Annotated in this window: 102 protein-coding genes, 4 tRNA genes, 1 other RNA gene, 1 pseudogene and 1 riboswitch (2 of these 109 only partly in view); of the genes and pseudogenes, 43 read left to right on the top strand and 65 right to left on the bottom strand. The window is 73.1% G+C overall.

Annotated elements, in window-relative coordinates; all coding sequences use genetic code 11:
* On the bottom strand, window positions 1-927 hold the 5' portion of the coding sequence (locus tag ABT295_RS19680) for an acyl-CoA dehydrogenase family protein (RefSeq protein WP_352396102.1). The gene continues 219 nt to the left of window position 1, outside the view; the window shows 927 of its 1,146 coding nt (coding positions 1-927); it begins with the start codon at window positions 925-927; its stop codon lies off the left edge, out of view.
* A 93-nt stretch (window positions 928-1,020) separates the two neighbouring features.
* Here ABT295_RS19680 and ABT295_RS19675 point away from each other — a divergent pair, with 93 nt between their 5' ends.
* Both ABT295_RS19675 and ABT295_RS19670 read left to right on the top strand, forming a co-directional pair.
* On the top strand, window positions 1,021-1,668 hold the full coding sequence (locus ABT295_RS19675) for a TetR/AcrR family transcriptional regulator (protein WP_352396101.1): 648 nt from the start codon (window positions 1,021-1,023) through the stop codon (window positions 1,666-1,668).
* Window positions 1,669-1,672: 4 nt separating this feature from the next.
* The gene (locus ABT295_RS19670) at window positions 1,673-2,269 is read left to right on the top strand and encodes a 2'-5' RNA ligase family protein (RefSeq protein ID WP_352396100.1); all 597 of its coding nucleotides are present in this window, start codon (window positions 1,673-1,675) and stop codon (window positions 2,267-2,269) included.
* Here the strand turns inward: ABT295_RS19670 and yczE are convergent.
* The gene (yczE, locus tag ABT295_RS19665; protein WP_352396099.1) at window positions 2,177-2,914 is read right to left on the bottom strand and encodes a membrane protein YczE; all 738 of its coding nucleotides are present in this window, start codon (window positions 2,912-2,914) and stop codon (window positions 2,177-2,179) included. The genes ABT295_RS19670 and yczE overlap by 93 nt on opposite strands.
* Window positions 2,915-2,974: 60 nt before the next feature.
* Here yczE and yczR point away from each other — a divergent pair, with 60 nt between their 5' ends.
* Together yczR and ABT295_RS19655 are read left to right on the top strand one after the other, a co-directional pair.
* Complete coding sequence (gene yczR, locus ABT295_RS19660; protein ID WP_352396098.1) at window positions 2,975-4,414, top strand: MocR-like transcription factor YczR; 1,440 nt, start codon at window positions 2,975-2,977, stop codon at window positions 4,412-4,414.
* A gap of 35 nt (window positions 4,415-4,449) precedes the next feature.
* Window positions 4,450-5,526: a magnesium transporter CorA family protein gene (locus ABT295_RS19655; RefSeq protein WP_352396097.1), complete on the top strand. Its 1,077-nt coding sequence runs from the start codon at window positions 4,450-4,452 to the stop codon at window positions 5,524-5,526.
* A gap of 76 nt (window positions 5,527-5,602) precedes the next feature.
* On the opposite strand, the gene ettA is transcribed toward ABT295_RS19655, so the two are convergent.
* Window positions 5,603-7,285, bottom strand: coding sequence for an energy-dependent translational throttle protein EttA (gene ettA, locus ABT295_RS19650; RefSeq protein WP_352396096.1), 1,683 nt, complete (start codon window positions 7,283-7,285; stop codon window positions 5,603-5,605).
* Window positions 7,286-7,406: 121 nt separating this feature from the next.
* Here ettA and ABT295_RS19645 point away from each other — a divergent pair, with 121 nt between their 5' ends.
* Complete coding sequence (locus ABT295_RS19645) at window positions 7,407-7,877, top strand: hypothetical protein (RefSeq protein ID WP_352396095.1); 471 nt, start codon at window positions 7,407-7,409, stop codon at window positions 7,875-7,877.
* 56 nt (window positions 7,878-7,933) lie between these two features.
* Here the strand turns inward: ABT295_RS19645 and ABT295_RS19640 are convergent, their stop codons facing one another.
* The 5 genes from ABT295_RS19640 to ABT295_RS19620 all read right to left on the bottom strand — a co-directional run bounded on the left by ABT295_RS19640 (window position 7,934) and on the right by ABT295_RS19620 (window position 13,587).
* The gene (locus ABT295_RS19640; RefSeq protein ID WP_352396094.1) at window positions 7,934-8,542 is read right to left on the bottom strand and encodes a single-stranded DNA-binding protein; all 609 of its coding nucleotides are present in this window, start codon (window positions 8,540-8,542) and stop codon (window positions 7,934-7,936) included.
* Between the two features lie 212 nt (window positions 8,543-8,754).
* Complete coding sequence (locus ABT295_RS19635) at window positions 8,755-10,455, bottom strand: GTPase (protein ID WP_352396093.1); 1,701 nt, start codon at window positions 10,453-10,455, stop codon at window positions 8,755-8,757.
* Entirely contained in the window at window positions 10,452-12,161 is a 1,710-nt protein-coding gene (locus ABT295_RS19630) for a dynamin family protein (protein WP_352396092.1), read from the bottom strand. Before ABT295_RS19630 ends, ABT295_RS19635 begins: the two co-directional genes overlap by 4 nt.
* Before the next feature lie 83 nt (window positions 12,162-12,244).
* Window positions 12,245-12,317, bottom strand: a tRNA-Arg gene (locus ABT295_RS19625).
* A gap of 79 nt (window positions 12,318-12,396) precedes the next feature.
* Window positions 12,397-13,587, bottom strand: a complete 1,191-nt coding sequence (locus tag ABT295_RS19620; RefSeq protein WP_352396091.1) for a PrsW family intramembrane metalloprotease — start codon at window positions 13,585-13,587, stop codon at window positions 12,397-12,399.
* A gap of 52 nt (window positions 13,588-13,639) precedes the next feature.
* On the opposite strand from ABT295_RS19620, the gene orn reads away from it, so the two are divergent.
* The 3 genes from orn (at window position 13,640) to ABT295_RS19605 (ending at window position 15,739) form a co-directional block, all read left to right on the top strand.
* Window positions 13,640-14,263 carry an oligoribonuclease gene (gene orn / locus ABT295_RS19615; protein ID WP_502991224.1) on the top strand — a complete coding sequence of 208 codons (624 nt, stop codon included), beginning with the start codon at window positions 13,640-13,642 and terminating at the stop codon, window positions 14,261-14,263.
* A gap of 145 nt (window positions 14,264-14,408) precedes the next feature.
* Window positions 14,409-14,484 (top strand) — tRNA-His (locus ABT295_RS19610).
* Between the two features lie 91 nt (window positions 14,485-14,575).
* Window positions 14,576-15,739, top strand: coding sequence for a glutamate--cysteine ligase (locus ABT295_RS19605; RefSeq protein WP_352396090.1), 1,164 nt, complete (start codon window positions 14,576-14,578; stop codon window positions 15,737-15,739).
* A 146-nt stretch (window positions 15,740-15,885) separates the two neighbouring features.
* Here the strand turns inward: ABT295_RS19605 and ABT295_RS19600 are convergent, their stop codons facing one another.
* From ABT295_RS19600 to ABT295_RS19590, 3 genes are read right to left on the bottom strand one after another with little or no spacing between them, the layout of a single operon-like run.
* Window positions 15,886-16,509: a GerMN domain-containing protein gene (locus tag ABT295_RS19600; RefSeq protein ID WP_352396089.1), complete on the bottom strand. Its 624-nt coding sequence runs from the start codon at window positions 16,507-16,509 to the stop codon at window positions 15,886-15,888.
* Window positions 16,506-18,038 carry a sensor histidine kinase gene (locus ABT295_RS19595; RefSeq protein ID WP_352396088.1) on the bottom strand — a complete coding sequence of 511 codons (1,533 nt, stop codon included), beginning with the start codon at window positions 18,036-18,038 and terminating at the stop codon, window positions 16,506-16,508. Before ABT295_RS19595 ends, ABT295_RS19600 begins: the two co-directional genes overlap by 4 nt.
* Window positions 18,039-18,067: 29 nt before the next feature.
* Window positions 18,068-18,778 carry a winged helix-turn-helix domain-containing protein gene (locus ABT295_RS19590; protein ID WP_352396087.1) on the bottom strand — a complete coding sequence of 237 codons (711 nt, stop codon included), beginning with the start codon at window positions 18,776-18,778 and terminating at the stop codon, window positions 18,068-18,070.
* Window positions 18,779-18,938: 160 nt separating this feature from the next.
* Between ABT295_RS19590 and ABT295_RS19585 the strand changes: the two genes are divergently transcribed.
* From ABT295_RS19585 to ABT295_RS19570, 4 genes are all read left to right on the top strand, one after another.
* Window positions 18,939-19,262, top strand: a complete 324-nt coding sequence (locus ABT295_RS19585) for an STAS domain-containing protein (protein ID WP_352396086.1) — start codon at window positions 18,939-18,941, stop codon at window positions 19,260-19,262.
* Entirely contained in the window at window positions 19,259-19,807 is a 549-nt protein-coding gene (locus ABT295_RS19580) for a hypothetical protein (protein WP_352396085.1), read from the top strand. The genes ABT295_RS19585 and ABT295_RS19580 overlap by 4 nt, the downstream gene beginning before the upstream one ends.
* Window positions 19,808-20,107: 300 nt before the next feature.
* Window positions 20,108-20,180 (top strand) — tRNA-Lys (locus tag ABT295_RS19575).
* Window positions 20,181-20,358: 178 nt separating this feature from the next.
* Window positions 20,359-21,210 (top strand): hypothetical protein, encoded by an 852-nt coding sequence (locus ABT295_RS19570; RefSeq protein ID WP_352396084.1) that lies wholly within the window; start codon window positions 20,359-20,361, stop codon window positions 21,208-21,210.
* An 11-nt stretch (window positions 21,211-21,221) separates the two neighbouring features.
* Here ABT295_RS19570 and ABT295_RS19565 read toward each other — a convergent pair whose 3' ends face one another.
* The 3 genes from ABT295_RS19565 to ABT295_RS19555 all read right to left on the bottom strand — a co-directional run bounded on the left by ABT295_RS19565 (window position 21,222) and on the right by ABT295_RS19555 (window position 22,131).
* Complete coding sequence (locus ABT295_RS19565; RefSeq protein ID WP_352396083.1) at window positions 21,222-21,473, bottom strand: DUF3618 domain-containing protein; 252 nt, start codon at window positions 21,471-21,473, stop codon at window positions 21,222-21,224.
* 27 nt (window positions 21,474-21,500) lie between these two features.
* Window positions 21,501-21,974, bottom strand: a complete 474-nt coding sequence (gene bcp, locus ABT295_RS19560; protein ID WP_352396082.1) for a thioredoxin-dependent thiol peroxidase — start codon at window positions 21,972-21,974, stop codon at window positions 21,501-21,503.
* A gap of 76 nt (window positions 21,975-22,050) precedes the next feature.
* A tRNA-Leu gene (locus tag ABT295_RS19555) sits at window positions 22,051-22,131 on the bottom strand.
* Between the two features lie 99 nt (window positions 22,132-22,230).
* Here ABT295_RS19555 and ABT295_RS19550 point away from each other — a divergent pair.
* Window positions 22,231-22,476 carry a hypothetical protein gene (locus tag ABT295_RS19550; protein ID WP_352396081.1) on the top strand — a complete coding sequence of 82 codons (246 nt, stop codon included), beginning with the start codon at window positions 22,231-22,233 and terminating at the stop codon, window positions 22,474-22,476.
* On the opposite strand, the gene ABT295_RS19545 is transcribed toward ABT295_RS19550, so the two are convergent.
* The 4 genes from ABT295_RS19545 to ABT295_RS19530 all read right to left on the bottom strand — a co-directional run bounded on the left by ABT295_RS19545 (window position 22,457) and on the right by ABT295_RS19530 (window position 26,367).
* Complete coding sequence (locus ABT295_RS19545) at window positions 22,457-24,031, bottom strand: molybdopterin-dependent oxidoreductase (protein WP_352396080.1); 1,575 nt, start codon at window positions 24,029-24,031, stop codon at window positions 22,457-22,459. The two genes, ABT295_RS19550 and ABT295_RS19545, sit on opposite strands and share 20 nt — an antisense overlap.
* The gene (gene rdgB, locus ABT295_RS19540; RefSeq protein WP_352396079.1) at window positions 24,028-24,648 is read right to left on the bottom strand and encodes an RdgB/HAM1 family non-canonical purine NTP pyrophosphatase; all 621 of its coding nucleotides are present in this window, start codon (window positions 24,646-24,648) and stop codon (window positions 24,028-24,030) included. Before rdgB ends, ABT295_RS19545 begins: the two co-directional genes overlap by 4 nt.
* Entirely contained in the window at window positions 24,645-25,397 is a 753-nt protein-coding gene (gene rph / locus ABT295_RS19535) for a ribonuclease PH (protein WP_352396078.1), read from the bottom strand. Before rph ends, rdgB begins: the two co-directional genes overlap by 4 nt.
* 97 nt (window positions 25,398-25,494) lie before the next feature.
* Window positions 25,495-26,367, bottom strand: coding sequence for an aldo/keto reductase (locus tag ABT295_RS19530; RefSeq protein WP_352396077.1), 873 nt, complete (start codon window positions 26,365-26,367; stop codon window positions 25,495-25,497).
* 203 nt (window positions 26,368-26,570) lie between these two features.
* Between ABT295_RS19530 and ABT295_RS19525 the strand changes: the two genes are divergently transcribed.
* From ABT295_RS19525 to ABT295_RS19515, 3 genes are read left to right on the top strand one after another with little or no spacing between them, the layout of a single operon-like run.
* Window positions 26,571-27,869: an ABC transporter substrate-binding protein gene (locus tag ABT295_RS19525; RefSeq protein WP_352396076.1), complete on the top strand. Its 1,299-nt coding sequence runs from the start codon at window positions 26,571-26,573 to the stop codon at window positions 27,867-27,869.
* The gene (locus ABT295_RS19520) at window positions 27,866-28,756 is read left to right on the top strand and encodes a carbohydrate ABC transporter permease (protein WP_352396075.1); all 891 of its coding nucleotides are present in this window, start codon (window positions 27,866-27,868) and stop codon (window positions 28,754-28,756) included. Before ABT295_RS19525 ends, ABT295_RS19520 begins: the two co-directional genes overlap by 4 nt.
* Window positions 28,753-29,574: a carbohydrate ABC transporter permease gene (locus tag ABT295_RS19515; RefSeq protein ID WP_352396074.1), complete on the top strand. Its 822-nt coding sequence runs from the start codon at window positions 28,753-28,755 to the stop codon at window positions 29,572-29,574. The genes ABT295_RS19520 and ABT295_RS19515 overlap by 4 nt, the downstream gene beginning before the upstream one ends.
* Before the next feature lie 25 nt (window positions 29,575-29,599).
* Here ABT295_RS19515 and ABT295_RS19510 read toward each other — a convergent pair whose 3' ends face one another.
* Genes ABT295_RS19510 through clpS form a run of 3 tightly spaced genes read right to left on the bottom strand, consistent with a single transcriptional unit; the run spans window position 29,600 to window position 31,428 of the window.
* Window positions 29,600-30,367: an MBL fold metallo-hydrolase gene (locus ABT295_RS19510; protein WP_352396073.1), complete on the bottom strand. Its 768-nt coding sequence runs from the start codon at window positions 30,365-30,367 to the stop codon at window positions 29,600-29,602.
* A gap of 57 nt (window positions 30,368-30,424) precedes the next feature.
* On the bottom strand, window positions 30,425-31,123 hold the full coding sequence (locus ABT295_RS19505; protein WP_352396072.1) for a DUF2017 domain-containing protein: 699 nt from the start codon (window positions 31,121-31,123) through the stop codon (window positions 30,425-30,427).
* Window positions 31,123-31,428, bottom strand: a complete 306-nt coding sequence (clpS, locus tag ABT295_RS19500) for an ATP-dependent Clp protease adapter ClpS (protein WP_352396071.1) — start codon at window positions 31,426-31,428, stop codon at window positions 31,123-31,125. The genes ABT295_RS19505 and clpS overlap by 1 nt, the downstream gene beginning before the upstream one ends.
* Before the next feature lie 47 nt (window positions 31,429-31,475).
* Here clpS and ABT295_RS19495 point away from each other — a divergent pair, with 47 nt between their 5' ends.
* Together ABT295_RS19495 and ABT295_RS19490 are read left to right on the top strand one after the other, a co-directional pair.
* The gene (locus ABT295_RS19495) at window positions 31,476-32,789 is read left to right on the top strand and encodes a nicotinate phosphoribosyltransferase (RefSeq protein WP_352396070.1); all 1,314 of its coding nucleotides are present in this window, start codon (window positions 31,476-31,478) and stop codon (window positions 32,787-32,789) included.
* Between the two features lie 3 nt (window positions 32,790-32,792).
* Window positions 32,793-33,407, top strand: coding sequence for an isochorismatase family protein (locus ABT295_RS19490; RefSeq protein ID WP_352396069.1), 615 nt, complete (start codon window positions 32,793-32,795; stop codon window positions 33,405-33,407).
* Here ABT295_RS19490 and ABT295_RS19485 read toward each other — a convergent pair.
* The gene (locus ABT295_RS19485) at window positions 33,404-34,102 is read right to left on the bottom strand and encodes an IclR family transcriptional regulator (RefSeq protein ID WP_352396068.1); all 699 of its coding nucleotides are present in this window, start codon (window positions 34,100-34,102) and stop codon (window positions 33,404-33,406) included. The genes ABT295_RS19490 and ABT295_RS19485 overlap by 4 nt on opposite strands.
* A 5-nt stretch (window positions 34,103-34,107) precedes the next feature.
* On the bottom strand, window positions 34,108-35,391 hold the full coding sequence (locus ABT295_RS19480) for a homogentisate 1,2-dioxygenase (protein ID WP_352396067.1): 1,284 nt from the start codon (window positions 35,389-35,391) through the stop codon (window positions 34,108-34,110).
* Between the two features lie 84 nt (window positions 35,392-35,475).
* On the opposite strand from ABT295_RS19480, the gene ABT295_RS19475 reads away from it, so the two are divergent.
* On the top strand, window positions 35,476-36,345 hold the full coding sequence (locus tag ABT295_RS19475; protein WP_352396066.1) for a hypothetical protein: 870 nt from the start codon (window positions 35,476-35,478) through the stop codon (window positions 36,343-36,345).
* Window positions 36,342-37,577 (top strand): fumarylacetoacetase, encoded by a 1,236-nt coding sequence (fahA, locus tag ABT295_RS19470; protein WP_352396065.1) that lies wholly within the window; start codon window positions 36,342-36,344, stop codon window positions 37,575-37,577. Before ABT295_RS19475 ends, fahA begins: the two co-directional genes overlap by 4 nt.
* 50 nt (window positions 37,578-37,627) lie before the next feature.
* On the opposite strand, the gene ABT295_RS19465 is transcribed toward fahA, so the two are convergent.
* The 3 genes from ABT295_RS19465 to hppD all read right to left on the bottom strand — a co-directional run bounded on the left by ABT295_RS19465 (window position 37,628) and on the right by hppD (window position 41,421).
* Window positions 37,628-39,187, bottom strand: coding sequence for a DHA2 family efflux MFS transporter permease subunit (locus tag ABT295_RS19465; protein WP_352396064.1), 1,560 nt, complete (start codon window positions 39,185-39,187; stop codon window positions 37,628-37,630).
* A 109-nt stretch (window positions 39,188-39,296) separates the two neighbouring features.
* The gene (locus ABT295_RS19460) at window positions 39,297-40,100 is read right to left on the bottom strand and encodes an RDD family protein (RefSeq protein ID WP_352396063.1); all 804 of its coding nucleotides are present in this window, start codon (window positions 40,098-40,100) and stop codon (window positions 39,297-39,299) included.
* Between the two features lie 88 nt (window positions 40,101-40,188).
* Window positions 40,189-41,421, bottom strand: coding sequence for a 4-hydroxyphenylpyruvate dioxygenase (hppD, locus tag ABT295_RS19455; RefSeq protein WP_352396062.1), 1,233 nt, complete (start codon window positions 41,419-41,421; stop codon window positions 40,189-40,191).
* Window positions 41,422-41,528: 107 nt separating this feature from the next.
* Here hppD and ABT295_RS19450 point away from each other — a divergent pair, with 107 nt between their 5' ends.
* Window positions 41,529-42,038: an Lrp/AsnC family transcriptional regulator gene (locus ABT295_RS19450; protein WP_352396061.1), complete on the top strand. Its 510-nt coding sequence runs from the start codon at window positions 41,529-41,531 to the stop codon at window positions 42,036-42,038.
* Between the two features lie 77 nt (window positions 42,039-42,115).
* Window positions 42,116-43,426 carry an alpha-amylase family glycosyl hydrolase gene (locus ABT295_RS19445; protein WP_352396060.1) on the top strand — a complete coding sequence of 437 codons (1,311 nt, stop codon included), beginning with the start codon at window positions 42,116-42,118 and terminating at the stop codon, window positions 43,424-43,426.
* Between the two features lie 219 nt (window positions 43,427-43,645).
* Here ABT295_RS19445 and ABT295_RS19440 read toward each other — a convergent pair whose 3' ends face one another.
* From ABT295_RS19440 to ABT295_RS19405, 8 genes are all read right to left on the bottom strand, one after another.
* Window positions 43,646-45,493, bottom strand: a complete 1,848-nt coding sequence (locus ABT295_RS19440; protein WP_352396059.1) for a bifunctional metallophosphatase/5'-nucleotidase — start codon at window positions 45,491-45,493, stop codon at window positions 43,646-43,648.
* 65 nt (window positions 45,494-45,558) lie between these two features.
* Window positions 45,559-47,319 (bottom strand): DEAD/DEAH box helicase, encoded by a 1,761-nt coding sequence (locus ABT295_RS19435; RefSeq protein ID WP_352396058.1) that lies wholly within the window; start codon window positions 47,317-47,319, stop codon window positions 45,559-45,561.
* Between the two features lie 133 nt (window positions 47,320-47,452).
* Window positions 47,453-48,403: a zinc metalloprotease gene (locus tag ABT295_RS19430; protein WP_352396057.1), complete on the bottom strand. Its 951-nt coding sequence runs from the start codon at window positions 48,401-48,403 to the stop codon at window positions 47,453-47,455.
* A gap of 164 nt (window positions 48,404-48,567) precedes the next feature.
* The gene (locus ABT295_RS19425) at window positions 48,568-48,918 is read right to left on the bottom strand and encodes a DUF3039 domain-containing protein (RefSeq protein ID WP_352396056.1); all 351 of its coding nucleotides are present in this window, start codon (window positions 48,916-48,918) and stop codon (window positions 48,568-48,570) included.
* Complete coding sequence (locus ABT295_RS19420; protein ID WP_352396055.1) at window positions 48,915-49,739, bottom strand: glutamate racemase; 825 nt, start codon at window positions 49,737-49,739, stop codon at window positions 48,915-48,917. Before ABT295_RS19420 ends, ABT295_RS19425 begins: the two co-directional genes overlap by 4 nt.
* Window position 49,740: 1 nt before the next feature.
* A complete protein-coding gene (locus ABT295_RS19415; RefSeq protein ID WP_352396054.1) occupies window positions 49,741-50,301 on the bottom strand; it encodes a YqgE/AlgH family protein in 561 nt (186 codons plus the stop codon).
* 28 nt (window positions 50,302-50,329) lie between these two features.
* On the bottom strand, window positions 50,330-52,618 hold the full coding sequence (locus ABT295_RS19410) for a DEAD/DEAH box helicase (RefSeq protein WP_352396053.1): 2,289 nt from the start codon (window positions 52,616-52,618) through the stop codon (window positions 50,330-50,332).
* Between the two features lie 289 nt (window positions 52,619-52,907).
* Window positions 52,908-53,294, bottom strand: a complete 387-nt coding sequence (locus ABT295_RS19405) for a VanZ family protein (protein ID WP_352396052.1) — start codon at window positions 53,292-53,294, stop codon at window positions 52,908-52,910.
* A 28-nt stretch (window positions 53,295-53,322) separates the two neighbouring features.
* Here ABT295_RS19405 and ABT295_RS19400 point away from each other — a divergent pair, with 28 nt between their 5' ends.
* Window positions 53,323-53,979, top strand: coding sequence for an SIMPL domain-containing protein (locus tag ABT295_RS19400; protein WP_352396051.1), 657 nt, complete (start codon window positions 53,323-53,325; stop codon window positions 53,977-53,979).
* A 28-nt stretch (window positions 53,980-54,007) separates the two neighbouring features.
* Window positions 54,008-54,427 (top strand): thioredoxin, encoded by a 420-nt coding sequence (trxA, locus tag ABT295_RS19395; protein WP_352396050.1) that lies wholly within the window; start codon window positions 54,008-54,010, stop codon window positions 54,425-54,427.
* Between the two features lie 112 nt (window positions 54,428-54,539).
* Here trxA and ssrA read toward each other — a convergent pair.
* Window positions 54,540-54,906: a transfer-messenger RNA gene (gene ssrA, locus ABT295_RS19390) on the bottom strand.
* A gap of 201 nt (window positions 54,907-55,107) precedes the next feature.
* Between ssrA and ABT295_RS19385 the strand changes: the two are divergent.
* Window positions 55,108-55,332 (top strand): annotated as a pseudogene (locus tag ABT295_RS19385) (biotin/lipoyl-containing protein); the annotation flags it as partial.
* Here the strand turns inward: ABT295_RS19385 and ABT295_RS19380 are convergent.
* Complete coding sequence (locus ABT295_RS19380) at window positions 55,322-56,161, bottom strand: winged helix-turn-helix transcriptional regulator (protein ID WP_352396049.1); 840 nt, start codon at window positions 56,159-56,161, stop codon at window positions 55,322-55,324. The pseudogene ABT295_RS19385 and the gene ABT295_RS19380 sit on opposite strands and share 11 nt — an antisense overlap.
* Before the next feature lie 63 nt (window positions 56,162-56,224).
* On the opposite strand from ABT295_RS19380, the gene ABT295_RS19375 reads away from it, so the two are divergent.
* The gene (locus tag ABT295_RS19375; protein WP_352396048.1) at window positions 56,225-57,436 is read left to right on the top strand and encodes an MFS transporter; all 1,212 of its coding nucleotides are present in this window, start codon (window positions 56,225-56,227) and stop codon (window positions 57,434-57,436) included.
* 121 nt (window positions 57,437-57,557) lie between these two features.
* Window positions 57,558-58,391 carry a hypothetical protein gene (locus ABT295_RS19370; protein ID WP_352396047.1) on the top strand — a complete coding sequence of 278 codons (834 nt, stop codon included), beginning with the start codon at window positions 57,558-57,560 and terminating at the stop codon, window positions 58,389-58,391.
* Window positions 58,392-58,442: 51 nt separating this feature from the next.
* Here the strand turns inward: ABT295_RS19370 and ABT295_RS19365 are convergent, their stop codons facing one another.
* The 14 genes from ABT295_RS19365 to ABT295_RS19300 form a co-directional block, all read right to left on the bottom strand.
* The gene (locus ABT295_RS19365; protein ID WP_352396046.1) at window positions 58,443-60,407 is read right to left on the bottom strand and encodes a DUF2207 domain-containing protein; all 1,965 of its coding nucleotides are present in this window, start codon (window positions 60,405-60,407) and stop codon (window positions 58,443-58,445) included.
* 90 nt (window positions 60,408-60,497) lie between these two features.
* On the bottom strand, window positions 60,498-60,971 hold the full coding sequence (gene smpB, locus ABT295_RS19360) for an SsrA-binding protein SmpB (protein WP_352396045.1): 474 nt from the start codon (window positions 60,969-60,971) through the stop codon (window positions 60,498-60,500).
* 138 nt (window positions 60,972-61,109) lie between these two features.
* Window positions 61,110-62,645: a peptidoglycan DD-metalloendopeptidase family protein gene (locus ABT295_RS19355; protein ID WP_352396044.1), complete on the bottom strand. Its 1,536-nt coding sequence runs from the start codon at window positions 62,643-62,645 to the stop codon at window positions 61,110-61,112.
* Between the two features lie 108 nt (window positions 62,646-62,753).
* Window positions 62,754-63,659 carry a permease-like cell division protein FtsX gene (gene ftsX / locus ABT295_RS19350; RefSeq protein WP_352396043.1) on the bottom strand — a complete coding sequence of 302 codons (906 nt, stop codon included), beginning with the start codon at window positions 63,657-63,659 and terminating at the stop codon, window positions 62,754-62,756.
* Window positions 63,660-63,683: 24 nt separating this feature from the next.
* Complete coding sequence (gene ftsE, locus ABT295_RS19345; protein WP_352396042.1) at window positions 63,684-64,604, bottom strand: cell division ATP-binding protein FtsE; 921 nt, start codon at window positions 64,602-64,604, stop codon at window positions 63,684-63,686.
* Window positions 64,605-64,785: 181 nt separating this feature from the next.
* Entirely contained in the window at window positions 64,786-65,898 is a 1,113-nt protein-coding gene (prfB, locus tag ABT295_RS19340) for a peptide chain release factor 2 (RefSeq protein WP_352396041.1), read from the bottom strand.
* Between the two features lie 61 nt (window positions 65,899-65,959).
* Entirely contained in the window at window positions 65,960-66,421 is a 462-nt protein-coding gene (locus ABT295_RS19335; protein ID WP_352396040.1) for a lamin tail domain-containing protein, read from the bottom strand.
* 214 nt (window positions 66,422-66,635) lie between these two features.
* On the bottom strand, window positions 66,636-67,055 hold the full coding sequence (locus ABT295_RS19330; RefSeq protein ID WP_352396303.1) for a pilus assembly protein TadG-related protein: 420 nt from the start codon (window positions 67,053-67,055) through the stop codon (window positions 66,636-66,638).
* A 110-nt stretch (window positions 67,056-67,165) separates the two neighbouring features.
* Window positions 67,166-67,549 (bottom strand): pilus assembly protein, encoded by a 384-nt coding sequence (locus ABT295_RS19325; RefSeq protein ID WP_352396039.1) that lies wholly within the window; start codon window positions 67,547-67,549, stop codon window positions 67,166-67,168.
* 122 nt (window positions 67,550-67,671) lie between these two features.
* Entirely contained in the window at window positions 67,672-68,028 is a 357-nt protein-coding gene (locus tag ABT295_RS19320; RefSeq protein ID WP_502991222.1) for a TadE family protein, read from the bottom strand.
* Between the two features lie 62 nt (window positions 68,029-68,090).
* Window positions 68,091-68,330 (bottom strand): hypothetical protein, encoded by a 240-nt coding sequence (locus tag ABT295_RS19315; RefSeq protein WP_352396037.1) that lies wholly within the window; start codon window positions 68,328-68,330, stop codon window positions 68,091-68,093.
* A 68-nt stretch (window positions 68,331-68,398) separates the two neighbouring features.
* Entirely contained in the window at window positions 68,399-69,406 is a 1,008-nt protein-coding gene (locus ABT295_RS19310; protein WP_352396036.1) for a type II secretion system F family protein, read from the bottom strand.
* Window positions 69,403-70,272 carry a type II secretion system F family protein gene (locus ABT295_RS19305; protein WP_352396035.1) on the bottom strand — a complete coding sequence of 290 codons (870 nt, stop codon included), beginning with the start codon at window positions 70,270-70,272 and terminating at the stop codon, window positions 69,403-69,405. The genes ABT295_RS19310 and ABT295_RS19305 overlap by 4 nt, the downstream gene beginning before the upstream one ends.
* On the bottom strand, window positions 70,269-71,507 hold the full coding sequence (locus ABT295_RS19300; RefSeq protein WP_352396034.1) for a TadA family conjugal transfer-associated ATPase: 1,239 nt from the start codon (window positions 71,505-71,507) through the stop codon (window positions 70,269-70,271). Before ABT295_RS19300 ends, ABT295_RS19305 begins: the two co-directional genes overlap by 4 nt.
* Window positions 71,508-71,752: 245 nt before the next feature.
* Here ABT295_RS19300 and ABT295_RS19295 point away from each other — a divergent pair, with 245 nt between their 5' ends.
* From ABT295_RS19295 to ABT295_RS19285, 3 genes are all read left to right on the top strand, one after another.
* A complete protein-coding gene (locus ABT295_RS19295; RefSeq protein ID WP_352396033.1) occupies window positions 71,753-76,039 on the top strand; it encodes an FtsK/SpoIIIE domain-containing protein in 4,287 nt (1,428 codons plus the stop codon).
* A gap of 331 nt (window positions 76,040-76,370) precedes the next feature.
* The gene (locus ABT295_RS19290; protein WP_352396032.1) at window positions 76,371-77,324 is read left to right on the top strand and encodes an acyl-CoA thioesterase; all 954 of its coding nucleotides are present in this window, start codon (window positions 76,371-76,373) and stop codon (window positions 77,322-77,324) included.
* 156 nt (window positions 77,325-77,480) lie between these two features.
* Complete coding sequence (locus tag ABT295_RS19285; protein WP_352396031.1) at window positions 77,481-79,565, top strand: PhoX family protein; 2,085 nt, start codon at window positions 77,481-77,483, stop codon at window positions 79,563-79,565.
* Between the two features lie 73 nt (window positions 79,566-79,638).
* Here the strand turns inward: ABT295_RS19285 and ABT295_RS19280 are convergent, their stop codons facing one another.
* Both ABT295_RS19280 and ABT295_RS19275 read right to left on the bottom strand, forming a co-directional pair.
* Entirely contained in the window at window positions 79,639-81,876 is a 2,238-nt protein-coding gene (locus ABT295_RS19280; protein ID WP_352396030.1) for a VCBS repeat-containing protein, read from the bottom strand.
* Window positions 81,877-81,998: 122 nt separating this feature from the next.
* On the bottom strand, window positions 81,999-82,925 hold the full coding sequence (locus tag ABT295_RS19275) for a DNA-3-methyladenine glycosylase family protein (protein WP_502991221.1): 927 nt from the start codon (window positions 82,923-82,925) through the stop codon (window positions 81,999-82,001).
* Window positions 82,926-83,019: 94 nt separating this feature from the next.
* On the opposite strand from ABT295_RS19275, the gene ABT295_RS19270 reads away from it, so the two are divergent.
* Entirely contained in the window at window positions 83,020-83,763 is a 744-nt protein-coding gene (locus ABT295_RS19270) for a DUF3105 domain-containing protein (RefSeq protein ID WP_352396028.1), read from the top strand.
* A 70-nt stretch (window positions 83,764-83,833) separates the two neighbouring features.
* Entirely contained in the window at window positions 83,834-84,268 is a 435-nt protein-coding gene (locus tag ABT295_RS19265; protein WP_352396027.1) for a nitroreductase family deazaflavin-dependent oxidoreductase, read from the top strand.
* Window positions 84,269-84,290: 22 nt separating this feature from the next.
* On the opposite strand, the gene ABT295_RS19260 is transcribed toward ABT295_RS19265, so the two are convergent.
* A complete protein-coding gene (locus tag ABT295_RS19260) occupies window positions 84,291-85,229 on the bottom strand; it encodes a lysylphosphatidylglycerol synthase domain-containing protein (RefSeq protein WP_352396026.1) in 939 nt (312 codons plus the stop codon).
* Window positions 85,230-85,297: 68 nt separating this feature from the next.
* On the bottom strand, window positions 85,298-87,370 hold the full coding sequence (locus ABT295_RS19255; protein WP_352396025.1) for a glycosyltransferase: 2,073 nt from the start codon (window positions 87,368-87,370) through the stop codon (window positions 85,298-85,300).
* 77 nt (window positions 87,371-87,447) lie between these two features.
* On the opposite strand from ABT295_RS19255, the gene ABT295_RS19250 reads away from it, so the two are divergent.
* From ABT295_RS19250 to ABT295_RS19220, 7 genes are all read left to right on the top strand, one after another.
* Window positions 87,448-88,134 (top strand): glycosyltransferase family 2 protein, encoded by a 687-nt coding sequence (locus tag ABT295_RS19250; protein WP_352396024.1) that lies wholly within the window; start codon window positions 87,448-87,450, stop codon window positions 88,132-88,134.
* Window positions 88,131-88,553 carry a DUF2304 domain-containing protein gene (locus tag ABT295_RS19245; protein ID WP_352396023.1) on the top strand — a complete coding sequence of 141 codons (423 nt, stop codon included), beginning with the start codon at window positions 88,131-88,133 and terminating at the stop codon, window positions 88,551-88,553. Before ABT295_RS19250 ends, ABT295_RS19245 begins: the two co-directional genes overlap by 4 nt.
* Window positions 88,543-89,721, top strand: a complete 1,179-nt coding sequence (locus tag ABT295_RS19240; RefSeq protein WP_352396022.1) for an LCP family protein — start codon at window positions 88,543-88,545, stop codon at window positions 89,719-89,721. The genes ABT295_RS19245 and ABT295_RS19240 overlap by 11 nt, the downstream gene beginning before the upstream one ends.
* A gap of 1 nt (window position 89,722) precedes the next feature.
* The gene (locus ABT295_RS19235; protein WP_352396021.1) at window positions 89,723-90,448 is read left to right on the top strand and encodes a TIGR03089 family protein; all 726 of its coding nucleotides are present in this window, start codon (window positions 89,723-89,725) and stop codon (window positions 90,446-90,448) included.
* Window positions 90,449-90,568: 120 nt separating this feature from the next.
* Window positions 90,569-91,363, top strand: a complete 795-nt coding sequence (locus ABT295_RS19230; protein WP_352396020.1) for a CoA transferase subunit A — start codon at window positions 90,569-90,571, stop codon at window positions 91,361-91,363.
* Window position 91,364: 1 nt separating this feature from the next.
* Complete coding sequence (locus ABT295_RS19225; protein ID WP_352396019.1) at window positions 91,365-92,021, top strand: 3-oxoacid CoA-transferase subunit B; 657 nt, start codon at window positions 91,365-91,367, stop codon at window positions 92,019-92,021.
* A 133-nt stretch (window positions 92,022-92,154) separates the two neighbouring features.
* On the top strand, window positions 92,155-95,298 hold the full coding sequence (locus tag ABT295_RS19220; RefSeq protein ID WP_352396018.1) for a SpoIID/LytB domain-containing protein: 3,144 nt from the start codon (window positions 92,155-92,157) through the stop codon (window positions 95,296-95,298).
* Window positions 95,299-95,303: 5 nt separating this feature from the next.
* Here ABT295_RS19220 and ABT295_RS19215 read toward each other — a convergent pair whose 3' ends face one another.
* From ABT295_RS19215 to ABT295_RS19170, 10 genes are all read right to left on the bottom strand, one after another.
* A complete protein-coding gene (locus ABT295_RS19215; RefSeq protein WP_345508706.1) occupies window positions 95,304-95,705 on the bottom strand; it encodes an FAD synthase family protein in 402 nt (133 codons plus the stop codon).
* Between the two features lie 71 nt (window positions 95,706-95,776).
* Entirely contained in the window at window positions 95,777-96,769 is a 993-nt protein-coding gene (locus tag ABT295_RS19210) for a glycosyltransferase (RefSeq protein WP_352396017.1), read from the bottom strand.
* Window positions 96,769-97,575 (bottom strand): CDP-alcohol phosphatidyltransferase family protein, encoded by an 807-nt coding sequence (locus ABT295_RS19205; protein ID WP_352396016.1) that lies wholly within the window; start codon window positions 97,573-97,575, stop codon window positions 96,769-96,771. Before ABT295_RS19205 ends, ABT295_RS19210 begins: the two co-directional genes overlap by 1 nt.
* A complete protein-coding gene (locus ABT295_RS19200) occupies window positions 97,572-99,437 on the bottom strand; it encodes a DUF5941 domain-containing protein (RefSeq protein WP_352396015.1) in 1,866 nt (621 codons plus the stop codon). Before ABT295_RS19200 ends, ABT295_RS19205 begins: the two co-directional genes overlap by 4 nt.
* On the bottom strand, window positions 99,434-100,183 hold the full coding sequence (locus ABT295_RS19195) for an ABC transporter ATP-binding protein (RefSeq protein WP_352396014.1): 750 nt from the start codon (window positions 100,181-100,183) through the stop codon (window positions 99,434-99,436). The genes ABT295_RS19200 and ABT295_RS19195 overlap by 4 nt, the downstream gene beginning before the upstream one ends.
* The gene (locus ABT295_RS19190; RefSeq protein WP_352396013.1) at window positions 100,183-100,983 is read right to left on the bottom strand and encodes an ABC transporter permease; all 801 of its coding nucleotides are present in this window, start codon (window positions 100,981-100,983) and stop codon (window positions 100,183-100,185) included. The genes ABT295_RS19195 and ABT295_RS19190 overlap by 1 nt, the downstream gene beginning before the upstream one ends.
* Window positions 100,984-101,074: 91 nt before the next feature.
* On the bottom strand, window positions 101,075-102,340 hold the full coding sequence (locus tag ABT295_RS19185; protein WP_352396012.1) for a CDP-glycerol glycerophosphotransferase family protein: 1,266 nt from the start codon (window positions 102,338-102,340) through the stop codon (window positions 101,075-101,077).
* A gap of 65 nt (window positions 102,341-102,405) precedes the next feature.
* Window positions 102,406-103,386 carry a glycosyltransferase family 2 protein gene (locus ABT295_RS19180; RefSeq protein ID WP_352396011.1) on the bottom strand — a complete coding sequence of 327 codons (981 nt, stop codon included), beginning with the start codon at window positions 103,384-103,386 and terminating at the stop codon, window positions 102,406-102,408.
* Between the two features lie 77 nt (window positions 103,387-103,463).
* Window positions 103,464-104,630: an acyl-CoA dehydrogenase family protein gene (locus tag ABT295_RS19175; protein WP_345508698.1), complete on the bottom strand. Its 1,167-nt coding sequence runs from the start codon at window positions 104,628-104,630 to the stop codon at window positions 103,464-103,466.
* 78 nt (window positions 104,631-104,708) lie between these two features.
* Entirely contained in the window at window positions 104,709-106,043 is a 1,335-nt protein-coding gene (locus ABT295_RS19170; RefSeq protein WP_502991220.1) for an HNH endonuclease signature motif containing protein, read from the bottom strand.
* A 263-nt stretch (window positions 106,044-106,306) separates the two neighbouring features.
* On the opposite strand from ABT295_RS19170, the gene ABT295_RS19165 reads away from it, so the two are divergent.
* From ABT295_RS19165 to recQ, 4 genes are all read left to right on the top strand, one after another.
* Entirely contained in the window at window positions 106,307-106,612 is a 306-nt protein-coding gene (locus tag ABT295_RS19165) for a hypothetical protein (protein WP_352396009.1), read from the top strand.
* A 459-nt stretch (window positions 106,613-107,071) separates the two neighbouring features.
* Window positions 107,072-107,191: riboswitch (SAM riboswitch) on the top strand.
* A 99-nt stretch (window positions 107,192-107,290) separates the two neighbouring features.
* Window positions 107,291-108,607, top strand: coding sequence for a bifunctional o-acetylhomoserine/o-acetylserine sulfhydrylase (locus ABT295_RS19160; RefSeq protein ID WP_352396008.1), 1,317 nt, complete (start codon window positions 107,291-107,293; stop codon window positions 108,605-108,607).
* A gap of 28 nt (window positions 108,608-108,635) precedes the next feature.
* The gene (locus tag ABT295_RS19155; RefSeq protein ID WP_352396007.1) at window positions 108,636-109,694 is read left to right on the top strand and encodes an LD-carboxypeptidase; all 1,059 of its coding nucleotides are present in this window, start codon (window positions 108,636-108,638) and stop codon (window positions 109,692-109,694) included.
* Between the two features lie 37 nt (window positions 109,695-109,731).
* Window positions 109,732-111,630 (top strand): DNA helicase RecQ, encoded by a 1,899-nt coding sequence (gene recQ / locus ABT295_RS19150; RefSeq protein WP_352396006.1) that lies wholly within the window; start codon window positions 109,732-109,734, stop codon window positions 111,628-111,630.
* Between the two features lie 27 nt (window positions 111,631-111,657).
* Here recQ and ABT295_RS19145 read toward each other — a convergent pair whose 3' ends face one another.
* Window positions 111,658-112,877, bottom strand: the 3' portion of a protein-coding gene (locus ABT295_RS19145; RefSeq protein ID WP_352396005.1) for a Na+/H+ antiporter. The gene runs 673 nt beyond the window's last position; the window shows 1,220 of its 1,893 coding nt (coding positions 674-1,893); its start codon lies beyond the right edge, outside the window — the gene reads right to left on this strand; the stop codon is at window positions 111,658-111,660.

The raw sequence follows: 112,877 nt of genomic DNA, 5'->3' as shown, positions 1-112,877 counted from the left end.
GGCGTGCGCGGCCACGCAGTCGTCGACGTACGCCTCGGCGACCTCGATCTTCGTGACGAGCTCGGCCATCAGGAACTTGTTGTGCTGGAAGGCGCCGATCGGCTGGCCGAAGGCCTTGCGGTCCTTGGCGTACTGGATCGTCTCCTCGAGGATCGCCTTGGCGTGCGCGACGTTGCTGACGGCCGCGCCGACGCGCTCCTGCGGCAGGCGCTGCATCATCGCGATGAAGCCCATGCCCTCCTCGCCGAGGCGGTTCTCGTCGGGCACGCGGACGTTCTCGAAGAACAGCTCGGCCGTGTCGGACTCGTCCATGCCGACCTTGTCGAGCTTGCGGCCGTTGACGAAGCCCTCCATGCCGCGCTCGACCATGAGCAGGGTGATGCCCTTGGCGCCCTTGGACGGGTCAGTGCGGGCCGCGACGATGACGAGGTCGGCCTGGTAGCCGTTCGTGATGAAGGTCTTGGAGCCGTTGAGGATCCAGCCGTCGCCGTCGCGCACGGCGGTGGTCTTGAGCGCCGCGAGGTCGGAGCCGCCGGAGGGCTCGGTCATGGCGATGGCGCAGATGAGCTCGCCGCTCGCCATGCCGGGCAGCCAGCGCTGCTTCTGCTCCTCGGTGCCGAGGTCGACGACGTAGGGCGGGCACACGTCCGAGTGGATGCCGAAGCACGAGCTCGTCGCCGCGTTGAAGCGCGACATCTCCTCGGCGACGACGGCGTTGAACCGGTAGTCGTCGACACCGGCCCCGCCGAACTCCTCGGGGATGTCGAGGCCGAAGAAGCCCTGCTTGCCGGCCTCGAGCCAGATGTCGCGCGGGATCGACTTGCCCTCGATCATCTCCTCGGCGCGCGGGGCGAGGGTGCGCGCGACGAACTCGCGCGCGGAGGCGCGCATCGCCTCGTGGTCCTCGTCGTAGATGTTGCGGGGCATGGCGTCCTCCATCGGGCGAGCGGGTGCGTGGCGCGGTACCGACCGGTAACTAAGCGCTTGCTTAGTTTCCCTCCGCTGCGGCATGCTGTCAACGTGCCGCAGCCCACGCAGACGACGCCCCCCGCCCCGGCGACGGGCTCCGCCCCGTCCGCGGATCCCGACGCCTCGACCGTCGACAGGCTCATGCAGGCGGCCGCGCACGCCTTCGCCGACAAGGGCTTCCACGCGACGACGACGCGTGACATCGCGTCGGGCGCGGGCCTGTCGCCCGCCGGCGTCTACGTCCACTTCGGCTCCAAGGAGGAGCTGCTCTTCCACCTCAGCCGGAGCGGGCACGAGTCCGCGCTGCGGCTGCTGCGCGCCGCCATCGCCGCGCACACGAGCCCCGCCGACCAGCTGGCCGCCCTGATGGCCCGGTTCAGCGAGTGGCACGTCGAGCAGTACCAGGTGGCCCGCGTCGTGCAGTACGAGCACCACCACCTGACCCCCGACCACCACGCCGAGGTGCTGGCGCTGCGCAAGGAGATGGACTCGCTCGTGCGCGACGTGCTCGACCGCGGGCTCGCGGACGGCAGCTTCACCGTCGACGACAGCGCCGACACCGGCGACACGGCACTGGCGCTGCTCTCGATCGTCGTCGACGTCGCCCGGTGGTACTCCCCCACGATCCGGCGCTCCCCCGCCGAGATCGGCGCGACGAACGCCGCCCTCGCGCTGCGGCTCGTCGGCGCCGGCCGCTGAGGCGGTGCCGACCGAGGCGGTGCCGACCGAGGCGGTGCCGACCGAGGCGGCGCCGGCCGGAGACGGCGTCGGGCCGCACGGGCACGCCGTGCTGCAGGTGCCGGTGCCGCAGCTCGAGCCCTTCGTGCTCGCCCGCACGCGGCACTACGACCTCGACTACGTCTCGGCCGACCCCGCGTTCACCCACGCCCACGTGACGGCGCTCGGCCCGTTCCTCGCCCTCGCCGACCAGACCCCCGACGCCCTCGGCATGGTGGGTGAGATCGCTTCGGGCACAGAGCCGTTCGACTTCACGCTCGAGACCGTCGACACCTTCCCGAACGGGATCGTCCACCTCCTGCCGTCGCCGTCGGCACCCTTCGCGCGGCTGACCGCGCGCCTGGCGCACGCCTTCCCGCAGTGCCCGCCGTATGCCGGCCGGTTCGGCGCCGTCGTGCCGCACCTGACGCTCGACGCCCTGGGGGCCGACGTCACCGAGGCCTCGACGCGCGCGCTCGTCGCGCCGTGGCTACCGGCCCGGTGCCGGGCCGAGCGGCTCGACCTCGCCTGGTACGAGCCCGGTCGCTGTCGGGTGCTGCACTCCTGGCGCCTCGGCGGCTGAGCCGGTCGGCTCGAGGTCGACGGTGAGGCGCGGCAGGAAGAACTGCACGAGCGGGCCGATGAGGACGGCATACGCGACCGTGCCGAGACCGACGGGCCCGCCGAGGAGCCAGCCGACCGCGAGCACCGTGACCTCGATCGAGGTGCGCACGAGGCGGATCGAGAGCCCGGAACGGCGCGCGACACCGGTCATGAGCCCGTCGCGCGGGCCCGGCCCGAGCTGGCTGCCGATGTAGAGCCCGCCCGCGACGCCGTTGAGCACGATGCCCGCGACGAGCATCAGCACCCGCGCCCATAGGGCCTCGGGGGGCGCGATGAGCGCGAGGCCGGCGTCGGCCGCGAGCCCGATGACGACGACGTTGGCCACGGTGCCGAGCCCAGGCCACTGGCGCAGCGGCACCCAGAGCAGCAGCACGAGGGCACCGACGACGATCGTCACCTGGCCGAAGGTCATCGGCAGGTGGCTCGTGATGCCGGCGTGGAAGACGTCCCACGGGTCGAGGCCGAGCGTCGAGCGGATCATCATGGCCATCGACACGCCGTAGAGCGTGAGCCCACCGAGCAGCTGGACGAGGCGGCGGGGCAGTCGGCCGGCCCGCAGCTGCTGCCGCGGGCTGAGGTTGGCGAGGGGCACGGATCGGCGCATGCCCCCAGCATGCCGCCAAGTGGACCGACTTCTCAGGTCCAGTTGTGCGACAGTGGACCGGTGCGCACCATCTCGGCCCGATCGCTCGCCCTGCTCCTCGGCCCCGAGCCGCTCCCCCGGCCGGCGTACCGCGGCCTCGCCGACGCGGTGCGCCGCCTCGTCTGCGACGGGCGCCTCCTCGTCGGCACCCGCCTGCCCAGCGAGCGGACCCTGATGAGCGAGCTGGGCCTCAGCCGCACGACCGTGGGCGCCGCCCTCGACACGCTGCGCGACGAAGGCTTCGTCGTGACGCGTCGCGGCTCGGGCAGCGTCGTGCGCCTGCCCGCGGGACCCGCCGGCCTCGCGCTGTCGCAGGCGGGCCTCATCCCGAGCGACGTGCCGCCCGACGTCATCGACCTCACGTATGCCGCCCTCCCGGCCGCCGCGGGCGTCACCGCCGCCTACGAGCACGCCCTGACCGAGCTGCCGCGCCACCTCGCGACCGCCGGCTACGACCCGCGCGGCCTCCCCGAGACCCGTGCGGCGGTCGCGGCGTGGTTCGAGGGGCGTGGCCTGCCGACGGCCCCGGACCAGGTCGTCATCACCTCGGGCGCGCACGGGGCGCTCTCCGCGGTGCTGCGCGCCCGGCTCGAGACCGGCGACCGCGTGGTCGTCGAGAGCCCCACCTACCCCAACGCCGTCGTGGGCGTGCGACGGTCGGCCTACCGGGCCGTGCCCGCCCCGCTGACGCCGACGGGTTGGGACGTCGAGGCGATCGCGACGACGGTCCGCCAGAGCGGCGCGCGCGCCGCCTACCTCATCCCCGACCATCAGAACCCCACCGGCCTCGTCATGGACGCCGACACCCGCGAGGCGCTCGGACGGGTGCTCACCCGGGCCGGGACGACCCCCGTCGTCGACGAGACCTTCGTCGAGCTCGCCCTCGGGGAGGTGGGGCGGGCCGACCCGTTCGCCGTGACGTCGAGCGACGCGCACACCCTCGGCAGCGCCGGCAAGACGTGGTGGGGCGGGCTGCGCGTGGGCTGGGTGCGCGCTCCCCGTGGAGCCGCAGAGGCCGTCATCGAGGCACGGCACAGCCTCGACCTCGGCACGGCGATCCTCGAACAGCTCGTTGTGACCGAGCTTCTGCGACAGGGCGATTCGCTCCTCGACGAGAGGCGACGAGAGGCGAGGGCACGACGCGACGCCCTCGTCGGCTCGCTGCGCCAGCACCTGCCCGACTGGCGCTTCGACGTGCCGAGCGGTGGGCTCAACCTCTGGTGCGAGCTGCCGGAAGCACGTGGCGACGAGCTCGCCCGCGTGGCCGAGGCGCACGGCATCCGGATCGCCCGCGGCGGGCAGTTCGGTGCCGAGGGCGGGTTCTCGCGATGGGTGCGTGTGCCGTTCTGCGTGGCTCCCGACGAGGCCGACGAGGTCGGTCGGCGCCTCGCGTCCGCCTGGCAGGCGGCCCAGGGCGGCCACCGCGGCGGGCGGCGCGAGGTGACGCCCCTCATCGCCTGACGCCGGGAGGCCGGGTGGGCTGCGAGACTGGCGAGGTGGGCAACGACAGCGCCGGGCGCATCACCTCCTGCCGGTGGGAGCACGGCAAGGTCGTCGACGAGGGCTTTCCCCTCGAGGACGTCTCCGACCTCCTGCACCGCGAGGACTCCCTCATCTGGGTCGACCTCTGCGAACCGGACCACGCCGGTCTGCGCGCCCTCGCCGGCGAGCTCGGGCTCGACCCGCACGCGGTCGAGGACGCCGTGTCGGCCGGCGAGCGGCCCAAGGCGACCCGGCACGCGAAGCACACCTTCCTCACCGTCTACGCGACCCGGCTCGAGCGCGGCCCCGAGCCCGAGGCATCCGGCGACGCGGGAGGCCCGAACCGCGACGGGGCGGCAGACGACACCGAGCCCGCCGGCCCCGAGTCGCGCCTGCGCACGGCGCGCATCTCGGCGTTCGTGCTGCCGGGCGGCATCATCACCGTCCGCAGCAGCGACGCGTTCGACATGCAGCCCGTGCTCGACCGCTGGAACGACGACCCCGAGCTGCTCCGGCTGGGCGCCGGCGCCCTCGTGCACGGCCTGCTCGACACCGTCGTCGACGGCCACTTCGAGGCGATCCAGCAGCTCGACGACGCCGTCGAGGACCTCGAGGACCTCCTCTTCGACGAGCGCGGCCGCACCCACACCGTGCAGGTGCGCACCTACCGGCTGCGCAAGGAGCTCGTCGAGCTGCGCCGGGTCGTGCTGCCGATGCGCGACGTCGTCAACGCCGTGCTGCGCCACCGCGGCGAGCTCGACCAGCGGCACACCGAGCTCGACGGCTTCTACGACGACCTCTACGACCACGTCCTGCGGGCGGCGGAGTGGACCGAGTCGCTGCGCGACATGGTGACGACGATCTTCGAGACGAACCTGTCGTTGCAGGACGCCCGGCTCAACACCGTCATGAAGAAGCTGACCGGGTGGGCCGCGATCATCGCCGTCCCCACCGCCGTGACGGGCTGGTTCGGCCAGAACGTGCCCTACCCCGGTTTCCAGCAGCCGTGGGGCGTCACGTTCAGCGCCGCCGTCATCGCCGGGGTGGCCGTCGCCCTCTACGTCGTCTTCCGCCGCAAGGGCTGGATCTGACGCAGGAGGGCCGGGACGCAGTGCGTCCCGGCCCTCCTGCTCGCCGGCGGCTCGCGCCGGCGTCGTCGACGTGCGCTCAGTCGCGCGTCAGCTTGCGGTACGTGACGCGGTGCGGGCGCGCGGCGTCGGGGCCGAGGCGCTCGACCTTGTTGGCCTCGTACGACTCGAAGTTGCCCTCGAACCAGTACCAGCGCGACGGGTTCTCCTCGGTGCCCTCGTAGGCGAGGATGTGCGTCGCGATCCGGTCGAGGAACCAGCGGTCGTGGGTGATGACGACGGCGCAGCCCGGGAAGTCGAGCAGGGCGTTCTCGAGCGAGCCCAGCGTCTCGACGTCGAGGTCGTTGGTCGGCTCGTCGAGCAGCAGCAGGTTGCCGCCCTGCTTGAGGGTCAGCGCGAGGTTGAGGCGGTTGCGCTCACCACCGGAGAGGACCCCGGAGAGCTTCTGCTGGTCCGGGCCCTTGAAGCCGAACTGGCTGACGTAGGCCCGCGACGGGATCTCGACGTTGCCGACCTTCATGTAGTCGAGGCCGTCGGAGACGATCTCCCAGAGGTTCTTCGTCGGGTCGAGGCCCTCACGGCCCTGGTCGACGTAGGAGATCTTGACGGTCTCACCGATCTTGACCTCGCCCGAGTCGGGCTCCTCGAAGCCGACGATGGTCTTGAACAGCGTCGACTTGCCGACACCGTTCGGGCCGATGACGCCGACGATGCCGTTGCGCGGCAGCGAGAAGGAGAGGTCGTCGATGAGGACGCGGTCGCCGAAGCCCTTCTTGAGGTTCTTGACCTCGATGACCGTCGAGCCCAGGCGCGGGCCCGGCGGGATCTGCAGCTCCTCGAAGTCGAGCTTGCGGGTGCGCTCGGCCTCGGCCGCCATCTCCTCGTAGCGGGCGAGGCGGGCCTTGCTCTTCACCTGGCGGCCCTTGGCGTTGCTGCGGACCCACTCGAGCTCGGTCTTGAGCCGCTTCGCGAGCTTCGCGTCCTTCTTGCCCTGGATCTGAAGACGCTCGGCCTTCTTCTCGAGGTAGGTCGAGTAGTTGCCCTCGTACGGGTAGAGGCGGCCGCGGTCGACCTCGGCGATCCACTTGGCGACGTTGTCGAGGAAGTAGCGGTCGTGCGTCACCGCGATGACGGCGCCGGGGTAGCTCTCGAGGTGCTGCTCGAGCCACAGCACCGACTCGGCGTCGAGGTGGTTGGTGGGCTCGTCGAGCAGCAGCAGGTCGGGCTTCTGCAGGAGCAGCTTGCACAGGGCGACGCGGCGGCGCTCACCACCGGAGAGGGTCGTGACCGGCGAGTCCGGCGGCGGGCAGCGCAGGGCGTCCATGGCCTGCTCGAGCTGGCTGTCGAGGTCCCACGCGTCGGCGTGGTCGATGTCCTCCTGCAGCTTGCCCATCTCGGCGAGCAGCGCGTCGTAGTCGGCGTCCGGGTCGGCCATCTCGGCCGAGATCTCGTTGTAGCGGTCGAGCTTGGCCTTGATCTCGCCCGCGCCCTCCTCGACGTTGCCGAGGACGGTCTTGTCCTCGTTGAGGGGCGGCTCCTGCAGGAGGATGCCGACCGTGGCGTCGGGGGCGAGGCGGGCCTCGCCGTTGGACGGCTGGTCGAGTCCCGCCATGATCTTGAGGATCGTCGACTTGCCGGCGCCGTTCGGGCCGACCATGCCGATCTTCGCCCCGGGGTAGAACGACATCGAGACGTCGTCGAGGATGACCTTCTCGTTGTGCGCCTTGCGCGCGCGGGTCATGGTGTAGATGTACTCGGCCATGCCCTGAGGCTATCGGCCGCAGGGCAGCGCGCCGAATCCGTGTCCGTGGGGACGTGATGAGCCCTAGGCTCCGGCCTATCCGCCGGCGCCTGCGGGCGGGCACCCGTTGTGAAGGGGCACCATGAAGAGAATCGCAGCACGCTCCTCGGCACTCATCGGCACGACCGTCGCCTTGCTGTTCGTCGGCAACTCGATGGCTCACGCCCAGACCGGCACCTGGTCGCTCAGCACGACGGGGGCATCGTCCTCCGGCAGCTGGTCGACCTCTGCACAGACCTACTCGTTCAGCGCTTCGGTGAAGGACACCAAGGCCGACGGTTCGTGCGCCTACATCACGTTCCGACCCAAGGTCCACTACGGCTACACGGGCACGTGGTTCGGAGTCGGCCTCTCCGGCTACGAGCTGCGCAAGGAAGTGTGCGGCAACGGCACGACCCTCTACACCTGGCCGTCCATCAACGTCCTCGACAAGATGTCGGCTCTGGACAAGACGGCCGGTGACAAGATCAAGATGAACATCAGGGTCTGCCGCAACGTCAACAACGCCGGCGACAACTGCAGCGAGATGGACACGCCCCCGATCGACTTCTGACCGGGCCACAACCGACTGCCGTCGGCCGCCGGTCCCGGACATCCCAGGACCGGCGGTCAGGCGGACGCCCGGTCGACGACCTCGTAGGGGTCGGTGAGCGGGTCGCCCGGCTCGGGCACCTCCTCGCCCGACTCGTCGGGCCCGCTCGCGTCGTCCGGCCCGGACGCCTCGGGCGCGTAGTCCGCGGAGGCGACGCCGTCCGCGTCGACACCCGCCGGGCGCGACGCGGACCCGCCCTCCGCGATGGCGCGGAGCGAGGCCTGCACCTCGGGGTCGGCCGTGCGGTCCTGACCCAGCGCCGCCGCCCGGCTCACGCGCTCGAAGGCCGAGCGCCCCCACGAGAGGTCGTGGCCGACGTGCTTGGCCTCGATCTCCGAGGACTGGCGAGGACCGCCGTCGGCGCCGACGAACTCCTTGTTCGCGACGGTGCCGGACACGACGACCGGTTGACCCTTGCGGAGCGACGCGGCGACGTTGCCGGCCAGGGCGTCGAAGGCGATGACGCTGTAGAAGCTCGTGTCGCCGTCGACGAACCTTCCGTCGGCGGTGCGCTTGTAGGGCGTCGTCGCGACCCGGAAGGTCGTGAAGTTGCTGCCGTTGCGGTCGCGCCGCACCGTCGGGTCGGTCACGACGTTGCCGTGCACGGTGATGCCGATCTCGTTCATCGAGCGCTCCTGGTGGTCACCGGCGGCCTCGTGCCGCCTGCTCCCACTCTCCCGGCGCCGCACCCGTCGCGGCAGGCCCTGTTCCCCGCCTGTGGACAGCGGCCCACCAGCCGGAGGGGGTGTGGACGACGCTCCCGCGCCCAGCCCGAGTCCGCGCCCGACTCCGCGCCCGAAGCCGAGCCTCGCCGACGAGCTCGGTCAGCGAGCTCGGGTCAACGGGCGGCGGCGGCCAGGTGCTCGCGCGTCGCGCGGTGCCGTGCCAGTACCTCGTCGACGGGGGCGAGGACGTGCGCGTCGGTGACGCCCGCGACCGACTCGTCGAGCCGCCGCGCGATGAGCGTCCGGCGCCGGCGCGCCCCCACCCGCGCCCACGCCCTCGACAGCACGCCGAGAAGGATGCCGAGGCCCACTCCCCCGACGAGCAGCACGAGCGGCACCGGCACGATGCCGAGCGTCGGGGTCTCCGGGCGCGCGAAGGCCAGCAGGCCACCCACCCAGAGCACGGCGTACCAGAGCAGCCCGACGACGGCGAGCACGCCGAGCAGCCACTGCAGGACGTTGACGACGAACCACCAGGCGGGGCGGCGCGCGCGCAGCGAGGTGCCGGCCACGGCGCGGTCGAGGGCGTCGCCGAGCGAGCCGTCCCCCTCGTCGACGGCGTCCTCGACGGCGTGCGACCAGCGCACCGGCAGGCCGGTCGACGCGTCGCGGACGAAGGTCCGCGTGGCGAGCTCGACGGCCGACACCGTGGAGGCCGTCGGCGTGGGGATCGACGAGCGGCCGAGCACCGCGCGCACCTCGGCGGCGTCGATGTCGACGGGGATCGACGGGCGCCCGCCGGTGCGGTCGAGGCGCAGCCGGCGCAGCGGGTCGGCGGCGAAGCCGGTGGTCCACCGGCCGAAGAGCCAGCCCGTGTGGGCGAACGCCTCACGGCGGTGGTCACGCTCGACGGCGTCGAGGACGATCGGCACGCCTGCCGCGCGACCGAGAGCGGCGTCGAGGCCGGTGCGCTCCAGCGCGCGCACGTCGGGCTCGGTCTCGGAGACGCCGGACCGCAGCCGCTCGGCGGCACCGACGACGTCGGACTTCAGCCGCTGACGCGAAGCAGCGTGCCCTGCAACGGCATTCGCGAGTCGCTGCTGGAGGTCGGGCACGCCGTCACCGGTGACGGTCGACGTGGTCAGCACGGCCGCCCCCGCGACCCCGTCGGCGACGAGCAGCTTCGTCAGATCGGTGCGCACCGACGCCAGTGCCTCGCGGCCGAGGCGGTCCGACTGGTTGAGCACCGCGAGCGTCATCGCGTCGTGGCGCGACATGAGACTGACGAACTCGTCGTGGAGGCGGGCGTCGGCATACTTCTGCGGGTCGGTCACCCAGACGAAGACGTCGACGAGCTCGAGCACCCGCTCGGCCTCGTGCCGGTGCTCGACGACGCGCGAGTCGAAGTCGGGCAGGTCGAGCAGCACGAGCCCGTCGAGCGAACCGGCCACCTGCCCGCGGCGCTGCCGCGCGTCGGCGCCGTCGGGTCGGCTCTCGTCGACGACGTGCCGGGTCGTCACGCCGAGCCAGTCGAGCAGCTCGGACGCGTCGGCGTCGCCCCAGACGGCCGCGCTGGGACGGGACGTCGTCGGCCGGCGTGCGCCGATCGTCGCGACCTCGGCGCCGACGAGCGCGTTGAAGAGCGAGGACTTGCCGCTGCCGGTGGCGCCGGCGAGCGCCACGACCGTGTGGTCACCGGCGAGGCCGCTGCGCTCGGCCGCCTTGGTGACGACGCGCCGCGCGCGGTCGACGGCGGCCGGGTCGAGCTCCCCCGCGCCGGAGCCGAGCGCGGCCTCGAGCTCCGCCGTGCGCGTGCCGAGCTCGGCGGCGGAGACGGTGCGCACCGTGGCGCTGCCCATGCGGATCGGGCTCATCGGGCGGCCTGCACGGCCTCGGCGGCGCGGACGAGCCGCTCGGTCTGCTGGGGGTCGGCCTGCACCGTCGTGACTGCTCCTTCGTAACGGGCGAGCTCGGCGGCGTAGAGCTCGTCGACCCGGGTCATCAGCTGCTCGCGGGCCTTCTTCGCGAGGTCGCGCACCGCCTGGTCGCCGAAGACGGCCTCGAGCAGCTTCTGCCCGACGACCGCGGTGCCGCCGGCGATGCCCACCTCGGCGCCGAGCAGCCCACCGGTGCTCGAGAACGCGACGAGCATGAGCACGACGCCGAGCCCGTTGACGCCGTAGGCCATGATCCGCGCGGTCGTGCGCCGGTCGCGGCCCTCGTCCCTCACCATCTGGAGGATGTCGCCCTGCCAGTCGCGCACGAGCCGCTGGATCCGCGTGTCGATGCGCGGGCCCGCGACGCCGAGCGCGGGCTGCGCCGTGAGCAGCTGGTCGCCGCCGGGCAGCAGCCGCCAGGCCCGGGCGATCTGGCCGGCCGCGAGCTCGGCGCGGTTGACGACGAGCGCCTCGACGCCGGTCTGGAGCGCCTCGCCGAGGTGCTCGGCGCGGGCCGGCTCCCCCTTGAGCAGCGCCGTGAAGCGGTCACGCACGCGCGAGACCGTCGACTCCACCTGACGGAAGAACTCGCCGGTCCCGACGAACTCCTGCCAGCGGGCGAGCACCTCGCCGCGCAGCAGCGTGCCGTCGACCATGCCTTCACGCACGTGCTCGGCCGCCTCGTCGTATGCCGTCGCCGCCGACTCGACGAGCGCGCGGGCCGCGGCGTCCTGGGCCTCGGTCGCCGCGGCGACGGCGCGCGTGCGTGCGTCCAGCGACGCGAGCGCGCCCTCGAGCGTCTGGCGTACGACGACGGCGCGCGCCTGCGCGTCACCGGCGAGCGCCCCGAGCCACGCCCGCAGCCGCTCGGACTGCTCGGCGGGCAGCAGCCCGTCGACGAGCTGCGACTCGAGCACGGTGAAGATCGGCGACCGGTCGAGCCCCTGCTCGCGCAGCATGCCCGCGAGGTGCGTGCGGATGTCGTCGGCGGCCTCGGCGGGCACGCGGTCGAGCACGACCGCGACGGCGGTGCCCCGCTCGGAGGCCCCGCGCAGCAGCTCCCACGGCACGGCGTCGGCGTAGCGGGCGGCGGTGGTCACGAAGATCCAGAGGTCGGCGGCCGCGAGCAGCTGCGTGGCGAGGTCGCGGTTGGCGGCGACGACGCTGTCGACGTCCGGCGCGTCGATGAGCGCGAGGCCGGGCGCGACGGCGTCGGTCGACACGAGCCGCACCGCGCCGGGGCCGTCGGAGGCCGAGTGCCGTCCGGTGATCCGGGCCAGGCCGGGCAGGATGCGTGGCCGGGAGAACCAGGCGGCGTCCGAGGGGTGGTGGATCAGGACCGGCGAGCGCGTCGTCGGCCGCAGCACGCCGGGCAGCGACACCTCGCGCCCGACGACGGAGTTGACGAGGGTCGACTTGCCGGCGCCCGTCGACCCGCCGACGACCGCGAGCAGCGGGGCGTCGAGGGCCGTGAGGCGCGGGAGCACGTAGTCGTCGAGCTGGTGGAGCAGCGCGGAACGCTCGAGGCGCGCGGCCTCGGCCCCGGCGAGCTCCAGCGGGAGGGTGGCGTCGGCGACGGCGGAGCGCAGCCCCTGGACCGTCGAGAGGAGCCGGTCGGTGCCGGCGCCGGAAATGTCTGCCACGGGCGCGATTCTTCCGTGTCGGGCGAACCGCGCCAAACCGACGAGCCCTGCGCCGGCAGACCGGTTCCGACTCGTGACCTGGGCGCCCCCGGCAGGACTCGAACCTGCGACCAAGAGATTAGAAGGCTCTTGCTCTATCCGCTGAGCTACAGGGGCCGGCGGGCCGGGCCGTCGGAGGGCCGGGCGCCGTGCCCATGATAGGCACCCGGCCGGGCCCGGCCCGCGTGGCCCGGCCTCAGGTGACGGGCGAGCCGATGAAGTCGCGGCGGTGGGCCGTGATGGCCTCGAGCAGCACGAGCTCCCGGGCGGCCGCGCCCTCCTCGGCGGTGCCGCGCACGATCCGCGACCGCAGCAGCGCCAGGTCGCTCGCGCTGTCCTGGAAGGCGTCCATCGACCGTCGCGCCGGGCGGCCTCCCGTGCGCCGCGCCCAAGCCCGCGCCGCCCGCCGCAGGCGCAGGTGGGAGAGCATCGTGACCTCGGCGTGCGTGAGCCAGCCTGCGTCGGCATACGGCGAGAGGTGACGGCCGATGAGGCGACCCTCGCGACGACGCAGCCACAGCAGGAAGCCGAGGAAGGCGAGGAAGAGCGGCACCTGGTAGGTCAGGTAGGCCTCGAAGAAGCCGTCCATGCCGGCGAGCGCCGAGAGGTTCCACAGCCCGTGCAGGAGCATGGCGCAGATCCAGCCGACGACGACGGCGAGCACCCGCGTGGCCGGGCGGCGAGCGGTCACGGCGATGCCGATCCCGATGCCGGTGAGCGAGGTGAAGAGCGGGTGGCCGAAGGGGCCCATCAGCCCGCGCACGAGGAAGGTCGCCGTCAGGCCCTCGCTGCCGTACTCGTTGTAGGCCTGGCCGAGGTAGAGGATGTTCTCGCTGAAGGCGAAGCCCGCGCCGATGAGGCCGGCGTAGACGATGCCGTCGACGATGCCGTCGAACTCGCGGCGCCGCAGCAGGAAGATGAGCAGGATGCCGAGGCCCTTGAGGGTCTCCTCGGTGACCGGCGCGAGGTAGACGGCGCCCGTCGCGAGCGGGTCGTTCCAGGCCGCCTCGACGAGCAGCTTGAGCCCGAACGTGTTGAGGAAGAAGGCGCCGACGACCGCGACGAGCGCGCCCCAGAGGAAGGCGAACACCTGGTAGCGCACCGGCTCCGCCTCGTAGCGGTCGAGCCAGAGGAAGGTCGGCACGATGACGAAGACCGGCACGATCGCCATGAGCGCGGCCACGACGATGGTCTGGGTCGTCAGGCGCTGGCCGAGGATGTCGAGCAGGACCAGCAGGCAGACGAGGAACCCGCTGGCGACGACCCCGGCCGTGATCACCGAGCGCAGGAGGGGGCGGCGCGTCGGGTTGGCGACCGGGCTCCACTGCGGTGCCGGGCTGCCCGGCGCACCGGCCGGCTGCATGGTCGTCGGGTCCCCTGAGCTCATGCAGGCAGGCTAGTGCAGCGGCCCTGCCGACCCCAGCCTCTATGGTGGAGCGGTGAGCGACACGAACCACCGAGCCATCGCCGACCGGATCATCTGGATCGACTGCGAGATGACCGGCCTCTCCCTGACGTCCGACGCCCTCGTGGAGGTGGCCGCGCTCGTCACCGACTTCGAGCTGAACCAGCTCGGGGAGGGCATCGACGTCGTCATCCGGCCGCCGGACGAGGCGCTCGAGCAGATGGACGACTTCGTCCGCGACATGCACACGAGCTCGGGCCTCATCACCGAGCTCGAGGCCGGCGTCACGCTCAAGGAGGCCGAGCACATCGTGCTCGACTACGTGCGCACCTTCGTCCCCGAGCCGCGCAAGGCGCCCCTCGGCGGCAACACCGTCGCGACCGACCGCGGCTTCCTCTCCCGCGACATGCCGGTGCTCGAGTCCTACCTGCACTACCGGATCATCGACGTCAGCTCGATCAAGGAGCTGTCGCGGCGCTGGTACCCGCGCGTCTACTTCAACGCCCCGAAGAAGTCGGGCGGGCACCGCGCCCTCGCCGACATCCGCGAGTCGATCGCCGAGCTGCGCTACTACCGCGAGGCCGTCTTCGTGCCCCAGCCCGGCCCCGACAGCGCGACGGCCAAGGCGCTCGCGAGCCCGCACGTCATCGAGCACTGACCCCCGGCACACGGCCGGGACCGTCCTCGCGGCCGAGCCCGTATGCCGTCCGGCGGGGTGGTCACGAGCACCTCACCGGAGCCTGTAGCATTGTCGACGCCGTGACACGGCGCCGAGCCCTCGGGCCCGGCTCGTGTTGTGCATGGTGGGTGTAGCTCAGCTGGTAGAGCACCTGGTTGTGGTCCAGGTGGCCGCGGGTTCAAGTCCCGTCACTCACCCCACGGTCCTGCTCGTCAGGACGGACACATGGCCCGGTGCCCCATCAGGGCGCCGGGCCATGCTGCATATCCGACGAGCCCTCCGGAGGCCCTGATGCCCGACGCACCGCTCGACACCCGGTTCTCCCCCTCGGCGGGCCAGACGCTCGGCGTGGAGTGGGAGGTCGGGCTCATCGACCCGGTCACCTTCGACCTCACCTCGCGGGCCGACGAGCTGCTCGGCCTCGCGAACGCGCCCGAGGACCACGGGCACGCGCGCCCGACGAAGTCGCGCTCGACCGTGACGCAGGAGCTGCTGCGCAACACGGTCGAGATCGTGACCGGCGTCTGCGTCAACGCGGAGGAGGCGGCCGCCGACCTCGGCGACGGACTCGCACGCGTGCAGGCCGCCGCCGACGAGCTCGGGGTGCTCCTCTACGGCGGCGGGGCGCACCCCTTCGCGCGCTGGGAGGACCAGCAGGTCACGGAGGGACCGCGGTACGCCACCCTCATCGACCGCACGCAGTGGTGGGGCCGGCAGATGGTGATCTTCGGCGTCCACGTGCACGTCGGGGTCACCTCCGCCGCGAAGGTCTGGCCGCTCGTCAACGCCCTGCTCACCTACCACCCGCACCTCACGGCGCTCTCGGCCTCCTCCCCCTACGGCTCGGGCGCCGACACCGGCTACGCGAGCAACCGCACGATGCTCTTCCAGCAGCTCCCGACGGCCGGCCTGCCGTTCCAGTTCGAGACGTGGCCGCAGTACCGCGAGTACCTCCACGACGTGCACACGACCGGGGTCATCAGCGACGCGAGCGAGCTGCGGTGGGACATCCGTCCGTCGCTGCGGCTCGGCACCATCGAGGTGCGCGCCTGCGACGGCTTCTCCCGCCCGCAGGACGTCACCGCCGTCGCCGCCCTCATCCACTGCCTCGTCGCCCACCTCGAGCGCCAGCTGGCCGAGGGCGTGCTCGCCCGGCCACTGCCGCCGTGGCACGTGCAGGAGAACAAGTGGCGCGCGGCCCGCTACGGCCTCGACGCGATCATCATCCGCGACGCCGACAACACCGAGCTGCAGGTCGTCGACGACATCCACGACCTGCTCGAGCAGCTGCAGCCGACGGCCCGGCGGCTGGGCTGCACGGCCGAGCTCGCCGGCATCGAGGACATCCTGCGCGACGGCGCGGGCTACCAGCGCATGCGGGCCGCGGTCGCCGCCGACGGCACCGGCGACCTGCGAGCGGCCGTGCGCGCCATGCTCATCCGCAACGACGCCTGAACCGCGCCCTGGCGCACTTCCAGCCGCGCACCGAGCCGTACGCCGGCCGCAACCGCGCCCTGGCGCACTTCCAGCCGCGCACACCGAGCCGTATGCCGCCCGCAACCGCGCCCTGGCGCACTTCCAGCCGCGTTCTCCCCCGGAGGCTAGGGGGACGTGGGGGCGGCGCTGCGGCTCGCCGACGCGACGAGGGAGTCGTAGGCGTCACCGTCGACGGGCGACGAGGTCAGCGCACCGTCCGGCAGGGGGACCTCCGCCGGGCGCCCCTGCCTGACGAACTGCACGTCGTCGATGCCGCCGAGCGAGGTCAGGGTCAGCACCACCTGGCCGACGGCGAGCGGCAGCCGGCTGGCGTTGAGCTCGCGCTCGCCGGGGTCGAGCTCGACGACCGCGGTGCGCCCGGCCACGCGCTCGAGCCGCAGCACGAACCCGGACCCCAGCGCCGTCGCGAGTCCCGCGGCGCGCTGCTGGGCGTCGGGGCCCTGCGCGAGGCGGTCGAGCAGAGCTGCCACGACCGGTACGAGGCCGTCACGCGACAGCGGCGCGGCCACGGGTGTGAGCAGCTCGTCGGTCGTCAGCAGGTAGACCCTGGGGATCGTCGTGACGGTGCCGCGCACCGACGTCGACGGGCCGGACGGCGCGGGGTCGACGAGCCGGTAGGGCACGTCGGTCGGGTCGACGACCTGCGCCGGGGTCGACCGAGGCAGACCGCAACCGGCCACCAGCAGCACGCCCAGGGCCCCGAGCAGAGCGAGCGCCCGCGACCTCATGCCTCCACCTCCGCGTCTCCGGCCGGGCGAAGGGGCAGCCGCACGACGAAGCGTCCTCCCCCGCCGGGCGCCTCGGTGCACCAGACCGCGCCGCCGTGCGCGCGCAGGGTCTCGGCGACGAGGCTGAGGCCGAGGCCCGTGCCGGGCCGCGATCCCCGGGACCCGGCACGGGCGAAGCGTTCGAAGATCCGCTCGCGGTCGGCGGGTGCCACCCCGTCGCCATCGTCGTCGACGAGGACGACGGCCTGGTCGCCGCTCCGACGCACCGTGACGGCCGTCAGACCGCCGGCGTGCGTCTCGGCGTTGCCGAAGAGGTTGAGCAGCGCGCGGTGGAGCTGACCCCGGTCGACGAGCACCGGCAGCGCGGGCGCGGTGCCGGCGCCGGCGCCGGACGGCGACGAACCGTCGTCGAGCACCTCGACCGGGCGCCTGCTGTCGCGCAGGGCGTGCCGGACGAGCTCGGTGAGGTCGGTCGGCGTGAGGTCCCGGGTGACGACGCCGGCGTCGAGGCGGCCGAGCTCGAGCAGGTCCTCGAGCGACCGGTGGAGGCGGTCGAGCTCGACGGCGACGAGGTCGAGCGCCTGCTGCGACCGGGGACCCAGCTCCTCGCGCCGTCGCGAGAGCACGTCGACGCTGGCCTTGAGCGTCGTCAGCGGTGAGCGCAGCTCGTGCGAGAGGTCGGCCGCGAACCGGGCGTCGCGCTCGATGCGCTCCTGGAGCGTCTCGACCATGCTGTTGAACGAGCCGACGATGACCGCCAGGTCGGGGTCGTCGGTGGCCGGCAGCCGGGTGCCGAGCTCGCCGACGGCGATCCGGGCGGCGGCGCCCGCGATCGAGTCGAGCGGCGCGACGAGGCGCCGCGACGCGGCACGGCCCACGAGGGCCCCGCTCAGGGTCGTGACGACGGCGAAGCTCGCCAGGACGTTGGTCAGGGTCGACAGGGTGGCGGCGAGCTCCGTCGTCGAGGTGACCTCGAAGAACCGGGCCCGCACCGCGGGCAGGGGCACCCCGACGACGATGCCGGGGCCGCTCGACGTGCTTGTCCACGCGAGCGTGACCGCGCCGGCCGTGGCCGCGTCGGCGACGTCCGGCGGCACGCTCGCCGAGCCCTCGCGCAGCGACGAGGAGAACCAGCGTCCGTTCCGGTGGAGCACGACGTCGGAACCCGCGGGCGGCGAGATCGACCCGATGACGTCGCTCGTGCGCGCGCCCCTCGTCAGCAGGCCGTCACGGATGACGGACGCGTCGACGAAGGCCTGGCGCAGGGCGACCCGCTCGCGCTGGTCGACGAGGTAGTGCCGGGCCGCGACGTAGGTGCCGACCGAGAGCAGCACCGAGAGGGCGAGCGCGCCCGCGGCGAACGAGACCGTCACCGTGGCCCGCAGCCCCAGCCCGGGCGGGCGCCATCCCACGCGTCGCACCCTGCCGGCGAGCACCCGCCCCGGCCCGGCCCGGCGCCGCGCGCCGCTGCCCCGCTCGGCCACCGCGTCCTCCGCCACCGCGTCGTCCGTCACGCCGTCGTCCGTCACCGCGTCACCTGCCCGTCCGCCCACGCGCCTCAGCGCGGGTCGAGCCGGTAACCGAGACCCCGCACGGTGACGAGCAGCTCGGGGCGGGCGGCATCCGGCTCGATCTTGGTGCGGAGGCGGTGCACGTGCACGTCGACGATGCGCTCGTCACCGAAGTAGCCCCGGTCCCAGACCGTCTCGAGCAGCTGGCGGCGGCTCAGCACGCGTCCCGCGGCCGTCACGAGCTCGCCGAGCAGGCGGAACTCGGTCACCGTGAGGTGGACGTCCGCCCCACCGCGCCGGAGCACGCCGGCATCCCGGTCGAGCACGAGCGGACCACCCGTGCGATCGACGACGACGACCCCGGCGCTGCTGCCGGCGGGTTCGCTCGGCGCCACGGGCGGGCGGCGGCGCAGGGCCCGCAGCCGCGCGCTGACCTCCTTGACCTCGAAGGGCTTGGTCACGTAGTCGTCCGCCCCGGCCTCGAGGGCCGCCACGATGTCGTGGGTGTCGGCCCGCGCGCTGAGCACGATGATCGGCGCCGAGCTCGTCGGGCGCACCGACCGGATGAACGAGAAACCGTCCATCCCGCCGAGCATGAGGTCGACGAGCATGAGGTCCGGCGCCTCGTCGCGCACCGCCTGCAGCGCGCCCTCGGCGTCCGCGCGGTCGACGACGTCGTAGCCCTCGTCCTCCATCGACATCCGGAGCGCGGTCCGGATGCCGTCGTCGTCCTCGAGCACGAGCAGGCGGGGTGGCATGCCCTCATGCTGCCAGCCGGGCCGGTCGCGGCCCGTCCGGGCGTGGTCGGCCCCCGGGAGTTGTCACACAACTGCAAAGAACCCGACCGACCGCCGAGACGCCCCCCTGCCAGCGTTGGGAGCACGACGAGACCGAGCACCAGACCCTCGGGGAGGACCGATGACGGTGGAGATGACCCTGGCGCCCGCGGGGCACGCGGTGGAGGTGTGCCTTGACGACGAGACCCTGCTCCGCGACCTCCGGGAGCTGCGTGGCCAGGTGGCCCGACTGCTCATGAGCGGCCACGGCTCGGTCTGTGTCGACCTCTCGGGCGTGGCCCGGCTCTCCTCGGCCACGGTGGCCGTGCTCCTCTGGGTCAAGCGGGGCTGCCTGCGACACGGCATCGAGGTCCGCGTCACCAACCCGAGCTCGCGCAACCTCGACGTGCTCCGCCGGTGCGGGATGCTCGAGGTGCGGGGCCCGTCGACGGGAGGCCGGCGGTGAGCACCGTCGCCGCCCGACCGCGCGGGCTCGCCCGGCGCCACCTCGTCACCGGCCCCGACGCCGTCACCTGGGAGGTGACGATGCTGCAGCAGGCGGGGGCGCAGGCCGTCACCGGGCGCGTGGACGGCCGGCTCGTCGTGACCGTCGGCGACGACACCGGGGGCCTCGATGACACGGACCTCGACGCCGGCGCCGTGACGCGGGTGCCGTGTCGCACCGACGTGGCGTGCCTGGACGACGGAGAGGTCGTCGTGCGCTCGTGGGCAGCGCCCCCGGCCCTGCTCGTCACGCCGGACGACGTGCACCTCGTGCCCGAGACCCCCGGCCCACCCGGTTCGGCCCGGATCGCCTGCGGCGAGCGCCTGCTCGTGCTCTCCGCCGAGGCCTACGAGACGCTGCCCGCCTCGCTCGTGACGCTCCTGCGCTCGCTGCCGTCACGACTGCTCCACACCGACCCGGCGGTCGTGCTCGAGACGCTCTTCGCGGAGATCCCGGTGGGCAGCGGCGCCCTCCTCGAGCGCCGTGCCCTGAGGTCGCTGCGCTAGCGGGCTCCCGCTCGCACCGCCCACCCGAAGTCCTCCGGGTGCGCACCCGCGGGCGTGCACCGACCGGCGTACCGCAGAATGGGGCCATGCTCATGGGGAACAAGAAGGCCCAGCGGATCACGGTCGGCGTCATCATCGGCGTCATCGTCGTGAGCCTCGCGCTCTCGCTCATCTCGACCGCCTCGGCGACGCCGTAGCCCGGTCGGGCGCCCGTCGAATCCGCCCGGAGCGACAGGTCGCCCGTCCGAGGCCGGCCGATTTTGTCCCGGCCCGGGACGGCTGCTAACGTTTCCCCTCGTTGCGCCGCTAGCTCAATTGGCAGAGCAAGTGACTCTTAATCACTGGGTTCGGGGTTCGAGTCCCTGGCGGCGCACTTTGGAAGGCCCCCGTTCGGAGAGATCCGGGCGGGGGCCTTCCGCATGCTCTCGTATGCCGTGTCGCCGTGTCCCCGTGTATCCCCTCTGTATCACCGTGACAGCGGGCGTCCTCCCTAGCACCATGGGAGGACACCTGGGTGCGGGTGGGCGCCCGGGCCGCGCGAAGGAGATGCCATGACGCACGACACCGGCGGGCCGGACCCGTGGACGGCCCACAGCGAGCACGAGGGACAGGGCCGAGGCCTCGACGTCGAGGTGGTCGTCGAGCCGGACCTGCCCGCCGACGGTCCGGGCGGCGACGACCGCGGCATCGAGATCCGCGGGCCGGGCCAGAGCGTGCCGCTCGCACGACGGTTCACGACCTTCGACGTCGACATGTGCACGCGGTTCGTCTGGAACTGCCTCGCGGCCCCGCGCCACTTCGGCCTGCACCACGCCATCGAGGCCTGGGACCGCGCCACGCGTCGGCACCCGGACCAGGACCCGCCCGCCGGTGCCCCCGTCTACTGGGGTGGTGGCCGGTTCGGCCACATCGCCCTCTCGGTCGGCGGCGGCGCCGTCCGGTCGACCGACTGGTCGCACGACGGCGTCGTCGGCGAGGTCTCGATCGCCCGGCTGACCGACGCGTGGAAGAAGCCCTACCGCGGGTGGTCGTCGGACTTCGCGGGCGTGCCGATCCCCGGTCTCGGGGGCGCCGGCCCGAGCGGGGGCGGGGGCGGGGGCGCGGTCACCCTGACGGCCGCACCGCCCGTCGACGACGAGGCGATCCGTCCCGGCAGGCGCAACGCGGCGGTGCGCCGGTTCAACAAGGCCCTCTGGGACTCGATGCCGGCCTCCTACCGGGCCGAGCACCGCGCCGCGTGGATGGGCGAGGCCGCCGACCTCTACGGTCCGGTGTCGCAGCAGGTCTGCTTCGACCGCTACGCGCTGCTCAACCGGCAGGACCCGAAGCGGTGGCCGCTGCCGACGAAGCCCGTGTGGCCGGGCCCCGGCCTGCTGCGCCACCTCGGCCTCCGGCCGGACTGACGCCGATACGGTCAGCGGCGACGCCGGAGCAGCCCCACGGCCACGACGACGACGACGGCCGCGGCGACGACGGCACCGATGCGCTCGACGCGCAGCTCGCCCGACTCGGTGTGGGTGGCCGCGTCGAGGCGCAACCTCAGCCCCTGCAGCTGCCGCTGCGCGATGACCTGCGGCTGAGCGCGGTACGCCAGCTCGTTGACCGTGCCCTCGAGGCGGGTGCGGGCGGTCCGGATGTCCTGCTCGATCCGTGCGGTGTCGCTCATGTGGCTTCCTTTCGCGGTGGTGCGACTCTAGTCGGCGAGGCCGAGGTCGCGACGGAGCTTGGCCACGTGGCCGGTCGCCTTGACGTTGTAGAAGGCGTGGCTGACCGTGCCCTCCTCGTCGACGACGAAGGTCGACCGGATGACGCCCTCGACGGTCTTGCCGTAGAGCTTCTTCTCGCCCCACGCGCCGTAGGCGCGGTGCACCGACAGGTCCTGGTCGCTGAGGAGCGGGAGGGTGAGGTGGTCGCGCTCGCGGAACGTGGCGAGCTTCGTGGGCGTGTCCTTGGAGATGCCGACGACTTCGTAGCCGTCCTTCTTGAGCGAGTCGAGCGACTCGCTGAAGTCGCAGGCCTGCTTGGTGCAGCCCGGCGTCATCGCCGCCGGGTAGAAGTAGACGATGACCTTGCGCCCCGCGAAGTCCTCGAGGGAGACGGTCTGCCCCGAGTCGTCGGTGAGGCGGAAGCCGGGGGCCTGCTGGCCCGGCTCGAGTCGAGCGGTCACGGTCTGCTCCTTCGTTCGCGTGTCGGCGAGCCCGTACCCGTTCGGGTCGTTCGGGGTCGCCGCGATGGGTCTCTCGTGCGGACGGCGGGACTCGAACCCGCACACCTGAGGCACAGGAACCTAAATCCTGCGTGTCTACCAGTTCCACCACGTCCGCTCGCGGGTGCGGCCCCCACTGTAGTTGGGCGGGATCGCGTATCAGCAGGCGCTGCCCGCGCCTCCGTCCATCCAGGCGGGACGAGCAGGAGGTGACCCCGTGGACGGCTTCGAGCAGGAGGCGGCGGCGACGCTGGAGACGACGACCTGTCCCGTGTGCGGGGCCGTGGCCGAGGTGACGGACCGGAGCGTGCTCGAGAGCACGGACGGCCCCGTCGAGCACGCCCGCGTGACGTGCCTCGCGCGCCACTGGTTCGTGCTCCCCCTGTCGTCGCTGACGACGACGAGCGGGGCGGGAGCACCCGGTGCCCGGCTGGCGCCGGGGGTCACTCCACCCGGACGGTGACGACGTGGATGCCGGTGGCGCCGTCGGGCGCGGGCGGGGCCTCGAGCGGCGACTGCACCTCACCTGAGGCGTCGTAGGCCCGCACCCGGATGTCGTGGCTGCCGGGCGTCGCCTGCCACTCGTAGACCCACTGGCGCCACGTGTCGGTGCTGGCGTCGACGGCGAGGCGGGCCTCGGCCCAGGGCTGCTGGTCCACCTGCACCTCGACCCTGGAGATGCCGCGGTGCTGCGCCCACGCCACGCCCGCCACCGCGACCGTGCCGGCCTTGACGACCGCACCCGCCCGCGGCACGTCGATGCGGGATGCCGTCTTGATCGGTCCCGTGGCCGACCACCCGCGCGGCGTCCAGTAGGCGACGTCGTCGGCATACGTCGTCACCTTGAGCTCGGTGACCCACTTCGTGGCCGACACGTAGCCGTAGAGCCCGGGCACGACGACCCGCACGGGGAACCCGTGCTCGAAGGGCAACGGCTCGCCGTTCATGCGGATCGCGAGGAGCGCGTTGCGGTCGTCGGTGAGCGCGCCGATCGGGGTCGAGGCGGTGAAGCCGTCGACGCTCGTCTGCAGCACCATGTCGGCGCCTGCCTTCGGCCCGGCCATCGCGAGGAGCTCGCGGACCGGCCAGCCGGTCCACACCGCGTTGCCGACGAGGTCGCCGCCGACCTCGTTCGAGACGCAGGTCAGGGTGACGAGAGCCTCGCGCATCTGCTTGCCCTGCAGGGTCTTCCAGTCGATCTCCACCTCGCGCTCGACCATGCCCGTGACCTTGAGCTTCCACTCGTTCGCGTCGATGCGCGGCACGACGATCGCCGTGTCGATGCGGTAGAAGTCGGCATTGGGCACGAGGTAGGGCGTGAGACCCGGCACGCCGAGGTCGGCGCCGGCGGGCACGGTCAGGGTGGTGCCGCGCAGCGGGACGGCCTTGAGGGCGTCGCGGGAGACGGTCGCCGCGGCCGAGTCGCCGCCGAGGCGGGTGCCGAGCCAGGCCGCGACGGCGCCGACGGCGCCCCCGACGACCCACCGGCGCGTCGGTCCGGCCGTCGACGTCGCGGCGGCGGCGGACGACGACCCCGCGCCGCTGCCCCGGCTGAGGAACCACAGGCCGACGGCGGTGCCGACGAGCGTCGGGAGCACGTCGAGCGGCGCGGCACCCGGCCGGGTCAGCACGGCGCCGGCACCGACGAGGCCCACGACCGCGAAGGCGACGAGGCCGGCCGTCAACCGGCGCCGGGCGAGCGCACCGATCGCCGCGCACGCGAGCGTCAGGACGACGACCGTGCCGACGAGGAGCGCCCGCTTGTCGTTCGTGCCGAACGTCGCGATGGCGAAGTCCTTGAGCCACGGGGGCGTCCGGTCGATGAAGGCACCGCTCACCGCCGCGATCGGCGCCGGCTGCCCGGAGCTCTGGCCGACGGAGACGAGGAAGGCCGCCGCGACCGTCGCGACGCCGACGGTGAGCAGCCCGGCCACGATCCCGTCGAGCGGACCCCACCACGCTGGTCGAGCGGGAGGCTGCGTCGGCGCGGGTCGGGTGGCCGGGCTGGTCGTGGTCATGGCCTCAGGTGCTCCTTCAGGTGTGGCACGAGTGCACGGAAGGCGAGCGCCCGGTGCGAGACGTGGTTCTTCTCCTGGGCGTCGTACTCCGCCAAGGTGCGTTCGTCGCCCGCGGGCTGGTCGGATGGGACGAAGACGGGGTCGTAGCCGAACCCCTGGGTGCCGCGGGGCGCCCGGGCCACGGCGCCCGGGAAGCGGCCGACCTCGGCCGCCGCCCGACCGTCCGGCAGGACGACCGCGGCCGCGCAGACGAACGCCGCGGCGCGGTGCTCGTCGCGCACGTCACCGAGCTGTGCCAGGAGCAGCTCCAGGTTGGCGCGGTCGCCGCCTCCCCCGGACCACCGGGCGCTGAAGATGCCGGGGGCGCCGCCGAGCACGTCGACGGTGAGGCCGGAGTCGTCGGCGAGCGCGGGCAGGCCCGTCGCGTTCGCGGCGGAAGCCGCCTTGAGGATGGCGTTCTGCTCGAAGGTGACGCCGTCCTCGACGACGTCGGGGGCATCGGGGAACTCGTCGAGGCCGACGATCTCGAGGCCGAGGTCGGAGCTGACGTCGGCGAGGATCTCGCGCAGCTCCTCGACCTTGTGGGCGTTGCGGGTCGCGAGGACGACCTTCGTCACGCCACCTCACCCCCGTCGGTGGCCGCGGCGAGCGCCGCCTGCTGGCGGCTCGTGAGGTCGGCGCAGCCCTTGGCCGCGAGGTCGAGCAGCTGGTCGAGCAGGTCACGGTCGAAGGGCTGGCCCTCGGCGGTGCCCTGAACCTCGATGAAGCGCCCGTCGCCGGTCATGACGACGTTCATGTCGGTCTCGGCCGTGGAGTCCTCGGGGTAGTCGAGGTCGAGCACCGCGCGTCCGGCGACGACCCCCACCGAGCAGGCGGCCACCGAGCCGGTGAGCGGCTGCGCCCGGGCTGCGATGAGGCCCCGCGACCGGGCGTCCTCGATGGCGTCGACGAGCGCGACGTAGGCGCCGGTGATGGCGGCCGTGCGCGTGCCGCCGTCGGCCTGCAGCACGTCGCAGTCGAGGACGATCGTGTTCTCGCCGAGGGCCTTGGTGTCGATGACGGCCCGCAGGCTGCGGCCGATGAGTCGGCTGATCTCGTGGGTGCGGCCGCCGATGCGGCCCTTGACGCTCTCACGGTCGGAGCGGGTGTTCGTCGCGCGCGGGAGCATCGCGTACTCCGCGGTCACCCAGCCGGTGCCCTTGCCCTTGAGCCAGCGGGGCACGCCCTCGGTGAAGGAGGCAGCGCAGAGCACCCGGGTGCGGCCGAACTCGACGAGGACGCTGCCCTCGGCATGGTCCAGCCAGTTGCGCGTGATCCGCACCTCGCGCGTCTGGTCGGGGGCACGTCCGTCATGTCGGTCAGTCATGCCCTTGAGGCTAACCATGTCTCCACGGTAGGCCGGAATCGCGGGGCCCGGGAACGGGCGCGCACGCCCGTCCCCGGACCGTAAGAACTCCCGCTGCTCAGTCCTGCAGCGTGTCCTGCGAGAGCCGCTCGACCTCGTCGGCGCCCAGCTCGAGCTCCACCGCCTGCACCGAGTCCTCGATGCTCTGCGGCCGCGAGGCGCCCGGGATCGGGACGACGACCGGGGCGAGGGCCAGCTCCCAGGCGAGGGCGACCTGCTGCGGGCTGACGTCGTGCGCCCGGGCCACCTCGGCGAAGGCGTCGTGCCGGCTGCCGAGGTCACCGGCCTTGCTGATCCCACCGAGCGGGCTCCAGGGCAGGAACGCGATGCCGAGCTCGGCGCACAGGTCGAGCTCGGCGCGGCTGCTGCGGAAGGCCGGCGAGAACTGGTTCTGCACCGACACCAGACGGCCGCCGAGCACCTGCTGCGCCTCTCGGATCTGGTCGGGGTTCGCGTTCGAGATGCCGGCCATCTCGATGACGCCCTCGTCGAGGAGGTCGGCCAGCGCGCCGACCGACTCGGCGTAGGGCACGTCGGGGTCGGGGCGGTGGAACTGGTAGAGGCCGATGGCGTCGCCGCCGAGGCGTCCCAGCGACGCCTTGGCTGCCTCCTTGAGGTGCTCGGGACGGCCGTCGAGGGTCCACGACCCGTCGCCGGGACGCAGGTGACCGCCCTTCGTGGCGACGAGGACCGCCCCGGCGTCGCCCGACCACGAGCCGAGCGCCGCGGCGATGAGCGACTCGTTGTGGCCGACCTCGTCGGCGTCGCGGTGGTAGGCGTCGGCCGTGTCGATGAGCGTGACGCCGGCATCGAGGGCCGCGTGGATGGTGCGGACCGAGCGCTCCCGCTCCGGTCGCCCCTCGATCGACATCGGCATGCCGCCGAGGCCGATGGCGCTGACCGTCCGTCCACCGATGGTGCGCTGCTGCATACGGGTGCCTCCTGGGTGTCGTGCGAGCTGTCGCTCGCTTCGTCGCGGGCGGTGGCGGGCCACCGCCGCGCCATGGTCCGTACCCGGGTCGTGCGGCAGCGCACCACGGAGGCGACGGCCCAACCTTGGACAAGATCCGCGGGCTCGGTGGAGTCCTCCCGGCGCGGGGTAACGATCACTCACCCGAGCCTCAGGAGCGCCGCATGGACCTCGACCGCCGCCACTTCCTCACCGCCACCGGACTGGTGGCCCTGCCCGCACTCCTGTCGAGCTGCGGCTTCGCGCCGCAGTCCTCGTCGAGCCCGTCGGGCACCGACACCCTGAGCTTCACGACGTGGGGCACGGACAGCGAGCTGGCCGGCTTCCGCACGGCCATCGCCGCCTTCCAGAAGGCCAACCCCGGCTCCACCGTGACGCTCAACGCCGTGCCGTACGCCCAGATGTTCACCAACGTCGACGCCCAGCTGCAGGCGGGCAACCCGCCGGACATCTTCCGGGTGCCCTACTACACGTTCGGCAGCTATGCCGGCCGCGGCCAGCTGCTCGACCTGACGCCGCACCTGCCCGACGCCTTCTCCGACCGGTTCACGTCCGCGGCCTGGGCGGCCGTGCAGAACGGGGGGAAGCCGTTCGGGGTGCCGCACCACACGGACACGACGGCGATCCTCTACAACAAGGACGCCCTGGCCAAGGCCGGCATCGACGCCGTGCCGACGTCGATCGAGGACGCCTGGACGTGGGCCGAGTTCGAGAAGGTGGCGCAGGCGCTGCGCCGGAGCCTCCCGACCGACCGGTACCCGTTCGCCTACAACTGGCAGGGCAACGGCGTGACCCGTTGGCTCACCTGGCTGTTCGAGTCCGACGGCCGGTTCCTCGCCGACGACCTCGTCACCCCCGCGATCGAGTCCGACGCCGGCCGACAGGCGGTCGACTTCACGAAGAGCTTCTTCCCGAAGGGCTACGTGCCGCCGAACAGCTCGGTCAAGTCGACGAAGCTCGCGGCCGACCTCTGGTACGCCCAGACCACGGCGATGAACTTCGGCGGAGCCTTCCTCATCCCGGACGCCGAGCAGACGCTCGACTTCGAGTGGGGCGCCACGTTCGCTCCGCGAAACGCCCGCTCCGCCAGCGACTTCGGCGGCAACGCCCTCGTCGCGACGGCGAAGACGGGCAAGCCCGAGCTGGCCGCCGCCTTCCTCGACTTCATGACACGCGCCGACTCGATGAAGGGCTTCTGCGAGAGCGCCTCGCTCCTGCCGACCCGCAAGGACCTCAACGCCTCGGGCATCACCTTCGCCGTGCGCCCCGAGCTCTCCCCCGTCTTCATCGGCCAGGCCGGCGCGGTCAAGGCGCAGGACTCCGGGCAGGTCGCGTCGCCGTCGATGTCGAAGATCATCACCGTGCTCAAGGACCAGCTCGAGCAGGCCTTCGTCGGCGGCCAGGACACGTCCACCACCCTCGCCGGCATGACGGCCGGGATCGCCGCGGCCACGGCCTCGTGAGGAGGCGTCGTGCGGGACTCGCGCGCGGCGAGGCGCTCACCGGCTACACGTTCGTCGCACCCAACCTCGTGCTGCTCGTCGTCTTCGTCCTCGTCCCCCTCGTCTGGGCCGTCGTCATCAGCGTCCAGCGGACGAACGGCTTCGGCTCCGGCCAGTTCGTCGGGCTCGAGAACTACACCCGGCTGGTGCGCGACCCGGTCTTCTGGCGGGCCACCGTCAACACGCTGCTCTTCACCGTCCTCGTCACCCCGCTCTCGATGGCGCTCGGCCTCGGGGTCGCCGTGCTCCTCGACTCGGTGCTGCCGGCGCGCGGGCTCTTCCGCTCGATCCTCATCCTCCCGATGGCGATCTCGGGCGTGGCGACGGCGCTCATGGGGGTGCTCGTCTTCGACCAGGACACGGGGGTCGTCGACAAGGTGCTGCGCACGCTCGGGCTCCCGGCGATCAGCTGGCAGTCGGACGGCACCGCCGCCTTCGCCTCGGTCGTGCTCGTCACCCTGTGGTGGCGCGTCGGGTTCAACATGCTCATCTACCTCGCGGGGCTGCAGGCCATCAACCCCGAGCTCTACGAGGCCGCGCGGCTCGACGGCGCGGGTGCCTGGCAGCGTTTCCGCCACCTCACGGTTCCGCTCGTCGGGCCGTCGTCGTTCTTCCTGCTCATCCTCAACGTCGTCTACTCGTTCCAGGTGTTCGACATCGTCTTCGTCATGACGGGCGGCGGCCCGCAGAACGCGACGACGGTGCTCGTCACCTACGCCTACGACAACGGCTTCGTGACCGGCGACCAGGGGTATGCCGCCGCCATCGGCATCGTGCTGCTGCTCCTCACGCTCGCCTTCACCGTCGTCCGGTGGCGCACGAGCCGCACGCGGGACCTCGTCGAATGAGGGCGTCGCGCGCCGGCTACGTCGGGCGGCTGCTCCTTGCCCTCGTCCTCGCCGCCGTCATCCTCTTCCCGCTCTACTGGATGGTCGTCGTCGCGTTCTCGACGCGCGCCGAGCTGCTCGGCGGCGACGTGCGGCTGTGGCCGCGCAGCCTGACGACCGAGAACTTCGAACGGGTCTTCTCCGCGTTCCCGGTGGCGACGTGGTTCGGCAACTCGCTCGCGATCTCGCTCGTCGTCGCCGTCATCACGGTCTCGATCAGCCTGCTCTCCGGCTACGCCTTCGCGCACCTGCGCTTCCGCGGGTCGACTCTCCTCTTCCTCGTCGCGCTCTCGACCCTGATGCTGCCCGTGCAGGTGATCATGGTGCCGCTCTTCCGCCTCGTGACCGGGGCGCAGCTCTACGGCACCTACTGGGCCGTCATCCTGCCCACGGCGGCGTCGGCGTTCGGCGTCTTCCTCTCGCGCCAGTTCATCCTCGCCATCCCGCGCGAGCTCATCGACGCCGCCCGCATCGACGGGGCCGGGCACGTGCGGGTCTTCACCCGCATCGTCCTGCCCCTGTCGAGACCGCTCATCGCCGTGCTCTTCTTCATGACGCTGCTCCAGACGTGGAACGACTTCGCGTGGCCGCTCATCGCCCTGAAGCAGAACGAGCTCTTCACGCTGCCCATCGGGCTGCTCTACCTGCAGGGGCAGTTCGGCTCCGACTACGGCGGCACGATGGCCTTCGCGCTCGTCAACGTCGGGCCGATGGTCCTGCTCTTCCTCGTCTTCCAGCGCTACTTCGTGCAGGGCTTCGCCCGCAGCGGCATCCGCTGACCCGGCGGGGGGGCCCGCACCCGGCTCAGACGCAGTGGGTCTCGTCGGGCGCGGCGAGCTCGACCTCGCCCGGCCACACCGCAGCGGCCTGCTCGCGGCACACCTCGGGGTCGTTCCAGGCCGGGATGTGCGTCAGCATGAGGCGCTGCACGCCGCCGGCCCGCACGGCTGCCTCGGCCGCGCGGCGGCCCGAGAGGTGGATGCCCGGCACGTCGTCGCGTCCGTCGACGAACGCCGAGTCGGCGAGCACGAGGTCGGCACCCGTCAGCAGGTCGTCGAGGGCCGCGCAGGTGTCGGTGTCACCGGTGTAGGCGAGCACGCGCCCACCCGCCTCGACGCGGTAGCCGTAGGCCTCCACGGGGTGCTCGACCCGGACGGGCGTGATCGTGAAGGGGCCGATGGTGACGGGCTCGCGGTCGCGCACGTCGTGGAAGTCGAAGACCCCGAGCAGGCTGTCGGCCTCGCCACCGCCGTAGGCGCGCGCCAGGTGCACGCCGCTGCCCTGCGGCCCCCAGACCGGCAGCCGGTCTCGGCCGGGGCCGCCCGGCACGTACCGCATCATGACGTAGAGGCCGCACATGTCGATGCAGTGGTCGACGTGCAGGTGGCTGAGCAGGACGGCGTCGACGGCATACGGCTGCACGTGCCGCTGGAGCGGCCCGAGCGCGCCGCTGCCGAGGTCGAGCACGATGCTCCACGTGCGCCCCTCGTGCTCGGCGCGCACGAGATAGCACGAGGCCGCCGAGTGCGGCCCCGCGAACGATCCCGAGCATCCGATGATGGTGACGTCCACGGCACCGAGCCTAGGTGCCGGCGCCGACGGCGGTCCCGGACCCGCGGGTCGGCTGCGTCACACCCGCCGGTCGTCCGCCCCGTCGCCGTCCGGGTCGTCGTCCGGGTCGTCGTCCGGGTCGTCGTCCTCGGCGTATGCCGTCGGCAGGTCGCCGAGGTCGTCGCCGAGCACCGCCTGGGTCAGCGTCTCCTGCAGCCAGGTGAGGAAGTCGTACCAGGCCATGGCGTAGCCGAGCGGGTCGTCGTCGTCGACCTCCTCCATCGCCGCGTGCAGGGCCTCGGCGTCCTCCTCGGTGCGCATCCCCATCCGCTCGCCGAGGAGCAGCCGCACGTCGGTGAGCGCCATCAGGAAGGCGGGCGCCTGGCCCTGGTCGAGCTCGACCCGGTCGCCGACGGGCACGTCGAGGGCACGCACGGCGGCGTCGAGGTTGCCGCTCTTGCGCTGGCGCAGGCCCTCCTCGGTGAGGCGCCGGAACTCGGCGGCGACCTGGTCGTCGCCCCGGTGCGCCGTCGGCAGCAGCCGGTCGAGGGCCGGGTCGCGGCGCTCGGGGTGGTCGGGTCCGTCGCTCACCGCGTCACCGGCATCCGGGACGGGCCCGATCGAGGCGGCGAGGTCGTCGAAGACGTCGCCGGTCGCCTCGATCTCCGGGGAGAGCAGCATCCGGGTCTGCTGCATCAGCCCGGAGAGCACCGTGCGCTCGGTGGCGTCGAGGTGCGCAACGAAGTGGTCGTCCTCACGCAGGAAGGCCCTGGCCATCAGGAGTCCTTCTCGAAGGTGGCCCACAGGCCGTAGCCCTGCAGGGCCTCCGCGTCGCGCTCCATCGACTCGCGCGGTCCGTTCGAGACGACGGCCCGTCCCTTGAGGTGGACGTCCATCATCAGCTTCTCGGCCTTGCTGCGGGGGTAGCCGAAGTAGGACTCGAAGACCCACGTCACGTACGTCATGAGGTTGACGGGGTCGTTCCACACGAGCGTCACCCAGGGCAGGTCGGGCGCCACGACCTTCGACTCGGAGGTCACCTCCTGCTCGACGGGTGCGAGGGAGAGCACGGCTGCAGTCACAGGGCCACCCTAGGTGCACGGGCGCCTCTGCCGCCTAGGGTGGAGGCGTGAGCCCGACGAGCCCCCACCCCGCGAGCACGGCGCTGCTGACCGACCACTACGAGCTGACGATGCTGCAGGCAGCCCTGGCGTCGGGCGAGGCGCACCGGCGCTGCGTCTTCGAGGCCTTCGCCCGGCGCCTGCCGGACGGGCGGCGCTACGGCGTCGTCGCCGGCACCGGCCGGTTCCTCGAGGCCCTCGAGAGCTTCCGCTTCGGTGACGCCGAGCTGGCGGACCTCGAGCGCGCGGACGTCGTCGACCGCCCGACGCTCGACTGGCTCGCCGACTACCGCTTCACCGGCGACGTGAGCGGCTACGCCGAGGGCGAGTGCTACTTCCCCCAGTCCCCCGTCCTCGTCGTCGAGTCCACCTTCGCGGAGGGGGTCGTGCTCGAGACGCTCGTGCTCTCGATCCTCAACCACGACACGGCGATCGCCTCGGCGGCCTCCCGCATGACGACGGCCGCGGGCGGCCGGCCGTGCATCGAGATGGGGTCGCGCCGCACGCACGAGGAGGCGGCTGTCGCCGCGGCACGGGCCGCCTACGTCGCCGGCTTCGACGCGACGAGCAACCTCGAGGCCGGACGCCGCCACGGCGTGCCGACGACGGGCACGGCCGCGCACGCCTTCACCCTCCTCTACGACTCCGAGCGCGAGGCGTTCACGGCGCAGGTGGAGGCGCTCGGGAAGGGCACGACGCTGCTCGTCGACACCTACGACGTGCATGCCGCGGTCGACCTCGCGATGGAGATCGCCGGACCCGAGCTCGGCGCGGTGCGCCTCGACTCGGGCGACCTGCTCATCCAGGCCACCGAGGTGCGCGCGCAGCTCGACGCCGCGGGCAACACCGACACCCGCATCATCGTCACCTCCGACCTCGACGAGTACGCCATCGCGGCCCTCGCCGCCGGGCCGGTCAGCGGCTACGGGGTGGGTACGGCGCTCGTGACGGGCTCGGGGTCGCCGACGGCGTCCATGGTCTACAAGCTCGTCCAGCGCGAGGACGCGTCGGGCGTCATGCGCGGCGTCGCCAAGAAGAGCAAGGACAAGACGTCGGTGGGCGGCCGCAAGTGGGCCATGCGCCGGCTCAGCAGCACCGGCGTCGCCCAGGCGGAGGTCATCGGCATCGGCGAGGTGCCGAGCAACGACGGCGACGACCGCCCGCTCATGGTCGAGCTCGTCCGGGGCGGCGAGGTCGTCGACCACCAGGACATCCACGAGGCACGGGCCCGTCACGAGGCCTCGCGCGCCGAGCTCCCCCGGGCCGCCAGGCAGCTGTCGCGTGGGGAGCCCGTCATCCCCACCGTCTACGAGGAGGACTGAGCCATGGGTGGATCCACGGTCGAACGCACGGGCAGGGCGCTGGTCGTCGTCGACGTCCAGAACGACTTCTGCGAGGGCGGGTCGCTCGCCGTGGCCGGCGGCGCGGACGTCGCCCTGCGCATCGGCGAGCACGTCTCCGCCCACCTCGCCGACTACGACCACGTCGTCGCGACGGCCGACTGGCACGTCGACCCCGGCGACCACTTCTCGACGACTCCCGACTACGTCGACTCCTGGCCGGTGCACTGCGTGGCGGACAGCGACGGCGCGGACTTCCACCCCCAGCTCGCGCCCGCCCTGCACGTCGTCGAGGCGGTGTTCCGCAAGGGCGAGCACGCCGCCGCCTACAGCGGTTTCGAGGGCCGCTCGGCCGACGACGAGCAGGTGGCCCTCGCGACGTGGCTGCGCGAGCGCGACGTGACCCGCGTCGACGTGGTCGGCATCGCGACGGACCACTGCGTGCGCGCCACGGCGCTCGACGCCCGGCGCGAGGGCTTCGAGACCGTCGTGCTGCTCGACCTCACCGCGGGCGTCGCCCGGGCGACCACCGAGGCCGCGCTCGCCCAGCTGGCCGAGGCCGGGGTGCGGCTGCTCGGCTCCCCCACCGTTCCGGCCTAGCGGATCACGGCTCGCAGGGCCGCGGCCGCGCGCTCGAGGCGCGGGCCCACGACCCGGGCGTCGAGCGGTTCGAGCGAGACGACGCCGACCGAGGCCTCGACGCAGGGCCCGGCGTCCGACGCGCCCTGCGCACCCCCCGCGCCGCCGGCGACGGCCAGCGCGAGGGCGAGGCCGTGCGCGCCGGCCTGCAGCTCCCCGTCCGTCGAGACCGGGCCGCTGCGGCCCGCGCGGCCCGCGAGGATCGCGCGCCCCGCCGCGCCCTGGTCGAGCCCGTGCCGGGCACCCGACCGGTAGGCGACGTGGACGTCGGTCCACGACGGCTCGACGACGACGAGCGCGAGCGCCTCGTCGCCCTCGGCGATCGTCAGGTGCGCGGTGGCCCCGACCGCGTCGGCCAGCTCACGCAGCACGGGGCGGGCCTCGGCGCGCACGACCGGCGTCACCGCCGACGCGAGGCGGCTGATGCCGAGGGCCAGGCGCACCCGCCCGTCCGCCGCGCGGGCGACGAGGCGGTGCTGCTCGAGCGTGGTGACGAGCCGGTAGACGACGGGACGCCCGACGCCCAGCGCGGCGGCAAGCTCGGTGATGGTCAGACCCGCGGATCCGCTTGTGGCAGCGAGCAGCTCGAGCAGACGGATGCCGCGATCGAGGGCCTGGGAGGACTCCCCTTTCGGCGCGGGCCCGGCACCGCTCATCGCGCTCAGCCCTCGGAGTGCGCGCCGCCGGAGCCGTCGCCGGAACCGGCGCCGGCCACCCCGCGGGACCACGACATCGCGTAGCGGCCGTCGTCCACGGCACGCCCGCCCTCGCCGAGCTCGAGCGGGCGGAACGTGTCGACCATGACGGCCAGCTCGTCGAAGCTCTCGACGCCGATGGACCCCTCGGTCGCGCCCGGCTGGGGGCCGTGCGGGTGCCCGCCCGGGTGCACGGAGACCGAACCCCGGCCGATCCCCGAGCCCTTGCGCGCCTCGTAGTCACCGTCGACGTAGAACATGATCTCGTCGCTGTCGACGTTCGAGTGGTAGTAGGGCACCGGGATGGCGAGCGGGTGGTAGTCGACCTTGCGCGGCACGAAGTTGCAGATGACGAAGTTCCAGCCCTCGAAGACCTGGTGCACGGGCGGCGGCTGGTGGATCCGGCCGGTGATCGGCTCGAAGTCGCGCACGTTGAAGACGTAGGGGTAGAGGCAGCCGTCCCACCCGACGACGTCGAGCGGGTGGAAGGGCAGCGTGTGGACCGTGCCCACCACCCCACCGGGGCCGTTGCCGCGGTGCTTGATGAGCACGTCGGTCTGCGCGTCGGGGCTCTCACCGACGTGCTCGGCGAGGAGCGGCCCGTCGGGCTGGCGCAGGTCACGCTCGCAGTACGGCGCGTGCTCGAGCAGCTGGCCGTACTTGCTGAGGTAGCGCTTGGGCGGAGCGATGTGGCTGTTCGCCTCGATGCAGTAGGCCCGGAGCGGGTCGGTGTCCGACGGCTCGGGGATCCAGCGGTGCGTCGTCGCCCGCGGGATGACGACGTAGTCGCCCTCGGCCACCTCGAAGGCGCCGAACACCGTCTCGACCCGCGCCCTGCCACGCTCGACGTAGACGCACTCGTCGCCGATCCCGTTGCGGTACCACGGGCTCGGCGCGCCGGCGACGACGTAGGAGATGCGGACGTCTCCGTTGCCCAGCACGAGCCGGCGCCCGGTGACGACGTCGGTGCCGTCCACGGCAGCGGCGTCGAAGAGGTCGTGCAGCTTGAGGTGGCGCGGCACGAGCGGGTGGTTCGGCGTCGTGGACTGGTCGGGCAGCTCCCACACGGCCGAGGCGATCGTCGTCGACGGGATGTTGCGGTGGTAGAGCAGCGAGCTGTCGGAGCTGAAGCCCTCCTCGCCCATCAGCTCCTCGTAGTAGAGCTCTCCGGGCGCCTCGTCGGTGGACGGTCGGCGGTGCTGCGTGTGCCGCTTCGGGGGGATGCTGCCCATCGCCTGGTAGTGCGCCATGACCGTCGCCTCTCGTGTCCGAGTGACGTCCGCTCAGCGGACGCCACTGTATCGCTATTGCCACAGTGGAGTACGCTCCCCACCATGTCAAGGACGCCCTTCGCGCCCCTCTTCGACCGCCTCGTCGACGACGCGGCCGTCTTCCCGCCGGGGCTCGCCCCGCTCGACGTGGCGGTCCGCGAGCACCTCGATCGGCGCACCGGCCCGTATGCCGCCCACGTCGGCGCGCTGCTCGTGCCGGCCTCGTCGGCCCGGGAGGTCGCCGAGCTCGCGGCCGCGGACGCCCGTACCGCCGACGCCCCGCTCGAGGTCGGGCTCGTGGCCCGGCCCGGCACGCCGACCGAGACGGTGACGGCCGCCCTCGAGGCCCTGCGCACGGACACCCGCGTCGTCGTCGTGGCGGCCGAGGTCGGCTGGTCGGACACGTGGCGCGACCTGCTCGCGGTGGAGCTGCCCGTCGTCGTCGAGGTCGGGCTCGGTGACGAGCAGGAGCGCGGGCTCGACGACGTGGCCGCGGCGGTGGACGACGAGCACGACGTCACGGTGAAGTTCCGGACCGGCGCCACCCCCTCGTGGAGCTGGCCCGACGAGGCGGCGCTGGCCGGCTTCCTCGACGCCACCGTGCTGCGCGGCCTGCCCTTCAAGCTGACCGGCGGGCTGCACCACACGGTCCGCGGCCGCCACGACGGCCAGGACGGCCACGGTCTGCTCAACGTGCTGCTCGCGACGCACGAGGCGCTGCACGGCGCGGAGGCCGACGAGCTCGCCGGCGAGCTCGCCCGACGCGACACCGAGGTGCTCGTCACCGCCGTCTCCTCGCTCGGCCCCGACGACGCCGAGCGCGTGCGCGCCAGCTTCACGGCCTACGGCTGCTGCGGCGTGCTCGACCCGCTGCGCGAGCTCGAGGCCCTGGGCCTCATCCCGTCCGTCCCCCCGAAGGAGCAGCAGCGGTGACCACCTGGCTCGACGTGCCCGACGACCACCCGTTCGGCATCGACACCCTCCCCTACGGCGTCTTCAGCACGCCGACCGACCCCACCCGCCGGGTGGGGGTCCGCATCGGCGACCTCGTCCTCGACGCCGGGGCGGTCGCCGCCGTCGGCCGCGACGCCGGGCTCGTCGGCGACGGCCCCGATCTCGCGACCGCGTGGCAGACCCCGAGCCTCAACGCGTTCCTCGCGCTCGGCCGACCGGCCTGGACGACCGCGCGGGCCTGGCTCACCGAGGTCCTGCGCGACGACGTGCACCGTGCAGGCGTCACCCCGCACCTGCACCGCCTCGAGGAGGTCGTGCTCCACCTACCGATCGAGGTCGCCGACTACGTCGACTTCTACGCGAGCGAGGACCACGCGAGCAACGTCGGCCAGATCTTCCGGCCCGACAACGCCGCGCTGCCGCCCAACTGGAAGCACCTGCCGATCGGCTACCACGGCCGTGCCGGCACCGTGGTCGTCTCGGGCACCGACGTCGTGCGGCCGACCGGCCAGCGCAAGGGACCGAACGACCCCGCCCCCGTCTTCGGGCCGAGCATCCGTCTCGACATCGAGGCCGAGCTCGGCTACGTCGTCGGCGGGGCGACGGCCCTCGGCTCCCGCGTGTCGGTCGACGAGGCCGCCGACCACCTCTTCGGCGTCGTGCTGCTCAACGACTGGAGCGCCCGCGACCTGCAGGCCTGGGAGTACGTGCCGCTCGGCCCCTTCCTCGGCAAGTCCTTCGCCACCTCGGTGTCGGCCTGGGTCACCCCGCTCGAGGCGCTCGACACCGCCCGCGTCGCGCTGCCGGGCCAGACCGACCCCGAGGTGCTGCCCTACCTGCGCGGCGACGCCTTCGGGCTCGACGTGCACGTCGAGGTGGCGCTGAACGGCACCGTGGTCTCGCGACCCGAGCACGCCGGCATGTACTGGTCACCCGCCCAGATGCTCGCGCACCTCACCGTCAACGGTGCCTCGATCCGCGACGGCGACCTCTTCGGCTCCGGCACGATCAGCGGCCCCGTCCGCGAGAGCCGCGGCAGCCTGCTCGAGCTGACGTGGAACGGCACCGAGCCGCTCCCGCTCGACGACGGCACGACCCGCGGCTTCCTCGAGGACGGCGACACGGTGACGATGACGGCCTGGGCGCCGGGCCCCGGCGGGTCCCGCATCGGGATCGCCGAGGTGACCGGCACCATCCGCCCGGCCCGCTGAGGTCGCAGGTCGCGGGCCGCGACCTGCGACCAGCGATCTGCGACCTCTGGTCAGTGCAGGACGACCGGTGCGGCCGGCGCCTCGTCGTCGAGCAGGTGCGAGCTCTCGTGCCGGCGCGGGAGGAACGCGGCCGCGACGAGGGTCGTCGCGCAGAGGATCGCCGCGATGAGGAAGGTCTTGCCGTAGACGTCGGCGAGCTCGGAGACGGCCTGGGCCAGACCCTGCGCGCCGAGCTGCTCCCTGACGGCGGGGTCGAACTGCGCCGCGAGCACGGCTCCCGCCGTCGGCGACGCGGTCAGGTAGCTCGTGAAGACGACCGAGATGACGGCGACGCCGATCGAGCTGGCGATCTGCTGGGTGATGTTGAGCAGCGTCGAGCCCCGGGCCACCTGGTGGTGCGTCAGCGTCTTGAGGGCGGAGGTCATGATCGGCATCATCGTGCCGCCCATGCCGAGCCCCATGACGAAGAGCACCGGGATGAGGTAGCCCCAGTACGACGTCTCGGCCGTCACCTGCGTCAGGGCGAACATCCCACCGGTGATGAGCAGCAGGCCGAACGGGACGATGCGCCCGACCGGGAGCTTGTCGGCGAGCGCCCCCGCCACCGGCATCGTCAGCATCGCGCCGATGCCCTGCGGCACCATGAGGTAGGCGGCGTGGAGGGGGGTCTCGCCGCGCACCTGCTGGAGGTACTGCGGCACGAGGAGCAGGCCACCGAAGAAGGCCGCGCCGAAGAGGAACATCGTGATCGTCGCGACGGTGAGGCGCCGGTTGGCGAAGAGCCGCAGGTCGAGCAGCGGGTGCGTCGGGCGGAAGCTGTAGACGACGAACGCCGCGATCATCACCAGGCCCACGAGCCCGGGCACGAGCACCTTCGCCGAGCCGACGGTGCGCTCCCCCGGGATCGAGCTGACGCCGTAGAGGAAGAGCGCGAGGCCTGGTGACATGAGGAGCATGCCGACGACGTCGAACGACTCGGACGGCTCGGGGGCGTCGGACGGCAGCGCCCAGAGCGCGTAGGCCACGGCGACGACCCCGATCGGCACGTTGATGAGGAAGATCCAGTGCCACGAGTAGTTGTCGATGAGCCATCCACCGAGGATCGGGCCGAAGATCGGGCCGAGCAGCATGGGGATGCCGAGGATAGCCATCAGCCGGCCCATCCGCGCCGGACCCGCGGCCCGCGTCATGATCGTCATGCCGAGCGGCATGAGCATGCCGCCGCCGAGACCCTGCAGCACGCGGTAGCCGATGAGCACCTCGATCGAGCCCGCCGTGGCGCAGAGCGCCGAACCGGCGGTGAAGAGGACGACGGCCATGATGTAGAGCCGCTTGGTGCCGAAGCGGTCGGCCGCCCAGCCGGTGAGCGGGATGACCGTGGCGAGCGCGAGCGTGTAGGCCGTCACCGTCCACGCCACGGTGGAGTAGAGCAGCGGCTGGCCACCCGGCTCGGCGAACTCCGTCTGGAACTTCGTCAGGGCGATGTTGACGACGGTGATGTCGAGGATCGACATGATGGCGCCGAGCACGACGACGCCGGCGATCTTGAGGACCGCCGCGTCGATGGCGTCGGGGTATTCAGGCGGGGCCGGAGCGGCGGGAGCGGTCACGGGACCTCCGAGGGGGCGAGCAGGGCGTCCGGGGCAACCCCCATTCTCGCGCCGACCACCGACAGCGGCGCAAGCGACTTTGCCGGCCCAGACCGGCCCAGACCGCGACTCAGGCCTGGTGGCGCGGCTGCTTGCCCTCGACGACCTGGGTGCCGGCGAGCTTGTCGTGCACGGCCTGCCGCTTGTCGTCCCAGAGCGGCCAGAGCCCGTCGAGGAGGGACAGGAACGGGACGAACTGGCCCAGGAGCGGCACGACCCGACGCAGCACCGCGGTGCCGATCGGCAGCGGACCGGGCCGGTCGGCTCGCCGGACGCTGATGCCGAGCACCCTCTTGCCGGGCGTCTGGCCCGTCGTCGTCCAGAAGATGAGGCAGTAGGCGGTCGTGACGAGCCACAGCACGATCGAGAACTGCAGCACCGGCCCGGCCAGGTCGCCCTGGATGGCCGTGAGCCGCGCCTGGTCGCCCGCCTCGGCGGCGTCGACGAGCTCGGCGAAGCGCGTCGAGAGGGCCGGGGTGGCGAACCACGAGACGAACCCGCCGACGATCGCGAGGATGATCCCGTCGACCACCCACGCGCCGAAGCGCTTGCCCCACGACGCGAGCTGCACGCCGTCGGCGGTGGTGCGGATGTCGTGCATCCACTGGGCGTTGGCCGGAGCCTGCTGGTAGTACTGCTGCGGCGCCTGCGGGACCCCGGCCTGCCGGGCGGGCTCGGGCCGGGTCGGCGTGGCCGCCGCCGCTCCCGTGCGGTCCACGCCCACCGACCCGCCCGCCGCGCCACCGGACGAGACCGGCCCGGCCGTCGGCGACTTGCGCGGGGCGGTGTGGTTCGTCCACGACACCCCGTCCCAGTAACGGAGCATGTCGGGGTTGCTCGGGTCGTCGTACCACCCGGAGGGCTGCTGGCTCATGGCTCAACTGTGCCATGAGCCGGCGCGACCCCGGTCCCGGCATGCCGGGACCGGGGTCGCGCGAGGAGCGGGGTCGACCCGCGCGGCCTCAGAGGTTGCCGCGCTTGTCCTGCTCACGCTCGATCGCCTCGAAGAGGGCCTTGAAGTTGCCCTTGCCGAAGCCGAGCGAGCCGTGCCGCTCGATGAGCTCGAAGAAGACCGTCGGCCGGTCGCCGAGCGGCTTCGTGAAGATCTGGAGCAGGTAGCCGTCCTCGTCGCGGTCGACGAGGATCTTGCGCTTCTGCAGCTCCTCGATCGGCACGCGCACGTTGCCGATGCGCTCGCGCAGCTCCTCGTCCTCGTAGTAGCTGTCGGGGGTGTCGAGGAACTCGACGCCGTTGGCCCGCAGCGCGTCCACCGAGGCGAGGATGTCGTTCGTCGCGACGGCGAGGTGCTGGGCGCCGGCGCCGCGGTAGAACTCGAGGTACTCGTCGATCTGGCTCTTCTTCTTGGCGATGGCCGGCTCGTTGAGCGGGAACTTCACCCGGTGGTTGCCGTTCGCGACGACCTTGCTCATGAGGGCGGAGTAGTCGGTGGCGATGTCGTCGCCGATGAACTCGGCCATGTTCACGAAGCCCATGACTCGGTTGTAGAAGGAGACCCACTCGTCCATGTGGCCGAGCTCGACGTTGCCGACGATGTGGTCGAGCGCCTGGAAGAGGCGCTTGGGCTGGCCGTCGCGCTTCTCGTGGGTCGAGGCCGCCGGCTGGTAGCCCGGGAGGTACGGACCGGCATACGTCTGCCCGTCGACCTGGCGCTGCACGAGGGTGTGGCGGGTCTCGCCGTAGGTGGCGATGGCGGCCGTGCGCACGGTGCCGAACTCGTCGGTGTGGTTCGTCGGCTCCTCGAGCACCGTCGCGCCGGCCCTGACGGCCTGCGCGATGCACTTGTCGACGTCGGGCACCTCGAGCGCGATGTCGACGACGCCGTCGCCGTGGCGGCGGTGGTGGTCGGCGAGCGGGCTGTCGGGGTCGACGGCGCCCTTGACGACGAAGCGGATCGAGCCGCTCTTGAGCACGAACGCCTTGTGGTCGCGGTTGCCGTTCTCGGGCCCGGAGTAGGCGACGAGCTCCATGCCCCACGCGCTCTGGTAGTAGTGCGCGCTCTGCGTGGCGTTGCCCGCGACGAAGACGATGGCGTCCCACCCGGTCACGGGGAAGACGTCGGCGTTCTCGTCGTACTCGACGAGGCCGACGAGCTGCTTGAGCTGGTTGAGGTCGAGGTCGGCCTCGCGCTCCTGGTCGGTGAGTTCGGCGGCCGGGGTCCGCATCGTGTCGGTCATGGTGCGAGGGTGGCCGAGCCGGTGCGGGTGTGCAACACCACGCGCTAGCGCTGGGCAGCGTGCACAATGTGTTGCCCGTATGCGGGGTGGTGCTGGACACTCTGTCCATGTCCTCGCCCCCGTCCCCCGCGGCCCGCGCGCCCGTCGACCCGCTCGACTGCCGGATCCTGCTGCTGCTGCTCACGGAGCCGGGCATCGGCGTGCTCGGTGCGTCCCGGCGCCTCGGCGTGGCCCGCGGCACCGTGCAGGCCCGGCTCGAGCGGCTGCAGCGCACGGGCGTGCTGCGCTCGATGGCGCCCGACGTCGACCCGGCCGCGCTCGGCTACCCCGTCACGGCCTTCTGCACGCTGGAGATCCGCCAGGGCCGGGGCGGGCACTCCCCCGTCGTCGACCACCTCGCCGCGATCCCCGAGGTGCTCGAGGCGCACACCATCACCGGCTCCGGCGACGTGCTCATCCGCATCGTCGGGCGCGACAACGCCGACCTCCAGCGCGTCATCGACCGCGTCGTCGACGACGCCCACGTGACCCGCGCGTCGACGGTCATCTCGCTCGCGACCCGGATCGACCACCGCACCGTCCCGCTCGTCGAGCACCTCCTCGAGGACCCGCCCTGACGGGGTAGGAACGCACCACCGCGCCGACCCGGTCGCCCACCCGCCCCGTCCCACCCGCCGACCCTCAGGAGCCCACCGTGACCGCGAACCCCTACACGCCCCGCCCCGACGTCGAGCTGACCCACCCCGAGTGGACCCGCAGCGCGACGATCTACCAGATCAACCAGCGCCACTTCACGCCCGAGGGCACCTTCCGCGCCGCCGAGGCGCACCTGCCTCGGCTGCGCGACCTCGGCATCGACGTCGTCTGGCTGATGCCCGTGCACCCGATCGGCGAGCAGAACCGCAAGGGCGGCCTCGGCAGCCCGTACGCCGTCAAGGACTACCTCGCCGTCAACCCCGAGTTCGGCACCCTCGAGGACCTGCGCCACTTCGTCGACACCGCGCACGACCTCGGCCTGCACGTCATCCTCGACTGGGTGGCCAACCACACGGCGTGGGACAACCACCTCGTGCAGGAGCACCCCGAGTGGTACGCACGGGACTGGAAGGGAGACTTCCGCCCGACCCCGTGGTGGGACTGGGACGACATCATCGACCTCGACTACGGCAACGAGGAGCTGCGCCGCTACATGACCGAGGCGATGGCGTACTGGGTGCGGGAGGTGGGCGTCGACGGCTACCGCTGCGACGTGGCGGGCTTCGTCCCGCTCGACTTCTGGGACAACGTGCGGCGCGAGCTCGACGCGATCAAGCCGGTCTTCATGCTCGCCGAGTGGGAGTCACGCGACCTGCACACCCGCGCCTTCGACATGACCTACGGCTGGAGCTGGAACGACACCCTGCACAAGATCGCGCACGGCAAGGCGGACGTCGAGGCGCTCAAGGTCTACTACGCGTGGAACGACCGCTTCTACCAGCGCGACGCCTACCGGATGCTCTTCGTCAGCAACCACGACAAGAACGCGTGGGAGGGCACGGAGTACGAGCAGTTCGGTGACGCCCTCGTGCCGGCCATCGTGCTCTCCGTCGTCGGCGAGGGCGTGCCGCTCGTCTACAACGGCCAGGAGGCGGGCAGCGACCGCCGCCTCGTCTTCTTCGAGAAGGACGAGATCGAGTGGCGCGAGGACGAGCAGGGCGAGCTCTACCGCCGGCTGTTCGCCCTGAAGAAGGCGCACCCCGCGCTGTGGAACGGCGCGGCCGGCGGGCGCATGGTGCGGGTGCCGAACACGGCCGAGGACGCCGTGCTGGCCTTCGTGCGCGCCCAGGGCGACGACCGGGTCTTCGCCGCGTTCAACTTCTCCGCGCAGGAGCAGACGGTCACCCTGGGCGACGGACCACAGGCCGGGGCCTGGCGCGACGCCTTCACCGGCGAGCCGGTCGAGCTCGCCGTGGGCCAGCAGCACACCCTGCCTGCGTGGGGACACCAGGTGCTCGTCTCGGCTTGAATCCCGCTCCAGCCAACAAAATCCGGAAAACCGTCCGCAATCCCGGGACGGGGCGGGGGTGGATCGAGCAGGATGAGAACGCGTACCCGTCGGAGCTCCCCTGTCCCGACGGGTGCGTTGCGTGTGCCGACGTTCCTCCCACCTCCCGACCGTCGGCCGAAAGGCGGAGCGCCCCGCCGTCCTCCCACCCAGGCGGGGCGCTCCGATCCACGTGACCGGTCAGCCGGTGACCGTGATCGGGCTCCCGTTGCTGACGAGCTTCCAGTCGAGGCTCGAGAACAGCGCCGGGTCGATGACCTGGTTCGCGGTGGCCCAGTCGATGAGCAGCTGGCGGATCTCGATCTGGCGGTTGTAGACGACGGGCGCCGTCACGACGCCAGGGAAGTTGCCGCCGCCCGACTGCCGGTAGTTGTTGATCGCCACGACGAACCGCGCGTCCGCGGCGACCGGGGCACCGTCGTAGGCGAGACCGACGATGCGCGAGCCGACCGGCTCGGCGATGTCGACGTCGTAGGTGAGGTCGGCGTCGAGCCCGCCCATGATGTCGTAGTTGTAGTCGGGCGTGCCGTTCGCGTTGGTGATGGCGCTCGCCGCGAAGGGTCCCGTGCCGGTCACCTGCTGGTAGTAGCCCGCGCTCTTCTCGAGGTAGTCCTTGACCTGCGCGCCGGTGAGCACGATGCCGAGGAGCGTGTTGTCGTAGATGTAGAGGCCGGCGACGTCGCGGATCGTCACCTCGCCCTCGGGGATCGAGGCGAGCGCGTTGAACGGCGCGGCGATCGACAGGACGGGAAGGTCGGCCTCCGCCGTGCCCACCAGGCCCTTCTTCACCGCGTCGGCCTGGACGTAGTTGATGAAGTCGATGGCCGGGGTGTCCTCGTAGCGCGAGGTCGCCGCCGACATCGCCTGCGTCGACGTGCCGATGACGCCGTTGACGTAGCCGAGCACCGTGGCGTGCGCCTTGGCCACGGCGCGCGTGACCGCGGGGTCCTCCGGCACGGCGTTCGCGTTCCACAGCTGCCCGGCGCTGTCGACGACCTGCCACTGGCCGCGCACCTTCTTCAGCGTCAGCGTCATCTCCGCCACCCGCATGCCCCAGTAGAGCGGCTCGCAGAGCAGCACCTGCTTGCCCGTCTTCTTGTTCGCGACCTTGGTGAGCACCTCGACGTGCGCATGGCCCACGAGGATGGCGTCGATGCCCGGCACCTCCTCGGCGAGGATCGTGCTCGCGTTCTCGACGTAGGGCAGCGCGTCGCCCCACGACGACTGGCCGTTGGTGCCCGAGTGGGCCGAGACGACGACGACGTCGGCGCCCGCGGCCCGGAGGCGCGGGACGAAGACCTTCGCCTGCTCGACGATGCCCGGGAAGGTGAGCCGCCCCTCGACGTTCGCCTTGTCCCAGATCGCGACTCCGGGCGTCACGAGCCCGAGGATGCCGACCTTGACCGGCTTGTGGCCGTGCACCTTGACGGTCTTGATGACCCAGGGCCGGAACGCGGGCGCGCCCGTGCGCGCGTCGACCGTGTTGGCCGAGAGGAGCGGGAAGCGCAGCTGCTTCTCGAAGGCCCGCAGCGTGTCAATGCCGTAGTTGAACTCGTGGTTGCCGAGCGCGGCGGCGTCGTAGCCCACGGCGTTCATCGCGGCCGCCATCGGGTGCGTGGAGCCGCCCGTGATCGGGTCGATCTTCGCGTAGTAGTACGCGAGCGGCGTGCCCTGGATCGTGTCGCCGGCGTCGAGGGTCAGGCTCGAGCCCCGGGCCAGCTCGGCGCGGCGCATCTTGATGATGGAGGACGCCTTCGCGAGACCGATGTCGTTGTTCTTCGCGTCGGTGTACTCCGCGTTCTTGAAGTAGTCCCAGTTGAGCACGTTGCCGTGCAGGTCGGTCGTGCCGAGCACCGTGACCGCGACGGTGCCGTCGTGGTCGTGGTCGTGGTCGTGGTCGCCAAGACCCGTCGCCGAGGCGGAGCCGGCGCCCGCCACGGCGGCGACACCGACGCCGCCGACGGCGGCCATCGAGAGCAGCTGGCGCCGCGTGGCGGCGTTGGAGAGGAAGTCAGGGGTGGAGGTCATGACGCCAGAGGCTAGCGGGACGAACCGACACCAAAGGGTTCCCCGGTCGACCGATCGGCGAACGGTCAGCGACGGCCGACGAGCCAGAGCCGGATCTTCTCGATCCGCTCGGACACCTGCTCCGAGCTCGCCGCGGCGAGGTCGGGGCCGCCGCAGGCCCGGCGGAGGTCCATGTGGACGTTGGCGTGCGGCAGGCCCTTCTGCCGGGCGTAGGTCGACACGAGCGTGTTGAGCTCCTTGCGCTGCGCCGCGAGGGCCCGGTGCGCGGCGACCGGCATCGGGGCCTCGGCACCCTTGGGTGCCTTCTTGACCTGTCGGCTCTGGCGCTCGCGCAGCAGGGCGGAGACCTGGTCGGGCTCGAGCAGGCCGGGCAGGCCGAGGTACTCCTCCTCGTCCTCCGAGCCGACCTGCGCGTGCATGCCCCACTGCTGCTTGTCGAAGAGCACGTGGTCGAAGTGCGCGTCGGACTCGAGCGCCTCGAAGGCCCCCTCGTCGAGGGCGCCGCTCGCCTTGTCGGCGCGGTTGGCGTCGTCGATGAGGGCCTGCTCCTCGGCCCACATCTGCCCGATGTCGTCGGGGTTCGGCTTGCGGTCGAGCGCGTGGTCGCGCTGCTCCTCGAGCCGCGAGGCGTGGTCGAGCACGACCGGCACCGACGGCAGGAAGACCGAGGCGGTCTCGCCGCGCTTGCGGGCGCGCACGAAGCGGCCGACGGCCTGCGCGAAGAAGAGCGGGGTCGACGTCGACGTCGCGTAGACGCCGACGGCGAGCCGGGGCACGTCGACGCCCTCGGACACCATGCGGACGGCGACCATCCACCGCTCGTCGCTCGCGCCGAAGTCCTCGATGCGCTTGCTCGCACCGAGGTCGTCGGAGAGCACGACCGTGGGGGCCTCACCGGTCAGCTGACGCAGGATGGCGGCATACGCCCTCGCCTGCGTCTGGTTGGAGGCGATGACGAGGCCGCCGGCGTCCTCGACGTGGCGGCGCACCTCGGTGAGGCGACGGTCGGCGGCCGCGAGCACGGCCGGGATCCACTCGCCCTTGGGGTCGAGGGCGGTGCGCCACGCGTGCGCGACGAAGTCCTTCGTCATCGGCTCGCCGAGGCGCGCCTCGAGCTCGTCGCCGGCCTTGGTGCGCCAGCGCATGCTGCCGCCGTACGCCATGAAGAGCACCGGGCGCACGACGCCGTCGCGCAGCGCCTCCGCGTAGCCGTACGTGTAGTCGCTCGAGCTGACGAGCGTGCCCTCGGCGTCGAGCTCGTAGGTGACGAACGGGATCGGGGAGGTGTCGGAGCGGAACGGCGTGCCCGTCAGGCTGAGGCGGCGCGTGGCGGGCTCGAACGCCTCACGGATGCCGTCGCCCCAGCTCTTGGCGTCACCGCCGTGGTGGATCTCGTCGAGGATGACGAGGGTCGGGCGCGTCGTCGTCAGCTCGCGGTGGAGCGAGGGACGCGAGGCGACCTGGGCGTACGTGACGGCCACGCCGTGGTAGTCGTCGCTGTGCCGCCCGATGCTGTTGCTGAACTTCGGGTCGAGGCTGATGCCGACCCGGGCGGCCGCGTCGGCCCACTGCGTCTTGAGGTGCTCGGTCGGGGCCACGACGGTGACCCGCTGCACGATGCCGGCGCTCAGCAGCTCGGTCGCGACGCGCAGCGCGTACGTCGTCTTGCCGGCGCCCGGCGTGGCGACCGCGAGGAAGTCGCGCGGCGAGCGCTCGAGGTAGAGGTCGAGCGCCTCCTGCTGCCACGCGCGCAGCTTGCTGGCGGTACCCCAGGCTGCCCGCTCGGGGAAGGCGGGTGGGAGATGGAAGGCGGCCCCAGCACTCATAGGTGGCCTACCGTAGCCGCTTCTGCGATCCGACATGCCCGGGGCCCCGCCGCACGGGCGGGGCCCCGGTTCGCGTGGTACGTGCCGGTCTGTCCCGGCGCCGCACGCCGGATGCCGGGTGCGACCGGGGTGGTCAGGCGCGGTAGGCGGTCCACTGCGTCTGCATGCGCGCGACCTGGCCCGAGGTGAAGGTGTTCATGCACGCGTCGTACGTGTAGTCCATGAAGTTCTTGATCGGGTCGAGGCCGGGGCTCGTGCACGTGTCGCGCCCGGTCGGGCACTCGTAGGCGGGGCTGGCCTCGGCCGGGGTGTCGCTCACCTGGTCGCCCGAGCCGCTGCAGCCGCCCTGGAAGGTGTGGTAGAGCCCGAGCCAGTGGCCGACCTCGTGGGTGCCGGTGTCGCCCTGGTTGTAGTTCGTCGCCGCTCCCCCCGGCATCGAGGCGTTGAGGATGACGACGCCGTCGATCGTGCCGGGGTTGTTCGTCGGGAACGTCGCCCAGCCGAGCAACCCGTCGCCGATGTTGGCGGCGTAGAGGTTGAGGTCGCCGGCGTCGCCCTTGTGCAGCGCGGCCTTCATGTTGCGCTCGGCCGTCGAGTCGGGCGTCACCGTGTACCACGTGGCGTTGCTCGTGACGTCCGTGCCGGCGAGGCGGAAGCTGAAGCCGGCGCCGGAGTACGCCGCGTTGAGCACGTTGATCTGGTTGTTGATCGTCGTGCTGCTCACCGAGCCCGCCGAGCCGTTGGTGATGGTGTGGAAGTAGACGTCGATGACGGCCGGCGCGAACGTCGCGGTCGGCTTGCCCTTGGCCGCGGCGAGCTTGCCACCGGAGTCGCGGGCGTAGCCCTTGGCCGCGAGCGCCTTGTCGAGGGCGGCCTCCTGGGCCCGCACCTGCGACGCCGTCAGCTCGTGCGGGTCCTTCGCCGTGCCGTGCGTGCCACGGGCGCCGACCGCGCCGACCGCTGCGGGGTCGAGGCAGCTGGCGCCGCCGTGACCGTCGACGACCGGTGCCGCCTGCGCAGGGGCGCCGAGCGTCGCCGCGGCGAGCGCGAGCGGAGCGGCGAGCACGAGGGTGCGAAGCTTCATGGGGTGACCTTTCTCGTCCGTCACGAGCCCGGTCGGGCATCGATCCCAGCGAGCGTAGGTACGCCAAGGTCAGGGGGTCCGCCGGTCCCCGTCAAGAGAGGGTAAGGACTCGTCGCGGATTCCCCGGGCTGCGTCGGCGTCGCGCCAAGAGGGTCCGGAACGGGTCAGGAACCGCCGTCGGAGCCGCTGCCCGAGCCGCCACCGGATCCGTCGCCGCCGTCCTGCGGGTCGCGCAGGCCGTCGTAGATCTCCTTGCACACCGGGCAGACCGGGAACTTCTGCGGGTCGCGCCCGGGCACCCAGATCTTCCCGCAGAGGGCCACGACGGGCTCCCCCGACAGGGCGCTCTCGAGGATCTTCTCCTTGCGCACGTAGTGCGAGAAGCGCTCGTGGTCGCCGGGCTCCTGCAGCTCCTCGCGCACCTCCTCGCGCTCGATCGTCGCCGTGCTCGTGCCCCGCAGCGGCTGCGGCTCGAACGGGTCGGGCTCGAACGGGTCGGGAGGCATGGTGCTCATGCGCGCCAGTCTACGGCGGACGTCGCGTCCCGCAGGCGCCGTCCGGCCGGGTAGGCCGCCCACGACTCGGGCAGGCTCCCGGGGCGGCCGCTCAGCAGCACCGCCTCGACCCCGGCCTCGGGCACGAGCGGGTCGGGCTCGAGCCCGATCCGCCGCAGCGTCTGGCGGGCGACCGCCACCGGGGAGTCGTGCACGGCGACGCCGCGCCCGAGGGCCGCGACGATGCGGTCGGCGACGAGTCCGTAGTGCGTGCACCCGAGCACGAGCGACCGCACCCCCGCGGGCGTCTGCGACGCGGCATAGGCGATGCACTCGTCGACGGCCCGGGCGTCACCGGACTCGATGGCCTCGGCGAGGCCGAGCGCGGCGACGGCATACGTCTCCACGTCGGCGGCGAAGGCGTCGATCAGGCCCCGCAGGTAGGCGCTCGACGTGGTGGCGGCGGTGGACCAGACGGCGACCGGCCCGCCCGCCGCCGCGGCGGGGCGGATGGCGGGCACCGTGCCGACCACCGCGACGCCCGGCTCGAGCTCGGCGCGCAGGGCGTCGAGGCCGTGGACGGATGCCGTGTTGCAGGCGACGACGATCGCGTCGGGCTCGTGGGCGAGCGCGGCCCGCGCCGACGCGAGGATGAGCCGGCGCACGTCGTCGGGCGTGCGCGGGCCGTAGGGCATGTTGTCGGGGTCGAGCGAGAGCACGAGCCCGACGTCGGGGCGCAGCGCGTGGAGGGCGTCGGCGTACCCGAGCAGGCCGAGCCCCGAGTCGACGAAGGCAACTCGCCTTCGGGACGTCCGGGGCTGGGCCGGGGCGGTCGGGTCCACGTCAGTTCATCGACGGGTCGTCGGGGAAGTTCGCGACGTAGGCCAGGCTGTCGCGCTGGCGCCGCAGCACCTCGCGCCACAGGGCGTCCGGCTCGGGCGTGAACGCGTCGCGCACCTCGGCGTCGACGACGTACCAGTCGCCGCGGCGCACCTCGTTCTCCAGCTGCCCGGACTCCCAGCCCGAGTAGCCGGCGAAGATCCGCATGCCGGCCAGCTCGGCGGCGACGACCGGCGTCGGCACGTCGAGGTCGACGAGGCCGATCGAGCCGAAGAGCCGCTTGACGCCGAGGGGCTCGGGCTCGTCGCCCGGCACGGTGACGAGGCCGAGCGCCGAGGTCGTCGACACCGGCCCGCCCTGGAAGAGCACCGGCGGCGCGGTGACGACCCGCTGCCAGCCCGGCAGCACCGAGTCGACCTGCGCCGACAGCGGCTTGTTGAGCACGACGCCCTGGGCGCCACCGTCGTCGTGGTGGAGCACGAGGATCACCGACCGGTGGAACACGTCACCCTCAACCGAGGGTGTCGCCACGAGGAGGCGGCCGGTGTGGAAGGTCGTGCTCACGCCTCAAGCCTTCCACACCGGCGACCCCTCAGAAGCGTGCGCCCCGGCGAGCCGGGCGGTCGCCCGAGCGGTCGTCGTCACCCCAGCGGGAGACGAGGCCCTCGGCGCGGTCGCCGCGACGGCCACGACGGTCGTCGCCCCGGCTGTCGCTGCGGTGGTCACGGCCACCGTGGTGCGGGCGGAAGCCGCCGCGCGAGCCCTGGCGCGGGCCGCGGGAGCCGGCCGGGCCGCGGCGCTGCGCCTTGGGGCCGGCGATGAGCCGCTGGAAGTCGTCCTCGGCGATGGCGACGCCGCTCGGGGTGGTGGCCCCGGTGGCGGCGAGGGTCGCGTCGCCGGGCGTGGCCCGGACCGGCGCGATGTCGAGGCCGGCGTCCTTGAGCTGGCGCTCCATCGTCTTGCGCTGGTGCGGCAGCGCGAGGGTGACGACGGTGCCCTTGTCGCCGGCGCGGGCCGTGCGGCCCGAGCGGTGCAGGTAGTCCTTGTGGTCGGCCGGCGGGTCGACCTGGAGCACGACCGACACGTCGTCGACGTGGATGCCACGGGCGGCGACGTCGGTCGCGACGAGCACCGGGAGGGTGCCGTCACGGAACGCGCCGAGCACGCGGTTGCGCTGGCCCTGGTTGAGGCCGCCGTGGAGCGCGGCCGCCATGACGCCCTGCTCGCGCAGCTGGAGCGCGATGCGGTCGGCGCCGAGCTTGGTGCGGCAGAACACGACGGTGCGGCCCTCGCGGTTCGCGACCTCGGCCGTGATGACCTTCTTGTGCTGCGGGTCGATGAGCAGGACGTGGTGGTCCATCGTCTCGACCGACGCGGTGGCGTCGTTCGTCGAGTGCGTCACCGGGTCGGTGAGGTACTTCTGGACGAGGGTGTCGATGCCACGGTCGAGCGTCGCCGAGAAGAGCAGGCGCTGCCCGTCGGCCGGGATCTTGTCGAGGCTCGTGGTGATCTCGGCCATGAAGCCCATCTCGGCCATGTGGTCGGCCTCGTCGAGCACGGTGATCGCGATGTCGTCCATCTCGACGGCGCCGCGCTCGAGCAGGTCGTTGAGGCGGCCCGGCGTCGCGATGAGGATGTCGACGCCCTTGTTGAGCGCGTTGATCTGCGTCGTGTAGCTGAGGCCGCCGGCGACGAGCTTGTGGCGCAGGCCGGTCACGTGCACGAGCGGCTCGAGCGCGTCGGAGATCTGCATCGCGAGCTCGCGCGTCGGCGTGAGGATCAGGGCGTGCGGCTTGCGCGGGCGACGCGGCAGCTCGGCCTGGAGCAGGCGGGTGATGAGCGGCAGGCCGAAGGCCAGCGTCTTGCCGGAGCCGGTCTGGCCGCGGCCGAGCACGTCGCGACCGGCGAGCGCGTCGGGGATCGTCGCACTCTGGATCGGGAACGGCGTCGTGATGCCCTCGCGGGCGAGGCGCTCGACGAGGCGCTCGGGCAGGCCGAGGGCGGCGAAGCCGTTGTCGGCCGCCACCTCGACGGGGCCGTCGGAGATGTCGGCGCGGGTGGCCTTGGTCCAGTTGTCGGCGTCCATGCGCTCGACCTCGGCGTCCTCGAAGCTCACGGGCGCGCGGTCGACGAAGCGGTCGGTCCCACGGTCGGAGCGGCGGTCGAACGACGGGCGGTCGTCACGGCGCTGGAAGCCACGGTCACCACGGTCGTCACGGCGCTGGAAGCCACGGTCACCACGGTCGTCACGGCGCTCGAACGAGCGACGCTCGCCACGGTCGTCCCGACGGTCGAACGACGGACGGTCGTCGCGACGCTGGAAGCCACGGTCACCACGGTCGTCGCGACGCTGGAAGCTACGGTCGCCGCGGTCGTCGCGACGGTCGAACGAGCGACGCTCGCCACGGTCGTCGCGGCGGTCGAACGACGGACGGTCGTCACGGCGCTGGAAGCCACGGTCACCGCGGTCGTCACGGCGCTCGAACGAACGACGCTCGCCACGGTCGTCGCGACGCTCGAACGAGCGACGCTCGCCACGGTCGTCCCGACGGTCGAACGACGGACGGTCGTCGCGACGCTGGAAGCCACGGTCACCACGGTCGTCACGGCGCTGGAAGCCACGGTCGCCACGGTCGTCACGGCGCTCGAACGAACGACGCTCACCACGGTCGTCGCGGCGGTCGAACGACGGGCGATCGTCGCGGCGGTCCTCACGGGGGGCGCGCCACTCGCGGCCGCCGACGTGGGAGGTGCCGGCGGGTGCCGGTCGGGAGGTCTTGGGCCCACCCTGCCCGCGGTGCGGCTTCTTGGCCGCGGCGGACTTCTTCTCGGTGGTCCAGCGGGCCTTCTTGGGCGCGCCGGAGGAGGTGTGCTTGGGCATACGTATTCAACTCTCTTGACTCGATGCAGACTTCGCCTCGAGCCGTGAGTCACACCACGACCATGCAGACGAGCCTCAGGCGCAGCGTTCTGCGCCCCATGTGTACCGGTGCCCGGCATCTGTGCCGTCCGGCGATCGGATCCGCTCCGCGTCGAGCCCGGGCCGCGCCGTGTGCGCGATCGCCCTGGGCGGGTGGTCACCTCGTCGGCCGAGCCTGCCCGCCGGGCATCCCCGGCGCCACCTCGTCCGTCGTGAACCGAGGCGAACCTCGGAGTCGGATGGCCCCAGTCTACCAGCGGCGCAGCCGCGCCCCGACCACGAGGGCGGCCGCCCCGAGGGCCACCCCGACCAGGTCGAGCACCGCGTCCCACGGGTCGCCCGACCTCCCGGGCAGCAGGAAGTGCTGCACGAGCTCGCTCACCGGGGCGTGCAGCGCGAACACCACGACGGCGGTGCGCACGGACCCGAGAGCCCGCCCCACGGCATACGTCGGCACGGCGAAGACGAGCAGGTGCACGACCTTGTCGGTCCAGCTGACCGGGCCCTCGACCGTGACGACGGGCCAGTAGAGCACGAGCAGCTGCACGACGACCGCGAGCACGGCCCCGCCCACGAGCAGTCGCGAGCCGGTCGCGCGGGCGCGGCGGGCCGGGACTCGGCGCGAGGGGGTCGTCATGGGCAGGGAGTCTAGATAGGTTGCCTGCATGGGCAAGCGCACGGTGACCGTGACCGGCCGCGGCAGGGCCGCCGTCTCCCCCGACGTCGTGCGCCTCGACCTGCGGGTCGGGCACGACGCCCCCGACGTCGCCGCCGCATTGGCCGGCGCGGCCGACGGCGTGACGCGCGTCGTGTCGGTCGTGCGCGAGCAGGGCGTCCCCGACGCCGACCTGCGCACGCTCGACGCATCCGTCGGGCAGCGTTGGGACAACACGGGCGTGGCCGTCGGCTTCACGGCGCAGCAGCGGCTCGCCGTCACCGTCCGGCGACTCGACGCGGTCGGCGAGGTGCTCGCCGCCGCTGCCGGGGCCGTGGGCAACGCCCTGCTCGTCGACGCCGTGCGCCTCGACGTCGCCGACCGCAGCGCGGCGCTCCGCGAGGCCCGCGACGCCGCCTTCGCCGACGCGACCGCCCGGGCGAGGCAGTATGCCGGCCTCTCCGGCGCGCGGCTCGGCGCGGTCCTCGGCGTGGCCGAGCCGGGCACGACGCCCGTCGGGTCGTTCAAGGCCGTCGCCGCCGCGGCGTCGCACCGCGACATGGCGACGGCGATGCCGGTCGAGGGCGGCGACCTCGACGTCGACGCGGAGATCACGGTGACGTGGGAGCTCGCCGCGGAGGGCTCGGCGGGGCCGGTCCCGGAATAGTCGCCGCGGCCGGCCCGTTGGCCCCTACATGGCTACCACTGACCTGACCGCGCAGTCCTTCGAGAAGACCGTCCTCGACAACGACATCGTCCTGGTCGACTTCTGGGCCTCCTGGTGCGGCCCGTGTCGCCAGTTCGCCCCCGTCTACGACGCCGCGTCGAGCAGCGACGACAACGAGGGCATCGTCTTCGGCAAGGTCGACACCGAGGCCGAGCAGTCGCTCGCGTCGGCCGCCAACATCACCTCGATCCCGACGCTGATGGCGTTCAAGGAGGGCGTGCTCGTCTTCGCACAGCCCGGCGCGCTGCCGCAGTCGGCGCTGCAGGACGTCATCCAGCAGGTCAAGGACCTCGACATGGCGCCGATCAAGGAGCAGATCGCGGCCGAGGCGGCCGGCCACGGTCAGCCGCAGGGCGCTCCCGAGCAGGGCGGCCAGCCGCAGGCCTGAGCCGCTCCCCCACGCGGGGCGGGAACGACGAAGGAGGTCCTCCGGCACCAGGTGCCGGAGGACCTCCTTCGTCGCGCCTGACGGGCGAACGCGTGACGTGGCCACCACGAAGTGGTGGAGGTGGCGGGAATTGAACCCGCGTCCGATGACGAGAGACCAGGACTTCTCCGGGTGCAGTGCGCTATGGCTTTTCTCGGCCCCAGGGCTCGCACGCACACGTCCCCTGACAGGCCCAGTTGAGAAAGAGTCCCGCGCAGCCCCCCAACATGACTGCGCAGCAAGTTTCCTAGCTGATGCCAGGCACTGAGTCGGAAACTAGCTCAGGCTGACAGACTTCGAGGCTCGCTCAGGCGGCGAGGGCGAAGTCGGTGCGCTTGGAATTGGCACCTATTGGTTTACAGGGAGCGTTAACGAGATAACCCTGCATCCTCGACCCGCTTCTCCTGATGTGTCGACCACCGTCGAAACCGATCACCCCCGTGGGGGTGTCCACGTCACGCTGTTCACTTGTCAAGCACTGCGTCCCACCTCGCGGTGGAGACCACAGTATGCAGGAGGAACGCGCGCCGGGTCCACGCCATTCCCCGGCGCTAGGCTGCCCCCGTGGTCGAGGCGTGCCAACGGCCCGGCTCCCCGTCCCCCGCGCCCCTGGAGGTCCGATGTCTCGCAAGGTTCTCGTCGCGGACGCGGGCGCGCACGGGCTGGTCGCCGCACCGTTCGCCGGGGTCGTCAGCCTCGTGGTCGCGGTGGGCGACGAGGTCGAGGCCGGTGCGGTCGTGGCGACGATCGAGGCGATGAAGCTGGAGGCCGGCATCACGAGCCCGGTGGCCGGCAGCGTGAGCCGGGTCGCCATCGACGCGCAGCAGCAGGTCGAGGGCGGCGACCTGCTCGTCGTCATCGGCTGAGGCGACGCACCTCGGCGAGGGCCTGCTCGACCGACCCCGTGACGTCGGGGATCGGGAAGAGGGTGGCCCGCACGACCCGGTCGCGGTCGACGACGAGCGTCAGCCGGCGCAGCCGCGTGGTCCCGCCGACCCGGAAGGTGGGCAGTCGCAGGGCGGTCGTCAGCTCGAGCCCGCTGTCGGAGACGAGCGGGAAGCGGATGCCGTTGGCCCGGGCGAACGCCGCCTGCTCGTTCGGGCGCTGCGTCGAGACCCCGACGACGGCGGCGCCGAGGGCCGCGAACTCGCCGAGACGGTCGCGGTACGTGCACGACTCGAGCGTGCAGCCGACGCCGCCCGGCACCGCGTCGGCACCGGGGAAGGCGTTGCCCGGGTAGCAGTAGAGCACGGTGAACGCGTCGGTCGTGGCCGGGTCGAGGCCCTCGAGCACCGGGATGCGGTCACCCACGAGCGCGGCCACCCGGGCGGCCTCGCCCGAGTCGGGGTCCGCGGTCGCGGTGGGCGTGCCGTCACCGAGCAGCCACGAGTCGCCGAAGTCCTGCAGCGCCGCGAGCACGGGGAGCGCGCCGCGCCCCCGAGCCGTGAGCACGTAGTCGTGCCGCGGTGGGTGCGCGACGTACTCACGCCGCTCGAGCAGCCCGTCGGCGACGAGCGCCTCGAGACGCTGGGCCAGCACCTTGCGGGAGATGCCCGACTCGACCCGCAGCTGCTCGAAGCGGGTGCGCCCGCCGGCCACGTCGCGCAGCACGAGAAGGGTCCAGGGGTCCCCGACGACCGACACCGCGTGGGCGATGCCGCACGGGTCGTCGGGCCGCACCGCTCGCCTCACCATCGCTCCGCCATGCCGCCATCGTAATGAGTATCGAAAAGAGACTCACTATGGTCTGATGGGTGGATGTCGTCCCCCGGTGTGGTCCGCGAGCGCAGCGGCCTGAACGACCTGCGCGCGCTGCCACGTGTCGTGTGGGTCCTGGCCGCCGGGCGTTTCGTCAGCTCGGCGAGCGCCTTCCTGCTGCTCTTCCTCGTGCTCTACCTCACCGGTCCACGGGGGCTCGACGTCGTCCCGGCCGGGCTGCTCGCGGGCTCGAACGGCGTCGGCGCCCTGCTCGGCAACCTCACGGGCGGCCGGTTCGGCGACCGACACGGCCACCGCCGCGTGCTGCTGCTCAGCGCGAGCGTGGTCGGGGTGCTGACCGCCCTCGTCCCGTGGCAGCCGGTGTGGCTGCTCGCGCTCACCCTCCCGCTCATCGGCTACCTCGGCGCGACCGCCTCGCTCGGGCAGGGCGCCCTCGCCGCGCTGGCCGTGCCCGTCGGGTCGCGCCGGGCCTCGGTGGCGGTCAGCCGGGCCGCGTCGAACGCCGGCTTCGTCGTCGGTCCGCCGCTCGGCGCCCTGCTCGCGACGCGCGGCTACGACGCCCTCCTCGTCATCGACGGCCTGCTCACCCTCGTGCTGCGGCTCGTCACGTCCCGGTTCCTCACCGACGAGCCGCCGGTGGAGCGTGCCCCCGAGGCGCCGGCGGGCGTGTGGCAGGCGCTGCGGGCCGACCGCTCGCTCGCGGTCCTGCTCGTGGGCGTCGTCCTCGTCGACCTCGTCTACCGCCAGCTCTACTCGACCGTGCCCCTGCACCTGCGCGACCAGGGCCAGCCGCTCGCGCTCTACACGGCCCTCATCGCGGTCGGCTCCGCCCTCATCCTGCTGCTCGAGATCCCGGTCGCGCTGTGGCTGAGGCACCGACCGGCCGTCCCGGTCATCGCGGCCGGCTACGCCCTCGTCGCCGTCGGTTTCACCCTCTTCGGGGTCACCTCCCTCGGCGTGGCGCTGGTGGCCGTCGTCGCGATGGTCACCCTGACGGCGGGCGAGATCCTCTACAAGACCACCGCCACCGCACACGTGCTCGACGCCGCCCCGGGCCACCTCGTCGGCCGCTACCAGGGGCTCTACACCGCAGCGGCAACGAGCGGGAGCATGGTCTCGGCCCCGCTCGGCGGTCTCGTCTACGCAGCCCGGCCGGGGTGGCTCTGGCCGCTCTGCGGGGTCGTGGCCGGTCTCGGGGCCGTGCTGGCCCTCGCGTCGGGCCGGGTGCCGGCGCGGACTCACGGCCGCTGAGCCGCGAGCGCCCCGCACGTGCAGGCACGTGCCCGCACGTCCCCGCCTGTCTCGAGGTATCAGGAGGCCACACGCGTGCCACCTAGTGACGTCAGCGACACCCTCCATGAAGGCAGACACCATGCGCCGCACGACCAGGCTCACGACCGCCACCCTCCTCGCCCTCGGCACCGCGACCGCGGGTGTCGGCCTCGCCCTCGCGAGCCCGACCGCATCCGCCGCGACACCGACTCCCCCGCCCGTGCCCCCCGCCAACCGGCTCGCACCCGCCCCGGCGCCGGCTCCGGCCGTCGTCATCTCGGACCCGATGTCGGTCTACGTGCCGCTCATGAACTGCCGGATCGTCGCCACCGCCACGGCGGGCGGCAAGATCCCCAACGGGTCGACGCGCACCTTCCGGGTGACCGGCACGACCGGCTTCCCGACGCAGGGCGGCACGTCCGGCGGGTGCGGCGTGCCGAGCTACGCCACGGCCGTCAGCGCCCGCGTCTCGTCGACGGCCGCCGACGCGAACGGCGTCTTCATCGCCTACCCGACGGGCACGCCCGTCGGACAGGGCACGCTCTACTACGGCAAGGGCGTCAACGTGACGACCGGCGCCAACCTCCAGGTGGGCACCGGCGGCCAGATCACGGTCAAGAACGTCCTCGGTCCGGCGCACCTGGCCATCGACGTCAACGGCTACTTCACGCCGCAGATCCAGGCCCACGTCGAGCTCGACGGGACGCTGACCTCGGGCACCCCGCTCGTGCTCTCGAGCACCCGACCCGCGACCGGCGTCTTCCTGGTCAGCACCGCGCGCGACGTGTCGCGGTGCGCCGCCCACGCCGCACCGGACGGGTCGGGGGGCTACGTCGCCAACGCCGTCGTGAGTGGCAGCTCCATCACCATCTACACCTACGCCCTCAACGGCACGCCGACGAACATCCGCTTCACGGTCAGCGCCACCTGCTGACGCCCGGCCGCGGCGGGACCGAGCACCCCGGCCGCCTCGTCCGGCTCCACCTCACCACGAGCCGGACGAGGAGCCGCCGCCACCGCCGCCGGAGAACCCGCCCCCGCCGAAGCCGGACGAGCCCGAGGAGCCCGGCGTCGACGTGAAGGTGCCCGTCGAGGTGCTCGAGAAGGCGTCGACCCCGCTCGCGATGCCGGTGAAGTCGGGGAAGGTGGCCCCGCTCCAGACGTACCACGTCGGCATGAGCAGCGGCTGGTTCGCGGCCTCGGCCGCGCGGGCGACGTCGGCGAACGTCTTGGCCCACCGGTCCGCGACCCCGAAGACGACGGCATACGGCAGGTATCGGCTGAAGACGTTCGAGGCCTCCTCGAAGGCGATCTGACCGGCCTCGGCCGTCGTCAGGTACTCCTTGAACCCGAGCGCCTGCGCGTGCACGGCGGAGCCCTCGGCGGTCTTGGCCGCCATCCGCCCTCCGAGCACCCAGACGATGAGGCCGGAGACGACCAGGCCGATGCCGAGCGCGAAGCCGCCACTGAAGCCCCCGCCCAGGATCGCGCCGATGGCGGGGCGGCCGTAGAAGAGCACGAGGGCGCCGAGCGCCGCGACGACGAGGCCGAGGCCCTGCCACGCGCCGCGCTGCGCCTGCGGCGAGGAGCGGAACCAGCCGCGGGTCACGACCTCCTGGTACATGGCGCCCTGGATCTTCTTCAGGGTGCTGGCGAAGGTGTTCTTCAGCTCCGAGAGACGCACCTGGTCGCCGCGGGTGGCGAAGATGCCGTCGAGCAGCTGCCGCTCGTAGGGCAGCAACCGCTCGGCCGGCGGTGGCGTGAGACGGGTCAGCGTCCAGTCGGTGCGCGAGAACATCCCGTTGCCCTCGTTCTCCTCGATGCGCAGGAAGCCGCGCACGGCGAGGTCGATGACGGTGGCGGAGACGTCGATGGGGTTGGCGGTCTCGTCGATGATCGTGCCGACCATGCCGGGCTGCACACCCGGCGGCGGCTGGAACTGCACGGCGACCGTCGGCGCCCCGCCCCGCACCGTCGCGGCCGGCGGCGCGCCGTCACCTGCGGCGCCCGTGCCGAACGACGGCGAGAGGCCGGGGGTGAGGTCGGCGTAGCGCTCGTCGCGCCCCCGCGTCCACACGAGGGTCCCCATGACCGCGAGGGCGAGCACGGGGGCGCCGACCCCGCCGATCCACGCCGCCGCGTTGGCGGCGGGGGCGGCGTCGGAGCCGACCGAGGTGCCGGCGTCGCCCTCGCGCACGTCGGGACGGACGTCCCCGAACGCGCTCGGCGGGTAGCTGGCGACGATCGTCATGGCCTCCCCCGAGCCCAGCGAGGCGGCCGAGAAGCGCGACGGGTCACCGGGGGTGGCGGTGCACGCCGTCGTCGAGCCGGTCTCGCCCTGGAGGCAGCGCACCTTCGTGGCGGCCGCCGGGGCGTTGACGGTGACCGAGACGCGATCGCGCTCGGTCATCTCGTTCGCGCCGAAGACGTTGTAGAAGAGCTCGACCGCGGCCGGCTCGGTGCCCTCCGGGGCCGGCTTGCCGTCGGCCGTCACGGGGTTGAGCACGTTGTGCAGCGTGTAGCGCACCTCGTAGACCTGCGTGCCGCTCGTGAACTCGGAGGCCGACCCGATGCGGATCTCGCGGGCCGCCCCGTTGTCGCTGACCCGGAACGCGTCGGGCGCGCCGCTCGGGCTCGTGACGTCGACGTCGGTGAGGTCGTAGTAGCGGTAGCGGTTCTCCTGGTCGCCGTAGCCCATCCGCACGACGATGTCGCGGAAGATGCCGTGGCGCTGCGCCCCGGTCGGGAAGCGCCAGGTGATCGTCTCGGTGACACGGACGCTGCCGTCCGCCTGCACGTCGAAGACGGCCGCGTAGGAGTCCATGCCCTCGTCGCCGGCCGCCCGGGCGCTGCCGGCCGGGCCCACGAGGAGGGTGGCCAGGGCCAGGAGGAGGCCGAGCAGGCCGAGCCTGACCAGTCGCCCCCGTCGCGCCACGCTCGCTCCGCTCATCGCCGTCCCCTCCCGTCGGTTCCCGCCATCCTGACACCGGACGCGTCCTGCGCCCGGCAGGTTCCGCCCGGCAGGCTCAGCGCTGCAGGCTCAGCGGCGGCGGTTGGCCGTGCTCATGGCGCGGTCGGCCTCGCGGCGGTCCTGCCGCTCGCGCAGCGCGTGCCGCTTGTCGTACTCCTTCTTGCCCGTGGCGATGGCGATCTCGACCTTGGCGCGGCCGTCCTTGAAGTAGAGGGCGAGGGGCACGATGGTGCGCCCGCTCTCGCGCGTCTTGAGCGCGATCTTCGTCAGCTCGGCCCGGTGGAGCAGCAGCTTGCGCTTGCGTCGGGGTGCGTGGTTGTTCCACGTGCCGTTGAGGTACTCCGGGATGTGCACGTTCTCGAGGTAGAGCTCGTCGCCGGTGAACATCGCGAAGCCGTCGACGAGCGAGGCGCGTCCCATCCGCAGGGCCTTGACCTCGGTGCCGGACAGGACGATCCCCGCCTCGAAGGTGTCGTCGATGAGGTAGTCGTGACGGGCCTTGCGGTTGCTCGCGATGAGCGACCGCCCCTTCTCCTTGGGCACCGGGCCATCCTTCCGACTCGAGTCAGTGCCGACCACGCGCTGCGGTCGGCGCACCAACGCTACCCCGAGCAGGGCACGGATCCGGAACGGGTTTCCGTGGCCCGGTGCGCGGGCGAGAGCCCGCCCGGCGGCGCGGGGTCAGAGCCAGCCGCGCGGGTTGACCGGCGTGCCGTCCTCGTAGACGCCGAAGTGCAGGTGGCAGCCGGTCGAGTAGCCGGTCGTGCCGGAGTAACCGAGCAGCTGGCCCCGGTTCACGTGGCCGCCGAACTTCACGATGCTCGACATGTGGTTGTAGGTCGTCACGAGGTCGACGCCGCGGTGGATGCCGTGGTCGATGACGACCTGGTTGCCCCACCCGCTCGCGCGCCACCCGGCGCGGATGACCTCACCCGGCGCGGCGGCATACACCGGGGTGCCGCAGGCGATGCCCCAGTCGAGACCGTCGTGGAGCATCCACTTCTGCAGCACCGGGTGGAAGCGCATGCCGAAGCCGGAGGTCGTCGGGCCGACGGCCGGGTAGCTGAGGTAGTTCGACGGCGTCGGGTCGGACTGCACGGGCGGCGGGTTGCGCGGGACGTAGACCTGGCCGCGCTTCTTGGCGGCGGCGGCCTTCGCGCGCTCGGCCTTGATCTTCGCGGCGCGCTCGGCGCGCAGCTTGGCCTGCCGCTTCTGCTCGGCGATGCGCGCCTGGCGGGCCCGCTCGACGAGGATGGCCTGCAGGCGCGAGGACTCCGCGCGCGCGGAGGCGAGGTCGGCCGCCTCGTTCTGGCGCTGGACGGCGAGGTCGGCGGCATACGCCGTCTGCTTGCCCTTGAGCGCGTCGAGCTGGGTCTTGGCCGCGGCGGCGTTCTGGGTGGCGGTCACGGCGTTGTTGCGCGCGACGATCGCCTGGTTCTTGGCCTGCGTGGCGGCGGCGGCTGCGGCCTCGGCGCCCTTGAGCGCGGCCTCGGCCTGGCGCTTCAGCTCGACGATCTCGCCGCGCACGGAGGTGAGGTAGGAGCGCGTCGACGTGCTGTCGGCCGTCATGGCGGCCAGCTTGTCGATGGTGTCGCTCGCGACCGCGCTCGCGGTGTCGGCCATGATGAGGCGGTTGGCGAAGTCCTCGGGCGAGGTGGAGCCGAAGACCATGCCGAGCTGCGACTCCTGGCCGGAGCCCTGGAACACCTCGGCGGCGTAGGAGTCGAGCGCGTCCTGGCTCGAGACAAGGCCGGAGGCGCTCTTGGCGAGCTGCTCCTTGGCGCGCTGCTCGTTGGCGACGGCCACGGCGAGCTTCTGGGCGACGGCCTCGTTGTGCGCCCGTGCCCTGGCCTCGGCGCTGATGGCGCGGGCCTCGGTGGCCTCGGCCGCGACCTGGGCGGCCTGCGCGCGCGCCTGCGCGTTCTGGGCGGCGGCGACCCGCTGCTGCGCGACGGGCAGCGCCGCGTTCGTGCGCTCGAGATTGACGAAGGCCCGGGCGAGCGAGGCGTTGGTGCCCTCGAGCTGCTGGCCGAGCGCGGCGATGCGCTTGTCGTTCTTCTTCTTCTGGTCCGACACCGAGTCGGCGTGCGCGACGAACGAGGCCGAGGCGGCCGCCACCGAGCACGTGACGACGAGGCCGGCGACCGTCAGACGGGTCGCGGACGTCGCCGTGCCGGTGCTGCCGGCGGGGCGGGGAGTCGGGCCGGAGCGCCTCATGAGCCACATATGCAGCATTGGTACCACAGGTCACTCTGCTTGGGGAGAGGTTGGCGTCCGAAAACGCCGGAGATCACCTGATTCTCCCGGTCTCGGCACGGCTCGGCGTCAGACGCGCAGGTAGCGGCGCAGCGTCACCCACGACGTCAGCGAGGACAGCCCGATGACGCCGACGATGACGAAGGGCGCGACGCGGTAGACGTCGACCACCCCGATGAACGCGGTGTCGGTCAGGGTCTGGCTGAGGAAGCCGACGACGCCGTAGCGCACCGTCGCCCAGAGCATCCCCATCGCGAGGGCGGCGCCGAGCACGCTCGCGAGGGCGGTCTCCATGACGAAGGGGAAGCGGATCGTGAAGTTCGAGGCGCCGACGAGCCGCATGATGCCGGTCTCGCGCCGCCGGCTGAAGGCGGTCTGGCGGATCGTCGTCGAGATGAGCATGACCGCCGCGAAGACCATGAGCGAGGACAGCGCGATCGCCGCCCACGAGACGGTGTTCATGAAGGTGAAGAACTTCTCGAGGAGCTTCTTCTGGTCCTGCACGTCGGCGACGCCGGGCATGCCCTTGATCGAGCTCGCGACGACGTCGAACTTGCCGGCGTCGTTGAGGTTCACGCGGTAGGAGTCGGCGAAGTACGACTCCCCCGCCCGCGCGAGCGGCGAGTTCTTGTAGGTCTGCTTGAACCGCTCGAAGGCCTCGTCGCGCGACTCGTAGAAGACCTCCTTGACCGTCGGCTTGAGCGCCTCGAGCTCGGACTTGATCGCGGTGCGCTGGGCGTCCGTCGTCGGCTCGCCCGCGCAGTTGGTGTAGCGCGTCTTCTCGGCGCAGAGCAGCACGGTGACCTGGACGCGGTCGTACCAGTAGTCCTTCATGGTGTCGACCTGCCGCTGGCCCATCAGGCCGAGGCCGAGCAGGTACATCGAGATCATCGTGACGATGACGACCGAGACGGCCATCGAGAGGTTGCGCCGCAGGCCGTTGGCGATCTCGCCGAGGAGGAACTGGATTCGCATGGGGGTTCTCGTTCCGTCTCGCGGTCAGCGGTCGTTCGTCAGCACGGGCTTGCGGCGGCGGAACATCCCGCCCCGCTGGCGCGGCTGGTCGGCGTCGCGGCCGATGGGCGGCAGGCTCGCCGCCTCGTCGTCCGTGTCGTCGCCGTTCCCGGCCGAGGGGGCGTATGCCGCCGGCGCACCGTCGTCGTAGCCGTCCGACACCTCGGGCTGGCTCGCGACGGCGGGGGCGAGCGCCTCCTCGAGGCGCACCCGCGGGATGCTGCCGGTGTCGTAGTCGCCCGCCTCGAGGTCGCTGACGAGCACGCCGTGGTCGAGCCGGATGACGCGCTTGCGCATCGCGTCGACGGTGACGGTGTCGTGCGTGGCCATGACCACCGTCGTGCCGGTGCGGTTGATCCGGTCGAGCAGCTGGACGATGCCGAGGCTCGTCTCCGGGTCGAGGTTGCCGGTCGGCTCGTCGGCGAGCAGCACGGGCGGGCGGTTGACGAAGGCGCGCGCGATGGCGACGCGCTGCTGCTCGCCGCCGGAGAGCTGGTGCGGCAGGCGCTTCTCCATGCCGGCGAGGCCGACGAGCTCGAGGGTCTCGGGCACCGTCTGGCGGATCCGCGAGCGGCTCGTGCCGAGCACCTGCAGGGCGTAGGCGACGTTCTGGAAGACGGTCTTGTTCGGCAGCAGCCGGAAGTCCTGGAAGACGCAACCGATCTCGCGGCGCAGCGCCGGCACCTTGCGCTCGGGCAGCCGGTCGAAGTCCCGGCCGGCCACGAGGATGCGGCCGCTCGTGACGTCCTGCTCCTTCATGACGAGCTGCATCATCGTCGACTTGCCGGAGCCCGACGTGCCGACGACGAAGGCGAACTCGCCCCGGGCGATCTCGAGGCTGACGTCGTCGAGGGCCGGACGGGTCGTCCGCGGGTAGGTCTTCGTGACGTTCTCGAAGAGGATCATGCGTCGGGCCTCGACTCGTGCTGGGAACGGCTGGTCTGCGCCGGCGCCGGTCGTCCCGGGAGCGGGACGTCGCGCACAGCCGCCTACGAGGCTACGGCCGGCGGGCAGCGTTCCCCGGGACCGCGCCGCGCGTGGCGTGGCGTGGGGCCGGGCGGCAGAGCGAGCCCGGCCCCGCAGCCGATCAGGCCTCGGCGCGCTTCTGGCCGATCTGCCAGCGGATGCCGGCCTCGATGAAGCCGTCGATGTCACCGTCGAAGACGGCGGCCGGGTTGCCGGTCTCGAACTCGGTGCGCAGGTCCTTGACCATCTGGTACGGGTTGAGCACGTACGAGCGCATCTGGTCGCCCCAGCTCGCCTTGACGTCGCCGGCCATCTCCTTCTTGACCGCGGCCTCCTCGGCCTTGCGCTGCAGGAGCAGGCGCGACTGGAGCACGCGCAGGGCGGCGGCGCGGTTCTGGATCTGGCTCTTCTCGTTCTGCATCGACACGACGATGCCGGTCGGCAGGTGCGTCATGCGCACGGCCGAGTCGGTCGTGTTGACGCTCTGGCCACCGGGGCCGCTCGAGCGGAAGACGTCGATCTTCAGCTCGTTCTCGGGGATCTCGATGGAGTCGTCGCTCTCGATGAGCGGGATGACCTCGACGGCCGCGAAGCTCGTCTGGCGACGGCCCTGGTTGTCGAAGGGGCTGATCCGCACCAGGCGGTGGGTGCCACCCTCGACGGAGAGGTGGCCGAACGCATACGGGACGTTGACCTCGAAGGTGGCGGACTTGAGGCCCGCCTCCTCGGCGTAGGAGGTGTCCATGACCTTGGTCGGGTAGCCGTGACGCTCGGCCCAGCGCAGGTACATGCGCATGAGCATCTCGGCGAAGTCGGCGGCGTCGACACCACCGGCGCCCGAGCGGATGGTGACGACGGCCTCGCGCTCGTCGTACTCCCCGGACAGCAGGGTGCGCACCTCGAGCTCGCCGACGTCCTTCTTCAGCTTGGCGAGGTCGCGCTCGGCCTCCTCGAGGGTGGCCGTGTCGTTCTCCTCCTGGCCCATCTCGACGAGCGTCTCGAGGTCCTCGATGCGCTGGTCCATCGTCACGACGCGGTCGCGCTCGGAGTTGGCGCGCGAGAGCGCGCTCGTCACCTGCTGCGCCTTGTCGGGGTCGTCCCAGAGGTCGGGGGCGGAGGCCTGCTGCTCCAGGTCGGCGATGGTCGCCGCGAGCGCGTCGAGGTCGGTGACCCCGCGCACGGAATCCATCGTCGCGCGCAGGTCCTTGAGCTCTTGCATGAAGTCGACAGCCACGAGGCAGCAGCCTACGGCAGCGGCGCGCGGGTCTGCGCACGCCGCTGCCGGACGGGCGGGGTCAGCAGGAGGTGTAGCCCTTGCGGGTGCCCTTGAAGGTGCACGTGTCGACGGTCTTGCCGGAGGCGTTCTTGAGGATCGCCGTGTCGCCCGTGTTGTTCCAGACGTACCAGCCGCTGCCGAAGTAGCGGTTCTTCTGCGTGGCGGTGCCCTTGCCGGTGCGGATCGTGACGCTCGCGCCGGCCTTGAGGGTGAACGTCGGGAAGCGGTAGGTGTGGCCGACCTTGTCGCGCAGCGTGTAGCCGGTGAGCGAGCGGGCGCTGCGCGTCGTGTTCTTGAGCACGACGTACTCGGCGTTGAGGCTCGCGTTGCCGCCGCGGTCGGCGCCGGGCGAGTCGTAGAAGACCTTGCTGATCATGACGGCCGGCAGCGCCTGGGCCGAGGTCGCGGTGGCGACGGGTGCGACGACGGCGAGGCCGAGGCCGGCGGTGGCCACGAGGGCCCGGGTGAGAGTGGTGCGCATGCTTCCCTGTCTGGTCGGTGCGTGGCACCGCGGCGTCGGCCGCGGCACGTGTGCTCTGTCGTGCTGGGTCGTGCTGGGTCGGGCGCCGCGGGGTTGGAGCGCACCGACGACCGACCGTAGGGGGCGCCGACGGAGGACGTGGCCGTTTTGCCGGAATTGCCGAGGGCAGGGCTCAACGCCGCGGCAGCAGGACTCGACGCCGCGGCAGCAGGACTCAGCGCAGCGGTGCCCTGGCGCGGGACGTCACGGTCATCGTGACGCTGCCACCGAGGGACTCGAGCACCCACCCCGACATGGGCAGGCGCGCGGTGCCCTGCACCGTGACAACCGCCGTCGAGCCGTCGGGCGTGCCGGTTTCCTGCACCACCGACCACGAGGCGATCCCGGGCGGGAGCGGGGTCGAGGAGAGGTGCGCGACGGCCGCGGCGGCGACCGACGCGTCGGTGAGCGCGAGCCGGTCGAGCACGCCTCCCTCGTAGGCGGCGCGCTCGTCGAGGGCGCTCGCAGCCTCCAGCGCCGCGGCGTCGGCCGCGTCGAGCAGCCGGATGCGCGCCAGCTGCGCCGCCGTGACGTCGATGCCGCCGAGCACGAGCAGGCCCGCGAGGGCGAAGAGCCCGAGCACGAGGATGCCGATCTGGCCACGGTCCCGCGCCCCGCGCCCTGCACCGTCGAGAGGCCACCGTCTGCGGGTTCCGGTGGGTCGAGAGGCCGGTGCCGGCCGGCGCCCGGCGGGCTGCCGCGGCGTCATCGGGCCGCGAACCGGTCGACGGTGACGACACTGGTGGAGCGGATCGTCACGGTGGCGGGCAGGTGCGAGGCCAGGAAGTCGGGGACGAGGGGCAGCTGGACCTCGATCGTCGCCGTGGCCGTCACGGCTGCGCGCGGTCGCAGGCACGGGCTCCCGTCGCAGCCGACGGCGACGCTCGCGCCGCGGTCGAAGGCGAAGTCGGCGAAGGCGAGGGCCGCGGCCGCCCCGGCCCGGGCGTGCGCCTCGCCCTCGGTGCCGGAAGTCACGAACGCCCGCCCCGCCTCGCGCCCGGCGAGGGAGGCCGCGAAGGACGCGGCCTGCACCCGGGCCACGGTGAGCACGAGGTAGGTCAGCGGCAGCAGGAGCAGCAGCCCCAGCACGATGAACTCGATGATGGCCCGGCCGTCGTCGGCGGGTGGACGGCACCGGAGCGCACGCCAGCGCCCACGGCGGAGCCGACCCCGGAGCCGACCCCGGAGCCCAGGTCTCGGTCCGTGCGTCCTCACGGCGACGCTCCCGAGAGCACCTGCTCCTCGCTGAAGGCGCGACCGGTCACGGTCAGCCCTCCACTCGGGCCGAGCGGTCCGACCACCGGCAGCGGCGCCGACACCGTGACCTCCACGACCCGGACGCCGGTGGACGTCGTCGACCGCACCGCTGCGACCTGCGACTCCGAGGAGCCGAACGAACCGCCGAGCAGCGACCGGGTGCGCGCCACGGCATCGTCCGGGCCGGCGTCGGCGCGTGCCCCGTAGCGAGCTCCCTCCGACGCCGCCGCGATGAGGGTGTTGCGGACGTAGAGCGCCAGGCTCAGCTGGAAGACGCCGAGCCCGACGACGAGCACCAACGCCGCGACCATGACGAACTCCGCGACGGCCGATCCCCGCTCGGACCCACCCGGCCGTCGGCGCCGCTGCGGCCTCACGGTCCCTTGACGCCCGCGATCGCGTCGCTGAACAGCTGTCCGAGCTGCGGGCCGGCGATGGCCCACAACGCCGTCACGAGCCCCGCGGTCATGATTGTGATGAGCACCCAGCCGGGCACGTCGCCGCGGTCGGTGGACCCGCCGAGGCGGCGCGCAGCGCCTCGGCGCAACGCTCCCCCACCGGCCTGCCTCACGACCGCACAGGCACGCTGCTGGGCGGTGACGATCCGGTTCATGTCGATCTCCCTGCACTCGATGGATGTGGACCTGGCACGACAGGAGAGCCCTGGAGCCGATGCGGCGTTCAGAGCTCGAGGTGGAGGAGGCGCAGCCCGGGGTAGAGGGCGAAGAGCACCGTCACCGGGAGAGTGAGGAAGACGATCGGGACCATCATGTAGATCTCCTTGCGGCCGCCCTGCTCGAGCAGGGTGCGGCGACCGTCCTCACGGACGTCCTGGGCCTGCGCGCGGAGCACCTCGGCGAGCGGCGTGCCGCGCTCGACGGCCACGACGATGCCGTCGACGAAGCGCGCCAGGCTGACGAGCCCCGTGCGGTCGGCCAGACCCTGCAGCGCCGTGGGCAGGTTGGCGCCGGCCCTCGCGTCGGCGAGGCACCGCCGCAGCTCGGCCGCGAGCTCACCGTGGGACAGCCGACAGACGCGTTCGAGGGCTCCGACAGCCCCTTCGCCGGCGCTCACGGCGAGGGCGAGCAGCTCTGCCACCGTGGGAAACTCGGTCAACATCCGTGCCTCGCGCCGAGAGGCCGCGCGGCTCAGCACGTAGTCGCGGCCGGTGATGCCGCCGAGGGTGCCGACGACCACCGTCCCGACGAGAAGGGGCAGCGGCAGGCCGCGCTGGGCCACCGTCACCGCAGCGGTGAGGAGCAGACCGACGACGGCCCCCACGGCGCCGAAGCCGACCTGTTCGGCACGGAACCGTTCGACGTCCACGGGCTGTCCCGCGCGTTGCTGGCGCCGGGCCACGGATGCCGCCCCGCCGAGAGCCCGTCCGACGACCGCGCCGAGTCGCGTCAGATAGGGGGCGAGCAGGTCGCCGAAGCCGAAGGGTCCTCGCGCCGGCGCCGGTCGCGCGAGGAGGCTGGAGGGACGTGGGGTGTCGCGCAGGTAGGGCTCGAGGCGGTCGTCGAGCGTCGGCCGACGGCCGGCCGGCATCCCGGCGACGACGAGGGCGACTCCCGCCGCGAGCAGCAGGCCAGCCGTCGCGCCGGCCCACGACCAGCTCCCGGAGTCCAAGGCGGAGTCCAACCCGGCGACCAGCCCGGCGACGTCGGCGGCGGTCGGGACGGGCGTCATCGCAGGACCCGTTCCTCGTCGGGAAGACGGCCGACCCAGACCATGACGCGGTAGGCGACGATGCACAGGGCCGCGCCGACTGCCAGTACGACCCAGCCCGTGGGGGTGGCGTAGGCGGCGAGCGAGCTGCCGTTCAGGGCCAGCAGGCCGAGCACGACCCACGGCGCGCCTGCCGCCAGTCGGGCCGCGTTGACGGTCCAGCCCTGCCGGGTCTCGAGCTCCGCTCGGGTGCGCGCGTCCTCGCGCAGGAACGAGGACAGCGCGCGCAGCAGCCGGCCGAGGTCACTGCCGCCGACCTCGCGCGCGATGCGCAGCGACTCGACGATCCGGTCGCCGACGGGGTCGCTCAACCGGTCCTTGAGCCGGTCGAGGCAGTCGTGGAACCGGCCGGTGGTGCGGTAGTCCTCCGCGAAGGCCACGAAGGCCGGCCGCAGCTCCTCGGGCCCGCGCACCGCGAGCTGGGCCAACGCCTCGGGCAGCGCGAGCCCGGCGCGCACTCCCGACGTGATGTTGTCGACGACGTCGGGCCACAGGTCGCGGAGCTTGTTGCGGCGCTTGCGCGCCTGGGCGCGGACGAGGGCGACGGGCAGGGATCCCGCCATTAGCGCGAAGCACAGGGCGATGGGGGTCACGCGGGTCATTGCGAGCACGATGAGGAATGTGAGCACGAGGAGGACCGCCGACCCGGACAGGACGTTGGCCGGCGACACTCCCGGGTGTCCCGCCTGGTTGAGGTGGTCGCGCAGCTCGACGAGGAAGCCCGGCGGCCGCGCCCTCTCCTCGGCCGGCGGGCGCGGCCAGAACGAGGCGTAGACGAGGAAGACTCCGACCCCGAATGTGAGACCGATGACCAGCGGTGAGTTCACGAGTCCCCCTGTGCGAGAAGGGCGGTGACGTCGAATCCGGCGCGTTCGAAGGCTTCGCGACGCGGCGGGAAACCGTCGGCGCGGCGCAGCACGCCGTCCCGCGTGACGAAGAGGTCGGCGACCTCGATGACGTCGGCCTCGACGCGCCCCGGCACCGCGACGATCTCCCGTACGCGTCGGACGCCGTCGCGCTCGAGCGCCACGTGCAGCACGAGGTCGAGGGCGGCAGCGACCGTCGGCACGACGAACCGGCTCGACACGTTCTCCCCCGCCAGCAGCGGCAATGTGCACATCTTGGTGACCGCCTCGCGGGCACTGTTGGCGTGCACGGTGCACATGCCGGGCACCCCGCTGTTGAGCGCGATGAGCAGGTCGAGGCTCTCCTCCTGGCGCACCTCGCCGACGATGATGCGCGACGGCCTCATCCGCAGGGCCTCCTTGACCAGACGGCGCAGCGGCACCTCTCCCGTGCCCTCGAGGCTCGGCTGGCGGCACTGCATGGCCGCCACGTCGCGCTGCGGGATCTTCAGCTCGAAGACCTCCTCGCAGGTGACGATCCGCTCGCGTGGCGGCACCGCCGCGGCCAGGCACCCCAGCAGCGTCGTCTTGCCCGCCTGGGTGCCGCCGGCCACGAGCACGTTGAGGCCGCTCGCCACCGCCGCCTCGAGGAACGTCGCGGCCTGCCGTGGCAGCGTGCCGAGGCGCACGAGGTCGTCGAGGTGGTCGGCCCGCACGACGAACTTGCGGACGTTGACCTGCCAGTGGGTGCGGCTGATGTCGGGGATCACGACGTGCAGCCGCGAGCCGTCGGGCAGGGTCGCGTCGACGAAGGGACTGCTGAGGTCGACGCGCCGGCCGCTGCTCTTGAGCATCCGCTCGACGAGGTCGCGCACGTCGTCGGAGGTGAGGATCGTCGGGGTCAGCTCCGCCACGCCACCGCGCGCGACGAAGACCTTGCTCGGCTCGTTGATCCAGATCTCCTCGACCGTGGGGTCGTCGAAGTACTGCTGGAGCGGCCCGTAGCCGGCGACGACGGCGAGGATCGAGTGGACCGCGAGCCGCGGGTCCCCCAGAGCGGGCAGGCCACCGTGCAGGGAGCGCTCGTCGTAGTCCTGGACGGCGTCCTGCACGAGGCGGCGCACCGCCTTGGTGTCGCTCGCCGGGTCGAGCCCCGAGCGTCGGATCAGCTCGCGGACCTCGCCCTCGACGCGTCGAACTGCTTCGTGTGTCGACATGCAAACCCCTGAACCCCATCGGGTGCCATGACCTGCTGGCACCCCGACGCTAGGGCATCCGCGGGCGCCTTCGTGGGCGGAATCCACAGCCTCCCGGGACAGCTCGGGGCGAACCAGATCAAATCGGTCAACCTCGAATTCGCTTGTCCACCGGCGTGATCCACCACCTATGGACAACTCGCGCCGTCACCGGCGCGGCTCGGGTTGCATCGGACCACCGGCCCGTCCGCGCGAGAGGAGGACACGTGCGGATCCCCCTGACCGTCGTCGACCTGCACGCGGGCGGGCCGCCCCGTGACCTGCTCGTCGACGCCCCGCCCGGCACCCCGTTCGGACGCATCCGTGCAGAGATCGCCACCGCCGCCGGCTGCGACGGTGCGCACCTCACCTGCGACGGGCGCCCGGTCGGCGACGACGCCGAGCTCGGCCGGCCACCGCTGCTGCGCGGCGCCGTGCTGACGACGGGGGATGGGGCGGGCGGGGCGTCCCTGTTCGGAGCCGTCGAGCTGCGGATCACCGGTGGTTTCGGCGCCGGCCGCACCATGCGCCTCGGCCGCGGCCAGCACCTCATCGGTCGGGCGGCCGGCGCCTCGGTCCGCCTCGACGACCCCGCGGTGTCCCGGGCCCACGCCCACCTGGACGTGCGTGCCGACGGGATCCGGCTGCGCGACCTGCAGCCGACCAACCGCTCGACCGTCGACGGTCTCCCCGTGCCGACCGGCGGCATCCGGCTGGAGGACGGCCAGCACGTCGTCGTCGGCTCGACGTCCCTGACGCTCGGGCGCCCTCGTCTGGCCGTCGCCCGGCACGAGGTGCGCGACGGCGTCGTGCAGGTCCACCGGCCCCCGCGGTTCGTCGACACGAGCCCGCCACCGAGCGTCCACGTTCCCGAGGAGCCGCAGCGCCCCGAGCCTGGTCGGATGCCGGTGCTCGCGTCGGTGGCGCCCCTGCTCGTGTCCGCGGCGCTCGCCGTCGCGCTCGCCTCCCCCGCGCTGCTCCTCTTCGCCCTCCTCTCCCCCGTGCTGCTGATCGGCCAGTGGTGGAGCGACCGCCGCGCCGGGCGCACGTCCCACCGGCGCCGGCTCCAGGCACACTCAGCCGCCCTCGCGCACGCGGAGCAGGCCCTGCTCAGCGCCGCGCGCGACGACACCGCCGTGCGCCGGGACGCCCACCCCGACCTCGGTGTCGTGGCCGCCGTCGCCAGTACCCGGGCCACCCGCCTCTGGGAGCGGCGCCCCGGGGACGCCGACCACCTCGTGGTGCGCGTCGGGTGCGCCGACCAGCCCGCCCGCACCGGCGTCACCGGCTGCGTGCCGGACGTCGTCCCGCTCGCCGACGACGCGCCCGTCCTCGTCGACCTGACGGCCGCCGGCGTGACCGGGATCCACGGCGCTCGGGCCGCGGGGGCGTCCCTGGTCGGCGGCCTCGTCGTCCAGATCGCGTCGTGGCACTCTCCGCGCCACCTGACGATCGAGCTGCTCACCGCGGCACGGTCACCCGGGGGCGCGTGGGAGTGGCTCGGCCTCCTGCCGCACGCGACGCTGCGGGACGGCACGTCCACGCGGGTCGCGCTGGGGCCGCGGGAGGTGGGCGAGCGCGTCGCCGAGCTGCGTGCACTCGCGGTCCTGCGTCGAGAGGCGGCAGCCGGCCTGGATGGCCCACGGACCCGCCACCCCGCAGACACGGTCGTGCTCGTCGACGGGCCCGACGCGCTGCGGACCGTGCGGGGGTTCGCCGAGCTGCTCACGGAGGGTCCCGCGGCCGGCATCGTCTTCGTCTGCCTCGGCGACGACGCGCAGGCGCTTCCCGCGGAGACGCGCGTCACGGTCGAGGTCGACGCCCGCGACGGGAGCGCGACACGACGCGACGACAGCGGCACGCTCACCGGCATCCGCGCCGACCTGCCCACCCCGGGATGGCTGGAGACGACCGCCCGCGCCCTCGCCCCCCTCGTCGACGCGACCCCCGAGCCCGGCCAGGCCTCCCTGCCCGACGAGGTCTCCTTCGTCGACCTGCACCGTCGGGTCGGCCCCGACCCCACCGACGCCCGGCAGGTGGCCGAGGCGTGGGAGCGGGGCGACGGCCGCCCACGAGCACTGCTGGGGGTCGGCCCCGCTGGGCCCTTCCACGTCGACCTCGCGGCCGACGGCCCCCACGCCCTGGTCGGCGGCACCACCGGATCGGGCAAGTCCGAGCTGCTCCAGGCCCTCGTCGCAGGCCTCGCCGTCACGAACCGCCCCGACCAGCTGTCGCTGCTGCTCGTCGACTACAAGGGTGGCTCGGCGTTCGGCGCGTGCGCCCGGCTGCCGCACACCGTCGGCCTCGTCACCGACCTCGACGGCCACCTCACCTCGCGCGCCCTGACCTCCCTCGACGCGGAGATGAAGCGCCGCGAGCAGCTGCTCGCCCGCGCCGGCGCGAAGGATCTCGAGGACTACCGCCCCCGGGCGTCCGTATGCGTCGATTTGCCGACCCTGCCCCGGCTCGTCATCGTGCTCGACGAGTTCAAGGCCCTCGCCGACGAGTTCCCCGACTTCATCGCCGGGCTCGTCCGCGTGGCCGCGCTGGGACGGTCGCTGGGCCTGCACCTCGTGCTCGCCACCCAGCGACCGTCGGGCGTGGTGTCGGGCGACATGCGGGCCAACGTCGCCCTGCGCATCGCGCTGCGCGTCCGTGACCGTTCCGACAGCACGGACGTCATCGACGCGGCCGATGCCGCGGCCCTCGAGCCGCGCACCCCGGGACGGGCGTGCGTGCGCACCGGCGACCACGAGCTGACGACGGTGCAGACCGCGTTCCTCGGCGGCCCGGCTGCACGTCACGCGGCCCGTCAGGCGGTCACGGTGCACGTGCTCGACCCAGGGCGCCGGCGACCGACCACGACGGCGGTGCCTTTGCAGCCGAGGTCCACCGAGCTCGATGCCGTCGTCTCGGCCCTGCAGGAGGCGGCGACCCGGCTCCACATCCCTGGCGCCGCACCACCTTGGCTGCCGCCGCTCCCCCGTGAGCTGTGCGCAGCGGACCTGTCAGTCCCGCAGCGGGATCCAAACATCGGCAAGGTGAGCGCACGACTCGGAACCGGACCTGTGCTCGCGCTCGGCCTCGTCGACGTGCCGGTGCAGCAGCGCCAGGACGTGCTGGTGTGGGAGCTGCAGGACGGCGGCCATCTCGGCATCGCGGGCGGCTCGCGCAGCGGGCGCACGACCGCGCTCGCCACGGTGGCCCACGGCCTCGCCGTGGCGACCAGCCCGGGCGACGTGCACCTCCACGTGCTGACCGGCTCGCCCCCGCCGGAGGGCCTCCGCGACGCGCTCGAGGGCCTGCCCCACGTCGGCACCGTCACCGGTCCGGACGACCTGGCCGTCACCCGACGCCTGCTCCGCCGGCTCGTCGGGATGCTCGAGGCGGGTGCGCCGCCCGCCTCGCACACGGTCGTCCTCGTCGACGGGTGGGAGCCGCTCGAGGAGGCGCTCGCCACCGTCGAGCACGGGGCACCGCTCGACGACCTGCACCGGCTCGTCCGCGACGGTCCGAGCGTAGGTCTGCGGTTCGCCGTGACCGGAGGACGGGCGATCCTCTCCGGCCGGCTGCCCGGGCTTCTGCGGCGGCGGCTCGCCCTGCACCTCCCGGACCCCCTCGACCTCGCGCTCGCGGGGATAGCAGCCGAGGCCGCCGGCACGCCACGACCGCCGGGGCGCGCGATCGACGTCGGCAGCGGCCTCGAGGTGCAGCTCGCGGTCCCCGGCGACGATGCCTCGCTCCCCGCCACGCTCATCGCCCTGAACGCACTGACCGGACTGAACGCGCTGACCTCGCCGACGGACGGCGCCGGCCCCGGAGACGTCGTGTCGGCCCGGTCGGCTGCACCACCGTGGCGCCTCCGGCCTCTACCGGGCGAGGTCGGCCTCGGCGTGCTGCCGAGTGATGACGAGCTGCTGGTCGTCGGTCTGGGCGGCGACGAATGCCGGCCCGTGGGCGTCCCTCTCGGGAGCGGCTACCGTCGGGCCCTCGTCGCAGGTCCCCCACGTTCCGGTCGGTCGAACACGTTGCGGTGCTTGGCGATCCGTCTGCTGGAACGTGGCCGTACCGTCGTCGTCGTGGCACCCCGGCGAACGGATTCCGCTGCGTGGACGACCTCGTCCACGGTCCTCGTGCTCGGCGCGTCGGACCGGGAGCAGCTCGTCGGGACACTGCGCCGCGAGCCGCACGCGTGCCTCCTCGTCGACGACGTCGAGCTGCTCGAGGGCAGCGAGGTGGAGGCGGTGCTGGTCGAGGCCGTCGGGATCGTCGATGACAGCGACGGCCTGGTCGTGGTGGCCGGCGAGCTCGACCGCGCGAGCGCCGCCTACCGCGGCCTCGTGCCCGCCGTGGCCCGCGACGGTCTCGGCATCGTGCTCGGCGCGACGGCTGCGTCCGACGGCGACGTGCTCGGCGCGCGTCTCGAGCTCCCGCAGGAGCGTCGTCCCGGGCGAGGCTTCCTCGTCCGGGGCGGCCACGCGGAACCGATCCAGGTCGCGAGAGCAGATCGGTAGAGCCCCGGGAGCTACGACACTGACCCGCCGCGCGGGTCACTGACACAGCCCACGGACCCCCGACGCCGAACCGCAGACCCTTCGGCCACTACGTCACTGACCCGGGAAGCGGGTCAGTGACGTAGCCCACGGACCCCCGACGCCGAACCGCAGACCCCCCGGCCCCTACGTCACTGACCCGGGAAGCGGGTCAGTGACGTAGCGGTGGGACCGCACCCCCCGGGGCGCGGGACGGCCGGACAGCGGGACGCGCTCGGTCACGGACAGCGGCGACAGGCGGGCCCGGCGTCTGCCACCCTCGTGGTCACCACCCCGGCCGAGGAGGACGACCATGACGCGTGGCGCCCGAGAGATCACCCTGCGCTTCCTGGCGGCGCCGACGGACGCCGGCTACTCCGGCACGGTCGGGGGTGGCCGCGTGCTCGAGTGGATCGACAAGGCGGGCTACGCCGCCGCCGCGGGGTGGAGCGGGACGTACAGCGTGACGGCATACGTCGGCAACGTGCGCTTCTCGCGACCCGTCGAGGTCGGCGACCTCGTCGAGGCGACCGCCCGCGTCATCCACACGGGCACCTCGAGCATGCACATCCTCGTCACCGTCTCGGCCGGCAACCCGCGCGACGGGCAGCTCCGCCCGACGACCGACTGCATCATGGTCTTCGTCGCCGTCGACGGCTCGGGCCGACCGACACCGGTCCCCGCCCTCGTCGCCGAGACCGACGACGACCGGCACTGGCAGCGCAGCGCCGTGCAGCGCATCGACCTGCGCGCCGAGATCGCCGAGGCGATGGCCGCGCAGACCTACAGCGACGCCGGCACGGCGCCCCGCGTCGTGCTCCGCTTCCTCGCCGCCCCGACCGACGTCAACTGGGGCGGCAAGGTGCACGGCGGCATCGTCATGCGCTGGATCGACGAGGCCGCGCACGTGCTCGCCACGCAGTGGACGGGGTCGGCCTCGAACGTGGCCGTCTACGCCGGCGGGGTGCGCTTCTACCGACCGCTCCGCATCGGCGACCTCGTCGAGGTGGAGGCCCGCCTGCTGCTCACGGGCACCTCGAGCATGCACGTCAGCGTGCACGTGCGCTCCGGCGACCCGGCCGCGACCGGCGAGCTCGCCCTGACGACGCACTCCCTCATCGTCTTCGTGCCGCTCGACGCCGAGGGCAACGCCGTGGCCGCCCGCACCTGGGAGCCCGTCAGCGACGAGGACCGGGCCCTGCGCGACCACGCCCGCGCCCTCGTCGAGATGCGCAACCGCATCGACGACGCTCGGCACATCCCCTGAGCCCCGCGGCCCGCCGACGGACGGATGCGTGCTGTTCACCGGGCGGTCACCGCAGCGGCACCCACCGGGCCTCCTTGCGCTCCTAGCGTTCCCAGTGGTTCCCGGCCGCGCCGACCTCAGGGGCGCGGCGGACCCCATCGCCGAAGGAGCACCCCCGTGAGCCCCACCCTCCTCCCCCTGGTCTCGACGCCCCGCCACGGCTCGCGCAGCCGGATGACGTGTCGCTTCCGCTGCAACGACGCGTGCGACGCGCCCGTGCCCAACGAGTCGGACAACCCCGCCATGCGCGACCTCGTCGAGGGCGCGCTCGCCCGCCGCTCCGTGCTCAAGACCGGCGCGCTCGGCGCCGGCGCCCTCGTCGTCGGAGGCCTCGCGACGGCGGCCCCCGCCGCGGCCGCCCCCGGCAGCTCGAGCACGTCCGCCGCGTCCACCGCGGCCGCGGCCCGCGGCGGCCGGCACTGCAGCCACGACGTCAGCAAGGCCGCCTTCACGCCCGTCGCGCCGAACCGCACGGATGCCGTGACGAACGCGCCCGAGTTCACCCACAACGTCGTCATCCGCTGGGGCGACCCGGTCGAGGCCGGCGCCCGCCGCTTCGACGTGCACGCGCAGACCCCCGAGGCGCAGGCGAAGCAGTTCGGCTACAACAACGACTACGTCGGTGTTCTCCCGCTCGACGGCCGCCGGGCCCTGCTCGTCACGAACCACGAGTACACGGACGAGAACCTCATGTTCCCGGCCGGCGAGTACGACGACGTGACGATCAAGAAGATCGCGATGGCCGCGCACGGCATGTCGGTCGTCACCATCGAACGCGGCCGCGCCGCCGGCTCGTGGATCCGGGCCGACCACCGCCGCTCGCGCCACAACCGGCGCATCACGGTGCACACCGAGTTCGCCTTCCACGGCCCCGCCGCCGGGCACGAGCTGCTCCGCACCGAGGCCGACCCGACCGGCACCCGCGTCAACGGCACCTTCGGCAACTGCGCCGGCGGCACGACGCCCTGGGGCACCGTGCTCTCCGGCGAGGAGAACTTCAACGGCTACTTCGACGCGAGCGGCCCCGTCGACGCCGCGAACGCCACGTCGTTCAAGCGCTACGGCCTCGCCACGTCGGCCACGACCAACCGCGGCTGGTCGGACGTCGACGAGCGCTTCGACCTCGCCAAGCACCCGCACGAGGCCTACCGCTTCGGCTGGGTCGTCGAGGTGGACCCTCTCGAGCCGACCTCCACGCCCGTCAAGCAGACCATGCTCGGCCGCTTCAAGCACGAGGGCGCGAACGTCACCATCGCGAAGTCCGGCCACGCCGTCGCGTACATGGGCGACGACGAGCGCGGCGACTACATCTACAAGTTCGTCTCCGCCGACCGCTTCCGCCACGGCCGCTCCCCCGCGGCCCGGCGCCACAACAAGACGCTCCTCACCAAGGGCACGCTCTACGTCGCGAAGTTCACCGGCGACGGCACGGACGATGGCGTCTTCGACGGGTCCGGCGAGTGGCTGCCGCTCACGTCGCACCACCGCTCGCACGTCCCCGGGATGAGCGTCGCGGAGGTGCTGGTCAACACCCGCCTCGCGGCCGACACGGTCGGCCCGACGAAGATGGACCGGCCGGAGGACATCGAGCCGAACCCGGTCAACGGCAAGATCTACTGCGCCCTGACGAACAACTCCGACCGCGGGGCCAAGTACCCGACGGACGAGACGAACCCGCTCGCCTCGAGCATGGTGCGGACCGAGCTCGGCGCACCGCTGACGAGCAAGGCGGGCAACCGCAACGGCTACGTGCTCGAGGTCACCGAGCGCGGGACCGACCACACCGCAACGAGGTTCGCGTGGGACCTCTTCCTCGTCTGCGGCGACCCGACGGCGCCGGAGACGTACTTCGCCGGCTTCGACAAGAGCAAGGTCAGCCCCATCAGCTGCCCCGACAACGTCGCCTTCGACGGTGCCGGCAACCTCTGGATCTCGACCGACGGCAACGTGCTCGGCTCGAACGACGGGCTCTTCCGCGTGCCGGTGGCCGGCCCCCGTCGCGGGCACGTCGAGCAGTTCCTCACCGTCCCGTTCGGTGCCGAGACGTGCGGTCCCCTCGTCTCGCGCGACCAGCGCTCGGTCTTCGTCGCGGTGCAGCACCCCGGCGAGACGGACGGCGCCACGTTCGAGTCGCCGTCGAGCACCTGGCCGCACACCGACGGCTTCCCGCGCCCCAGCGTCGTCGTGTCCTACCGGAGGTGACGACCCGCCGCTGAACGGACGCAGAGCGGCCCGGCACCCACGGACGGTGCCGGGCCGCTCTGCTCGCACGGACTCAGGCGGTGAGCAGGAGCGAGCCCCAGCCGGTGCCCTCGCTGTAGGACCCCGGGACGAATGCGCCGTCGCCGAAGATCTCGTAGCCGCGGAGCTCACCGGACGACGTGCGGGCCCAGACGAGGGCCCGGCCGTACGTCGCCTCGCTCACGGTGATCGAGGTGAAGCCGCCCCAGCCGCTGCCGATCTGGCGCCGGGCGAGGAAGCCCCCGGTGCCGTTGCCGGGGTAGAGGAAGAGCCTGCCGATGCCGTCACGGGCCAGCAGGTCGGTGCGGCCGTCGAAGTCGACGTCGCCGCTCGCGACGAGGGCCGTCATGCCCGACCAGCCGGTGCCGATCTGCTGGCGCGCGGCGAGCGTCCCGCGGCCCGTGCCCGGGTACAGCCACAGCGTGCCGCGGCCGTCACGGGCGACGACGTCGGCGATGCCGTCTCCGTTCCAGTCGCCGGGCCCGACGATCGTGTAGCTGCCCCAGCCGGTGCCGAGCCGGGTGCGCTCGAGGAAGCCGCCACCGCCGAGACGCCCGCGGTAGAGCCAGAGGGTGCCCTCGACGTCGCGGGCGACGAGGTCGGCCTGGTCGTCGCCGGTGAGGTCACCGACCGACACGAAGGTGCGGTAGAGCCCCCAGCCGGAGCCGATCTGGGTCCGGCCGTCGAGCTCCATGCCGGTGTTGCGGTACGCCCACAGCGCGCCCTTGCCGTCGCGTGCGAGCAGGTCGTGGTGACCGTCACCGGTGCGGTTCGAGGTGCCCTTGCCCTGGACCTGGCGCACGTCCCAGCCGTGCAGCGTCGTGCCCGACGGCGCCTCCTCCCAGCCGATGGCCGAGAGCTCGTCGTCGCTGCCGTCGGCGGCCCCCGCGAGGTCGACCCGGTGGACGCCCACGGTGTAGGCGTTCTCGTCGGCGGGGTCCGGCACGTCGCGCTCGACGTAGAGCGAGCCGTCCGTCGTCAGGCGCGGTGAGGCGAACGAGTCGGTGGCGGACGAGCGGACCGTCGCGACGACGCCGTTCGTCGTCTTGCGCTTGAGCGTGCTCCGCGCGCCGTCGTCGGTCGTGAACCAGATCGTGCCGTTCGGCGCGACCTCGGGCGTGTAGCCGCCGGACGTCCCGGCGAGCGGCGTCACCGTCGTGCACGTGCGGCAGAGGACGCCGAGGCCGTCGTCGTCTGTGCCGAAGGTGCTGACGACGAGGCTGCCGTCGGCGCGCCAGGCCGGCTCGGCCACGGCGGGGACGCTCGTCACCGACCGCACGGCGTGGGCGCCGAAGACGTCGACGAAGCCGACGCCGATCGGCTCGCCGCCCGCGTCGTAGCGCGAGAAGGCGAGGGTCTGGCCGTCGAAGGAGAAGGCCGGGTCGGCCGGCATGACGCTCGCGCCGAGGTCGACGGTGAAGACGACGGCCGACGTGCTCGCCCGGCGCACCTCGAGGACCGGGTGGCCCGCCGGACCCGCGACGCGCGTGACGGCATACAGCCGCCCGTCGGCCGAGAAGGCCGGGGCGACGAAGCGCTCGGAGGACGACGAGCGCGAGCCCTGGTCGTACTCGCCCTGCTGGTAGACGCCGGTGCTCGCGGCGACGACGGCGTCGACCGTGCCCCAGCCGTCGCGGGTCCACGTGCCCTGGTAGTACTCCGTCGCGCAGTCGCGCACGACGGTGCCGTCGCCGCGCTTGGCCACGAGGCGGTAGAGGTAGACGGCGCGCTGGTTGATCGACGCGTCCTTCACGATGCCCGACGCCGCGGCGACCGTGGCGACGGACCGCCAGGCACCGCCGTCGCGCTGGCGCTGGAGCACGATGCTCGACGCGCCGGGGACGGCGACGTGGACGACGGAGCGCTCGGCCAGGGTGTTGACCCACAGCTCGTCGTTCGAGCAGCCCGCCAGCCCGGCGGCAGGGCTCGGCGCGGCCTGGACGTCCGCGCCGCGCGCCGCCGACCCGACCCGGGTGCCCGCCTGGGGCGTGGCGCCTGCCTGCGGCGTGGCGCCCAGCGCCTTGGGCATGGCTCGGCCGGTCGAGGCCGCGGCGACCTTCCCCGCGGCGGCGCGCGGCGTCAGGTGCACGGCGGCCGCGCCGTCGGCGAGGACGTGACCCGTGCGGCCCCGCTGGCCCTGCGGGTCGGCGCCCGTCGAGCCGGAGGTGGGACCTGCCGCGGCGCCGGCCGGCGTCGCGAGCGCGATCGGGGCGAGCAGCGAGGCTGCGAGCCCGAGGACGAGGCCCGAGGCCCCGGTGACATGACGAGCCATACGGCTTTTTCTCCCCTGTGAGCGGTGTCGGTCGGTGGAGCACCGACCGGCTCGGACTCTAGGTCACCAAACCCCCGAAACAGCGCGGAATGGGCCAAGCCCGTCACGGGCGCCGGGTGCGGTCAGCGTCCCCGCGTCGGCAGGTGGGTGCGCGGCGCCATCCGCGCCCCGCGCCGGGGGCGGTGGTGACCGGCGAGGCCCAGGAGCGACTGCACGCGGTAGCGGTGCCCGCGGTAGGGCTCGAGCAGCTCGGCCATGCCGTCGTCGTCGACCGGGGTGCCGGTCAGGGCCCACCCGATGTCCTTGGCCACGTGGTAGTCGCCGAAGGAGGGCGAGTCGGGGTCGCCGAGCGCGCGCTGGGCCACCTCGGCCGCGGTCCACACGCCGATACCGGGCAGGGCGCGCATGCGACGGTGCGCCTCCGCGACCGACACGGACAGGCCCTCCTCGAGCCGGCCGGCATACCCGGCGGCCCGCACGAGCGTGCGTGACCGCGCGCCGTCGACCGACGCCTGCAGCCACGCCCACGACGGGATCGCCGCCCAGCCGGCCGGGGTCGGCGGGGCCATCAGGCCGGGGAACGGCCCCGGCGCGGGGGTGCCGTAGCGGCGCACGAGCACGCGGTAGCCGGAGAACGCCTCCTGGCCGGTCACCTTCTGCTCGATGACGGCCGGGGCGAGCGCGTCGAAGAGCAGGCCCGAACGGGGCACGCGCCAGTGCGCGAACCGGCGCCAGGCCTGCGCGACGACGTCGTGGTGGGGCACGAAACCGGAGGCGTCGTCGTCGTCACCGAGCAGGGCCGGCACGGAGTCGAGCAGCCACTGCGCCCCCGGGCCCCACGCCTGCGCGTGCACCTCCGAGCCCCGGGGCAGGCAGACGAGGTGCAGCGTGCCGACTCCCGCCGGGGTCTGCGCCGCCCGCGTCACGGACCCGTCCGCGCCGAACCGCGACGTCGGGTCGCCGGAGCCGCGGCGGAACACCCCGAGCTGGGCCCGCAGCGCGATGACGCGCTCGGTGCGCCAGAGGCGGCTGGACGGTTCGGGCACCACAACATCCTCGCCTACACTCGGCACCGTCGGGCACCGGGAGGGTGACTGCCGACGCCAGCGACTCACGACCGCACGCCGACAGGAAGTAGGAACGATGGCCCGCGAGACGAGCCGAGACCGCCGCGAACGCGTGGCGGCCATGCAGGCCGAGCAGAAGAAGGCCGAGCGCCGTCGCCTCTTCGTCGTCATCGGCGCCTGCGTGGCCGTGCTCGCCATCATCGCCGGGGCGGTGACGTGGGCCATCGTCGGGGAGCAGAACAAGAAGGACGAGGCGCTCGCCGCCATCAGCGGTGACGCCGCCGCGGCCTCGTGCGACCCCGTGACGAACGACCCGGCCACGGGCTCGAGCGACCACGTCGGTCCGGGGACCAACACCCCGGACCTCACGAAGGTCGACTACGCGACGGTGCCCCCCTCGAGCGGCAAGCACTTCGTCGCCCCCGCCGTCGACAGCCGCCGCGTCTACACGACCGCCGACCGGCCCGCCATCGAGACCCTCGTGCACAACCTCGAGCACGGCTACACGATCCTCTGGTACGACCCCTCGGTCGAGAAGGAGCAGGCGAGCTCGTTCGCCGCGCTCGCCACCCGCGTCAACGCGATGCAGGAGGCGGGCAACAAGTTCCTCGTCGCCCCCTGGGACACGAGCCGCGGCGCCTTCCCCGCCGGCAAGAAGTACGCGCTGTCGCACTGGGGCGCCGACGTCGACCAGTCGACCGGCAAGGTCTCGAACCAGATGGGGCACCGCCAGCTCTGCGGTGGCCTCAACACCACCGTCGTCGAGGACTTCGTCAAGAAGTTCCCGTGGAGCTCGGCCCCGGAGCCCGGCGCGGCCTGACCCGCACCAGCCGGGCCGACCCGCGCAGCCGGCCGCCGTGGCGGTCGGCTGCGCGGGTTAGCCTGAGCGCATGGCCAACACCGACGAGTACGTCCCGAGCCCCAGCGACTGGGTGCGCGACCAGGTCGACACCATCGCGCGCACCGGCACCACCGACAGCGTGCACATCATGGACCGCCCCGTCGTGCTGCTCACCATGCGCGGCGCCAGGTCCGGCGCGATCCGCAAGGTGCCGCTCATGCGCGTCGAGCACGACGGCTCGTTCGCGGCCGTCGCGAGCCAGGGTGGCGCCCCGACGCACCCGCAGTGGTACCACAACCTCCTCGCGCACCCCGACATCGAGCTGCAGGCCGGCACCGACTCGTTCCCCGTGCGGGCGCGCGAGCTCGAGGGCGACGAGCGCAGCCGGTGGTGGGAGCGCTGCGTGGCCGCGTACCCGCCCTACGCCGAGTACCAGACGAAGACCGACCGGCTCATCCCCGTCTTCGTCCTCGAGCGCCGCTGACGCCCGGACCGGGCCGGGTGGCTCAGTCCGCGCGGCGCGCGCTGACGAGGTGGTGCGACCGCGCGTAGAGCCACCCGCCGAGCGCGGCCAGCACGTCGACGATGGTCACGATGAAGCGCGACATGATCGCGACGGCCGCGGCCGCGGGCGTCGGCATCGCCGTCGAGAGGATGAGCGTCAGCAGCCCCTCGCGGGCACCGAGACCGGCGGGCAAGACGATCGTCAGCATGCCGAGCGAGACCGACAGCGCGTAGCCCGTCATCGAGGCGACGGTGAGGTCGGGGTGCGCGCCCTCCCCCGACACCGCCCGCGCGAGCAGCAGCGTGTGGACGCCGAAGCACACCCAGACGAGCAGGAAGACGACGACGGCCCGGATGACGGCCCCCGTCGACAGGCCCTGCTCGAGCGGCTCCCGCCGCATCGTGCGCAGCATCCGGTCGATGATCGCGTTGAGCAAACGCGGCACGCAGAGCACGACGAGGATCGGGATGCCGAGCAGCAGCCACCAGTCGAAGCCCGACGACTGCCTCGTCAGCAGGAACGACGCCGCGGGCAGCCCGACGAGCAGCCCCGTCAGCAGCGCGAGCCCCAGCGCGAGCAGGCCCGTGACGGCCGTGCGGCGCCGCGGCACCTTGAGGTGGCTCGCGATGTCGGCCTGCACGAGCACCGACCACAGCGAGCCCGGCAGGTACTTGCCGAGCTGGCCGACGAAGTAGACGCCCGAGGCCGGGGCGAGGTGCAGGTCCGAGCCGAGGTCGCGCAGCAGCGTCTTCCAGCCGATCATCGTCAGCCACGTGCCGGCGACGGCCGCGAGCCCCGAGGCGGCGAAGGTCTTCCACGACACCTTGCCCAGGTGCACGGACACGTCGGCCCAGTTGCGCGCGACCGCGTAGACGACGGCGGCGAGCGTGACGAGGGCGATGCCCACGCGCAGCGCGGTGAGGATCCGGTGTCGAGTCATGGCTGCCCCATCATGGCAGCGACCCGCCGCCGACCCCGCATCCGTGCGCCGGCACGCCGCGCCCGTGCTCAGCGCCGGCGCAGCGTGAGCCGCACGAGGCCGTATGCCGCGTCGTCGGCCCGCGCCCGCGAGCCGGCCTCGCGCATGCGGGCGTTGACGTCGCCGTCGAGGTCGCCGACGAGCACGAAGCCGAGGTCGTGCGCGCGGGCGAGCACGCCGCGGACGTCCGCCGGCCCCAGCGCGCCCTCCGCCGCCCGCGGCCCGATCGGCACGGTGACGACGAGCAGGCCGCCCGAGCGCAGCGCCCACGACGCCTGCTCGAGCACGTGGTCGACGTCGTCGGCGTCGCACCCGTCGGGGTGGATGCGCACGATGACGTCGAGCGAGCCGGTGTCGACGTCGAGCGCGGCCACGCTCGGCTGGGCGCCGGTGAAGTCGATCTCCACCGGCGCGAACCCCACGGCGCGGGCCCACCGTGAGAGCAGCGACCGGCTGCCGCCCTCGTCGACGATGACGGCGCTGCGACGGCCGTCGTCGCGCACCCGCAGGATCACCGCGAGCGCGCCGAGCGCCGCCCACGCGGACACGCTGTCGAGCGAGCGCGGCAGGCCGAGGATGCGGGCGAGCCGGCGGGCGTCGTCCGCCTCGTCGGGCTCGCCGAGGACGTCGGTGGCGAGCACCCACTCGGGCAGGTCGCTCCGGCGCAGCGTCACGAGGCGGCGCCGCGACGTAACGGCGCGCGCCGCGGCTCGACGGGCCCGGCCGGTCGCGCCGGCCACGGGACGCGCGACGGTCCGCGCGACGGCATGGGTCGCCGCCGCCCGCACCCGGGCGGGGCGGGAGCCGCCTCCGCGGCCCGGGCCGGCGTCCTCACCCACGCCGTCGCCCACGCCATCGCCCTCGTCCTCGTCCTCGTCGTCGGCCCCGGGGTGCTGGTCCGTGTCGACCGAGAGCGCCTCGAGCGTGCCGAGGTAGTGCGCCCACGGCCCGGAGAGGTCGGGCGCCTGGACACCCTCGGCCAGACGGCGGCGCAGCTCCGGGTCGCCGAGCCGGCGCAGGGCGGCGGCGAGCGCCGGCTCGTCGTCGGGCGGGACGAGCAGGCCGTCGACGCCGTCGTGGACGAGGTGCGAGAAGGGCGCGACGCCCACGGCCAGCACGGGCAGGCCGTGCGCGTGGCCGAGCGCGACGTCCTGCGACGTGGTCGCGGAGCGGTGCGGCAGGACGAGCACGTCGTGCTCCGCGAGGAGGGCGGCCAGCTCGTCGGCCGGCACGTGGCCGTCGCGGACCTCGACCCGGCCGGCGAGCGCCGGGTCGGCAGCCCGGTGCGCGATCGTCCCGCGGGTCGCGCTGGTCAGCTCGCCGGCGACGGTCAGCGTCACGTCGGGCGCCGCACGCATGGCGCGGAGCAGCACGTCGACGCCCTCGGGCTCGTGCACCCGACCGAGGGCGAGCAGGCGGGTCGGCCCCGGGCGCGACAACGGTCCGGACGGCTCGCCCGCGCGCAGGTGCGGCGGCAGCTCGACGACGCGGACGCGCCTGGCCCCGAGGCGGTGGGCCGTCGGCTCCTCCTCGGCGGCGTGCACGATGACGGCGTCGACGCGCGAGAGCAGGGCACCCACGAGACGGGCGTCACCGACGTGGTGCTCGGCCGGCAGCACCTCGTGGCACACGACGACCGACCGCGCCCGCGCTCCCGGGTGCGCCCCGTCACGACGACCGGGCACGGACGGGGCGTCCACGACGGGCAGGGCCCGGGCCGCGCGCAGCAGGGCGAGGTGGGCCGGGGCGTCCGCCCTCGCGACGTGCACGACGACGACGGCGTCGACCTCCCGCAGGTGCCGGCCGACCCGCACCCACGTGTCCGGCCGCGCCCACGAGAGAGCACGGACGGTGCGGGCGAACGGCAGCACCGCGGGCACGTCCTCCGGCGTGGCGGCGGAGGCACGGCGGGGCCGCCACGCCGGGCGCGGGTTCGCCCACGACACGAGCGTCACGTCGTGGCCGGCATCCGTGAGCAGGTGGGCGAGCGTCGTCGTGTGGGCGGCCGCCGCGCCCGGGTGCGGGAGGGTGGGCCCGACGACGGCGATGCGCAGCGCTGCCGGTCCGGTCGGCGGGGGTCCCGGTGAGAGCGCGTCCGTCATGGTGGCCCCGACTCTAGTTGGCCGGCCGCCCGCGAGCGTGTCAGGAGGTGCCGCCCGACCGCTCTACGCTGGGTCGCATGCAGAACGAGGACGTGTGGCTGGTGGTGCCGCTCTACGACGAGGCCACCGTCATCGCCGAGGTCGTGCGCCAGGCCCTCGTGACCTTCCCGAAGGTGGTCTGCGTCGACGACGGCTCGCACGACGACTCGGCGGCGCGGGCCGAGGCCGCCGGGGCCGCGGTGGTGCGCCACCCGGTCAACCTCGGACAGGGCGCTGCGCTGCAGACCGGCTTCGACTACGCGCTCGGCGACCCCGCCATGCGCTACGTCGTCACCTACGACGCCGACGGGCAGCACCAGCTGCACGACGTCGAGGTCATGCTCGAGCGCGCCCGGCGCGGAGACGTGCGGGTCGTCTTCGGCTCGCGCTTCCTCGACGAGCGCACTGAGGCCTCGGCCGGCAAACGGCTCGTCCTGCGGGCGGCCGTCGCCTACACCAACCTCACGACGGGCACCCGCCTCACCGACGCGCACAACGGCCTGCGGGTGCTGCACCGCGACGTCGTCGCGAGGCTCGACATCACCCAGAACCGGATGGCGCACGCCTCCGAGATCGTCGCGCAGATCGGGGCCATGCGCTTCGACGGGCAGCGCGTCGCCTACGCCGAGGAGCCGGTCCACATCCTCTACACCGACTACAGCCGGGCCAAGGGCCAGTCGCTCTGGAACGCGGTCAACATCCTCGCGGAGCTGATCTGGCGATGAAGCAGCTCGGGATCCAGCTCCTCCTCGTCCTCGGCACCCTCGCCGTCGCCTGGCGCCTGCTCGCGGGCTCGGGCCAGCGCACCCAGGCCCTGCGCCGGCTCGGGCTGCTCGCCCTCGCGGGCTTCGCGATCTGGTCGATCTTCTTCCCCGACGTGTGGACCGGTCTGGCGAGGCGGGTCGGCATCGGTCGTGGCGCCGACCTCATCCTCTACGGCCTCGTCGTCGCCTTCTTCGGCTTCGTCGTCACGACGTACAAGCGGTTCCGCGCCATGGAGACCCGCTACACCCGGCTCGCGCGCCGGATCGCCCTCGACGAGGCCCGCCCGGCCGCGGAGCACGCGAGGTCGACAGGTTCGCCTGACACACTGGCCGCCGAGCTCCCCCCGTCCCCGAGCGTGAAGACCTCCGATGCCGACTGACCCCACCCCTTCCCGACCCGGTCGCGACGACGCCTACGTCGTCGACACCCGCCGCCGACCGAAGCGTCCCGGCGGGGGCGCGATCGCGCCGCCCCGGCGCCCCGAGCGCGGCCGGTCCGACGCCCCCGCGCCCGAGCCGGTGGACGCCGTGGAGGTCCCCGAGCGGCAGCGGTACCGCTGGCGCAAGGGCCGGCTCGTGCTCGTCGCCCTGCTCGTCCTCCTCCTCGCGTGGGTCGGCTTCATGGTGTGGGTGCCGATGCACGCCTGGAGTGCCGTCAACAAGGTCGACAACATCCCCGACGGCGAGCGCCCGGTCGACACCTCGGGCTACAACTACCTGCTCGTCGGCTCGGACAGCCGCGAGGGGCTGACGAAGGCCCAGCGCAAGAAGTACGCGACCGGCAACGCCGAGGGCAACCGCACCGACACGATCATGCTCGTGCACGTCTCCGAGAGCGGTGGCAAGCCGGTCATGGTGTCGCTGCCACGTGACTCGTACGTGCCGATCCCGGGCCACGGCTCGAACAAGATCAACGCGGCCTATTCCATCGGCGGGCCCAAGCTGCTGACGAACACCGTCGAGCAGGTGACCGGCATCCACGTCGACGGCTACGTCGAGATCGGGCTCGGCGGCTTCGCGAACGTCGTCGACAGCGTCGGCGGAGTCAACCTCTGCGTGCCGCGCGACATGAAGGACAAGAAGGCCGGCATCGACCTCAAGAAGGGCTGCCAGACCCTCGACGGCGGCAACGCCCTCGGCTACGTGCGCTCGCGCTACGAGGACCCGATGGGCGACATCGGCCGCGCGGCCCGCCAGCGCCAGTTCCTCGGCGCCCTCATGAAGAAGGCGGCCACCCCCGCCACGGTCCTCATCCCCTGGCGCTACAAGGACTTCGCCGACGCCTCGGCGGCCGGGCTCGCGGTCGGCACCGGAACGGGGATCATGGATGCCGTCCGCGTGCTCCAGGCGATGCGCTCGGTGAGCAACGACGAGGGCCTCTCGCTGTCGGTGCCGACCTCCGACCTCTCCTACCGCACGAGCGCCGGCGCGCTCGCCGTCAAGTGGGACACCGAGCGGGCCAAGGCCCTCTTCGGCGCGCTCAAGAACGACGACCCCCTGACCGAGCCGCCGGCGGGCACCACCGTGCGGGGAGCGACGAACAGCTGACATGACGACGCCCCGAACGCCTGCCGAGGTGCTCGCCCGGATGACGGCCTCCGACCCGGGCCGACCGCGCCTCACGTGGTACGACGACGAGCCGGGCCCGACGGCCGGCGAGCGCATCGAGCTGAGCGCCCGGGTGCTCGCCAACTGGGTCGCCAAGGCCGCCAACCTGCTCCAGGACGACGCGGCCGCCGGGCCGGGCACGACCGTCGGGCTCGACCTGCCGGCGCACTGGCGCTCGCTCTACTGGGCGCTCGCCACGTGGTCGGTCGGTGGCACGGTCGTCGTCGGCCCGGAGGCGACCGGCGCCGACGTCCTCGTCACCGCCTCCCCCGCCGCGGCCGCCGCGCACGGCGGCGACGCGGTGCTCGTGACGCCCGCCGCACTGGCCCGCAGCCACCCCGACGCGGCCGAGGCGCCGGCGGCCGTCGACGAGGCCCGTGAGCTCGCGACCCACGGCGACGTCTTCAGCCCGATGTCCGACCCCGAGGCGGGCGACGTGGCGCTCGCGGGCGCGACGGGCGACACGGCATACGGCGAGGTGGTCGTGGCGCGACCGGAGTGGGGCGAGGCCCCCCGGGTGGCCCTCGGGGGCGCGCTCGAGGACGCGCTGCGCGCGTGCCTGGCCGCGTGGGCGGCCGACGGCTCCGTCGTGCTCGTGCGCGGGCCCCGCGACGCCGACCTCACCGCGCGCCTCACGGCCGAGGGCGTGACGACCGACGCGCGCTGAGAGCCCCGGGTGCACCCTCCGCGCTGCCACGCCCCCACGTGGGCCGGCACCACACGTCGGGGCCCTCGTGTGGGGCCACCCCACGGCCCACCGGACCAGCGGCGCGGATAGAGTCCGGCCATGGACAAAGTCGTCTCCACCCCCCAGGAGGCCATCGCCGGGATCCGCGACGGAATGTCGCTCTCGGTCGGCGGCTTCGGCCTCTGCGGCATCCCCAGCGTGCTCATCTCCGCCATCCACGAGACCGGTCTGACCGACCTCGAGGCCGTCTCGAACAACTGCGGCGTCGACGACTGGGGTCTCGGCATCCTGTTGCGCGACAAGCGGATCCGGCGGATGGTGAGCTCCTACGTCGGCGAGAACAAGGAGTTCGAGCGGCAGTACCTCTCCGGCGAGCTCGAGGTCGAGCTGACGCCGCAGGGCACGCTCGCCGAACGGCTGCGCGCAGGCGGCTCGGGCATCGGCGCGTTCTTCACGATGACCGGCGTCGGCACCCAGATCGCCGAGGGCGGGCTGCCGTGGCGCTACGACGACGCCGGCAACGTCGCCGTCGCGTCGCCGCCGAAGCAGACGCAGGAGCTCGAGTGGATGGGCGAGACGAGGACCTTCGTGCTCGAGACGGCCATCACGACCGACTTCGGCCTCGTGCGCGCCGCGAAGGGCGACCGGCACGGCAACCTCGTCTTCAACCGGTCGGCCCGCAACTTCAACCCGCTCTGCGCGATGGCCGGGCGCATCACGGTGGCGGAGGTCGAGCAGCTCGTCGAGCCCGGCGAGCTCGACCCCGACGAGGTGCACCTGCCCGGCATCTTCGTGCAGCGCGTGCTGCCGCTGACGCCCGAGCAGGCCACCGAGAAGCGCATCGAGCGCCGCACCGTCCGCCCGCGCGCCACCCCGACCGAGCAGGAGGCCTGAGATGGCACTGACCCGTGAGCAGATGGCGGCCCGCGCCGCCGCCGAGCTGGCCGACGGCGCCTACGTCAACCTCGGCATCGGCCTGCCGACCCTCGTGCCGAACTACGTGCCCGACGACGTCGAGATCGTGCTCCAGTCGGAGAACGGCATCCTCGGCGTCGGCGCCTACCCGTTCGACGGCGACGAGGACCCCGACCTCATCAACGCCGGCAAGGAGACGGTGACCCTGCGCAAGGGTGCCGCCTTCTTCGACTCGGCGACGAGCTTCGGCATGATCCGGGGCGGCAAGGTCGACGCCGCCATCCTCGGGGCCATGCAGGTCTCGCAGGGCGGCGACATCGCCAACTGGATGATCCCCGGCAAGATGGTCAAGGGCATGGGCGGCGCGATGGACCTCGTGCACGGCGCCAAGAAGGTCATCGTGCTGATGGAGCACAACGCCAAGGACGGCTCCTACAAGATCGTCGAGGAGTGCTCGCTGCCCTACACCGGCCGCGGCGTCGTGCAGCGGATCATCACCGACCTCTGCGTGCTCGACGTCACCGAGCACGGCCTCGTGCTGCGCGAGCTCGCCCCCGGCGTGAGCGAGGACGAGGTACGCGCCCGCACCGAGCCCGAGCTGACCGTCGACCTGCAGCCGGCGCCGGTGCGCGGCTGAGACCGGCCGACGGCCCAGCGCCGTTCCTGTGAATTCGGGGCCCGACGGATTTCGTCGGGCCCCGAGTCGTCATCCGGGCCTTGATAATGGGACATTTGGGACTGTTGTTGTCACCTGACCCAGGAGCGACGCCGTGCGTCTCGTCCCCACCACCCTTGCCGTCGTCACCCTCGGCGCGACCTTCGTCGTCGCGCCCACGGTCACCTCGGGCGCCGCACCCCGGCCGGTCGCCCCCGTCGTGCACGACGTCGACATCCCCGCCGTGAGCCCGGCCCCGGCGCGCACCCAGGCGCGTGCGCAGGCGAGGACGCTCGCCCCGACGGCGCCCGGGACGGGCTCGCGGGTGGCCCCCGCGGCGGACCCGGTCGTCGCGAGCACGCAGGTGCGCGACGTCGACTTCGACCTCGCGGGCGTGACCTTCTCGACGACGCCGCCCGCGGGCACGACGGTGCAGGTGCGCACGCACGGTGACGCCGGCTGGAGCGGCTGGACCGAGCTCGGCATCGACGACGACGGCCCGGACCCCGGCTCGGCGGACGCGCGGCACGCCCGGCCCGGCACCGAGGCCGTGGCCGCGGCCGGCTCGGACGGCATCGACGTGCGGGTCACGACCCCCGACGGGAGCACCCCGAAGGGCCTGCGCGCCAGCCTCGTCGACGGCGGCAGCTCGAGCGCGGACGCGGCGCTCGCGGACCCGCCCGGCTCCGCGTCCGCCGCGGTGACCCGTCCGACCATCATCTCGCGCGCCGAGTGGGGCGCCGACGAGAGCCTGCGCACCTGCGACTCCGAGCGGCTGCCGGGCTTCAAGGCCGTCGTCGTGCACCACACGGTCAACTCGAACACGTACACGGCGGAGCAGGCCCCGGCGCTCATCCGCTCGATCTACGCGTACCACACGCAGAGCCAGGGCTGGTGCGACCTCGGCTACCAGATCCTCGTCGACCGCTTCGGCCGCGCCTACGAAGGTCGCAAGGGCAGCCCGACCGGCTTCGTCCAGGGCGCCCAGGCGGGCGGCTTCAACGCCGAGACGACGGGCATCTCGGTCCTCGGCGACCACACCTCGACCCCCTTCTCGTCGGCCACGCAGAACACCGTGACCCAGCTCGTTGCGTGGGAGGCCGACCGCTCGCTCTTCGACCCGACGTCGAGCGTCACCCTGACCTCGGCCGGCAACTCCAAGTTCAAGCCGGGCGTCGAGGTCACCCTCCCGCGCACCATCGGGCACCGCGACCTCAGCCTGACCGGCTGCCCCGGCACGACGGCGTACACGACGCAGCTGCCGACGATCCGGCGCGACGCCGGCACCCGGTGGCGTGCCGGGCAGTGGCAGCCGATGGCTCCGGGGACGGCGTCGGAGACGTATGCGCGCCCGGAGTCCTCGCTCTTCGCGTTCTCCGGCCGCGGCTCGGGCCACGGCGTCGGCCTCTCGCAGTGGGGTGCGTACGGCGCGGCGACGAGGGGTCTCTCGTGGTCGCAGGTGCTCGGCTTCTACTACCCCGGCACCACCCGCACGGGCCAGGGTGACCCCGCCCTGCGCGTGTGGCTCTCGGCCCTCGGCACCTCGGGCGTGCAGGTGTCGAAGCTGAGCGGGCTCGTCGTCTCCGACGGCCGGCGCACCTCGAGCCTGTCGACGAGCTACCGCTGGCGCATCGTCCCGGAGGGCTCGGGCATGACGCTCCAGGCCAACTCCGGCACGGGCTGGTTCGCGGCCACGAACTGGCGCGCCTCCTCCGCGCCGCTCACCGTGAGCCGCCCCTCGACGTCGTCGGTGCGGGTGCTCCTGCCGAGCGGCGCCCAGCGTGAGTACTCGGGCACGATCCGCGTCGTCAACGTCAGCGGACGGGCGTATGCCGTCAACGTCCTCGGCTTCGAGCGCTACACGCGCGCCGTGGTGCCGGTCGAGATGTCGGCGAGCTGGCCGGCCGCCGCCCTGTCGGCGCAGGCCGTCGCGGCGCGCACCTTCGCCGCGAACGCGCGGGCCACCGCGGGCTCCCGGGTCTACGACACGTGCGACGTGGCGTGCCAGGCCTACAAGGGCGTGGCCGACTACAGCTCGACCGGCGTCCTGACCCGTCGCTACGAGGACGCCCGCTCGACGGCAGCGACCGTGGCCACGGCCGGCACGATCCTCACCTACGGCGGCAAGCCGGCCTTCACGCAGTACTCCGCCTCCAACGGTGGGCGCACCGTCAAGGGCTCGGCCACCTACCTGCCGGCGAGGACGGACCCCTACGACGGCGTCGTCCGCTCGAGCGCCAACCCGGCCTCGTGGACCACCGGGCTGCCCGCCTCGGCCATCGAGAAGGCCTACCCGCGCGTCGGCGCGCTGCGCACCCTGACCGTGGACTCACGGAGCGGCGGCGGCGGCAACGGCACCTTCGGCGGTCGCGTCGCCTCGGTCACGCTCGCCGGGTCGGCCGGCTCGACCACGGTGAGCGGCGAGTCCTTCCGCACGACGATGAAGCTGCGGAGCACCTGGTGGACGATCACCTCGGCGCCCGCCCGCTCGTCGGCCTACACGCCGCGCGACGTCACCGGCGAGCGACTGCCGGACGTCGTGCTGCCGTCGGGACCGACGCTGCGGACCGTGTCGTACACGGGCTCGATGGCCTTCACGACCAAGCAGATCCTGTCGGTCGGCTTCTCGGGGATGCGCGCGGCCGCGGCCGTCGGCCCGTGGGACGCCGACACGCTCGGGGACGTTGTCGCGATCGACGCCGCGGGCGTCGCGTGGTACTACCCCGGCCTCGGCAGGAGCGGCCTCAACGCCGGCCGCTACCAGCTGGCGGGCAACTGGAAGGCCGTCGACCTCGTCGTGCCGGTCGGCGACTGGGACGGCGACGGCAAGACCGACATCGTCACCCGCATGACCGACGGCCGCCTCGTGCTGCACCGCGGCGACGGCTCCGGCCGCATCGTCGCGAGCCGGCAGATCGGCTCCGGCTGGAGCGGCCTGAGCCAGATCACGTCCGGCGAGTTCGACGGCGACGGCCACCGCGACCTCATGACCGTCCGGGCCAAGGACGGCGCGCTCGTGCTCTACTCCGGCACCGGTGCCGGCGGCTTCCGGGCCGTGCGCGTCGTCGGGGCCTCCGGCTGGAACGGGATGAGTGCCGTACGCGGTGCGGGTGACCTCACGGGCGACGGGCGGGGCGACCTCCTCGCGCGGCGCTCGAGCGACGGCGCGCTGCTCGTCTACCGCGTGCAGGGCGACTCGCGACTCGCTCCCCCGCTCCGCGCCGGGACGTATGCGTCGACAGCCCCCTGGGGGCAGTGAGGCGCTCAGCCCAGGCTGGCGATGTGCTCGATGAGGCCCGTCGTCGAGACCGACGGCGTGCGCGGGAGGTAGACGACCTCGCAGACGTCGCCGACCCAGTCGAACTTGCCGGCCCAGTCGTCGCCCATGACGAGGACGTCGGCGCCGTGCTCGACGATGTAGTCGCGCTTGAGCTCGAGCGACTCCTCGACGAAGACCTCGTCGACCACCTTGAGGGCGGCGATGATCTCGAGCCGCTCGTCCTGGTTGAAGACCGGCGGCCGGCCCTTCTTCGCGACGTTGAGGGCGTCGGCCGACACCCCGACGACGAGGCGGTCGCCGAGCTCGGCGGCGCGCTGGAGCACCCGCACGTGCCCGACGTGGAAGACGTCGAACGTCCCGAAGGTGATGACGGTCCGGTTGCTCACGCTGCTCCTAGGGCGGGGTGGACGAGGCGGTGGCCCCGCCCGTCGACTGCGAGGGTATCGAAGCGGGCGCCTCAGCCACGACCCGGCGCATGCCCGGCAGCACGACCCGGCGCATGCCCGGCAGCACGGCCGGCCGCGCGCACGGCGTCCGCCAGCGTCGTCTGCGCGAGCCCGTTGCCGTCGCTCACGACTCCCCCGTCGACGACCGCGGCCGCCAGGGAGGACGCGTCGAGCGGGGCGAGCACGACGCCCTGCGGCCGCGGCGCGGTGTCGCTCGCGACGACGGTCGCCCCGGCCGCCTGCGCCTCGCGGACGATGACGGAGTCGCCGTCCCAGCTCGTCGGGCGCAGGAAGGTGCCGACCCGCGCGAGCACGGCCGAGACCTCGGCGGGGCTGGCGTCGAACTCGACGGTGAGCCACGGCTCGCTCGTGGCCGTGCGGCGCAGGGCCTCGACCTCGGGCGTGTCGTTGCCGTAGGCGAGCACGGTCAGCGTGGCGTCGGGCCAGCGCTCGCGCACCCGCCGCGTCACCTCGACGCCGACGTCGGCGTTGTAGTGCGCCAGGCCGGCGTTCGTGGCGAGGGCGAGCGCGTGCGGCTCGCGCTCGATGGCGCTCGGCACGGGCGCCGCGGACGAGTCGAACGGCGTGACGACCGTGACCCGCGCGCGCAGGGCCTCCGGCAGGATGGCGCCGATCTCGTCGTTGACGGCCCAGATCTCGTCGTAGGCGTAGAGGGCGAGCACGAGCAGGCGGCGGCGCCACCACGGCATCCGGGCGACCTGGCCGCTCGTCGAGCCGGAGTGCAGCACGAGCACGGTGCGCCCGCGCAGCAGCGCGAAGAGCGGGGCGAGGAGCATGGCGCGCCAGAGCCGCGTCAGGTGCAGCAGGTGCATCGCCCGGTGGCGCAGCCGGGGCAGCATGGCGGCCGCGCGGCGCGCGGAGCCGGTGTCCACGTAGTCGACCTGGACCCCCTCGGCCCGCAGGATCGCGGTGAGCTGCGCGTGGCTCGTGCGCACGCCGCCCACCTCGCCGTGCTCCTGGGCCCACTGCAGCACCGGCAGCATCAGTCGAGCCGCGAGCTCGCGAGGACGCCGAGGAGGTGGCCCCCGGCCGTCACGACGATGAGGGGCACCATGGCCACGACGAGCACCTGCGTGCCGAGCAGGTCGCCCCGGACGGCGTCGACGACGCCGGCGACGAGCGCGAGGATCGAGGCCTCGACCGCGACGAAGGCGCGGAAGATCGGCAGGTAGTCGAAGGCCCGGCGCACGGCCGCCATGCCCGAGGCCTTGGGGCGGGCGGTGCCGGCGACGTCCTCGAGCGGGGGCCGTCCGGTCTTGGCGCGGGCCACGTGGACGAGGTCGGTGAAGGCCTTGTTGAGCAGCACGCCGAGGGCTACGAGCAGCCCGAGCACGCTCCAGCCACCCACGTCACCGGGGTCGGCGAGCGACCAGCCGTCCGCGCGGAGCCCGATCGCCACCGGGATCGCCGCCTCCGTGACGTAGTGGCCGATGCGGTCGAGGTAGATGCCGGCGGGCGAGAAGCGCTGCCGCCAGCGGGCGACCTCGCCGTCCGAGCAGTCGAGCAGGATCTGCAGCTGCATCGCAACGACCGCGACGACGGGTCCGACGAGGCCGCCGAACGGGATGGCGAGCGCCCCCACGAGACCGGTGAGGATCATCAGCCAGGTGACGCCGTTCGGCGTGATGTGCGTCGGCAGCAGGGCCCGCGTGGCGTAGATCGACAGGTGGCGGATGTAGAGCGCCCCCGCCCAGTGCTCGGCGTTGTAACGGGCGATGTGCTCCGGGGGCTGCGCGACGGCCTTGAGCTCGGCGATGCTCGGGCGGTCGTTCGTCGGGTCGTGCGTCACGATCGCCCATCCTGCCGTGTCGGGGGCCGACCGGCCGCATCGGAGCGCCAGGCGTGGGCGGACTCGACGGCATACGCGGTGAGGAGCAGGACGGCACCGACGAGCAGCGCCCAGGCCGGGTGGTCGGTGAACCCGCCGACGAGCGCGAGCACGACGACGCGGCCCTCGACGCCGAGCGTGGCCCGCACGAGCGCGCGCGACGGCCCGCGCCCGGTCTCGCGCAGGCGGTAGACGGCGTCGTAGAGGTGCCAGCAGACGGCGGCCAGCCAGGCGTAGGCCGCCGCCCGGGCGACCGGGTCGTCGCCGGCCGCGAGGAGCAGGGCCGCCGCCTCGACCGCGACGAGCAGGCCGGGCAGCTGCCAGGCGAGCCGGCCGCGGCCGGTGGGCCGGGGCAGCACGGCGAGGTCGGCGAGCCGCGCGAGGGTCGCGTCGGGGCGTTCCGGGCTGAAGCCGTCACGGCCGGCGAGGGCCCGGCCGAGGCGGCCGACCTCGGTCCAGGCGAGCGCCCCGACCGACGCGACGCCGAGCGCCCAGAGCAGCACCGCAGGGCTGAAGGTGAGCAGCCCGACCGACATGACGAGGTAGCGCTCGGCGATCGGCAGATGCAGTACCTGCTTGACGTCGCGCACGAGCCGCGCGCGGCCGCGCGGTGGCGGCGGCACGTCGGTGCGCGCGTGCTGCGGGCCGCCGTCGCCCGGCACGTCGAGCGCGCGGGCGACGAGGGGTCGCGCGCGCTGGGCACGCCCCCGCATGGCGTAGGCGAAGTCCTCGACGTGGCGCACGGCGAGCACCGCGAGCACGACGAGGGCGAGCCACCACAGGTCGTCCCCGCGCCGGGCGGCGACCCAGGCGACGGCCGCGACGAGCGTGAACTCCTTGACGCGGTCGCTCACGGCGTCGAGCCAGCCACCGAGCGCGCTGTAGCGGCGGGTGAACCTGGCGATCTCGCCGTCGACGCAGTCGACGACGAGCGAGGCCTGCAGCAGCACGGCCGCGAGCACCCAGCTCCAGCGCGCGTCGACGGCGGCGAGCCCGCACGCCGCGAGGCCGAGGAGGAGGCTGACGAGCGTCACGACGTTCGGCGTCCAGCCGTGGCGCAGGCCGTATGCCGTCAGGCGGCGCGAGAGCGGACGGATCGCGTGCGTGGAGAAGACGCCGTCGTTGCCGCGCGAGGCCGCGCGCAGCCGCTGCTGCCAGGGCGACCCCGGCGCACCGGGGAGCTCGACGTCGCCCCGGGCGACCGTGACGTGCGCGAGCGGCACGGCCGCGACCGGCACGGCGGCGTCGCGGACCACCGCGAGCAGCGCGAGGTCGAAGGCCGGCATCCCGGGCTCGCGGGACGACTCGCTCGTCGCGGCGGCACGCAGCACCTGGGCCACCCGGGCGCGGTCGGCGGCCGCGACGCGCAGGACACCCACGGCATACGCCGTCGGGGCGCTGGCGACGTGGCGCACGGTGCCGACGGAGACGACCCGGCGCGCGGTGTCGTCGACGCGCACGGGGGCGAAGCGGCTCTCGGCGGCTGGGGTGCCCACGACGGCCGGCGCGGCCACGACGGCCGCCGCCGTCGTGTCGCGCGGCGCGTCGAGCACGTCGAGGAGCGCGACGGGCCCGACCCGGAGGTCAGCCGCGACGAGGACGAGCGGGCCGCTCCCCTGCGCGGCCACGTCGGCGGCGGCCGCGAGCTGGTCGGCGAGCGGGCCCGGCACCTCGTCGCGGCGGGTCAGCGCGAAGGGCTCGAGCGACTCGAGCAGGTCGGCGTCCGGGGTGCCGCCGAGCACGACGAGGTCACCGCCGGCCGACGTGCCGTGGAGCGAGCGGGCACGAGCGTCGCCGACGAGCGGTCGCTCGTCCAGCCTCACGAACCGGAGTCCGCGTCGCTGTGGTAGCGGGCGAGCACGTCGAGGATGGGGCCGTCCTGCACGAGCGTGCCGGTCTTGAGGTAGAGCCCGCGGTCGGCGAAGCGCTTGAGGTCGTGCTCGCTGTGCGAGACGAGGAAGAGGGTCTTGCCGCCCTCGAGCATCGACTCCATGCGGGTGTAGCACTTCTCGCGGAAGGCACGGTCGCCGACGGCGAGCACCTCGTCCACGAGCACGACGGGCTGGTCGAGGGTCGTGATGAGCGAGAAGGCGAGGCGCACCTGCATGCCCGAGGAGAAGTGGCGGAAGGGCATGTCCATGCCGTTGCGCACCTGCGGCCCGGCGAAGTCGACGATCTCGTCGTAGCGCTCGTCGATCTGCCGCTTCGTCAGGCCGTGCAGGCCCGCCGCGAGGTAGACGTTCTCGCGCGCCGTGAGCTCGCCGAGGAAGCCACCGGTCAGCTCGATGAGGGGGGCGACCTTGCCGCGCACCGTGGCGTAGCCCTCGTCGGGCAGCATGACGCCGGCGATCATCTTGAGCAGCGTGCTCTTGCCGCTGCCGTTGCCGCCGACGAGACCCACGGCCTCGCCCCGACCGACGTCGAACGAGATGTTCTTCAGCGCCCAGAAGGTCTCGGTCGTGGCCCCGCTCTGGCCCTTGAAGACGATTTCGCGCAGCGACATCCGCCGCCGCCGCGACCGGAAGAACTCGATCCCGAGGTCGCGGACCTCGATCACCGGCTTGGCCATCAGATCTCCTTGAGCACGGCCGGCTCGAGCCGCTTGAAGACGAACGCCCCGACGAGGAGCAGGACGACGGTGAGGACGCACGCCGAGGCCACGGACAGCAGGTTCATCTCGCCCTTGAAGAAGCCCGAGCGGAAGAGCTCGAGGATGCCGCTCATCGGGTTGAGGGCGAGCACGGTGCGCAGGGTGTCGGGCGCCATGTCGGCGCTGTAGAGCACCGGCGTCGCGTAGAACCCGAGGCGCAGGGCGATGCGCACGACGCGCGCCATGTCGGTGACGAGCACCGTGATGGGCGCGAGGATCATCCCGATGCCGACGGAGAGCAGGAAGGTCAGCACCAGGGCGACGGGGATGAAGACGATCGTCCAGTGCAGCTTCGTGGCGCCGGTGACGAGGTAGAAGACCGTGAAGGCGACGACCACCGGCAGCGTGAGCACGAACTCGATGCCCTTGGCGAGCACGACGCGCACGACCCACAGCTCACGGGGCAGGTTCGCCGAGCGTACGAGGCGCGACTCCGACAGGAGCGCGCGCGAGCTCTCCGACATGTTCGAGGCGAACCACTGCCAGAGGAAGAGGCCCGTGATGAGGTGCAGGAAGTAGGGCTGGTTGCCGGTCTGGCGCGCCGTGAAGATCAGCGTGAAGACGATGAAGTAGACGAGCGCCATGAGCAGCGGGTCGAGCACCGTCCACACGTAGCCGAGCACGCTGCCGGCGTAGCGGACCCTGAGGTCGCGCTCCACCAGGGTGCGCAGCACCTGACGTTGGGCCATCAGGCCGCGGAACTGGGACACGCCGATCATGCGCGCAGACCACCTTCTCCTTCGTGCTCTCCAACAAGGCTTCTGCAACCACGACCGGGCGGGAGGTCCCCGGCCCGGTCCTCGCCGAAGTCTAGGGGTGCGAGCCGGGAGCCGCGTCCGCGGCAGGCGCGGCGGGGTCGGCGGGCGCCCCGACGCGCGACTCGATGAGGTCGGTCGAGGCCCGCACGAAGCGCGCCGTCGCCGCCCCGGGCGTCGTGTCGCCGAAGTAGTGGCGCACGACGTCGGCCCGGGCCTCGTCGGGGGCCGACATGGTGTCGTCGAGGACGCTGACGATGTCGCGGGCCTGCGCCGCCGTCACCATCGGCACGCTCGTGGTGAGCCGGGTGGGCTCGACCTCGGCGCGGGGGTCGGCCGGCTGGGTCAGCACGAGGGGCTTACCCGTGGCCAGCCAGTCGAGCGCCACGGCGGAGACGTCGGTGATGCACGTGTCGAGGCGGGCCAGGTGCCAGCCGAACGACGTGTCGACGTCGACGAGGTGCGCCGCGGTCGGGTCCGCGTGGTTCGCCTCCGCGACGAGCCGGGCGAGGTGCGTCGACGCGACGCCGTATGCCGGGTCGAAGGCTCCCGAGCGGGGGTGCGGCCGGTAGACGACGCGGAAGCGGGGGTCGGCGAGCAGGCCGGTCAGCAGCGCGGCGCCGTGGCTGGCGATGGAGCCGTAGGCCATGCTCGCCCGGTCGCCCTCCCACGTCGGCGCGTAGAGCACGGTGGTGCGGCCGTCGTCGGGCAGCGCGGGCGCCGGGTAGGTGGCGTCGGTCTGGGGACGGCCGATCTCGACGGTGCGCCGGGCGACGTCGAACTCGACGAGGGCGCCCTCGAGGCGGGCCGCGGCCGCCGGGCCGGCGATGAAGACCCGGTCGTAGGCCTTGAGCTGGTTGCTCGCCATGTACGACTTGTCGCTCTCGCCGTGGCTGACGAAGACGTGGGCCGGGCGGGCGAAGCGCATCATCTGGAAGTTGCGCAGGTTCTGGTTGACGTAGAGCACGAGACCGATGTCGTGGTGCTCCATGAACGACTCGACGTCGGTGATCCGCGGGGCGTGCAGCACCGGGAGTGGGCACTCGTCGAGCAGCACGTTCGTCGTCTCGGGCATCCGGGAGAGCACGACGACGGGCTGCGTGCGGGCCAGTTCCTGCAGGGGCGCGTACCACTGCCGGATCTGGTAGAGGTTGACCGGGTCGTCGGAGAAGTAGACGGCGCAGCGGAAGCGGGTGTCGTCGCCGCCGGTGGGCCGGCCGGGGACGGCGTGCTCGAGGCGTCCGGCCAGCTCGCGCTTGGCCAGCTGGCGCCGGACGGTGTTCCGGACGAGCTGGACCGCCAGCTTCGCGTTGTCGAGCAAGGTCGTGCCTTCCGTACGTTCGGTCGTTCGGGTGTTCGGGTGAGCTGCGTGTGGTCGCGGCGCGGTCAGCGCTGGAGCCGGCTCGGGCTGGTGAGGAACCCGACGCCCCAGGACCAGTGCATCGTGGCGAGCACGAGCGGGGTGGCGGCCCGGGTGGCGGGTGACTCGCCACGGCTGATGGCCAGGCCGCCCGCGGTCACCCCGGCGGCATACGCGGCCGGAACCGCCCAGGCGGGGTGCCAGAAGAAGCCGATCACCGCGGCGGCCGTCGTCACGCCCACCATCGTGGGCGGCGCGAGGTAGCGCGGGTTGATGGTGCCCTCGTGGTGGCGCGCGACGACCCGGCGCCAGCGGCCGTAGTGGAAGTACTGCCGGGCCAGCGCCTTGACGGAGGCGCGGGGGCGGTAGGTCACCTTGAGCGCGGGCGTGAACCACACGGTGCCGCCGGTCTCGCGGATGCGGTGGTTCATCTCCCAGTCCTGGGCCCGGGCGAAGTGCGGGTCGTAGCCACCGACCCGCTCGAGGGCGGCGCGCCGGAAGACGCCGAGGTAGACGGTGTCGGCCTCCCCCGCCTCGCCGCCCGTGTGGAAGCGTGCCGACCCGACGCCGAGGGGGCTGCGCATGGCGCACGCCACGGCGCGCTCGAAGTCGGTCGTGCCGCGAGCGTCCATGATGCCGCCGACGTTGTCGGCACCCACGCGGAGCAGCTCCTCGACCGCGACGCTGATGTAGTCGTCGGGGATCTCCGCGTGGCCGTCGACACGGACGATGACCTCGCCGGTCGCGGCCCCGATCGCCGCGTTGAGCCCGTCGGGCGTGCGACCCGACGGGTTCGGCACGAGGCGCACGCGCGGGTCTGCGGCGGCGACGGTGGCCGCCACCTCGTCGGTCCGGTCGGTCGACGGGCCGAGCGCGAGGACGACCTCGAGCGGACCGCTGTAGTCCTGCGCGAGGATCATCGCCACCGCGTCACGCAGGTGCCGCTCCTCGTTCAGCAGGGGCATGATGACGCTGACCGCCGGCCGGGGGTCAGGGGTCGGGTCCACTCTGGGGTCCTGTCGTGGGGTGCGGGGTTGGCGAAGCGGCGCCAGCCTACTTGAGGGGTCGGCGGCGGGCCCCGACGTCAGCCCTTGAGCAGCTGGCGCGCCATGACGATGCGCTGGACCTGGTTGGTGCCCTCGTAGATCTGGGTGATCTTCGCGTCGCGCATCATCCGCTCGAGCGGGAAGTCGCGGGTGTAGCCGGCGCCGCCCAGCAGCTGCACGGCATCCGTCGTGATCTTCATGGCGGCGTCGGAGGCGAAGCACTTGGCCGCCGCACCGAAGAACGCGAGGTCCTTGTCGCCGCGCTCGGACTTGGCGGCCGCGACGTAGACCATCTGGCGGGCGGCCTCGAGCTCCATGGCCATGTCGGCGAGCATGAACTGCAGGCCCTGGAAGTCGGCGATGCGCTTGCCGAACTGCTTGCGCTCCTTGACGTAGGCCACGGCCTGGTCGAGCGCGCCCTGGGCGATCCCGACGGCCTGCGCGCCGATGGTGACGCGGGTGTGGTCGAGGGTGCGCAGGGCGATCTTGAGCCCGTCGCCGACCTGGCCGACGACCCGGTCACCCGGGATGCGTACGTTGTCGAAGTGCAGCTCGCGGGTCGGGCTGCCCTTGATGCCGAGCTTGCGCTCCTTCTCGCCGAAGGTGAAGCCCTCGTCGGACTTCTCGAGGACGAAGGCCGTGACGTTGCCGCCGCGTGGACCGTCGGGGTCGGTCACGGCGAGCACGGTGTAGTACTCGGAGACGCCGGCGTTGGTGATCCAGGACTTCTGGCCGGAGATGACCCAGTCGTCGCCGTCCCGGCGCGCGCGGCACCGCATCGAGGCGGTGTCGGAGCCGGCCTCGCGCTCGGAGAGGCCGTAGGAGAACGTCGTCTCGCCCTTGGCCAGGGGCGGGAGGTAGCGCGCCTTCACGGCGTCGTCACCGTCGAGGATGATCGGGAGCGAGCCGAGCTTGTTCACGGCGGGGATGAGCGAGGCGGACGCGTCGACCCGGGCGACCTCCTCGATGACGATGCACGTGGCGAGCGCGTCGGCGCCCACCCCGTCGTACTCCTCGGGCACGTGGGGGGCGAAGAAGTCCGAGGCGACGAGGGCGTCGTGCGCCTCCTGCGGGTAGCGCGCCTCCTCGTCGACGGCGGCCGCGTAGGGCGCGATCTTGTCCTCGGCGACCGCTCGGACGGCCTCCCTCAGGGCCTCGTGGTCCTCGCTGGTCCGGAACAGGTCGAAGTCGGCATTCGTGCTCACGGACGACGATCCTACTCGCGAGTTCGGTTTACTAGGACGTCCTCGTGATCGACGCCACGTGCCGGGTCCGGGCCCTGCTCAGAAGGGCGGCGCGACCGACGGCGGCGGGCTGGTGGGTGGGCCCGGCGGCGGGCTGGTCGGCGAGCCCGGCGGCGGGATGGATGATGGGCCCGGCGGCGGGGTGGGCGACGGCGTCTGCACGCCCGCGCGCCAGTTCTTGGGTCGCGTCAGGTAGGTGCGGCCGGTGAGCGTGGTCCACTCGACGGTGCCGGACTCGCCGTCGGCCGCTGGGCGCGTGGTCCAGACCCCGGCGGTCTTGAGGTTGTGGTGGTGGCGGTGCTTGCTGACGAGGTTGCCGATCGCGGTGGGTCCCGCGGGGTACGGCGTCTCGTGGTCGATGTCGCACCGGTCGGCGAGCACCTCGCAGCCTGGGGCGCGGCAGGTGCCGTCGACGGCCCGCACGTGGGCGACCATGGCCGGGGTCGGCCGGTAGCCGGCCGTCGGCCGGGCGAGCGCCTCGCCGGTGCGGACGTCGACGGGCAGCGTGTGCCAGACCGACCCGGGCCTCGTCATGACGGCACGCGCGTGCTCGGCCGTGACCCACCCGTGCCCGGGCAGCTCGCACGGCGCGTCGGACAGCCCGACGGCCACCTCGAACGGCACCACGATCCACGCACGCGCCGGTGCCTCGCCGGTCCGTCGCTCCGGTTCGACGACGTCCGCGGAGCTCGGCGGGCCCTCGCAGACCGACCCCGCCCGCGGATCAGGATCAAAATCAGGATCAGGATCAGGATCAGGATGCGGATCGTTCATGCGCACCCGTCCACTCGCGCCTTCGGAGAAGCCCGGCTCGCGATCCGGCTCGTGGCGAGAGGGACCCGCACGCCCGGCGGGTCCGTGTCGGGCGGTACCCGGCACCTCGTTCGACCCTCGACGGCCGGAGCCCCGCGAACCAAATGCCTGCTGACGGGCGGGACCGGTGCCCGCGTCCTGCGCGTGGCGAGTGGGTCCCTCACCCTCGTCGACCCTGCCAGCCGCACCACGGCTGGGGCGGGCGGCGGCCCCAGCGAGGCTGAGGTGCCCGCGCAGGAGGGCGTCGGCCATCAGGTCGCAGCGCAGCTGGTCGAGCGTTCGCGGGTCCCCGGCGGCCCGCAGGGCGCGGGCGGCCGTGTCGAGCCGGTCGAGGATCGCCGCGATCGTCGCGGCGTCGGTCGTCATCGTCAGGCACCCCATGCCGTCCTCGATCATCCGGCCGTACACGCCGCGGCGCGTCCGGGCCCGGCTGCGCCGCTCGGCCGCACCACGCTCGTCGACCGCGGCGATGGCTCGCCGCAGGCGCGATGTGAAGGCGCGCTGTGAGAGCGGCAGTCCGTCGCGCGTCGGCGCCAGCACCGACTCCTCGACGGTCGCCACGTCGGCATCCGACAGGCAGGCGGTCTCCGAGACGACCTGCAGAGCGCGCTGCAGGGTGATCGCCCCGTCGCGAAGGGCTCGCAGGACCAGGCGGTGGCGCCGCGGGGACGTCGCCAGGGCCAGCCGGCGTGCCACCTCGCCCGGGCCCACCCCGGTCGCGAGCGCGCGATCTCCTCGCCGACGACGCGGTCGGTCGACACCGCCCCCGCGAGTCGTGACGGCGCGCCGGCCGGCAACGCCTCGATCTGCTGCGCCTCGATGCTGTGCAGGGCTCCGTACGCAGCGAGCAGGTCGGCCTCGACGCGCGCCTTGGCCCGCTCGAGCGCCTCGATCTCGGCGAGCACGTCCTCACCCGCCCTCGCCAGGGCGTCGAGACGCTCGGCCGAGCGCAGCCGCTCGGCTCGAGCTGCCGCGTCGGCGTCGGCGTCGTCGCCCGGCCGCGCGTCCGGTCCGGTGGCCCACGCGGGGCGAGCGTCAGCGCTCGAACCTGCTGGCGCTACCGCGTCCGCCGTCGCGGTCGCCCACGCCGTCGCCCCCGCGCGGGCTCCCGCGTCAGCTCCGGCGAGTGACGCTTCCGGCTCCTCGGCGCTCGACGCGAGGCCTACGTCCATGCGCGACCCCGTGCATGGACCTGCATCGGGGCGGATGCGCGCCTTTGCGCCGGACCGGACGTGCGACTTCGTGCTGGTCCGGGCTGCTCCCCCGTCGCCCGGTTCGTTCGACCCGCCCACGTCGGCCGGAACGGCGCGGCCGCTGCCGGCGGAGCCGGGAGCGATGCGCCACAGCCTCAGGCCGAAGGCGCCGAGGACGGCCGGTCGTCCCGCGTCGCTCGATGACGTCGTCAGATACGGCACGAGCCCCTCCTCTCCACCGGCGTCGACGGCGCCTCCCCCGGCCTCCGTCGAGCTCCTCCCTTGCCCAATTAGAACAGGTGTTCGAACACTCCGTCAAACCCTCGAGTCATGCGCGCGTCCACGATGAGGACACCGCCTCCCGACAGGTGGACACGAGTTCGTACACTCACGGCAGGTCATGAGCGCCAGCGCCAAGCCCCGGCTCGCTGGCCGGCAACCCTCCAACCGCGGTGGGGTGCCCCGGGTGAAGACCTGGCCCGTCGACGCCACCCGGCGCTCGGGCAAGCGCGGAGAGCTCCTCTCCCGCACCGATCCGTCGGTGCGACGGGCCCGGATCGTCACGAATGACGGGGCCCCGGTCATCGACACGACCCAGGAAGAGCAGGACGACCGATGACCGAGCCCCACTGGTCCTTCGAGACCAAGCAGATCCACGCCGGACAGAGCGCCGACACCGCGACGGGTGCGCGTGCCCTCCCGATCTACCAGACGACGAGCTACGTCTTCAACGACACCGACCACGCGGCGAACCTGTTCGGGCTCAAGGAGTTCGGCAACATCTACACGCGCCTGATGAACCCGACGACCGACGTCGTCGAGCAGCGCATCGCGGCGCTCGAGGGCGGCGTCGGTGCGCTCCTCGTCGCCTCGGGCCAGGCCGCCGAGACCCTCGCGGTGCTCAACATCGCCGAGGCCGGCGACCACGTCGTGGCCTCGCCGAGCCTCTACGGCGGCACCTACAACCTCTTCAAGCACACCCTGCCGAAGTTCGGCATCGAGGTCGGCTTCGTCGAGGACCCCACCTCGATCGAGTCGTGGCGCGCCGCGATCCGGCCGAACACCAAGCTGCTCTTCGGCGAGACCATCGCGAACCCGAAGAGCGAGATCCTCGACATCGAGGCGGTGGCGGCCGTCGCCCACGAGCACGGCGTGCCCCTCGTCGTCGACAACACCGTCGCGACGCCCTACCTCATCCGACCCATCGAGTGGGGCGCCGACGTCGTCGTGCACTCGGCCACGAAGTACCTCGGCGGCCACGGCACGTCGATCGCCGGCGTCATCGTCGACTCGGGCAACTTCGACTTCGCCGCCGACCCGGAGAAGTTCCCGAACTACAACACCCCCGAGGAGAGCTACCACGGCCTCGTCTTCGCCCGGGACCTCGGCGTCGGCAGCCCCCTCGGCGCCAACCTCGCCTTCATCCTCAAGGCGCGCGTGCAGCTGCTGCGCGACCTCGGTCCCGCGGCGTCGCCGTTCAACGCCTTCCTCATCGCCCAGGGCCTCGAGACCCTGTCGTTGCGCATCGAGCGGCACATCGCGAACGCGCACCAGGTCGCCGCGTTCCTCCAGGGCCACGACCAGGTGGAGCGTGTCGTGTGGGCGTCCTTGCCCGACAGTCCTTCCCACGCTCTCGCGGAGAAGTACACCCCCCGTGGCGCGGGTGCCGTGCTGTCCTTCGAGATCGCGGGCGGGCTCGAGGCGGGCAAGAAGTTCGTCGAGGCGCTGACGCTGCACAGCCACGTCGCGAACATCGGCGACGTGCGCTCGCTCGTCATCCACCCGGCCTCGACGACGCACTCGCAGGGCCCCGACGCGGACCGCCTCGCCGCGGGCGTCACGCCGGGCCTCGTGCGCCTCTCGGTCGGCATCGAGCACATCGACGACATCCTCGCCGACCTCGAGCAGGGTTTCACCGCCGCCAAGGTGTGACCCCGAAACGGGGGTGAGACGGATCGGCATGGCTGGCACGATGGCGGCCATGCCGATCCGCTACCCCGCCCCGCTCCGTCCCGGCGACCGCATCGGCGTCACGTCGCCGAGCTCGGGCGTCGGCGACGCCCTCTGGGGTCGGTTCACGTATGCCGTCACGTGCCTGCGCGACCGCGGCTTCGAGGTCGTGGTCGGCGAGCTCAACCACGCGCCCTCCCACGTCAGCGGACCGCGCGAGGCGCGCGCCGCCGAGCTCATGGCGATGCTGCTCGACCCCACCATCCGCGCGGTCGTGCCGCCGTGGGGCGGCGAGACCGGCATCGACCTGCTCGACCTGCTCGACCTCGACGCCGTCGCGGCGGCCGAGCCCACCTGGTGCGTCGGCTTCTCCGACACCTCGACGTGGCTGACCCCCCTCACCCTGACGACGGGCATCGCGACGATCCACGGGCAGAACCTCATGGACACCCCGTATGCCGTGCCCGACGGCATCCGTCACTGGGTCGACGTCGCGAGCGCACCGGCGGGCAGCGAGCTGCAGCAGCACTCCCCCGGCCGCCACCGCACCGGCGGCTGGGACGACTACGCCGACCACCCCACGGTCTCGCAGATGAGGCTGGACGGGCAGGGCACCTGGACGCGCATCGACCCCGGCCACGAGGACGAGCCGGTCACCTTCTCCGGACGCCTCGTCGCGGGCTGCGTCGAGACGGTCAGCTTCCTCGCCGGCGGGCGCTTCGCCGAACTCGGCGCGTTCGCCCGGACGCACGCCCGCCAGGGGACCGTGATGCTCCTCGACATCGCGGAGTGGAACTCATACGACATCTGCCGAGCCCTGCACGCGATGCGCCTGCGCGGCTGGTTCGACTGCGCCACAGGCATTCTCGTCTCGCGGACGTCTGCTCCCGAGCCGGGCGGCTTCACCCAGCACGCGGCCGTCGTCGACGCGCTGGGCATGCTCGGCATCCCGATCGTCGCCGACGTCGAGTGCGGCCACGTGCAGCCGTTCCTCGCGCTGGTGCAGGGAGCGACGACGACCGTCGTGCACGACGGCGACACCCACACGCTCACCCAGCGACTCGACTGACGGACCCGGCCGCGACGACGGGTACGCTCGCCGGGTCATGGAGAAGCACGAGTACGAGCACGAGTCCACCGCCGGCGGCGCCAGGCGCGTGCTGCACGACGTCTTCGGCTTCACCGCGTTCCGCGGAGCTCAGCAGGAGATCGTCGACCGGCTCGTGTCGGGCCACGACTCGGTCGTGCTCATGCCCACGGGTGGCGGCAAGTCGCTGTGCTACCAGCTCCCCGCGCTCGTGCGGCCCGGCGTCGGCATCGTCGTCTCGCCCCTCATCGCCCTCATGCACGACCAGGTCGAGGCGCTGCGGCTGCTCGGGGTGCGCGCGGCCTTCTGGAACTCCACGTCGTCGACCGAGGAGTCGGACGCCGTGCGCGGGGCCGTGCGCGACGGCAGCCTCGACCTGCTCTACGTCGCCCCCGAGCGACTGCTCATGCCCTCGTTCCAGCGCCTGCTCGACGACGCGGCCGCCGGGGCCGGCATCGCGTTGTTCGCCATCGACGAGGCGCACTGCGTGTCGCAGTGGGGCCACGACTTCCGGCCGGAGTACCTCCGCATCGCCGAGGTCACCGCGCGGTTCCCCGGGGTGCCGCGCATCGCGCTCACCGCCACCGCCGACGCGCTGACCCGCCGCGAGATCCACGAGCGTCTCGGCCTCGAGGGCGCGGCCGAGTTCGTGTCGAGCTTCGACCGGCCGAACATCCGCTACCTCGTCGAGGAGAAGACCGACGCGCGTGCGCAGCTGCTGCGCTTCCTCGAGGAGGGCAACGACGGCGCCAGCTTCCGCGGCTCGGCCGGCATCGTCTACTGCCAGTCGCGCAAGCGCACCGACGAGATCTCGACCTTCCTGTGCCAGAAGGGTTTCGACGCGATCTCCTACCACGCCGGCCTGCCCGGCGACGCGAGGTCGGCCGCCCAGCAGCGGTTCCGGCGCGACGAGGGCGTCATCGTCGTGGCCACCATCGCCTTCGGGATGGGCATCGACAAGCCCGACGTGCGCTTCGTCGCCCACGTGGACCTCCCCAAGAGCCTCGAGGGCTACTACCAGGAGACCGGCCGGGCCGGCCGCGACGGCGAGCCGGCGATCGCGTGGATGGCGTACGGCCTGGCCGACGTCGTGCAGCAGCGCTCGTTCATCCGGCAGTCGAACGGCAGCCCCGAGCACCAGCGCGTCGACTCGATGAAGCTCGACGCGATGCTCGGCTACGCCGAGGCCGCCACCTGCCGCAGGCGACTGCTGCTCGCCTACTTCGACGAGGAGTCGGGCCCCTGCGGCAACTGCGACACCTGCCTGTCGCCCCCGCAGCTCTGGGAGGCGACCGTGCCCGCGCAGAAGGTGCTCTCGGCGGTGATCCGCACCGGTCAGCGCTTCGGCGCCGGGCACGTCGTCGACGTGCTGCTCGGCAAGAGCACCGAGAAGGTGCGCAGCTGGGAGCACGACCGGCTGCCGACCTTCGGCGTGGGCGGTGAGCTCGACGACCGCGAGTGGCGCTCGGTGATCCGCCAGCTCGTCGCGCGCTCGGTGCTCGCCCCCGACCCGGGCCGGATGGGCGCCCTGACCATCACCGAGGCCGCGCGCCCGATCCTCGACGGCGCCGAGGAGGTCGAGCTGCGCCGCCCCTCCGCCGCACCCGCCGGCAGGCGCTCGCGCTCCCGCTCGGGCGCGTCGGGCCGAGGCTCGGCGAATGGATCGGCCGGCGGCAGCGACCGGCTCGACGCCGCCGAGACGGCACTCTTCGAGCGGCTGCGCGCGGAGCGGCGCTCGATCGCCGACGAAGAGGGGGTGCCGGCCTACGTCGTGCTGCCCGACCGCACGCTGCGTGAGCTGGTCAGGGCCCGGCCCGCCGGCACGGCGGAGCTGCTCGAGGTGAACGGCATCGGGCCGGTCAAGGCCGAGAAGTACGGCGCCCGGTTCCTCGCCCTGCTGGCCGAGCCCAACGCCTGACCTGCGAACCCGTCGAACCCGTCGGACTCAGCCGACGACCTCGTCGACGAAGCACCACCGCCACGACTCGCCCGGCTCGATCGAGCGCATGACCGGGTGCTGCGACTCGTGGAAGTGAGCGGTCGCGTGCTTCCACTCGGAGGAGTCGCAGCAGCCGACGTGCCCGCACTGGAGGCAGAGGCGCAGGTGCACCCAGGTCGTGCCGTCGCGCAGGCACTCCTCGCAGCCCTCCGGGGTGCGTGCGGGAAGGCAGGCCTCGGTGTGCTGCAGGTGCTCGCAGGGAGCCTCGATCGTGTCCACGGGCAACATCTCACTCTCTGCCAGGCGGCTCTCCTGGTCGTCGTAGCGGTCGAGCATGGTCTCCTCGAGGTCGAGCGCGCTGAGCACGACCCGGAGCACCGCGTGGTCGGCGCGCCCCTCGTCGCGCAGGCGCAGCACCTCGGCGCGCTCGGCCTGCAGCATCTGCATGCGGGCCCGTCGGTAGCGTGCGCTCGGGGTGTCGTCCGCGTCGCCGCTCTGCGGACCGAGCCGCTCCCACATGTGGTTGAGGCGGTCCTCCGACCGCGACCGCAGCATCTCGCGCGTGCCGTCGTCGACGTCGGCCGTCTCGAGCACGTCGAGGCCGGCCCGCGTCGCCGCCTGCAGCACCGTCGCGGCCTGCAGGGCGTCCTCGCGCGGGTCGGGCCCGCGCACCCCGAGCCGGCGCGCGAGACCGGGCAGCGTCGTGCCCTGGATGAGCAGGGTGCCCACGACGACGACGACGGCGATGAGCACGAGCACGTCGCGGTGCGGGTTCTGCGGACTCGTGGGCGGCAGCAGCAGGGCGGCCGCGAGGGTCACCACGCCGCGCATGCCGGCCCAGGAGAGCACGACGGTGTGGGTCCACGGCGCCTGCGCCTCGTTGCGCAGCACGTGCGTGCTGACCCAGCGGAACGGCACGACCCAGAGGGGGCGGAGCACGAGCACGGCGACGAGGGTGCCGACGGCCGCGAGCGCGATCTGCCCGGCGGAGAGGGTCGAGGCGCGCGCGCTGTCGACGACGTAGAAGACCTGCAGGCCGATGAGGAGGAAGACCGCGTTCTCGAGGAGGAACTGGATGGAGGTCCAGTTGATCCGCTCGCTGAGGCGGGAGGCCCCCGACTGCGTGCGTGGCGACTTGTGACCGAGGACGAGGCCCGCCGTCACGACCGCGATGACGCCCGAGGCGTGCAGCTCCTCGGCCGGCACGTAGGCCGCGAACGGAACCA

The sequence above is a fragment of the Terrabacter sp. NPDC000476 genome (genome assembly GCF_040300125.1).
GTDB lineage: Bacteria > Actinomycetota > Actinomycetes > Actinomycetales > Dermatophilaceae > Terrabacter.
The sequence above is the reverse complement of the archived record's forward strand: the minus strand, read 5'-3'. Positions and strand labels throughout refer to the sequence as shown.

What these genes read in the sequence shown, in the direction of transcription:
- ABT295_RS19240 (WP_352396022.1), top strand. Translation starts at nt 88,543, where the DNA reads ATGCCGACTGACCCCACCCCTTCCCGACCCGGTCGCGACGACGCCTAC.
- ABT295_RS19315 (WP_352396037.1), bottom strand. Translation starts at nt 68,330, where the DNA reads ATGAACCGGATCGTCACCGCCCAGCAGCGTGCCTGTGCGGTCGTGAGG.
- ABT295_RS19430 (WP_352396057.1), bottom strand. Translation starts at nt 48,403, where the DNA reads ATGAAGCTTCGCACCCTCGTGCTCGCCGCTCCGCTCGCGCTCGCCGCG.
- ABT295_RS19475 (WP_352396066.1), top strand. Translation starts at nt 35,476, where the DNA reads ATGTCAAGGACGCCCTTCGCGCCCCTCTTCGACCGCCTCGTCGACGAC.
- ABT295_RS19505 (WP_352396072.1), bottom strand. Translation starts at nt 31,123, where the DNA reads ATGGCCAGGGCCTTCCTGCGTGAGGACGACCACTTCGTTGCGCACCTC.
- ABT295_RS19280 (WP_352396030.1), bottom strand. Translation starts at nt 81,876, where the DNA reads ATGGCTCGTCATGTCACCGGGGCCTCGGGCCTCGTCCTCGGGCTCGCA.
- ABT295_RS19490 (WP_352396069.1), top strand. Translation starts at nt 32,793, where the DNA reads ATGGGTGGATCCACGGTCGAACGCACGGGCAGGGCGCTGGTCGTCGTC.
- ABT295_RS19485 (WP_352396068.1), bottom strand. Translation starts at nt 34,102, where the DNA reads ATGAGCGGTGCCGGGCCCGCGCCGAAAGGGGAGTCCTCCCAGGCCCTC.
- ABT295_RS19515 (WP_352396074.1), top strand. Translation starts at nt 28,753, where the DNA reads ATGAGGGCGTCGCGCGCCGGCTACGTCGGGCGGCTGCTCCTTGCCCTC.
- ABT295_RS19335 (WP_352396040.1), bottom strand. Translation starts at nt 66,421, where the DNA reads ATGCGCACCACTCTCACCCGGGCCCTCGTGGCCACCGCCGGCCTCGGC.
- ABT295_RS19525 (WP_352396076.1), top strand. Translation starts at nt 26,571, where the DNA reads ATGGACCTCGACCGCCGCCACTTCCTCACCGCCACCGGACTGGTGGCC.
- ABT295_RS19210 (WP_352396017.1), bottom strand. Translation starts at nt 96,769, where the DNA reads ATGCTGCCGGTGCTGCAGTGGGCCCAGGAGCACGGCGAGGTGGGCGGC.
- ftsE (WP_352396042.1), bottom strand. Translation starts at nt 64,604, where the DNA reads ATGATCCTCTTCGAGAACGTCACGAAGACCTACCCGCGGACGACCCGT.
- ABT295_RS19565 (WP_352396083.1), bottom strand. Translation starts at nt 21,473, where the DNA reads ATGAGCGACACCGCACGGATCGAGCAGGACATCCGGACCGCCCGCACC.
- ABT295_RS19155 (WP_352396007.1), top strand. Translation starts at nt 108,636, where the DNA reads ATGGCTGGCACGATGGCGGCCATGCCGATCCGCTACCCCGCCCCGCTC.
- ABT295_RS19440 (WP_352396059.1), bottom strand. Translation starts at nt 45,493, where the DNA reads ATGACCTCCACCCCTGACTTCCTCTCCAACGCCGCCACGCGGCGCCAG.
- ABT295_RS19225 (WP_352396019.1), top strand. Translation starts at nt 91,365, where the DNA reads ATGGCACTGACCCGTGAGCAGATGGCGGCCCGCGCCGCCGCCGAGCTG.
- ABT295_RS19645 (WP_352396095.1), top strand. Translation starts at nt 7,407, where the DNA reads ATGAAGAGAATCGCAGCACGCTCCTCGGCACTCATCGGCACGACCGTC.
- hppD (WP_352396062.1), bottom strand. Translation starts at nt 41,421, where the DNA reads ATGACCGACACGATGCGGACCCCGGCCGCCGAACTCACCGACCAGGAG.
- ABT295_RS19190 (WP_352396013.1), bottom strand. Translation starts at nt 100,983, where the DNA reads ATGATCGGCGTGTCCCAGTTCCGCGGCCTGATGGCCCAACGTCAGGTG.
- ABT295_RS19355 (WP_352396044.1), bottom strand. Translation starts at nt 62,645, where the DNA reads ATGAGGCGCTCCGGCCCGACTCCCCGCCCCGCCGGCAGCACCGGCACG.
- ABT295_RS19320 (WP_502991222.1), bottom strand. Translation starts at nt 68,028, where the DNA reads ATGGTCGCGGCGTTGGTGCTCGTCGTCGGGCTCGGCGTCTTCCAGCTG.
- ABT295_RS19195 (WP_352396014.1), bottom strand. Translation starts at nt 100,183, where the DNA reads ATGGCCAAGCCGGTGATCGAGGTCCGCGACCTCGGGATCGAGTTCTTC.
- ABT295_RS19530 (WP_352396077.1), bottom strand. Translation starts at nt 26,367, where the DNA reads ATGCAGCAGCGCACCATCGGTGGACGGACGGTCAGCGCCATCGGCCTC.
- ABT295_RS19380 (WP_352396049.1), bottom strand. Translation starts at nt 56,161, where the DNA reads ATGGTGAGGCGAGCGGTGCGGCCCGACGACCCGTGCGGCATCGCCCAC.
- ABT295_RS19230 (WP_352396020.1), top strand. Translation starts at nt 90,569, where the DNA reads ATGGACAAAGTCGTCTCCACCCCCCAGGAGGCCATCGCCGGGATCCGC.
- rph (WP_352396078.1), bottom strand. Translation starts at nt 25,397, where the DNA reads ATGACTGACCGACATGACGGACGTGCCCCCGACCAGACGCGCGAGGTG.
- trxA (WP_352396050.1), top strand. Translation starts at nt 54,008, where the DNA reads ATGGCTACCACTGACCTGACCGCGCAGTCCTTCGAGAAGACCGTCCTC.
- ABT295_RS19585 (WP_352396086.1), top strand. Translation starts at nt 18,939, where the DNA reads ATGACGGTGGAGATGACCCTGGCGCCCGCGGGGCACGCGGTGGAGGTG.
- ABT295_RS19250 (WP_352396024.1), top strand. Translation starts at nt 87,448, where the DNA reads ATGCAGAACGAGGACGTGTGGCTGGTGGTGCCGCTCTACGACGAGGCC.
- ABT295_RS19570 (WP_352396084.1), top strand. Translation starts at nt 20,359, where the DNA reads ATGACGCACGACACCGGCGGGCCGGACCCGTGGACGGCCCACAGCGAG.
- ABT295_RS19435 (WP_352396058.1), bottom strand. Translation starts at nt 47,319, where the DNA reads ATGAGTGCTGGGGCCGCCTTCCATCTCCCACCCGCCTTCCCCGAGCGG.
- ABT295_RS19480 (WP_352396067.1), bottom strand. Translation starts at nt 35,391, where the DNA reads ATGGCGCACTACCAGGCGATGGGCAGCATCCCCCCGAAGCGGCACACG.
- ettA (WP_352396096.1), bottom strand. Translation starts at nt 7,285, where the DNA reads ATGGCCGAGTACATCTACACCATGACCCGCGCGCGCAAGGCGCACAAC.
- ABT295_RS19460 (WP_352396063.1), bottom strand. Translation starts at nt 40,100, where the DNA reads ATGAGCCAGCAGCCCTCCGGGTGGTACGACGACCCGAGCAACCCCGAC.
- ABT295_RS19450 (WP_352396061.1), top strand. Translation starts at nt 41,529, where the DNA reads ATGTCCTCGCCCCCGTCCCCCGCGGCCCGCGCGCCCGTCGACCCGCTC.
- ABT295_RS19300 (WP_352396034.1), bottom strand. Translation starts at nt 71,507, where the DNA reads ATGTCGACACACGAAGCAGTTCGACGCGTCGAGGGCGAGGTCCGCGAG.
- ABT295_RS19590 (WP_352396087.1), bottom strand. Translation starts at nt 18,778, where the DNA reads ATGCCACCCCGCCTGCTCGTGCTCGAGGACGACGACGGCATCCGGACC.
- ABT295_RS19375 (WP_352396048.1), top strand. Translation starts at nt 56,225, where the DNA reads ATGTCGTCCCCCGGTGTGGTCCGCGAGCGCAGCGGCCTGAACGACCTG.
- ABT295_RS19255 (WP_352396025.1), bottom strand. Translation starts at nt 87,370, where the DNA reads ATGACGGACGCGCTCTCACCGGGACCCCCGCCGACCGGACCGGCAGCG.
- ABT295_RS19245 (WP_352396023.1), top strand. Translation starts at nt 88,131, where the DNA reads ATGAAGCAGCTCGGGATCCAGCTCCTCCTCGTCCTCGGCACCCTCGCC.
- ABT295_RS19545 (WP_352396080.1), bottom strand. Translation starts at nt 24,031, where the DNA reads ATGACCACGACCAGCCCGGCCACCCGACCCGCGCCGACGCAGCCTCCC.
- ABT295_RS19235 (WP_352396021.1), top strand. Translation starts at nt 89,723, where the DNA reads ATGACGACGCCCCGAACGCCTGCCGAGGTGCTCGCCCGGATGACGGCC.
- ABT295_RS19635 (WP_352396093.1), bottom strand. Translation starts at nt 10,455, where the DNA reads ATGAGCCCGATCCGCATGGGCAGCGCCACGGTGCGCACCGTCTCCGCC.
- ABT295_RS19365 (WP_352396046.1), bottom strand. Translation starts at nt 60,407, where the DNA reads ATGAGCGGAGCGAGCGTGGCGCGACGGGGGCGACTGGTCAGGCTCGGC.
- ABT295_RS19270 (WP_352396028.1), top strand. Translation starts at nt 83,020, where the DNA reads ATGGCCCGCGAGACGAGCCGAGACCGCCGCGAACGCGTGGCGGCCATG.
- ftsX (WP_352396043.1), bottom strand. Translation starts at nt 63,659, where the DNA reads ATGCGAATCCAGTTCCTCCTCGGCGAGATCGCCAACGGCCTGCGGCGC.
- ABT295_RS19370 (WP_352396047.1), top strand. Translation starts at nt 57,558, where the DNA reads ATGCGCCGCACGACCAGGCTCACGACCGCCACCCTCCTCGCCCTCGGC.
- yczE (WP_352396099.1), bottom strand. Translation starts at nt 2,914, where the DNA reads ATGCGCCGATCCGTGCCCCTCGCCAACCTCAGCCCGCGGCAGCAGCTG.
- ABT295_RS19160 (WP_352396008.1), top strand. Translation starts at nt 107,291, where the DNA reads ATGACCGAGCCCCACTGGTCCTTCGAGACCAAGCAGATCCACGCCGGA.
- ABT295_RS19310 (WP_352396036.1), bottom strand. Translation starts at nt 69,406, where the DNA reads ATGACGCCCGTCCCGACCGCCGCCGACGTCGCCGGGCTGGTCGCCGGG.
- ABT295_RS19405 (WP_352396052.1), bottom strand. Translation starts at nt 53,294, where the DNA reads ATGACGACCCCCTCGCGCCGAGTCCCGGCCCGCCGCGCCCGCGCGACC.
- recQ (WP_352396006.1), top strand. Translation starts at nt 109,732, where the DNA reads ATGGAGAAGCACGAGTACGAGCACGAGTCCACCGCCGGCGGCGCCAGG.
- ABT295_RS19260 (WP_352396026.1), bottom strand. Translation starts at nt 85,229, where the DNA reads ATGACTCGACACCGGATCCTCACCGCGCTGCGCGTGGGCATCGCCCTC.
- ABT295_RS19605 (WP_352396090.1), top strand. Translation starts at nt 14,576, where the DNA reads ATGCCCGACGCACCGCTCGACACCCGGTTCTCCCCCTCGGCGGGCCAG.
- ABT295_RS19265 (WP_352396027.1), top strand. Translation starts at nt 83,834, where the DNA reads ATGGCCAACACCGACGAGTACGTCCCGAGCCCCAGCGACTGGGTGCGC.
- ABT295_RS19620 (WP_352396091.1), bottom strand. Translation starts at nt 13,587, where the DNA reads ATGAGCTCAGGGGACCCGACGACCATGCAGCCGGCCGGTGCGCCGGGC.
- ABT295_RS19640 (WP_352396094.1), bottom strand. Translation starts at nt 8,542, where the DNA reads ATGAACGAGATCGGCATCACCGTGCACGGCAACGTCGTGACCGACCCG.
- ABT295_RS19410 (WP_352396053.1), bottom strand. Translation starts at nt 52,618, where the DNA reads ATGCCCAAGCACACCTCCTCCGGCGCGCCCAAGAAGGCCCGCTGGACC.
- ABT295_RS19400 (WP_352396051.1), top strand. Translation starts at nt 53,323, where the DNA reads ATGGGCAAGCGCACGGTGACCGTGACCGGCCGCGGCAGGGCCGCCGTC.
- ABT295_RS19290 (WP_352396032.1), top strand. Translation starts at nt 76,371, where the DNA reads ATGACGCGTGGCGCCCGAGAGATCACCCTGCGCTTCCTGGCGGCGCCG.
- ABT295_RS19425 (WP_352396056.1), bottom strand. Translation starts at nt 48,918, where the DNA reads ATGAGCACCATGCCTCCCGACCCGTTCGAGCCCGACCCGTTCGAGCCG.
- ABT295_RS19600 (WP_352396089.1), bottom strand. Translation starts at nt 16,509, where the DNA reads ATGAGGTCGCGGGCGCTCGCTCTGCTCGGGGCCCTGGGCGTGCTGCTG.